The sequence below is a fragment of the Neisseria sicca 4320 genome (assembly GCF_000193735.1).
Classification (GTDB): Bacteria; Pseudomonadota; Gammaproteobacteria; order Burkholderiales; family Neisseriaceae; genus Neisseria; species Neisseria sicca_E.
In genome coordinates, this window is record NZ_AEPF01000113.1 from 1 (window position 1) to 98,754 (window position 98,754).

Annotated in this window: 85 protein-coding genes, 2 tRNA genes and 3 pseudogenes; 39 read left to right on the forward strand and 51 right to left on the reverse strand. The window is 51.6% G+C overall.

What is annotated here, in order from left to right; translation table 11 throughout:
• Positions 1–898, forward strand: an 898-nt coding sequence (locus NSCA4_RS0109800) for a Slam-dependent surface lipoprotein (RefSeq protein WP_016687960.1), incomplete at its 5' end; no start/stop codon positions are given.
• A gap of 125 nt (positions 899–1,023) precedes the next feature.
• Complete coding sequence (locus NSCA4_RS14105) at positions 1,024–2,445, forward strand: surface lipoprotein assembly modifier (protein WP_016687961.1); 1,422 nt, start codon at positions 1,024–1,026, stop codon at positions 2,443–2,445.
• A gap of 292 nt (positions 2,446–2,737) precedes the next feature.
• Here NSCA4_RS14105 and NSCA4_RS0109810 read toward each other — a convergent pair whose 3' ends face one another.
• The 3 genes from NSCA4_RS0109810 to NSCA4_RS0109820 form a co-directional block, all read right to left on the reverse strand.
• Entirely contained in the window at positions 2,738–3,613 is an 876-nt protein-coding gene (locus NSCA4_RS0109810; protein ID WP_016687962.1) for a metal ABC transporter permease, read from the reverse strand.
• 106 nt (positions 3,614–3,719) lie between these two features.
• Positions 3,720–4,445 carry a metal ABC transporter ATP-binding protein gene (locus tag NSCA4_RS0109815; RefSeq protein ID WP_036538458.1) on the reverse strand — a complete coding sequence of 242 codons (726 nt, stop codon included), beginning with the start codon at positions 4,443–4,445 and terminating at the stop codon, positions 3,720–3,722.
• A 526-nt stretch (positions 4,446–4,971) separates the two neighbouring features.
• Positions 4,972–5,955: a porin gene (locus tag NSCA4_RS0109820; protein WP_029609720.1), complete on the reverse strand. Its 984-nt coding sequence runs from the start codon at positions 5,953–5,955 to the stop codon at positions 4,972–4,974.
• 314 nt (positions 5,956–6,269) lie between these two features.
• Between NSCA4_RS0109820 and NSCA4_RS0109825 the strand changes: the two genes are divergently transcribed.
• The 6 genes from NSCA4_RS0109825 to NSCA4_RS0109845 all read left to right on the forward strand — a co-directional run bounded on the left by NSCA4_RS0109825 (position 6,270) and on the right by NSCA4_RS0109845 (position 13,729).
• On the forward strand, positions 6,270–7,895 hold the full coding sequence (locus NSCA4_RS0109825; RefSeq protein ID WP_016687966.1) for a peptide ABC transporter substrate-binding protein: 1,626 nt from the start codon (positions 6,270–6,272) through the stop codon (positions 7,893–7,895).
• Positions 7,896–7,990: 95 nt separating this feature from the next.
• Positions 7,991–9,787, forward strand: a complete 1,797-nt coding sequence (locus NSCA4_RS0109830; protein ID WP_016687967.1) for an aminopeptidase P family protein — start codon at positions 7,991–7,993, stop codon at positions 9,785–9,787.
• A 30-nt stretch (positions 9,788–9,817) separates the two neighbouring features.
• Complete coding sequence (locus tag NSCA4_RS15205) at positions 9,818–10,207, forward strand: hypothetical protein (protein ID WP_016687968.1); 390 nt, start codon at positions 9,818–9,820, stop codon at positions 10,205–10,207.
• Positions 10,201–11,121: an oligopeptide ABC transporter permease OppB gene (gene oppB, locus NSCA4_RS0109835; RefSeq protein WP_016687969.1), complete on the forward strand. Its 921-nt coding sequence runs from the start codon at positions 10,201–10,203 to the stop codon at positions 11,119–11,121. Before NSCA4_RS15205 ends, oppB begins: the two co-directional genes overlap by 7 nt.
• A gap of 72 nt (positions 11,122–11,193) precedes the next feature.
• Positions 11,194–12,102: an oligopeptide ABC transporter permease OppC gene (oppC, locus tag NSCA4_RS0109840; protein ID WP_016687970.1), complete on the forward strand. Its 909-nt coding sequence runs from the start codon at positions 11,194–11,196 to the stop codon at positions 12,100–12,102.
• A 22-nt stretch (positions 12,103–12,124) separates the two neighbouring features.
• Positions 12,125–13,729, forward strand: a complete 1,605-nt coding sequence (locus tag NSCA4_RS0109845) for an ABC transporter ATP-binding protein (RefSeq protein WP_016687971.1) — start codon at positions 12,125–12,127, stop codon at positions 13,727–13,729.
• Positions 13,730–14,597: 868 nt separating this feature from the next.
• Here the strand turns inward: NSCA4_RS0109845 and NSCA4_RS0109850 are convergent.
• From NSCA4_RS0109850 to sodC, 17 genes are all read right to left on the reverse strand, one after another.
• On the reverse strand, positions 14,598–14,867 hold the full coding sequence (locus tag NSCA4_RS0109850) for a hypothetical protein (protein ID WP_016687972.1): 270 nt from the start codon (positions 14,865–14,867) through the stop codon (positions 14,598–14,600).
• A gap of 1 nt (position 14,868) precedes the next feature.
• Positions 14,869–15,258: a phage holin family protein gene (locus NSCA4_RS0109855; RefSeq protein WP_016687973.1), complete on the reverse strand. Its 390-nt coding sequence runs from the start codon at positions 15,256–15,258 to the stop codon at positions 14,869–14,871.
• A 194-nt stretch (positions 15,259–15,452) separates the two neighbouring features.
• Positions 15,453–15,887 (reverse strand): ElaB/YgaM/YqjD family protein, encoded by a 435-nt coding sequence (locus NSCA4_RS0109860; protein WP_016687974.1) that lies wholly within the window; start codon positions 15,885–15,887, stop codon positions 15,453–15,455.
• Positions 15,888–16,163: 276 nt separating this feature from the next.
• Positions 16,164–17,054 carry a succinate--CoA ligase subunit alpha gene (gene sucD, locus NSCA4_RS0109865; RefSeq protein WP_003745608.1) on the reverse strand — a complete coding sequence of 297 codons (891 nt, stop codon included), beginning with the start codon at positions 17,052–17,054 and terminating at the stop codon, positions 16,164–16,166.
• 10 nt (positions 17,055–17,064) lie between these two features.
• The gene (gene sucC, locus NSCA4_RS0109870; protein WP_016687975.1) at positions 17,065–18,231 is read right to left on the reverse strand and encodes an ADP-forming succinate--CoA ligase subunit beta; all 1,167 of its coding nucleotides are present in this window, start codon (positions 18,229–18,231) and stop codon (positions 17,065–17,067) included.
• A gap of 98 nt (positions 18,232–18,329) precedes the next feature.
• Entirely contained in the window at positions 18,330–18,617 is a 288-nt protein-coding gene (locus tag NSCA4_RS0109875) for a hypothetical protein (RefSeq protein ID WP_003755543.1), read from the reverse strand.
• Between the two features lie 199 nt (positions 18,618–18,816).
• Entirely contained in the window at positions 18,817–20,250 is a 1,434-nt protein-coding gene (lpdA, locus tag NSCA4_RS0109880; protein ID WP_016687976.1) for a dihydrolipoyl dehydrogenase, read from the reverse strand.
• Positions 20,251–20,445: 195 nt separating this feature from the next.
• Positions 20,446–20,715, reverse strand: coding sequence for a hypothetical protein (locus NSCA4_RS0109885; RefSeq protein ID WP_003741785.1), 270 nt, complete (start codon positions 20,713–20,715; stop codon positions 20,446–20,448).
• 193 nt (positions 20,716–20,908) lie between these two features.
• Positions 20,909–22,090: a 2-oxoglutarate dehydrogenase complex dihydrolipoyllysine-residue succinyltransferase gene (gene odhB, locus NSCA4_RS0109895; RefSeq protein ID WP_016687978.1), complete on the reverse strand. Its 1,182-nt coding sequence runs from the start codon at positions 22,088–22,090 to the stop codon at positions 20,909–20,911.
• Positions 22,091–22,203: 113 nt separating this feature from the next.
• Positions 22,204–25,032, reverse strand: a complete 2,829-nt coding sequence (locus NSCA4_RS0109900; RefSeq protein WP_016687979.1) for a 2-oxoglutarate dehydrogenase E1 component — start codon at positions 25,030–25,032, stop codon at positions 22,204–22,206.
• 225 nt (positions 25,033–25,257) lie between these two features.
• Complete coding sequence (gene gltA, locus NSCA4_RS0109905; protein ID WP_016687980.1) at positions 25,258–26,541, reverse strand: citrate synthase; 1,284 nt, start codon at positions 26,539–26,541, stop codon at positions 25,258–25,260.
• A gap of 118 nt (positions 26,542–26,659) precedes the next feature.
• Positions 26,660–26,908, reverse strand: a complete 249-nt coding sequence (locus NSCA4_RS0109910) for an FAD assembly factor SdhE (protein ID WP_003741791.1) — start codon at positions 26,906–26,908, stop codon at positions 26,660–26,662.
• 3 nt (positions 26,909–26,911) lie between these two features.
• Complete coding sequence (locus tag NSCA4_RS0109915) at positions 26,912–27,619, reverse strand: succinate dehydrogenase iron-sulfur subunit (protein ID WP_016687981.1); 708 nt, start codon at positions 27,617–27,619, stop codon at positions 26,912–26,914.
• Positions 27,620–27,743: 124 nt separating this feature from the next.
• Positions 27,744–29,507, reverse strand: a complete 1,764-nt coding sequence (gene sdhA, locus NSCA4_RS0109920) for a succinate dehydrogenase flavoprotein subunit (RefSeq protein WP_016687982.1) — start codon at positions 29,505–29,507, stop codon at positions 27,744–27,746.
• Positions 29,508–29,509: 2 nt separating this feature from the next.
• Positions 29,510–29,851 (reverse strand): succinate dehydrogenase, hydrophobic membrane anchor protein, encoded by a 342-nt coding sequence (gene sdhD / locus NSCA4_RS0109925; RefSeq protein WP_016687983.1) that lies wholly within the window; start codon positions 29,849–29,851, stop codon positions 29,510–29,512.
• Positions 29,845–30,222, reverse strand: coding sequence for a succinate dehydrogenase, cytochrome b556 subunit (gene sdhC / locus NSCA4_RS0109930; RefSeq protein ID WP_016687984.1), 378 nt, complete (start codon positions 30,220–30,222; stop codon positions 29,845–29,847). The genes sdhD and sdhC overlap by 7 nt, the downstream gene beginning before the upstream one ends.
• Before the next feature lie 646 nt (positions 30,223–30,868).
• Positions 30,869–31,438, reverse strand: a complete 570-nt coding sequence (gene sodC / locus NSCA4_RS0109935; RefSeq protein WP_016687985.1) for a superoxide dismutase family protein — start codon at positions 31,436–31,438, stop codon at positions 30,869–30,871.
• 251 nt (positions 31,439–31,689) lie between these two features.
• On the opposite strand from sodC, the gene NSCA4_RS0109940 reads away from it, so the two are divergent.
• On the forward strand, positions 31,690–32,088 hold the full coding sequence (locus NSCA4_RS0109940; RefSeq protein WP_016687986.1) for a YkvA family protein: 399 nt from the start codon (positions 31,690–31,692) through the stop codon (positions 32,086–32,088).
• Between the two features lie 67 nt (positions 32,089–32,155).
• Here the strand turns inward: NSCA4_RS0109940 and NSCA4_RS0109945 are convergent, their stop codons facing one another.
• The 9 genes from NSCA4_RS0109945 to NSCA4_RS0109985 form a co-directional block, all read right to left on the reverse strand.
• A complete protein-coding gene (locus NSCA4_RS0109945) occupies positions 32,156–32,668 on the reverse strand; it encodes a lipoprotein (protein WP_016687987.1) in 513 nt (170 codons plus the stop codon).
• Positions 32,669–32,865: 197 nt separating this feature from the next.
• Positions 32,866–33,801, reverse strand: a complete 936-nt coding sequence (cysK, locus tag NSCA4_RS0109950) for a cysteine synthase A (protein ID WP_016687988.1) — start codon at positions 33,799–33,801, stop codon at positions 32,866–32,868.
• Between the two features lie 125 nt (positions 33,802–33,926).
• On the reverse strand, positions 33,927–34,535 hold the full coding sequence (locus NSCA4_RS0109955) for a hypothetical protein (protein WP_016687989.1): 609 nt from the start codon (positions 34,533–34,535) through the stop codon (positions 33,927–33,929).
• Positions 34,532–35,383 (reverse strand): diaminopimelate epimerase, encoded by an 852-nt coding sequence (gene dapF, locus NSCA4_RS0109960; protein WP_016687990.1) that lies wholly within the window; start codon positions 35,381–35,383, stop codon positions 34,532–34,534. Before dapF ends, NSCA4_RS0109955 begins: the two co-directional genes overlap by 4 nt.
• A gap of 232 nt (positions 35,384–35,615) precedes the next feature.
• Positions 35,616–36,272, reverse strand: coding sequence for a TetR/AcrR family transcriptional regulator (locus tag NSCA4_RS0109965; protein ID WP_016687991.1), 657 nt, complete (start codon positions 36,270–36,272; stop codon positions 35,616–35,618).
• An 11-nt stretch (positions 36,273–36,283) separates the two neighbouring features.
• A complete protein-coding gene (gene murB, locus NSCA4_RS0109970; protein WP_016687992.1) occupies positions 36,284–37,324 on the reverse strand; it encodes a UDP-N-acetylmuramate dehydrogenase in 1,041 nt (346 codons plus the stop codon).
• A 46-nt stretch (positions 37,325–37,370) separates the two neighbouring features.
• Positions 37,371–38,144, reverse strand: coding sequence for an LEM-3-like GIY-YIG domain-containing protein (locus NSCA4_RS0109975; protein WP_016687993.1), 774 nt, complete (start codon positions 38,142–38,144; stop codon positions 37,371–37,373).
• Positions 38,145–38,207: 63 nt separating this feature from the next.
• Positions 38,208–39,587 carry a multidrug efflux MATE transporter NorM gene (gene norM / locus NSCA4_RS0109980; protein WP_016687994.1) on the reverse strand — a complete coding sequence of 460 codons (1,380 nt, stop codon included), beginning with the start codon at positions 39,585–39,587 and terminating at the stop codon, positions 38,208–38,210.
• Between the two features lie 171 nt (positions 39,588–39,758).
• Positions 39,759–40,097, reverse strand: a complete 339-nt coding sequence (locus NSCA4_RS0109985) for a P-II family nitrogen regulator (protein WP_016687995.1) — start codon at positions 40,095–40,097, stop codon at positions 39,759–39,761.
• 439 nt (positions 40,098–40,536) lie between these two features.
• On the opposite strand from NSCA4_RS0109985, the gene purL reads away from it, so the two are divergent.
• Positions 40,537–44,463, forward strand: a complete 3,927-nt coding sequence (gene purL, locus NSCA4_RS0109995; RefSeq protein WP_016687997.1) for a phosphoribosylformylglycinamidine synthase — start codon at positions 40,537–40,539, stop codon at positions 44,461–44,463.
• Between the two features lie 412 nt (positions 44,464–44,875).
• Positions 44,876–45,685, forward strand: a complete 810-nt coding sequence (locus NSCA4_RS0110000) for an HNH endonuclease (RefSeq protein WP_016687998.1) — start codon at positions 44,876–44,878, stop codon at positions 45,683–45,685.
• Positions 45,686–45,997: 312 nt separating this feature from the next.
• Here NSCA4_RS0110000 and pyrC read toward each other — a convergent pair whose 3' ends face one another.
• From pyrC to NSCA4_RS0110015, 3 genes are all read right to left on the reverse strand, one after another.
• Entirely contained in the window at positions 45,998–47,032 is a 1,035-nt protein-coding gene (gene pyrC / locus NSCA4_RS0110005; protein ID WP_016687999.1) for a dihydroorotase, read from the reverse strand.
• 70 nt (positions 47,033–47,102) lie between these two features.
• Complete coding sequence (locus tag NSCA4_RS0110010; RefSeq protein ID WP_016688000.1) at positions 47,103–47,705, reverse strand: NMCC_0638 family (lipo)protein; 603 nt, start codon at positions 47,703–47,705, stop codon at positions 47,103–47,105.
• Between the two features lie 13 nt (positions 47,706–47,718).
• Entirely contained in the window at positions 47,719–47,943 is a 225-nt protein-coding gene (locus NSCA4_RS0110015) for a sulfurtransferase TusA family protein (protein ID WP_016688001.1), read from the reverse strand.
• Between the two features lie 108 nt (positions 47,944–48,051).
• Between NSCA4_RS0110015 and NSCA4_RS13100 the strand changes: the two are divergent.
• Positions 48,052–48,664 (forward strand): annotated as a pseudogene (locus tag NSCA4_RS13100) (CNP1-like family protein).
• A 71-nt stretch (positions 48,665–48,735) separates the two neighbouring features.
• On the opposite strand, the gene NSCA4_RS0110025 reads toward NSCA4_RS13100, so the two are convergent.
• The 3 genes from NSCA4_RS0110025 to NSCA4_RS0110035 are packed head-to-tail and all read right to left on the reverse strand — an operon-like array spanning position 48,736 to position 50,870.
• A complete protein-coding gene (locus NSCA4_RS0110025) occupies positions 48,736–49,512 on the reverse strand; it encodes a TatD family hydrolase (protein WP_016688002.1) in 777 nt (258 codons plus the stop codon).
• Positions 49,513–49,516: 4 nt separating this feature from the next.
• Positions 49,517–49,873, reverse strand: coding sequence for a PilZ domain-containing protein (locus NSCA4_RS0110030; protein WP_003760734.1), 357 nt, complete (start codon positions 49,871–49,873; stop codon positions 49,517–49,519).
• Positions 49,874–49,892: 19 nt separating this feature from the next.
• Positions 49,893–50,870, reverse strand: a complete 978-nt coding sequence (locus tag NSCA4_RS0110035; protein WP_029609722.1) for a DNA polymerase III subunit delta' — start codon at positions 50,868–50,870, stop codon at positions 49,893–49,895.
• 285 nt (positions 50,871–51,155) lie between these two features.
• On the opposite strand from NSCA4_RS0110035, the gene NSCA4_RS0110040 reads away from it, so the two are divergent.
• The 9 genes and pseudogenes from NSCA4_RS0110040 (at position 51,156) to NSCA4_RS0110075 (ending at position 57,115) form a co-directional block, all read left to right on the forward strand.
• Positions 51,156–51,386, forward strand: coding sequence for an NGO_0222 family membrane protein (locus tag NSCA4_RS0110040; protein WP_016688004.1), 231 nt, complete (start codon positions 51,156–51,158; stop codon positions 51,384–51,386).
• Between the two features lie 153 nt (positions 51,387–51,539).
• The gene (locus NSCA4_RS0110045; RefSeq protein ID WP_016688005.1) at positions 51,540–52,169 is read left to right on the forward strand and encodes a DUF1269 domain-containing protein; all 630 of its coding nucleotides are present in this window, start codon (positions 51,540–51,542) and stop codon (positions 52,167–52,169) included.
• 130 nt (positions 52,170–52,299) lie between these two features.
• Positions 52,300–52,513 (forward strand): annotated as a pseudogene (locus tag NSCA4_RS14130) (HI_0552 family protein); the annotation flags it as partial.
• A 139-nt stretch (positions 52,514–52,652) separates the two neighbouring features.
• A complete protein-coding gene (locus NSCA4_RS0110050) occupies positions 52,653–52,883 on the forward strand; it encodes an NGO_0222 family membrane protein (protein ID WP_003741840.1) in 231 nt (76 codons plus the stop codon).
• Positions 52,884–52,892: 9 nt separating this feature from the next.
• On the forward strand, positions 52,893–53,486 hold the full coding sequence (gene rdgB / locus NSCA4_RS0110055; RefSeq protein WP_003741841.1) for an RdgB/HAM1 family non-canonical purine NTP pyrophosphatase: 594 nt from the start codon (positions 52,893–52,895) through the stop codon (positions 53,484–53,486).
• 57 nt (positions 53,487–53,543) lie between these two features.
• Positions 53,544–54,719, forward strand: coding sequence for a radical SAM family heme chaperone HemW (hemW, locus tag NSCA4_RS0110060; RefSeq protein WP_016688006.1), 1,176 nt, complete (start codon positions 53,544–53,546; stop codon positions 54,717–54,719).
• A 184-nt stretch (positions 54,720–54,903) separates the two neighbouring features.
• A complete protein-coding gene (locus NSCA4_RS0110065; RefSeq protein WP_016688007.1) occupies positions 54,904–55,482 on the forward strand; it encodes an opacity family porin in 579 nt (192 codons plus the stop codon).
• A 332-nt stretch (positions 55,483–55,814) separates the two neighbouring features.
• Positions 55,815–56,204 carry a RidA family protein gene (locus tag NSCA4_RS0110070; protein ID WP_016688008.1) on the forward strand — a complete coding sequence of 130 codons (390 nt, stop codon included), beginning with the start codon at positions 55,815–55,817 and terminating at the stop codon, positions 56,202–56,204.
• Between the two features lie 80 nt (positions 56,205–56,284).
• Complete coding sequence (locus NSCA4_RS0110075; RefSeq protein ID WP_016688009.1) at positions 56,285–57,115, forward strand: symmetrical bis(5'-nucleosyl)-tetraphosphatase; 831 nt, start codon at positions 56,285–56,287, stop codon at positions 57,113–57,115.
• A gap of 98 nt (positions 57,116–57,213) precedes the next feature.
• On the opposite strand, the gene tal is transcribed toward NSCA4_RS0110075, so the two are convergent.
• Positions 57,214–58,269 carry a transaldolase gene (gene tal / locus NSCA4_RS0110080; RefSeq protein ID WP_016688010.1) on the reverse strand — a complete coding sequence of 352 codons (1,056 nt, stop codon included), beginning with the start codon at positions 58,267–58,269 and terminating at the stop codon, positions 57,214–57,216.
• 239 nt (positions 58,270–58,508) lie between these two features.
• Here tal and NSCA4_RS0110085 point away from each other — a divergent pair, with 239 nt between their 5' ends.
• Together NSCA4_RS0110085 and NSCA4_RS0110090 are read left to right on the forward strand one after the other, a co-directional pair.
• The gene (locus tag NSCA4_RS0110085) at positions 58,509–59,483 is read left to right on the forward strand and encodes a KpsF/GutQ family sugar-phosphate isomerase (protein ID WP_016688011.1); all 975 of its coding nucleotides are present in this window, start codon (positions 58,509–58,511) and stop codon (positions 59,481–59,483) included.
• An 88-nt stretch (positions 59,484–59,571) separates the two neighbouring features.
• A complete protein-coding gene (locus tag NSCA4_RS0110090) occupies positions 59,572–60,837 on the forward strand; it encodes an RsmB/NOP family class I SAM-dependent RNA methyltransferase (protein WP_016688012.1) in 1,266 nt (421 codons plus the stop codon).
• Between the two features lie 383 nt (positions 60,838–61,220).
• On the opposite strand, the gene NSCA4_RS15590 is transcribed toward NSCA4_RS0110090, so the two are convergent.
• The 6 genes from NSCA4_RS15590 to NSCA4_RS0110115 form a co-directional block, all read right to left on the reverse strand.
• Positions 61,221–61,376 (reverse strand): hypothetical protein, encoded by a 156-nt coding sequence (locus tag NSCA4_RS15590; protein ID WP_176621485.1) that lies wholly within the window; start codon positions 61,374–61,376, stop codon positions 61,221–61,223.
• Positions 61,377–61,808: 432 nt separating this feature from the next.
• Positions 61,809–62,420, reverse strand: a complete 612-nt coding sequence (scpB, locus tag NSCA4_RS0110095; protein WP_016688013.1) for an SMC-Scp complex subunit ScpB — start codon at positions 62,418–62,420, stop codon at positions 61,809–61,811.
• 200 nt (positions 62,421–62,620) lie between these two features.
• Complete coding sequence (locus NSCA4_RS0110100) at positions 62,621–63,241, reverse strand: HI_0552 family protein (RefSeq protein ID WP_016688014.1); 621 nt, start codon at positions 63,239–63,241, stop codon at positions 62,621–62,623.
• A gap of 119 nt (positions 63,242–63,360) precedes the next feature.
• A complete protein-coding gene (locus tag NSCA4_RS0110105; RefSeq protein ID WP_016688015.1) occupies positions 63,361–63,870 on the reverse strand; it encodes a hemerythrin domain-containing protein in 510 nt (169 codons plus the stop codon).
• A gap of 94 nt (positions 63,871–63,964) precedes the next feature.
• The gene (azu, locus tag NSCA4_RS0110110) at positions 63,965–64,558 is read right to left on the reverse strand and encodes an azurin (RefSeq protein ID WP_016688016.1); all 594 of its coding nucleotides are present in this window, start codon (positions 64,556–64,558) and stop codon (positions 63,965–63,967) included.
• A 290-nt stretch (positions 64,559–64,848) separates the two neighbouring features.
• Positions 64,849–65,271: a DciA family protein gene (locus NSCA4_RS0110115; protein ID WP_016688017.1), complete on the reverse strand. Its 423-nt coding sequence runs from the start codon at positions 65,269–65,271 to the stop codon at positions 64,849–64,851.
• A gap of 157 nt (positions 65,272–65,428) precedes the next feature.
• Here NSCA4_RS0110115 and secA point away from each other — a divergent pair, with 157 nt between their 5' ends.
• On the forward strand, positions 65,429–68,182 hold the full coding sequence (secA, locus tag NSCA4_RS0110120; protein WP_016688018.1) for a preprotein translocase subunit SecA: 2,754 nt from the start codon (positions 65,429–65,431) through the stop codon (positions 68,180–68,182).
• A 551-nt stretch (positions 68,183–68,733) separates the two neighbouring features.
• On the opposite strand, the gene NSCA4_RS0110125 is transcribed toward secA, so the two are convergent.
• The 4 genes from NSCA4_RS0110125 to serC form a co-directional block, all read right to left on the reverse strand.
• Complete coding sequence (locus tag NSCA4_RS0110125; protein ID WP_016688019.1) at positions 68,734–70,422, reverse strand: glutamine--tRNA ligase/YqeY domain fusion protein; 1,689 nt, start codon at positions 70,420–70,422, stop codon at positions 68,734–68,736.
• Between the two features lie 109 nt (positions 70,423–70,531).
• On the reverse strand, positions 70,532–71,308 hold the full coding sequence (locus NSCA4_RS0110130; protein WP_016688020.1) for a DeoR/GlpR family DNA-binding transcription regulator: 777 nt from the start codon (positions 71,306–71,308) through the stop codon (positions 70,532–70,534).
• Positions 71,309–71,469: 161 nt separating this feature from the next.
• Complete coding sequence (locus tag NSCA4_RS0110135) at positions 71,470–72,027, reverse strand: nitroreductase family protein (protein ID WP_016688021.1); 558 nt, start codon at positions 72,025–72,027, stop codon at positions 71,470–71,472.
• Positions 72,028–72,242: 215 nt separating this feature from the next.
• Positions 72,243–73,349, reverse strand: coding sequence for a phosphoserine transaminase (gene serC, locus NSCA4_RS0110140; RefSeq protein WP_016688022.1), 1,107 nt, complete (start codon positions 73,347–73,349; stop codon positions 72,243–72,245).
• A 353-nt stretch (positions 73,350–73,702) separates the two neighbouring features.
• On the opposite strand from serC, the gene rimP reads away from it, so the two are divergent.
• The 3 genes from rimP to infB are packed head-to-tail and all read left to right on the forward strand — an operon-like array spanning position 73,703 to position 78,586.
• Entirely contained in the window at positions 73,703–74,134 is a 432-nt protein-coding gene (gene rimP, locus NSCA4_RS0110145; protein ID WP_009312330.1) for a ribosome maturation factor RimP, read from the forward strand.
• Between the two features lie 25 nt (positions 74,135–74,159).
• Positions 74,160–75,662, forward strand: coding sequence for a transcription termination factor NusA (gene nusA / locus NSCA4_RS0110150; RefSeq protein WP_029609723.1), 1,503 nt, complete (start codon positions 74,160–74,162; stop codon positions 75,660–75,662).
• Positions 75,663–75,673: 11 nt separating this feature from the next.
• Complete coding sequence (gene infB, locus NSCA4_RS0110155; protein ID WP_029609724.1) at positions 75,674–78,586, forward strand: translation initiation factor IF-2; 2,913 nt, start codon at positions 75,674–75,676, stop codon at positions 78,584–78,586.
• Between the two features lie 693 nt (positions 78,587–79,279).
• On the opposite strand, the gene NSCA4_RS0110160 is transcribed toward infB, so the two are convergent.
• Positions 79,280–79,364: transfer RNA gene (locus tag NSCA4_RS0110160), tRNA-Leu, on the reverse strand.
• A gap of 289 nt (positions 79,365–79,653) precedes the next feature.
• Between NSCA4_RS0110160 and NSCA4_RS0110165 the strand changes: the two genes are divergently transcribed.
• The 4 genes from NSCA4_RS0110165 to hisD all read left to right on the forward strand — a co-directional run bounded on the left by NSCA4_RS0110165 (position 79,654) and on the right by hisD (position 83,602).
• Positions 79,654–80,367: an SCO family protein gene (locus tag NSCA4_RS0110165; RefSeq protein ID WP_016688025.1), complete on the forward strand. Its 714-nt coding sequence runs from the start codon at positions 79,654–79,656 to the stop codon at positions 80,365–80,367.
• 193 nt (positions 80,368–80,560) lie between these two features.
• Positions 80,561–81,214, forward strand: coding sequence for an ATP phosphoribosyltransferase (gene hisG, locus NSCA4_RS0110170; protein ID WP_016688026.1), 654 nt, complete (start codon positions 80,561–80,563; stop codon positions 81,212–81,214).
• 208 nt (positions 81,215–81,422) lie between these two features.
• The gene (locus NSCA4_RS0110175) at positions 81,423–82,313 is read left to right on the forward strand and encodes an endonuclease (protein ID WP_016688027.1); all 891 of its coding nucleotides are present in this window, start codon (positions 81,423–81,425) and stop codon (positions 82,311–82,313) included.
• On the forward strand, positions 82,310–83,602 hold the full coding sequence (hisD, locus tag NSCA4_RS0110180; protein ID WP_016688028.1) for a histidinol dehydrogenase: 1,293 nt from the start codon (positions 82,310–82,312) through the stop codon (positions 83,600–83,602). The genes NSCA4_RS0110175 and hisD overlap by 4 nt, the downstream gene beginning before the upstream one ends.
• A gap of 80 nt (positions 83,603–83,682) precedes the next feature.
• On the opposite strand, the gene NSCA4_RS0110185 is transcribed toward hisD, so the two are convergent.
• The 3 genes from NSCA4_RS0110185 to cysT all read right to left on the reverse strand — a co-directional run bounded on the left by NSCA4_RS0110185 (position 83,683) and on the right by cysT (position 86,927).
• On the reverse strand, positions 83,683–84,756 hold the full coding sequence (locus NSCA4_RS0110185; RefSeq protein ID WP_016688029.1) for a sulfate/molybdate ABC transporter ATP-binding protein: 1,074 nt from the start codon (positions 84,754–84,756) through the stop codon (positions 83,683–83,685).
• A complete protein-coding gene (gene cysW, locus NSCA4_RS0110190; protein ID WP_016688030.1) occupies positions 84,753–85,613 on the reverse strand; it encodes a sulfate ABC transporter permease subunit CysW in 861 nt (286 codons plus the stop codon). Before cysW ends, NSCA4_RS0110185 begins: the two co-directional genes overlap by 4 nt.
• Before the next feature lie 477 nt (positions 85,614–86,090).
• The gene (cysT, locus tag NSCA4_RS0110195; RefSeq protein WP_016688031.1) at positions 86,091–86,927 is read right to left on the reverse strand and encodes a sulfate ABC transporter permease subunit CysT; all 837 of its coding nucleotides are present in this window, start codon (positions 86,925–86,927) and stop codon (positions 86,091–86,093) included.
• Between the two features lie 234 nt (positions 86,928–87,161).
• Between cysT and NSCA4_RS0110200 the strand changes: the two genes are divergently transcribed.
• The 8 genes and pseudogenes from NSCA4_RS0110200 (at position 87,162) to NSCA4_RS13105 (ending at position 98,379) form a co-directional block, all read left to right on the forward strand.
• A complete protein-coding gene (locus NSCA4_RS0110200) occupies positions 87,162–87,635 on the forward strand; it encodes a hemerythrin domain-containing protein (protein WP_016688032.1) in 474 nt (157 codons plus the stop codon).
• Between the two features lie 99 nt (positions 87,636–87,734).
• On the forward strand, positions 87,735–88,229 hold the full coding sequence (locus NSCA4_RS0110205; protein ID WP_016688033.1) for a hypothetical protein: 495 nt from the start codon (positions 87,735–87,737) through the stop codon (positions 88,227–88,229).
• Positions 88,230–88,340: 111 nt separating this feature from the next.
• Positions 88,341–88,416, forward strand: a tRNA-Asn gene (locus NSCA4_RS0110210).
• Between the two features lie 171 nt (positions 88,417–88,587).
• On the forward strand, positions 88,588–89,238 hold the full coding sequence (gene nfsB / locus NSCA4_RS0110215; RefSeq protein ID WP_016688034.1) for an oxygen-insensitive NAD(P)H nitroreductase: 651 nt from the start codon (positions 88,588–88,590) through the stop codon (positions 89,236–89,238).
• Between the two features lie 135 nt (positions 89,239–89,373).
• A complete protein-coding gene (locus tag NSCA4_RS0110220; protein ID WP_016688035.1) occupies positions 89,374–89,733 on the forward strand; it encodes a DUF2069 domain-containing protein in 360 nt (119 codons plus the stop codon).
• On the forward strand, positions 89,733–91,574 hold the full coding sequence (locus NSCA4_RS0110225) for a PglL family O-oligosaccharyltransferase (RefSeq protein WP_029609726.1): 1,842 nt from the start codon (positions 89,733–89,735) through the stop codon (positions 91,572–91,574). Before NSCA4_RS0110220 ends, NSCA4_RS0110225 begins: the two co-directional genes overlap by 1 nt.
• A gap of 220 nt (positions 91,575–91,794) precedes the next feature.
• Positions 91,795–95,013 carry an exodeoxyribonuclease V subunit gamma gene (gene recC / locus NSCA4_RS0110230; RefSeq protein ID WP_029609727.1) on the forward strand — a complete coding sequence of 1,073 codons (3,219 nt, stop codon included), beginning with the start codon at positions 91,795–91,797 and terminating at the stop codon, positions 95,011–95,013.
• A gap of 604 nt (positions 95,014–95,617) precedes the next feature.
• Positions 95,618–98,379: pseudogene (locus tag NSCA4_RS13105) on the forward strand (TonB-dependent receptor domain-containing protein).
• 88 nt (positions 98,380–98,467) lie between these two features.
• On the opposite strand, the gene NSCA4_RS0110240 reads toward NSCA4_RS13105, so the two are convergent.
• Positions 98,468–98,707, reverse strand: coding sequence for a putative hemolysin (locus NSCA4_RS0110240; protein ID WP_016688038.1), 240 nt, complete (start codon positions 98,705–98,707; stop codon positions 98,468–98,470).
• Positions 98,708–98,754: the final 47 nt, after the last annotated feature.

Genomic DNA, 98,754 nt, shown 5'->3' on the forward strand with positions numbered 1-98,754 from the left:
ACGTAAGGCTGAAGCAGCACGTAAAGCCGAAGAAGCACGTAAAGCTGAAGAAGCTCGTATTGCACAAAAAACTGCTGAGTTAATTGAACAAGCTAAAGCTAAAGGGCTAAACGATGACGAAGCAAAACAATTTGCGCAAAATAATATCAATAATGAAGATGATGTATCTAAAGCAAATTTAGATAAAATGATTAAAATAAAAGATTTGACAAAACTTGCTATTGCTGAAGGTCTTGATAAATATCAAGCCGATGATTTTGCTAAAAATAATGTAGATTTAGAGGAAGATACAGCAAAAGCTAACCTTGAAACACTTATCATCAATAATGCTAAAGGAATTTATGATGGACAATATCGTAATGGACTTAAGCAAGAGCAATATGGCACATCAAGTAGTTCCTCATCTAGTTGTATAAATAGTCATTGCTATTCAGTAAGAGAAACTATTACTACCGGTAAAGCAATCTATAATCAACCGTATTCAATTATTTTTGCAGATACTAAATCAGGTGTTCGTAATTCTTCTAGTATTAATGAACTATCGAATGTACGAATTGCCGGCCTAAAAACAAAATTAGAAGCGATACCAACAAAAGGAACAGCTAATTATAGCGGTAAAGCATTTGATGCAGAAAATAATGGAACACTAGATTACAATGTTAATTTTGAAAATAAAACAGGCTCAGGAACTATTACCGGCTTAGGAAATAACATTACATTAGAACAAGGTTCGATTTCAGGAACTGGTATTTCATCTACTGCAACCCAAGGTTACAAATCAGGCTCTTACTCTTTAGATTTCTTCGGTAAAAATGCAGAAGAAATTGCAGGAAAAGTTATCTTTAATGGCAAAGATACTGTCGGCTTCGGCGGACAACGCGGAGATATTCAAAAATAATTTTCCATCTTAATTATGATGTAAAAGGTCGTCTGAAACCGTTTCAGACGACCTTTTCGACCATTTTCACCGCGTTATCCGTATAATAACCAGATACTCCTACAATCCATATCCTACTGAATAAAATGAATAAAAATCATCTCGTCTTACTGATGCTCTCTTTGCCGTCGGTCGCTCTTGCCGATACACCCGTTGTCCGTGTACCTGCGCCTGTATTTTTTGACAAGCAGCCTAACAGCGAAACGCCCTCAAAAGATTTTATCGACGACAAACCCGCAGAACAGAGGCTTTCAGACGACCTTTCTGCCGATTCATCATTGGAAGCACAGATCAACCGCGCATTAATCGGACGGGACTGGAAGATGCTGGAAGGTTTGTTGGCGCAATATAAAGCCGCGCCCGACCGGGATGCCGTTTTATACGATTATGCTTTAGGCGCCTTGCGGCGCAGTCAATTGCGGCATGGTGAGGCTGTATCGCTCTATCGCGGCATTTTGGCGAAACATCCCGATTTGGCGTATCCGCGTTTCGATTTGGGCGTCATGATATTTGAAAACAAACAGTACCGCGAGGCAAAGGCGGAATTGAAACGGGCAAAACCGGATTTGCAGCCGCCCATGCAGCAACTTGCCGACCGTTATCTTGCCGCCATTGATTCGGCGCAAAGCTGGCAGCCCGATATTTCGCTGCAATACGAGCAGACCGATAATGTGAACAATGCCTCGTCCGAGCGCGTTATAGAATGGAACGGCAGACGCTGGAATAAAACCGCTGACAGCCTGCCGCAAAAGGCGCACGGTATCCGCTATGGTGCAGGCGTGTCGCGTGAAATCAATGTGGGCGGACATCATTTTGTTTACGGCAGCTTGAGCGGCGACGGCGTGCATTATTGGGACAATCAGGATTTTAACGAGCAAAGCCTGCGCTTGGCGGCAGGCTATAAAAACCGTTCGGCGGTGCAATCTTTCGGGGTTGTGCCGTTTGCCGAGCAAAACTGGCTGGGCGGCAAACGCTATAATCGCGAAACCGGTATCCATACCGATTTTTCACGTCGTCTGAACGAAAAATGGCGGCTCTCGCTCAATGCAGGCTATATCAAAAAATACTATCGGAACAGCGGTTCGGCAGCGCGTTACAACAGCCATATGCCGCTGGCGGGGGCAACGCTGGCATACTCTGCGCCGAAAAACTGGCTTCTCTACGGCGGTGCAGACTGGTCGCACGACATGACCAAAGAAGCGGAGCAGGCATCCGTGCGCAAGGGCATACGCTTCGGCGCGGCGAAAGCGTTTGAGAACGGATTCGGCATCCGCACCAATCTGCGCTACGCCCACCGTACCTTTGATGCGCCGGGTAGCCTGGTGTACCGTCTGACCCGTAAAGACCATGAATATCAGGCAAATGCCTCTATTTGGCACAGTAAAATTTCATGGAAAGGCTTAGTGCCGCATTTGAATTTCCGTTATCTCAAAATCGACAGCAATATGAGCGGCTTCTATTCCCGCAAGAGTATGCAGACGTTTATCAGCGTGGAGAAACAGTTTTGAAGCAGCAGGGATAATGGGTCGGAAAAACACTCTGCCAGCCATCCGCCGTAATTCCGGCGCCGGCAGAAATTCGTCGGAAATCCTAAGAAAGAGGTATTTGAAAAACGGTTGTCAAAATTAAAAGTGTATCTCCACCTTCTCGGGAATAACGCCGATTGAAGCGTTTCTGTTTGAATGACAATAAATCGAATTCAGAAATCCGAGCGATAAACCCAAAAAGGTCAAAGGTCGTCTGAAAACCCAAGCAGCTTTTCAGACGACCTTTTTGATTTTCAGTTTGCACAACCGCCCATCACAAGGTCTTATGCTTTCGACGCTTGAACCATTTGCCCAATATGCCGCCTTCCCCTCCAAACACCAGCGATACGGCATACAGCACGCCGCAGCACAAGATAATTGCAGGCCCCGACGGGATTTCGACGTGATAGGAAAACAGCAGTCCGGCAAAACCGCAGACCAGCGCGATAAAAACGGACAAAGCCATCAGCGCGCCCATGCTTTTCGCCCAGAGCCGCGCGGTAATCGACGGCAGCATCATCAGACCGACCGACATCAGCGTACCGAGTGCCTGAAAGCCTGCAACAAGGTTCATCACCACCAAAATCAGGAAGACGACGTGCCAAAAGCCGCCCTTCCCGCCAACCGCCTTCAGAAACAGCGGGTCAATGCTTTCCAAGACCAGCGGGCGGTAAATAATCGCCAATGCCGTTACCGTAACGCTTGCCGAGGCGGCAATCAGTTGCAGCGCGGGAATATCCACCGACAAGACCGACCCGAACAAGAGATGCAGCAAATCGACGCTGCTGCCGTTTTTACTGACCAAAACCACGCCGATTGCCAGACTGCTCAGGTAAAAGGCGGCAAAGTTGGCATCTTCCTTCAACGATGTAAAACGGCTCGCCAAACCCGCCAAAAGCGCCATCAGCAAGCCTGCCGCAAACCCGCCGACGCTCATTGCCGGCAGGCTCAGCCCGGCAAACATATAGCCGATTGCCGCACCGGGCAGGACGGCATGACTCAAAGCATCGCCTACCAGGCTCATGCGCCGCATGACCAGGAACACGCCGACCGGAGCGGCACTCAAAGCCAGACAGAATACCGACGCAAGCGCATAGCGCATAAAGTCGAATTCCGCAAAAGGGGAAATCAGCAAATCGTATAAATTCATGGTATCCGGTAAATAAGGAAAAACTTCTGAAAATGGGAAACGTCGTCTGAAAATCCTTCGCCGCATCTTTCAGACGACGTACTGCCTTACGAGGGGGCGGCGCAAACTATACGTCGCACCAGTCCTCCGACTCCTGCCGCTGCATCAGCATATTCGCGCGGGCAAGGTTTTCATCGGTCAGGACGGACGGCGTTCTGCCCGCCGCAACCTTTTCCCGAGCCAGCAACAGCGTGTCCGAAAAATAATCGCGTACCTGCGCATAATCGTGCAACACGGCGATAATTGCCTGCCCTTCCTCATTGCATTGGCGCAATACGTCCAAGAGCGCGTAGGTTGTGCGTGCATCGACGGCGTTGAAAGGTTCGTCCAAAAGCAGGAATTTCGCCCCCTGCGCCAGCATACGCGCAAATAAAACGCGCTGAAACTGACCGTTAGACAAATGCGCGATCTGCCTGTCGGCAAAATCCCGCATACCGACGCGTGCAAGCGCATCCAAAACGCGGGTACGCTGCGCCGCGTCAACCCGTCCGAAAAAGCCGATTTCGTACCACAAACCCATCGCCGCCAGTTCGAAAACCGTCATCGGCTGGCCGCGGTCGATGTCAGACTGCTGCGGCAGGTAGGCGATGTCTTTGCGTTGCAGGTTTTGCAGGAGGACGCGTCCCGTATCGACTTGCTGCAAACCCATGACCGCTTTTAAAAAAGTTGATTTGCCCGCACCGTTCGGCCCGCAGACCGCCCACATCGAATGCTCGGCAAATTCGATGCCGACATGGTGTACGGCAGGCCGCGTCCGGTAGCTGACCGTCAGATTTTCAACAACGATACTCATGCAACCGCCCAAAAATACATGCCCCAAACTGCCGCCAAAGCGAAAAGCGCAATCAGCAGGCGTTGGAACAATCCGGTGAGTAAAATGGAATTCATAACAATATCGAAAATTAAAGACGATGTGTTCAAAATGAAACAAAAGTAAGGATGATACTTTATAACATTATGATTGTAAACATAAAGGCAGTATCCGGATATAGGCACGATTTTTGTGGACAAGGCATCTGCCGTTTTCAGACGACCTTTTTCAAAGCCGGCGCAGGCGGTTTGCCCGTATAAGCGGCGTGTGCCTTGGCCTACGAAGAAACGACCCGGCTTATTGTCCCGATTCAGAAGTCAGTAGGCCAGATATGAGTATCCAACGTTGTCAACATTCAAACCCTAATTAGGCAATGTAGAAAATTTCAAGCAGTTGTCGGATACAAGTATCCTACCTACATTAGCAAGCAATGAAGCCAATTACAAAAGGTCGTCTGAAAACCGATATTCAGGTTTTCAGACGACCTTATTATGCTTCAAATCCCGTGTTATTGCAGGCTGTGTTCCAGCGAAATGCCTGCCGCCCAGCCGGTTTTGGGGTCTTTACTTTCTTTGACTACGCCTGAGTTGAACGAGAGGGTCGTGCGTTTGGAAAATTTGTATTCGGTGTTGAACGCGAGCTGTTTGTAATTCTTGCCGGTGTCGGAGCGGCCGTAGGCGACGCCGAGTTTGGGAGTGATGTTGCCCATGGTGTAGCCGGCGGTCACTTGGAAATCGCGGGTGTTGGTATTGGTTTTGGTTTCGTCTTCCCAGTGGAATTTGTCGGCGACATTGCGGGCGTACATCATGCCGGCGGCGAGGTAGAGATTGTCTTTGTCGTAGCCGACTTTCATGGAATGAACCTGTCTGTCTTTCGTATCGTCAGGCGAGCCGTTGCGGGCGTATTCGAGGGCGTAGTGAGCGTTGAAGCCGTTGGTCGGGTGTTTGTAGTGCAAGCCTAAGCCCGCCATCCAGTCGCCGTTGCGCTTCCTGTCTTTGTATTTGTTGGCACCGGGCGCGATTTGGACGCGGTAATTGAAGCCGTTGTCAAAGGTTTTGGATTCGTAGTTCAGGGCGATTTCACGGCCGCCGAAACGGGTCATGCGCCCCATGGTTTGGGTGTGGTTGTTGCCGTTGAACGCGTCTTGTTCGCCGGTCAGGTAGTGCATGGGGGTACTGAGCCAGCCGGCGCGGACGGTACCGAAATCGCCGCGCAGACCGATGTAGGAGTCGTCCGTACTCCAGCCGTTGTAGTCGAAGGCGACGAATGAATTGACGCCGTAGATGAGCTTGAGGTCTTTGTCGAGTTTTTCACTGCCCATAATCCAGATGCGGCTGTTGTTGTCGGATATATCGGTAGCGGATTGCCCTTTGCCGTTGCGTTCGTGTTCGATAGAAGTAAATATCCGTCCGCCGATTTTGGCTTCGTTATCGGATGCCAATGCGGGGGCGGCAAGCGGGACGGCAACCGCAATCATTAATAACTTCTTCATTTTCTTCTCCTTTTGCTTGATTCTTCTGAGGCTGCGTTTAAACAGGGTTTTATACTATTTGAGGCGTGCAAAAAAATCAATATTTTTGTAATCACTTGTAACTTTTATTTCAAAAAATGTTTTTTACGGCGTTTTTTTGTGTTATCTTGCAAACCGATTCCCAAAACAGGCGGATTTTTTCAAATACCCATAGAGAATAAATCTTTTTATCCGCTAAAAATCAGAATATTTCCCTACCATGTAGTCATATGTAGTTTTTTATTTTTTGCAAAACGCAGGATGGAGGGAGAGATAGCGAGAAGAGGAGAAAAAACGTGCTGCCGAACAAACCTTATTCCATATCGGCTTTATCGCTTGCCATAGTGCTTGCGCTGTCGGCGTGTCATCGCGAAGTCAAGCCCGCGCCCGAATTCAAGCGCAGCGAATACAATAAAATCGTCATCAGCAATGCGGTCGAACCGAGTACGCTCGACCCGCAGAAAAGCTCGGATATGGCGGCGGGCGCGATTATCCGTCAGATGATGGACGGCTTGGTCAGTACGGATGCCGAAGGCAAAACCATTCCCGCCTTGGCGTTGAAATGGGAGCCGTCAGACGAAGGGCGCGTTTGGACGTTCCACCTGCGCGATGCGAAGTGGAGCAACGGCGACCCGATTACCGCCGAAGATTTCGTTTACAGCTTCCGCCGCCTCGCCGATCCCGCAACCGCCGCGCCTAACAGCAGCTATTTGGAAGACGCGAAAATACAGGGTGCGGCGGAAATCCTGCAAGGCAAGGCGAAGCCGGATACTTTGGGCGTCAAGGCTTTGGACAAGAAAACGCTGCAATTCACGCTCACCGCGCCCGTGCCGTATTTCCCCGATATGCTGATTCAGCAGTTCACCTACCCCGTCCACCGCGCCACGGTCGAGAAATTCGGCGAAAAATGGACGCAGCCGGGCAATTATGTTTCCAGCGGCGCATACATCCTCAAAGAATGGCGTGTCAACAGCCACATCACCATGGATAAAAACCCTACTTATTACGACAGCAAAAAAGTATCCATCCCGCAGGCGGTGTTCCTCGCCATCGGCAAAGAATACGACCGCTACCGTGCCGACGAAGTGGACGTTACCTACGGCATCCCTTCCGATCAAATTAAGATTGCCGAGAAAGAATTTCCCGGGCAGGTCCGGCGCGCGACTTTGCTGTGTTCTTGGTTTTTAGAGCCGAACTTGGAATCCGCCGAATTTAAAAATCCCAAAGTCCGCCGCGCGCTCAACCTGCTGACCGACCGCGCCATCATTACCAAGGTTGCCGCACGCGGCGACAAGGAAGCGTTCCAGCTTACCCCGCCGAATATGCAGGGCGGCGGCGAGTCTGCGCCTGCGTGGAAGCCGCTGAAACGCGAAGCGCGTATTGCCGAAGCAGAAAAACTCTTGCGCGAAGCGGGTTATAGCGAAGAGAAACCGTTCGAGTTCCAAATCGTCTATACCACCAGCGAGGCCGCCAAAAAACAAATCACCGCGCTGCAATCCATTTGGAAGGCGACCGTGCCGTTCGTTCGCCCCACGTTGATGAACGAAGAATGGAAAACCTTCTTGGACAAGCGTATGCAAGGTAATTTCAGCATGGCGTTTGCAGGCTGGTGTTCCGACTACAACGACCCTGCGGGCATGCTCAATATTTTCAAATCCAACAATCCGAACAACGCCTTCCATTACAAGAATCCCGAATTCGACAAGCTGATGAACAGCACGCTCGAAGCGGGCATTTCCGCCGAAGAGCGCGCCCGCCGCTACGTCAGCGCCGAGGCGATGCTGCAACGCGACGACGCCTTTATCCCGCTGTATCACCAAGTCAGCATCAATCTGGTGAAACCCGACATCCAAGGCTACTCCGACCGCGACCCGCTGAAAAACTACACCGTCAAGAATTGGTCGTTTGCACCCAAGAAGTGATTTGATAACATAGACACGTTTTTCAGACGACCTCCCTGTACACTAAATTGAAGAGGTCGTCTGAAACCGCGAAACCCTATTGGAGAATCCCGTTCATGAATACCGTATCGAATTACCTGTCCGCATTGCGCGAAGCCATGAAGGCGCAAGGCTTGGACGCACTCGTCATCCCCTCCGCCGACCCCCATCTTTCCGAATACCTGCCCGCACACTGGCAGGCGCGTCGCGAGTTGTCGGGCTTTACCGGCTCGGTCGGCACTTTCGTCGTTACCGCCGATGAAGCGGGCGTGTGGGTGGACAGCCGCTATTGGGAACAAGCCACCAAACAGCTTGCAGGCAGCGGCATTGAATTGCAAAAAAGCGGGCAAGTTCCGCCGTATAACGAATGGCTCGCGGCAAACCTGCCCGAAAACGCCGCCGTCGGCATCCCATCCGATATGGTGTCGCTCACCGGCAAACGCACTTTGGCGCAATCCCTGACCGCCAAAAACATCCGCATCGAACACCCCGACGGCCTGCTTGACCAAGTGTGGACAAGCCGTCCCGCCATTCCCGCCGAAACCGTATTCATCCACGACCCCGCCTACGTCTCCGAAACCGCCACCGAAAAACTCGCCCGCGTGCGCGCCGTCATGGCGGAAAAAGGCGCGGATTACCACTTGGTTTCCTCGCTTGACGACATCGCTTGGCTGACCAACCTGCGCGGCAGCGACGTGCCTTTCAATCCCGTTTTCGTGTCCTTCCTGCTTATCGGCAAAGACAACGCCGTCCTGTTTACCGACCAAGGTCGTCTGAACGCCGAAGCCGCCGCCGCGCTGCAAACCGCAGGCATCACGGTCGAACCTTACGCCCAAGTTGCCGACAAACTCGCGCAAATCGGCGGCACGCTGCTTATCGAGCCGAACAAAACCGCCGTCAGCACCCTCGTGCGCCTGCCCGAAAGCGTGCGCCTGATCGAAGGCATCAACCCGTCCACCTTCTTCAAATCCGTCAAATCCGAAGCCGACATCGCCCACATCCGCGAAGCGATGGAACAAGACGGCGCGGCGTTGTGCGGCTTCTTCGCCGAGTTTGAAGACATCATCGACAACGGCGGCAGCCTGACCGAAATCGACGTGGACACCATGCTCCACCGCTACCGCAGCGCACGTCCGGGCTTCATTTCATTGAGTTTCGACACCATCGCGGGCTTCAACGCCAACGCTGCCCTGCCGCATTACAGCGCAACGCCCGAAAGCCACAGCACCATCAGCGGCAACGGTCTCCTGCTCATTGACTCCGGCGCGCAATACAAAGGCGGCACGACCGACATCACCCGCGTCGTCCCCGTCGGCACACCGAGTGCCGAACAAAAACGCGACAACACCCTCGTCCTCAAAGCCCATATCGCGCTTGCCGAAGCCGTGTTCCCCGAAAACATCCTCTCGCCGATGATAGACGCCATCTGCCGCAAACCCTTGTGGCAGGCGCAATGCGACTACGGTCATGGTACAGGACACGGTGTAGGCTATTTCCTCAACGTCCACGAAGGCCCGCAAGTCATCGCCTGCGCCGCCGTTCCCGGCCCGCAGCACGCCATGAAAAAAGGCATGGTTACCTCCATCGAACCCGGACTCTACCGTCCCGGCAAATGGGGCATCCGCATTGAGAACCTCGCCGCCAACCAAGCTGTTGCCAACCCGCAGGAAACCGAGTTCGGCAGCTTTCTCTACTTCGAAACCCTGACCCTCTGCCCCATCGACACCCTCCTGATGGATACCGCCATGATGACCGACGGCGAAATCGACTGGGTCAACCGCTACCACGCCGAAGTCCGCCGCCGCCTCGAGCCGCTGACCGAAGGCGCGGCAAAAGCATGGCTGATCAAACGCACCGAACCGCTGGCGCGTTAACCGCAAAGGTCGTCTGAAAAAGGCCGTAGCGTGGGCTTTGCCCACGAGAAACACCAGCAAAAAGGTCGTCTGAAACCAAAAATCCGATTTCAGACGACCTCCGAAACAAACCCAAAACGCAGGCTTCCGCCCGCAACCGCCGCAATAAAAAACCGTCCGAAACCCCATCCAAAGTGTTCAGACAACCATAAAAGCCGTAGCGTGGGCTTTGCCCACGAAAAACATCAGCCAAAAGGTCGTCTGAAACCCAAAATCCCGTTTCAGACGACCATAAAAGCAAAAGCCCACACACCAAAAAACCAAGGGCCTGACTACAAAGAAGAGAAAACCATCCCAAGCGTCCGAACACCCGTTCAGACCGCCTTCCCGTATTCAGGCATATTCCGACCCACCAAGCCCCGAGCAGGTACGATATGCTGAAATTCATCATCCGCCGCATACTTTCCGCCATCCCCACCATGCTGGTACTGATTACCGTCTCATTCTTCCTGATGCGGCTCGCACCCGGCAGCCCCTTCACCGGCGACAAAAACGTACCGCCCGCCGTACTGGCCAACATCGAGGCCAAATACCACCTGAACGACCCGATGTACCTGCAATACTTCAACTATCTCAAACAACTCGCCCACGGCGACCTCGGTCCTTCGTTCAAATACAAAGACTACAACGTCAACGAGCTGCTCGCCCAAGCCCTGCCCGTCTCCGTCGAACTGGGCGTGTACGCCTTCATCGTCTCCACCGTTTTGGGCGTACTCATGGGCACCATCGCCGCGCTCAGGCGCAACACATGGGCGGACTACACTATCATGACCGCCGCCATGACCGGCATCGTCGTCCCCAGCTTCGTCAAAGCCCCCATCATGATTTTCATCTTCGCCATCACCCTCAAATGGCTGCCCGCCGGCGGCTGGAACGACGGCGCGCTGACCAGCCTCATCCTGCCCGTCGCCGCCCTCTCCATCGGCTATGTCGCAGGCCTCGCCCGCATCACGCGCGGCGCGATGATAGAAGTGTTGAACAGCCCCTACATCCGCACCGCCCGCGCCAAAGGGCTGTCCATGAACAGCATCGTCCTGCGCCACGCCCTGCGTCCCGCCATGCTGCCCATCCTCTCCTATCTCGTTCCCGCCTTCGTCGGCATCATCACTGGCGCCATCGTCATCGAAAGCGTCTTCGGACTGCCCGGCATCGGACAACTCTTCGTCAATGGCGCGCTCAACCGCGACTACGGCATGATCTTGGGACTGACCATCCTCGTCGGCGTACTGACCATCGTCTTCAACGCCGTACTCGACATCCTCTACGCCCTGATCGACCCCAAAATCCGCTATTAAAAGCAAAAAAGGTCGTCTGAAAACCGGTTTTGCCGTTTTCAGACGACCTCCGAACAAAAAACGGAGAACACCATGCTATTCAACAAGAAAAATTCCCGCGCCATAGCAGAAGCCGCCGAACAGGCACAAGTACACGGACGCAGCCTGTGGCAGGACGCATGGCGGCGTTTCAGCAACAACAAAGCCGCCCTGTGCAGCGTCTTCATCCTTGCCGCCATTATCCTCTTCGTTATCGCCGTCCCCTGGGTCAGCGCCTACACCTACGACCACACCGACTGGGACAACATGCAAATCCCGCCTTCCTTCGCCACCCGCCACTACTTCGGCACCGACCTGCTCGGACGCGACCTCCTCACCCGTGCCGCAGCCGGCGGACGCATTTCCCTGCTCATCGGCATTGCAGGCGCACTCGTCGCCGTCGTCATCGGCACGCTCTACGGCGCGCTCGCAGGCTTCTTCGGCGGCAAACTCGACTCCGTTATGATGCGTCTGCTCGAAATCCTCAATGCCTTTCCGTTTATGTTTTTCGTCATCCTGTTGACCACCTTCTTCGGGCGCAACCTTTTACTCATCTTCGTCGCCATCGGACTCGTCTCATGGTTGGACGTCGCCCGCATCGTCCGCGGACAAACCCTCAGCCTCAAACACAAAGAATTCGTCGAAGCCGCCCGCATCACAGGCGTATCCCGCCGCCGCATCGTTACCCGCCACATCATCCCCAACGTACTCGGCGTCGTCATGGTTTACGCCTCCCTGCTCGTACCCGGCATGATCATGTTCGAATCCTTCCTCAGCTTCCTCGGATTGGGCGTACAAGAACCCAAGACCAGTTGGGGCTCCATGCTCCAAGAAGGCGCAGCCTCCATGGAAGCCGCCCCGTGGCAGCTCCTCGTCCCCTGCTTCTTCCTCGTCGCCACCCTCTTCTGCTTCAACTTCATCGGCGATGGCCTGCGCGACGCACTCGACCCCAAAGACCGCTGACACACACAACGAGGACACACCCATGACCACCCCATTACTCACCGTCGAAAACCTCGATATCCGTTTCCAACTCCACGACAAAACCGTCCACGCCGTGCGCAACATCAGCTTCAAAGTCGCCAAAGGCGAAACCCTCGCCCTAGTCGGCGAATCCGGTTCAGGCAAATCCGTTACCGCCATGTCCCTCATGCGCCTTTTGCCCGAAAACAGCACCCTTTACGGACAAGACTCGCGCATCACCTTCGACGGCACATCCATCCTCGACGCAGACGAAAAAACCCTCCGCAGCCTGCGCGGCGGACGCATCAGCTTCATCTTCCAAGAGCCCATGACCTCGCTCAACCCCTTCATGAAAATCGGCACCCAGCTCACAGAAGCCCTGCGCGTCCACAACAAAACCATCACCCGCAAAGCCGCCCGCGAACGCATCCTCGACCTCCTCAACCGCGTCGGCATCCGCGAAGCAGAACGTCGTCTGAAACAATACCCCCACGAATTCTCAGGCGGTCAGCTCCAGCGCATCATGATCGCCATGGCGCTGCTCAACGACCCCGCCCTGCTCATCGCCGACGAACCCACCACCGCCCTCGACGTCACCATTCAAGCAGAAATCCTCGACCTCCTGCACGACCTCCAAAAACAAATGGGCATGGCGATTATCTTCATCACCCACGACCTCGGACTCGCCGAACACTACGCCGAAACCGTCTGCGTCATGAAAGACGGCGAAATCGTCGAGCGCGGCAAAATCAAACAAGTTTTCGCCAACCCATCCCACCCCTACACCGCACAACTCATCCACTCCGTCCCCAAAGGCATGAAAGACCCCGTAGAAGGCAACCCGCCCGAGCTCATCCGTGCCGACGGCATCAACGTCCACTTCACCCTCAAACACAACTTCTTCGGCAAACCCCTCAAAACCTTCCACGCCGTCAAAAACATCAGTCTCGCCATCCGCCAAGGCGAAACCCTCGGCATCGTCGGCGAATCCGGCTCCGGCAAATCCACGCTCGGCAAAGCCATCATGCAAATGCTCCCCTACCAAGGCAGCATACACTTCGACGGCAGCGACCTCGCCGCCCTCACCCCCGAGCGCGCGCGCCAGCTCAAAGCCGAACGCCAAATGGTCTTCCAAGACCCCTACGGCTCACTCTCCCCCCGCCTCACCGTCGGCGAAATCATAGGCGAAGGCCTCACCGTCCACCGCCCCGAAATGACCAAAGCCCAGCGCACCGAACTCGTTCTCAAAGTCCTGGACGAAGTCTCCCTTCCCGCCGACGCGCTCAACCGCTACCCACACGAATTCTCAGGCGGACAACGCCAACGCATCGCCATCGCCCGCGCCCTCATCCTGCGGCCCAAGTTCATCCTCCTCGACGAACCCACCTCCGCCCTCGACCGCTCCGTCCAAATCAAAGTCGTCGAACTGCTGCGCGAACTCCAAACCAAATACGGACTGACCTACATCTTCATCAGCCACGACCTCTCCGTCGTCCGCGCCGTCAGCGACAACGTCGCCGTCATGCAGCACGGAGAACTCGTCGAATACGGCAGCGCAGACCAAATCTTTTACCACCCGCAGAAAGACTACACCAAACGCCTCATCAACGCCGCCTTCGACCTCTGACCCAAGGTTGTCTGAAATCAAAATGTAGCGTGGGCTTCGCCCACGAATCCTAAAAATACAAAAAGGTCGTCTGAAACACAAACCTAGTTTTTCAGACGACCTCTACACAACCTTACTCACTTCGGCAGATTTCAACGCAAACTTTACCAATCCAACCCACGATTGCCTCCAGCAACCGCCATTCCCGCGCAGGCGGGAATCCATCGTAAAACTTAGGGGACAAACGTTTAAAAACAGGTGCTGAAATTTAAAAGTAGATTCCCGCTTGCGCCGGAATGGCGGCAAACAAATATCTCATTGGATATCGCCCCCCAACTGAAACCACGCAACCCGTAGCGTGCACTTTACCCGCAAACCACCCAAATACAAAAAACCGTCACAGTCCTAACTCTGACAGCCGTAGCGTGGGCTCCGCCCACGAATCACCGAAATACAAAAGATCTTTTGAAACACAAACAAGGTTTCAAACGACCTTTCCACGACCCCACCTCCCTCAGTTTTAACGCAAACTTTACCAATCCAACCCACGATTGCATCCAGCATCCGTCATTCCCGCGCAGGCGGGAATCCATCGTAAAACCTAGGGGACAAACGTTCAAAAACAGGTGCCGAAATTCAAAAGTAGATTCCCGCCTGCGCGGGAATGACGGCAAACAAATATCCCGTCGGATATGAATATTTGCTCTCCCTACACTGCAACCACGCAAGCTCTCTCGCGTACTTTACCCGAAAACTAACCAAATACACAAAAACTGCCCCAAACTCAAATCCAACAGCCGTAGCGTCGTCGGTTTAGCCTACAAATCCTCAAAAGACAAAAAGGTCGTCTGAAAACCAACTTTCAGACGACCCTGTTTCTAATCCCGAGCTACTTCATTAAAGCTTTCATCACAAACGCAGCCAAAAGTGCGCCGAGACGGTATCTGCGGGGAATAGCTAGTCCGGCAGTTTTATATAAAAGACCCGTGCGTTTAAACTCTCCACCCAAATCAAGAAGGGTCATCAAACCGTTTGATACGCCACTGTCCTGCAGTTTTGATTTGCGCTGTTTCAGATAGGATGCCTTAATTCTCACTTGAATAAGTTTGGCTTCCAATTGCAGCAGTTCTCGTGCTTCATCACGCTCCGATTTATTCATTTCATTCTCCTTCCTGCATATCCAAACCACGCAGGCAGGCGATGTCTGCACGGATGTCCTGCAAAGTAGCAGCGATTTGATTATTTTGGTTGCGCCAGTTATATATCACCCTGTAAAGCAAAATGGTGATCACCGCAATGCTGGCAGCGGAAATACCGAAAAACACCCATATCGCTGCACTATCCGTCAATACCCGATTCAATCCAAACAACAAACTGATGAATGCTACCAGCATCAATATCCCGGACACGACCAACCATATGATGATGAGAAACACATTTTTTGCCTGCTCAGACAAATCCAAATTTAAAATCTGCATTCGAAGCAAAAGCAAATCAATACCCTGGTTCAGCAGGGTTTTTGTATGTTCTATATTTTGTCTGATACCCATATTATTTCCGATTTTTTTTTGATTATTTCGGCCTGGAAAATCCGTAGGTATTGTTAGTCTAAAATCAACTAGCAGAAACAACAATCCAAAACCAAAATAATAAAAAGGCCGTCTGAACAAGATTTTAAAAAATCGCGTGTTCGGACGGCATTTATATCAATTAAATTGATATGCCAATTAAACTAAACTGGCGATTATCGACGGTTCAACAACACGCCTACTACTAAGCCAGCCAATGCGGCAAAACCCATAGCGTAGTAAGGATTGTCATGAACGACTTCGTCGGCCTGACGTGCACCGCGTTTAATGCGGTCACCAGCTTCTTCACCGAATTCTACCAAACGTTTTTTACCTTCCTTCAAACCATCTTCGGCAAATTCTTCGAACTCGTCATATTTTTCGCGTACACGGTCAGCGTGATATCTGATTTTGTCGCCAGCTTCTTCTTCGAAACGAAGCATACGGTCTTTGGCGGCGCCGAGTTTTTCCTGCAATTTCTCTTTGGCTTTTTTGCCTTCTTCAGAACCGGCTTCCACACCTTTGCTGTACAGCTCTTCAACATCATTCATTACATCTTGAATGTCATTCAACAGGCTTTCCTTGCGGGAATCAAAATTTTGCTTTTTCATCATTATTTCCTTAGATTGGTGTAGGTTAATCGGCCTAAGTCTATTTGTTGTTTCAAAATGTCAATACCTTTGAGTTAAAATGACCGACCGTCAAATGACAGATTATTTATCTGTTAAAGAATTATAACGCTTTTGAACTAATTCTCAAGTCAATTCGGATAAAGAAACCGACTAAATATGTAAAGATTAACGCATTAGATAAAAAGGTCGTCTGAAAACCTGTTTTCAAGTTTTCAGACGACCTATCGGCTTTTCAGTCAAAACGACCAGTCGTTGTTATGCCAAGCCTTTTGCTTTCAACACTTCCAGCATGGTGCTGCCCAATTCGGCAGGGCTGCGGGTGTAGGCGATGCCGGCTTTTTCGAAAGCGGCGAATTTTTCTTCCGCAGTACCCTTGCCGCCGGAGATAATCGCACCGGCGTGGCCCATACGTTTGCCTTTAGGAGCGGTAACACCTGCGATGTAACCTACAACAGGTTTGGTTACGTTGGATTGGATGTATTCGGCTGCTTCTTCTTCCGCAGTACCGCCGATTTCACCGATCATGATGATGGCGTCGGTATCGGGGTCTTCTTGGAAGAGTTTCAGCGCGTCGATTTGGTTCATGCCCGGAATCGGGTCGCCACCGATACCGATACAGGTTGATTGACCCAAGCCCAGTTTGGTGGTTTGTGCCACGGCTTCGTAAGTCAATGTACCGGAACGGGAAATAATACCGATGCGGCCCGGAGTATGGATGTGGCCCGGCATAATGCCGATTTTGCACTCACCCGGAGTAATCACGCCCGGGCAGTTAGGACCGACCAAACGCGTGCCGTTGCCGTTGGTTTCCAGATAACGTTTGGCTTTGAGCATGTCCAGAGTCGGTACGCCTTCGGTAATCACAACCACCAAGCCTACGCCGGAATCAACCGCTTCAACGATAGAATCCAACACGAACGGAGCCGGAACGTAAATCACGGATGCGTCTGCGCCGGTTTCTTTGACGGCTTCTTTCATGGTGTTGAACACAGGCAGGTTCAGGTGGGTTTGACCGCCTTTACCCGGTGTCACGCCGCCGACGACTTTAGTGCCGTAAGCCAGAGCTTGTTCGGAGTGGAAAGTACCGTTTTTACCGGTGAAACCTTGAACCAATACTTTGGTGTCTTTATTAATCAATACGCTCATTCTTTTCTCCTTAGGCGTTTACGGCTGCGACAATTTTTTCGGCTGCGTCATTCAGGCCGTCGGCGGAAGTCAGTTTCAGGCCTGATTCGTTCAGGATTTTCGCGCCGAGTTCGGCGTTGTTGCCTTCCAGACGGACAACGACAGGCACGTCAACGTTGATTTCTTTAACGGCTGCCACGATGGCTTCCGCGATCATGTCGCAACGGACGATACCGCCGAAGATGTTGATCAATACGCCTTTGACGGATTTGTCTTCGAGAATCAGTTTGAACGCTTCAACTACGCGCTCTTTGGTCGCGCCGCCGCCTACGTCCAAGAAGTTGGCAGGTTGGCCGCCTTTGAGTTTGATGATGTCCATAGTTGCCATCGCCAAACCTGCGCCGTTGACCATACAGCCGATGTTGCCTTCCAAAGCAACGTAGTTCAGGTCGAATTCGGAGGCTTTCAGCTCGCGTTCGTTTTCTTGGGATTTGTCGCGCAATTCGGCGATTTTTGGCAGGCGGTAAAGAGCGTTGCTGTCGATACCGATTTTGCCGTCCACGCAGGCGAGCGCGCCGTTTTCGCGAACTGCCAGCGGGTTCACTTCAAACAGGGCGAAGTCGTTTTCGACAAATGCTTTGTACGCGCCGGTCATCAGTTTGACGAACTCGTTGATTTGTTTGTCTTTCAAGCCCAGTTGGAACGCCACATCGCGCGCTTGGCAAGGTTGCAGACCGACCAGCGGGTCAACAGTTACTTTGAAGATTTTTTCAGGGGTTTCGGCGGCAACTTTTTCGATTTCTACGCCGCCTTCGGTCGAAGCCATGAATGTGATGCGACGGGTAGAACGGTCAACCACCGCGCCCAAATACAGCTCGGTTTGCACCGGATACATGTCTTCGCAAACCAAAACGCTGTTGACCGGCTGACCGTTGGCATCGGTTTGATAAGTAACCAGATTGGTGCCAATCAGGCTTTCCGCCACTTCTTTGGCTTCTTCACGGCTTTTGACGACTTTTACGCCGCCCGCTTTACCGCGTCCGCCCGCGTGGACTTGGGCTTTGACGACGGCAAATTTACCGCCCAGTTTGTCGTAAGCGGCTGCGGCTTCTTCGCCGTTGTGCGCCAAAATACCGCCTTGCACGGGCAAGCCGTAGCCTGCCAGCAGTTCTTTAGCCTGATACTCGTGTAGATTCATGGATTTCTCCTTTAGATTAGTGGAATGCCCTGAGACTGCCTCTGAATGGCAACCCCGTGCGTTTCAGACGACCTTTCGGCGGTCGGAAAATCGTCGTTTCACTTGCTGAACGGCAACCACATCCGCGCAAGCAGATACATGATTGCACCGCCGCCCCCGAGGATAAAAAAGACGATGCCTTTTTTACGCGAATTGGGACAGAGCAGGTAAACGGCAAGGCTGAAACTGATAAACAATAATGCCACGCGCCAAACCAATTCTTTATCTTTGAAACGGTTGAGCGTATAAGTTTCGGTCATCATCACATACATCTGCCACAACGCGGCCATACACATGCTGATGATGCCCATCGGTATAAACAGGATACCGATTACTTCTTTATTCATAATTAAATGCTGTCTGTGAATGTATCGCCGATTATATAGTAGATTCAGCTGAAATCGTCATTCTGATACGAGAACGGCGGCAACCGATATACCCTACTTTCTCTCTATACCCATCAGAACATCACTTGCGAACATTCATCTTTCCGAAAAGGTCGTCTGAAAAAATTTCAGACGACCTTTTATGCTTTACTTTTCCTTATCAGCCGTGCAAAGCGCGTTTGTCGGCGGCCAGCGCGGCTTCGTGAACCACTTCGGACAAGGTCGGGTGGGCATGGATGATGCGGGCGATGTCTTCGCTGCTGGCGAAGAATTCGAGCGCAGTCACGCCTTCAGTAACCAATTCGCTGACAACCGGGCCAATCATGTGTACGCCCAAGATGCGGTCGGTTTTGGCATCCGCCAACACTTTGACCGTACCTTTTGCCTTGCCCATTGCCAACGCACGACCGTTTGCGCCGAAGCCAGAAGTACCTTTTTTGTATTCCACGCCTTCAGCTTTGAGCTGCTCTTCAGTTTTGCCGACCCAAGCGATTTCGGGGTCGGTGTAAATCACGAACGGTACGCTGTTGAAGTCAATATGCGGTTTCTGACCAGCGATGCGCTCGGCAACTGCCACGCCTTCGTCGCTGGCTTTGTGCGCCAGCATCGGACCGCGAACCACGTCGCCGATTGCCCAAACATTAGGCAGGTTGGTGCGGCATTCGCCGTCCACTTTGATAAAGCCGCGCTCGTCTTTTTCCAAGCCGACCGCTTCGGCGTTTAAGCCTTTGGTGTTCGGAATACGTCCGATGGCAACGATGAGTTTGTCGAAGACTTCGGTTTTGGCTTCGCCTGCGGCAGTTTGGTAGGCAACGGAAACGCCTTTGCCTTCAGATTTGATGTCGCCGATTTTCACGCCCAGTTCGATGTTCAAGCCCTGCTCTTTGGTGAAATATTTGAAGGCTTCTTTGGCGATTTGCTGGTCAGCGGCGGCAAGGAAGGTCGGCATGGCTTCGAGGATGGTGACTTGCGAACCGACGCGGTTCCACACAGAACCCATTTCCAAACCGATCACGCCCGAACCGATGACGCCCAGTTTGGCGGGCACTTCAGTCAGGTTCAATGCACCTTCGTTGTCCAATACGTTTACATTGTCGATGGCAACCTGCGGCAGCGGACGCGGCACGGAACCGGTCGCTACGATGACATGTTTGGCTTCGATAACGGTTTTTTCGCCTTTGTTATCGACTTCGATTTGGTAGGCATCGCCGTTTTTGCCGGCAAATGACGCCGTACCGAACAGGCTGGTTACTTTGTTTTTTTGGAACAGGAATTTCACGCCGCCGGTGAGCTTGGTTACGATGGCGTCTTTGCGCGCAATCATTTTCGCCGCGTCAAATTTGATGTCGCCGACGCTGATGCCGTGTTCGGCAAAATCATGCTGCGCGGCATGGAAATGTTCGCTCGACTGCAACAGCGCTTTGGAAGGAATGCAGCCGACGTTCAGACAGGTACCGCCCAGCGCGGGCGCATCGCCTGCTTTGTTGACGCCCGCATCGACACAGGCGGTTTTGAAACCCAGTTGGGCGGCGCGGATGGCGGCAACGTATCCGCCGGGGCCTGCGCCGATGACTACTACATCGTATTGAGACATGTGAAAAATCCTTTGTTGTTTGATATTTTTGCCGCAGGAAAACCTTCAGCAAAAGTTCATCCACTGTATTTTGCATGAGAGGTCGTCTGAAAGCACGGCTTCAACAAAATTAAAACTTATTCTGCCTTTTTCAGAGTGCGAAGCCTGCCCGCAGGCACGACCTTTTCAAATTTCAGCCCGATTGGTTCGGACGCATCAGCGGCGGCAGGAATGCGGGCTGTATTCCCTGACTTCGTGTCCGGTGAAATTGTTGTAAACGCGGACGGTAGCGTGCGGATAACGTTTGCACAAAACGCTGCGGGCGACGGGAATACCTGCTTTGTTGCTATCCATTTCAAAACGCTTGTTCAACATTCTGCCGCGCGCGTCGTAGGCGTTAACGGAATATTCCTTGCCTTCAAATGCGGCACACGCGCCAAGCAGGGAAACGACAGCCAAAAGCGGAAACAGGGAGATGGGTTTCATGGATACGCTCCTATGGATTTTCAAACGTTTGCTTCTGCACGGAAAATGGCAGCAACAAACTTTCTCCCTTAGATTTCAAACATCCCGCCATTTTCAGACGACCTTTTTTCTTTTCAAGGTCGTCTGAAACCCAGTAAGCAGCCTGATTTCAAACTGCTCTGTTTTTATCCGCTTTATATCCCTTTGACGGCGTTTACAGATCCAACAACAGGCGTGCCGGATCTTCCAGCGCGTCTTTGATGGCAACCAAAGTCAACACGGCTTCGCGGCCGTCGATGATGCGGTGATCGTAAGAGAGTGCCAGATACATCATCGGACGAACGACGACTTGACCGTTTTCTACGACTGCGCGCTCTTTGGTCGCGTGCATACCTAAAATGGCGGATTGCGGCGGATTGATAATCGGGGTAGACATCATGGAACCGAACGTACCGCCGTTGGTGATGCTGAACGTACCGCCGGTCAAATCTTCCAGCGCGATTTTGCCGTCTTTGGCTTTTTTGGCGTAATCGACGATGGCTTGTTCGATGTCGGCAATGCTCATTTGGTCGGCATCACGCAGAATCGGCACGACCAGACCGCGCGGGCTGCCGATGGCGATACCGATGTCGAAGTAACCGTGATAAACGATGTCGTTTCCGTCAACGGAGGCATTGACCACCGGATATTTTTTCAGCGCAGCAACGGCTGCTTTGACGAAGAAAGACATGAAGCCAAGTTTGGTACCGTGTTCTTTCTCGAATTTTTCTTTGTATTTCGCACGCAAGTCCATGATGGGTTTCATGTTGACTTCGTTGAACGTAGTCAGAATCGCGTTTTCCTGTTGCGAAGCCAATAGACGTTCGGCAACACGGGCGCGCAGGCGGCTCATCGGAACGCGTTGTTCAGGACGTGCGCCTGCGGGAACGGGGGCTGGCGCAGCAGCGGGCGCAGCGGCTGGTTTGGCGGCGGCGTTTTGCACGTCTTCTTTCAAGACACGGCCGTCGCGACCAGAACCTTGCAGCGCGTTCACATCCACGCCGGTTTCGGCTGCAAGCTTGGCGGCAGCAGGCATGGCGGCATTGGTTTGTGCAGCAGCGGGAGCGGCTTCAGGTGCAGGTGCAGCAGCTGGGGCTTCAGCAGAAGCGGAAGCAGTTGCAGCAGTGTCGATACGCGCCAACACTTGCTCGGCAGCAACAGTTTCGCCGTTTTGGGCGATGATTTCAACCAATACGCCGGCTTGTGGAGAAGGTACTTCCAAAACCACTTTGTCGGTTTCGATGTCGATCAGGATTTCGTCGCGCGCTACGGCTTCGCCAACTTTTTTCTTCCATTCCAAGAGCGTGCCTTCGGATACGCTTTCGGACAGCATGGGTACTTTTACGTCAATAATCATTTTGTGTCTCCGGATGGCCGTTGTTTTTTCAGACGACCTGTTGTGTGTTATCTCTTTTGTTTGGCGGGCGTTCCGTCTGAAGTGTTTCATTCGGAACGCCGCACCGTATTGCTTTACAGCGTCATTGCGTCTTCAACCAGTTGTTTCAGCTGGGCAACGTGTTTGCTCATATAGCCGACGGCTGGCGATGCGCTGCTCGGACGACCGGCATAAGACAGTTTTTGGCTTTCACTGATAACGTCTTCCAAGCGGTGGCGGATTTGGTAGAACGCACCTTGGTTTTTCGGCTCTTCCTGCGCCCAAACCACGGATTTCGCGTTCGGATATTTCGCCAGTTCTGCACGCAACTCGTCGTATGGGAACGGATAAAGCTGCTCAACGCGGACGATGGCGACATCATTTTCCAATTTTCGCTCGGCACGACCTGCTTCCAAATCGTAGTAAACCTGTCCGGCACACAGAATCACGCGTTTCACACTTTCATTGTTGCCACGCTCGGCTGTATCGCCGATGACAGGACGGAAGCGCGAACCTTCGGTAAAGTTTTCCAGCGAGCTCATCGCGCCTTTGAAACGCAACAGGCGTTTGGACATGAAAATCACCAGCGGTTTGCGGTACGAACTCAAGACTTGGCGTTGCAACAGGTGGAACATCTGCGACGCTTCGGACGGCATGATGATTTGCATATTATTTTCGGAGCAAAGCTGCAACCAGCGTTCTACACGACCGGATGAGTGTTCCGGACCTTGTCCGTCGTAGCCGTGCGGCAGGATGGTGGTCAGACCGCAGAGACGGCCCCACTTGGTTTCGCCGGACGACAGGAATTGGTCGATGGTTACTTGCGCGCCGTTGGCAAAGTCGCCGAACTGCGCTTCCCAAATGGTCAGCTTGTCGGGTGCGGAGCAGGCAAAACCGTATTCGTATGCCATGACGGCTTCTTCATTCAGAATGGAATCGATAACGAGAAATTCGCCCGCACCTTCGCCCATATGGCGCAGCGGTACGTAAGTGCCGTCATCCCATTTTTCGCGGTTTTGATCATGCAATACGGCATGACGGTGTGAGAATGTACCGCGTCCGGAGTCTTCGCCGGAAATGCGCACGCCGTGGCCTTTGGTCACCAAGCTGGCGTATGCGAGTGTTTCCGCCATACCCCAGTCAATCGGCTGACTGCCCGCAGCCATACCTTTGCGTGCTTCGAGCACGCGTTTGGCAGTCGGATGCAGCGCAAAGCCTTCGGGAACGGCGGTGAATTTCTCGGTAAGGCGCTCGATGTCGGCAGCAGGCAGACCGGTTTCCACATCTTCGCGCCAGTCCTGACCTTGGTATTTGCTCCAATCAATTTGCGTACGTTGGAAATTGCTCAACGTCGTTTGCTCGACGTGTTCGCCTTTGTCCAAAGCATCGCGGTAGGCTTGGATATAGCCGTCGGCTTCTGCTTGCGTTACCACGCCTTCTGCAATCAATTGCTCAGTGTACAAAGCGCGCGCACCGGGGTGTTGCGATACTTTTTTGTACATCATCGGCTGAGTCAGGGTCGGATCGTCACCTTCGTTGTGACCCCATTTGCGGTAGCAGACGACATCGATCACGATGTCTTTGTTGAATTTTTTACGGTAGTCCAAAGCTGCTTGGATGGCGAAGCAAACACGTTCCGGATCGTCGCCGTTGACGTGGATGACCGGAGCGGAAACCATTTTCGCCACGTCGGTACAATGCACGGTCGAACGAGTGTCGCGGGTATCGGAAGTGGTGAAGCCGATTTGGTTGTTGATAACGATATGAACCGTACCGCCGGTAGTGTAGCCGCGCGTTTTGGACAGGTTGAACGTTGCTTGGTTGACACCTAAACCGACAAATGCAGAGTCGCCGTGAATCAATAGGGGCAATACTTTGTCGCGTCCGTTTTCGCCCAGACGTTTTTGTTTGGCGCGTGCAGAACCTTCAACGACAGGGTTGACGATTTCCAAGTGCGACGGGTTGAACGCCAAAGAAACGTGCATCGGACCATTCGGCGTAGCGATGTCGGAGCTGAAACCCATGTGGTATTTCACGTCGCCGCTGGGCAGCTTGATTTCGGCGCAGCCTTCAAACTCGGCAAACAAATCGCCCGGTTTCTTGCCCAAAATGTTGACCAAGACATTCAGACGACCTCGGTGTGCCATACCGATGATGACTTCTTCGACGCCGTCTTTACCTGCGTTTTGAATCAGGTAATTCAGACCGGCAATCACGCTCTCGCCGCCTTCAACACCGAAGCGCTTCTGACCGACATATTTCGTATGCAGGTAACGCTCCAAAGTCTCGGCAGCGGTCATTTCTTTCAGGATGCGGCGTTTCTGTTCGGCACTGTAACTCGGGGTGGACAGCACATCCTCGAAATAATTGCGCAACCAACGGCGTTCTTCTGTATTGGGAATGTAGATGTATTCCAATGCGAGATGGCCGCAATAGGTTTGCTTGAGGTTGCTGATGATTTGGGACAGAGGCAGTTTGCTTTGGCCGGAAAAATCGCCCTCGCCCATATTGAACTGAACCGCCATATCGGCATCATTCAGTCCGTGGAATTTGGGATCGAGGGCTTCAATGTTGCGTGGCGGGATACGTTTGAGCGGGTCAAGCTGAGCAGCACCCACACCTTGAATACGGTAAGCAGAAATCAACCGCAGTACGCCGACCTGTTTCTTCATCATGGCTTCATCCATACCGCCGGCAGTTACCGCTGTCGATTTGGTTTTTGCCAAATTAGCGAAGGATTCACGAATCGGAGCATGGGCAACATCAACATCTGCCGCACCGGGCTGCTTACTTAAGTCGGTGAAATATTGCTTCCATTTCTCATCGACAGAACTTGGGTTTTCCAAGAAATTCTCATACAACTCTTCGATGTAGGGAGCATTTGAACCGAACAGATAAGAAAAATTGAGTTTTTCATCCATCATGACACGAGCTCTTTTCTTTAAAATATAAACAAAGGGTAGAATTCCATGTGTTTCAACGGAATCCATGCCGTTTGAAATGACACTTCATTCTACCCTATTTCCAGCCAAATTACTTGTATCTGTTTCGTTTATTGCGGACAAACTCATTTAAAAAAGCTATTCGGCTTTCCCAAATAAACTCCGACAACATATTAATATACCGATTATTAATTAATATACCGATTATCAGCGTTTATCCGCCGGTACATAATCGCGACGTACGGCACCGGTATAAAGTTGGCGCGGACGACCGATTTTCAGCGAAGGATCGCTAATCATTTCATGCCAGTGCGAAATCCAGCCTACGCTGCGCGACAGAGCGAAGATGACGGTAAACATTTCGGTCGGAATGCCAAGTGCGGACAAGACGATACCGGAGTAGAAGTCGACGTTGGGGTACAGTTTGCGCTCTACGAAGAACGGGTCTTTCAGGGCGATTTGTTCCAATTCCATCGCCAGCTTGAATTTCGGACTGTCTTCCAAACCCAATTCTTTCAGCACTTCATGGCAAGTTTCACGCATGATGCTGGCGCGCGGGTCCATGTTACGGTACACGCGGTGGCCAAAGCCCATGAGACGGTATTTGCGCTGCTTCACGCCTTCCATGTATTCGGCAACACGGGATACATCACCGATTTCGTCCAGCATTTTCAAGACCGCTTCGTTCGCACCGCCGTGGGACGCACCCCACAGACAGGCAATACCGGCAGCGATACAGGCAAACGGGTTCGCGCCTGAAGAACCTGCCAAACGGACAGTCGAAGTCGAAGCGTTTTGCTCGTGATCCGCATGAAGGATAAAGATGCGGTCAAGCGCACGCGCCAATACAGGATTAGGTTTGTAGTCTTCACATGGTGTAGCAAACATCATATGAAGGAAGTTTTCGGAATAAGAAAGATTGTTTTTCGGATAGTTGAACGGCAGACCGTTGGAATAACGGTAACACATCGCGGCAATCGTCGGGATTTTTGAAATCAAACGATAAATCGCGATTTTGCGGTGTTCGGGATTGGTAATATCCAAACTGTCTTGATAGAACGCAGACAACGCACCAACCACACCGACCATCATCGCCATCGGATGGGCATCACGGCGGAAACCGCGGAAGAACCAAGTCAGTTGCTCATGCAACATCGTATGACGGCGGACAGTATCATTAAATTCTGCTTTTTGCTCAGGTGTAGGCAGTTCGCCGTAAATCAGCAGGTAGCAGACTTCCAGATAATCAGATTTTTCTGCAAGCTGCTCAATGGGATAACCACGGTAATACAGCAAACCTTCGTCACCGTCGATATAAGTAATTTTAGATTCGCAGCTTGCTGTTGAAACGAATCCGGGGTCAAATGAGAATAAGCCTGTGCTTTTAGTCAGGGTGCGGATATCGACCACGTCGTGGCCGATGCTCGCTTCCAATACGGGCAGTTCTAAATCCTCTTGATTGGGTACGTTGAGTTTAATTGATTTGGACATATTATATCGCTCCTTTGTAAGTTGGGGCTTTCGTTACTGCCTATGCAGCACGTTCTTTGTTTTCAGACGACCTCCGTATCCTAGAAATCCGCCGATAAACAGGCGGATTTACAATACGTCAAGCTCGTCTGATTTTTTCAAGCATGGGGATAAGGTGCTCCTTGTCTGTCGCCGAATGTCCGTTAATCAGAGCCAGAAGCTCTTGATCTTGAAATTCAAGGATTTCGGAAAACTCGGACAGCTCTTTATCGCTTAATTGCTCGAATTCTTTTTCCATAAACCTGCCGAAAATCAAATCTAATTCTAATAATCCCCGGCGGGTTTGAAAACGGATTTTCCGTTTGGCAATATCGTCAAAAACCATCATTTCTTAAACGGCTCGTTTCAACATAATTTCTTTAATCTTACCGATGGCACGAGTCGGATTCAAGTGTTTAGGACATACGTCTACGCAGTTCATGATGGTATGGCAGCGGAACAAACGGTACGGGTCGTTCAAATTGTCTAAACGCTCATTGGTAATGGTATCGCGGCTGTCGGCAATGAAGCGGTAGGCGTTCAGCAAACCGGACGGACCGACGAATTTGTCGGGATTCCACCAGAACGACGGACAGGCAGTCGAACAGCAGGCGCACAAAATACACTCGTACAAGCCGTCCAGCTCTTTACGCTCTTCCTGAGTTTGCAAACGCTCTTTGTCGGAATCGATCGGGTTGTCGTTCACAACGTAAGGCTTAATGGAGTGATATTGTTTGAAGAACTGGGTCATGTCCACAATCAGGTCGCGGATGACAGGCAGACCAGGCAGCGGGCGGATTTTGACAGGCTGCTTCAAACCGCGTAAATCGGTCAAACACGCCAAGCCGTTTTTGCCGTTGATGTTCATGCCGTCCGAACCGCAAATACCTTCGCGGCAGGAGCGACGGAAAGACAAAGTGTCGTCTTGTGCTTTCAAGCGCACCAATGCGTCCAAAAGTTTTACGTCAGTAGGTTCCAGTTCCAACTCGTAACGTTGCATATATGGTTTGGCATCAACATCCGGATTGTAACGGTAAATTTCAAAACTCATTTTTTCCATGAGAAGTGTTCCTTTTCTCATAAACCGCCTGATGGTTTTATGTTATGGGTTCAGGCTGTTCAATGTGGTGGTGTATTTGATTTTCAGACGACCTCTTGTGATACGGAGATCGTCTGAAAACGCATCAGTAAACGCGCTTGGCCGGTTTGATGTATTCCACGCTCAAAGGCTTAGTGTGTACCGGTTTATAAGACAAAGTGTTGGTATCTGAATGATACAGCGTGTGTTTCATCCAGTTTTCGTCATCGCGCTCAGGATGGTCGTCTGAAGCGTGCGCACCGCGTGATTCTTTACGTGCTTCGGCAGATACCAAAGTCGCTTTCGCCACCTCAATCAGATTGTCCAATTCCAAAGCTTCGATACGCGCTGTATTCCATACTTTGCTCTTGTCTTTGATTTCAGTACGCTTCACACGCTCGGCAATCGCCATAATTTCTCGAACGCCTTTACTCAGAATCTCATCGGTACGGAACACACCGGCGTGCAGTTGGACGGAGCGTTGCAGTTCGCGGCGCAGCGCATCAACGTTTTCGCCGTCGGTTTGGTTATCCAAGCGTTCAATACGTTGACGGGTCAGCTCGCCCGCATCGGCAGGCAGAGGTTTCCAATCGCTTTGCTCTTTGATGAATTTAATCATGCTGTCGCCGGCAGCTTTACCGAACACCACCAAGTCAAGCAAGGAGTTGGTACCCAAGCGGTTCGCTCCGTGCACGGAAGCACAAGCGCACTCGCCCGCAGCATACAGACCTTTCACCGGCACTTCATATTCGTCGCCTTGCGGCATAACGACTTCACCGTGGTAGTTGGTCGGAATACCGCCCATCATGTAGTGGGTAGTTGGCACGACCGGAATCGGGTCTTTAATCGGGTCGATACCGGCAAACTGAATGGAAATCTCGCGGATGCCCGGCAGTTTTTCCATAATTTTTTCAGCGCCGATATGGTCGATTTTCAGCAATACATGGTCTTTGTTTTTACCGCAGCCGCGACCTTCGTAGATTTCCATCGCCATCGCACGGGAGACCACGTCGCGTGAAGCCAAGTCTTTTACGGTCGGTGCGTAACGTTCCATAAAGCGTTCGCCATCGGCATTCAACAAAATACCACCCTCACCACGTACGCCTTCGGTAATCAACACGCCTGCACCTGCCACGCCGGTCGGGTGGAATTGCCAGAATTCCATATCTTCCAACGGGATACCAGCACGTGCGCAAATACCTAAACCATCGCCGGTATTCATATAGGCATTGGTAGAAGACGCATAAATACGACCACCGCCGCCGGTAGCAAACAACACGGCTTTAGCGTGGAAAATGTAAACTTCGCCGGTTTCCATTTCCATGGCGGTTACACCGACGACGTCGCCTTTTTCATCACGAATCAAATCTTGTGCCGTCCATTCCACAAAGAATTGCGTATTGGCACGGACATTTTGTTGGTACAGAGTGTGCAACATCGCATGACCGGTACGATCGGCAACCGCGCAGGCACGTTCTACAGCACGTTTACCGTGTTCGGCAGTATGGCCACCGAAAGGACGCTGATAAATTTTGCCGCTTTCTACGCGGTCAAAAGGCATACCCATGTGTTCCAACTCAATCACTGCTTCAGGTGCGGCGCGACACATAAACTCAATCGCATCTTGATCGCCCAACCAGTCGGAGCCTTTCACGGTATCGTACATGTGCCAGTCCCAACGGTCTTCCTGCACATTACCCAAAGAGGCGGAAATACCGCCCTGCGCTGCTACAGTATGCGAACGGGTAGGGAACACTTTAGACAAAACGGCACAATTCAGACCGGATTTAGATAATTGGAGGGCTGCGCGTAAACCTGCACCACCACCGCCGACAATCACGGCATCAAACTTGCGAACAGGAAAACCCATACTTACCCCCAAATTACTTTAATTGAATACACCAAGCAGCCGACCAGCCATACGATGGTGGCAACCTGAAAAAACAAACGCACGCCGAAGGGTTTGATATAGTCCATCCACAAATCGCGGATACCCACCCAAGCGTGCAAAAATACGGCAATAAAGCTGACTTGAGTGAATACCTTCACCCAAACTTGATCGAAAAATGCCTGCCATGCCGAATATTCTTTAGGCAGGGTGAACAGAATCACTAAAAGTGCAACGGTATAGATCAACATGATAACCGCAGTCGCACGCTGCATCGCCCAATCGCGCAAACCGTAATGGGCACCGGTCAATTTACGCTCTACCATAACAACGCTCCCAAAACGACGGTCAACACCAGCGCCGCAGCAAACACAAATTTAGCTGTATTGCGCGCAGTATTCAGCTCAAGGCCTTTGTGTGCATCCAAAAGTAAGAAACGGACACCGGCGAGCAGATGGTGCAGATAAGCCCATAACACGCCGATTAAAATCAACTTGACTAAAGGATTGGAAACGATAGCACGGTAAGTTTCAAACGCCGACTCGCGGCTCAACGTACCGGACAGGAGATACAGCAAAACGGGAAGCATCACAAATAATGCTACCCCACTAATGCGGTGCAAGATGGAGACAATCCCCGGTATCGGCAAGCGAATATTGGGGATCTCCAAAAAGACAGGACGCGGTTTGACGGACATAGCCAGTTCCTCTGTATTTTTTATCAGCTCAAAACCAATAACTCAAATTACATCGAGTTACATAGACCATAATTTACCTGTTTTATCTGATTTTGAACAGTCCATTTTATCAACAATCTAATAAATTTTACCAAAACACATCATAAACCCTACCAATAGCAATAAACATCTCTATTAATACTTAAACCAACATTTTTTCAACTACCGCTTAATCAGTTTTGCACAACCTTATACCATCAAAATAGTATTAATATTCTGTTTTTTAAAATACAAATATAGATCAATATCATTTACCAACGCATCCACAATCAAAACAACCACAACCTTATGGGATAAACCGTTGTATTCAAAAAAATTTCAACAGGCAAATTTTCAGACGATCCTCTCGTTTTTCTATTAAAAAACTGCACCATTTGGAGAAATAGAGAAGTTCGTAATATCGATGGCTTGATTCGTAATCGAGCCCTTATTAAAAACGGCACTATAACTTTTATTGAAAATAATATGGGTTTCAAACAAACAGCTGATTAACGCTATTTATAAATTGAATGACCGGGAGGAACTGGTGAAGTAGATTTTATTGCAAATAAAAGTGCGGTTAAAATTCTAACATTTTTGACCGCACTTTTTGTTTACAACAATCAAATTATTTAATCACACCACACGCCATACGCGCACCGCCGCCGCCAAGTGGGGCTGGGTGGTCGGAGTGATTGTCGCCACCGACGTGGATCATGATGGAATGACCACGAACTTGATCAAGGCGTTTGATGCGTGGCGCAAGAACCGGATTGGTGGCGGTACCGTCATGTAATACGGTTAATGCCGGCAAATCGCCCAAATGCGCATCATCTTGCCATGGGAAGCCATGTTTTTTGGTTTCTTTGGGATCCCAATGACCGCCGGCACCCAAGCCTGCAGTCAGTTTACCGTCTTTTTCCTTCGGCTCACAGCTTGGGTTTTGGTGAATGTGAAATCCATGCAAGCCGGCTTCTAATCCTTTTAAGTTTGGTGTAAAGACCAAACCGTACTTGGATTCGGTAATCGTTACAGTACCTATATCTTTATTACCATTAGCCGGATCAAGTTGTTGTACTTTAACTGTAATGGAAGCACCGGCAGGTGTCATATGGTTATGTTTGTGGTCATGCGCATGAACCATTCCTGCAACGCAGATTGTACTGATGCTAACAGCTAAGAATTTCTTCAACTTCATTTTTAACTCCTTTATATCAGATGTATATCGAAAGTAAACATGTGTTTTAATAAAATTTATCTATCCTATATAATTTCGCCAGCTACTAAATATACCTAATAATATACCTAAGAAATATACCTGAGAGAAACTGTCTTCATGATTTTTTGGCTCGTTTAAACAAAACTGACATTTCTTTGCCTTACTCTGCTTTATACTTTGCCCGCATTACGGCTCTAACCCATCTATACTCTTTTACTGCGAGGCTAATTATGAAATATTCTGAAGAAAAAGAACACACCCAGTTTTCCGACCCCAAAAATTTTATCCCTAAATTCAGAAGACGAAATCTGGACAAAAATGGTTTTTTCAATAAGCTTGCCCGTTTTGCAGGTCGATTAGGCGAACCCATCGTCCGTCAGTTGTATGCGCTGTATTATCTTTGGGACTCCCCACATACGCCCAGACGCGCCAAGATGATTATTGTCGGCGCATTGGTTTACTTCCTCAGCCCTATCGACAGCATTCCTGACTTGCTTGGTCCTTTGGGATTTAGTGACGACATAGCCGTCATTACTTTGGTGTACAGCCAGATGAAAACCTACCTGACCGAAGATATTAAAGAACGGGCAAAAGTAGCAACTGCAAAGCTGCTGCGCAAGGCATCATAAATATCCACATTCAAAACAAAAGGTCGTCTGAAAATTTTCAGACGACCTTTTGTTTGAAATGTGAAACTTATTTCAACGGAGTCATATTCATCACTTCCATCAGGAAGTTGGTAAACGCCGGATTGGAAGGTTTGTTGCCCATATTTTTCCAACGTTGCTGCCATCCGCGCAAAGCATTTTGGATATACAGCTTGGATTGTTCGGTATTGATTTCGCCTCGTTGGCTGTCAACGGCAGAACGCAGATAAACCTCATATACGCTGTCATCCACGACATTACGGCCGACAAGCTGAATACGGAACTTGTTCAGGTATTGCGCAGCTTGAACTTTAGTCATTTTTCCTTGGCTGACCTGATAACTCAAACGCGTTGCCTCGTCGCGGATTTTTGAAACATCACTCCAATGCGAAGAAGCCAAACTGAACGCTGCATGTTTTTCAGCCTTAGTTGCTTTCACGTTAGGCTTAATATTAATCGGACGGACAGGCACTTCTTGCAAGCTTGGGACATAAATGGTCTCACAACCGGCAAGTGCCGCCAACGCAAATAAGATGGGGATATATTTTTTCATGTCTACCATTATAATCAGGATTATCCAGATAACCAAATTCTATATCAATCTGCCTTTGTCTGTAGACTGAATTACAACAACTTTCGTCTTACATTCCAATCTTTACACGATATGACGCCTTAAATTCATTTTTGTGCCACACCAAAGCACGAAACCACGAAAAAAGACCGCCAAAGCGGTCTTTTTTATCACTTATTTTCTCAACTCTATTGTGCCAAATCGGCAAACAGAGGCGTAGAAAGATAGCGTTCGCCATAAGAAGGCAGCAGCACGACAATCAGTTTGCCTTCATTTTCAGGCTGTTTGGCAAGCTGCAACGCACTCCATACTGCCGCACCGGAAGAAATACCGACCAAAATCCCTTCTTTTTCCGCCATCGCGCGGGCAGTTTCAAATGCCGCTTCGTTCGGGACTTGGGAAATGCTGTCATATACTTTGGTATTCAATACGGTAGGAATGAAGCCGGCACCAATGCCTTGAATCGGGTGCGGACCTTTTTCACCACCGCTCAACACAGGAGAAGCTTCAGGCTCGACGGCGACAACTTTGACTTCAGGTTTGTGTTTTTTCAACACTTCGCCTACGCCGGTAACCGTACCGCCCGTGCCGACACCTGCTACAAAAATATCGACTTTGCCATCCGTATCTCGCCAAATTTCTTCGGCTGTTGTTTTGCGGTGTACTTCAGGATTTGCCTCGTTATCGAACTGACGCGGCATGAAATAAGTATCCGGATGCTCGTCCACCAAGGCTTGCGCTTTTGCAATCGCCCCTGCCATACCTTCGGACGCTGGAGTCAGAATCAATTCAGCGCCAAACGCTCGCAGCAGCATTTTACGTTCTTTACTCATGCTTTCGGGCATGGTAATCGCCAGCTTATAGCCTCGTGCCGCACACACCATTGCCAAACCGATACCCGTATTGCCGCTGGTCGCTTCAACAATTACGGTATCTTTACCGATTTTGCCCGCTTTTTCAGCAGCCTCAACCATCGCTTCGGCAATGCGGTCTTTCACGCTGCTGCCGGGATTGAAAAATTCCAGTTTGACAGCGATTTCGGCTTTCAAACCTTCAGTCAGGCGGTTTAATTTGACCAACGGGGTGTTGCCGATCAGCTCGGTAATGCTGTTTGCAATCTTCATTTTTTACTCCAGATTTTGATGTGATATAACCTGTATATTAAAGACAGGTCGTCTGAAAAACCAATATCGAATATTTCTTTCTTTATAACTTTTGGTTGTTTGGCTTGATTCGCAAAAATTTTTTCTTAATGAAGCCCGATTTCTCCGGCTAAAGCTCCTGTTACCAAAACCTGCATGACCAAAGCCATCAGCCAGCCCAACCTGAGTTGCGCCTTACTGAACACCGCCGGCGACTGCTTGGCAATGCTTCTGCGGTGCAGATAAAAAACGGTCATGATAACAAACTGCAAAATAAACCAATAAACAGGCTTTAGCGCGTACAATTTCAACAGAGCCGGCAACGTAAAAGCCAAAGAACGACCCGGCAACATAAAATACAATATAGCGATAATCGACACAAAAGCCAAAGTCATCAACACATTGCTGACAGCAAACACACTCAAAAACGGATGCCGTAAGTCCGCCTGCCAAAAATCAGTATCCGCCTGCTTTTTCCAATGAAACGCAAAGAAAAACACGCTGGCAAAAGTCAGATAAAAATGCGGGACAAACAACGGACCGACATGGGTAATCCCCCACATCCCCGGCAAAAGCTGCGATCCCAAAATCGACACACCCAGCCACAAAACGACCGAAGCCCAAAACCACTGGAACATTTCAGCGCGGAAAATCAATCCAAAAAACACCAGTCCATAAGCAACAACGGCGAGAAAATCCAAATTCGTCCAAATCATGAATACTGCAACTCGCCTTCAAAAACCGTTTGAACAGGACCGGTCATCAAAACGTCCTCACCATGCGACCAAGTAATAAACAAATCCCCACCCGGCAGCGAAACCTTCACAGGCACGCCTTCTGCCAACAGCCCCAAACGGACGCCCGCAACCACAGCAGCACAAGCCCCCGTACCGCAAGCCTGAGTTTCACCCACACCGCGTTCAAATACGCGCAAGCGGATAGATTCCCTATCGACAATCTGCATGAAGCCGACGTTGACACGTTCCGGAAACTGCTCGTGCGACTCAATGGCCTCGCCCCAATGAGCCACGGGCGTAGTCTGTACGTCCTCAACCACGATCACAGCATGAGGATTGCCCATATTCACACAACTGACCTGCACCGTCTCCAATCCGACCATCACCATATGCGTCAAAGCATCTTCTGCTTCGTCAGTAACCGGCACAAACGGGATTTCAGACGACGTAAAGCGCGGTTTGCCCATATTCACGGTAACCAAACCATTGTCCAACAGCTTGGGAATAATCACACCCTTAGCCGTTTCAACCAAAATTTCCTTTTTATCGGTCAAACCTTTATCAGCCACAAATCGGGCAAAACAGCGCGCACCATTACCACACTGCTCCACTTCGCTACCATCCGCATTAAAAATACGATAACGGAAATCCACCGCATCGGAAGACGGCTTTTCCACCAGCAGCAACTGATCGAAGCCCACCCCTCTAAAACGGTCGGACCATTCGGCAAGCGGCGCCGCCAGCGGATCAAAATCCTGCCCGATACCGTTTACCACCATAAAATCATTGCCCAAACCGTGCATTTTGGTAAATTTCAAGGTTTTCATCAGTTTTCCTGTTTGTAATCGAATTGAGATGTTTTTAGATATTCGCAACTATGCATGGATACTCAGGCAGAGATTTGACGCATCATCTTTTTTTCAGACGACCTTTAGCCCTGTTCCAATGATTATGATTATATAGTGGATTAACTTTAAACCAGTACGGTGTTGCCTCGCCTTGCCGTACTATCTGTACTGTCTGCGGCTTCGTCGCCTTGTCCTGATTTTTGTTAATACACTATAAAATATCGGATGCCACTGTAATTCTTCGGTCGTATTCCTCGCGGTGTTTCGGCAAGAGATAGGGGCGCAGGAGGCTTAAGGTGCGACGGACGCCGCGTGCTTTGGAGTCTTCGGTCAGCTTGGTACGCCCGCGCAGGGAGCTGTCGAAGTCGAACCAGTATTTCGTGACCATCCACATATTGACGGCGAGGTCGTTCATGGCGGTTTGGTCGGCTTGGATGATGTTCAGACCGTTGAGCTGGGTAAGCAGGTTGACCAAGAGCGGGGAGACTTTGGCTTGGGTGAAGGTATTGTGTTCGCCCAATAGTTCGGCACTGCGCGCAAGCAGGGTGTTCACGTCGCTAAAGAGGAAGCGGTATTCCCACATCACGTCGTAAATGCCCGCCATATAGTTGATGGAGTCTTCCACATCGGACGGCAACACGGCTTCATTCAGGTATGCCAGCAGGGCTTCGCTGTAACGTTTGAAGAGTTGGACGATGATTTCGTCTTTGTTGCGGAAGTGGTAATAGAGATTGCCCGGACTGATGCCCAAATGCGCCGCGATATGGTTGGTACTGATGTTGCGCTCGCCTTCCTCGTTGAAGAGCGCAAGGCTGGCGTCGATGATGCGGGTGTAAGTATTGGTTTTTGCAATGCGGGTCACGGGCATACTCCTTGGATTTATAGGCTGAACGAAGCGGGCAGCCAATTGGGTTCGGCGTGTAATTCTACCTGAAATCGAGTAAATACTGTATTGCAGACGTGTTGCGCCAGCTTCCAAACGTCGTCTGAAGAAGCATTGTTTTTGTTCACCAAAACCAAAGCCTGCCGGTCGTGTACCGCCGCACCGCCGATTTGAAAGCCTTTCAGACGACATTGGTCGATCAGCCATCCGGCGGCGAGTTTGACCGAACCGTCGGGCTGCGGATAGCGCGGCATATCGGGATGCTGCTGCAACAGGGAAGCGGCTTTTTCCGCGCTGACGACGGGGTTTTTAAAAAAACTGCCAACATTACCAAGTACGTTAGGATTAGGTAGTTTACTGTTGCGGATTGCACACACTGCATCGGAAACATCTTTCGCCGTCAGCGCCCTGCCCGCGCTCAGTTCGGCAACGGCGGCTGCCAAATCGCCGTAACCCAAATTCGGCTCGAAACGCTCTTTCAGGGCGAATACGACTGAAACAATCACATAACGCCCTTTGCCTTCCTGCTTGAACAGGCTTTCGCGGTAGGCGAAGCGGCAGTCGGCATTGGCAAGCTCGACAAAGGTTTCCGTATCCAAATCGAAGCAGCGCACGCTGTGAATCACATCTTTCGCTTCCACGCCGTATGCGCCGATGTTCTGCACAGGCGACGCGCCGACCGTACCCGGAATCAGGCTCAGGTTTTCCAGACCGTTCAAGCCCAGTGCGACGGTGTGCAGGACAAAATCGTGCCAGATTTCGCCTGCCTGCGCTTCGATGTAAACGAGGTCTTCTGAACGCGCAATCTCGCGTATGCCTTTGTTTTCCATATGGACGACCAGTCCGGCGTAATCCTGCATCAAAACGATGTTGCTGCCGCCGCCGAGCCATAAAACGGTATCGCGGTCGAACTCGGGCAGTCGGACGATGTCGCGCAACTCGTCGGCGTGTTCGAGCGCGATAAAGGCTTGGGCTTGGGCGCGAAGACCGAAGGTGTTGTAGGGGGTGAGGTCGGTTTGGTATTGGATGGGTTGCATGATGATTTGTAATTTCGTGGATTCAGGTCGTCTGAAAACTTACTATTTAACAATTACGATAGGTAATGGGGTTTTGGGGGGCTTTATAGTTTTCTTGGGAAGAATAGGTCAGCTTGTCCACTATTTCTTGATAAATGTCGGACTCTTTTGGCAACGGCTTGCCTTCAAACATCCAGCGACCTTGAATAATATCATCGGCAAAAATCCATCTTTCGATTTCATATACTGCTAATGTCCAGCCGCGATAGACTGCAACTGCATATTTTGCTTTTTCGCGCCTGTTTCCGATTTTCCAATATTTCCGTGTGCGTTCGTAAATTTCCTTATGCCTATCGGCTTCAGGAATATTCCCTGATCTGATGTCTTTTTTCAGTTTCTCGTATTCGTTATTAATCGTAATTAAAACAATAGGTTTATCAGTTTTTAATTCTTGCGCATCATATTTTCGTTTTAATTCGGGCAAGCTCATCAATCCTACTTCAGAAGAATGCGTGCCGCCTTGAATATTAGTCAGCGGCTGCTGGCTCGGTTTGACTAGGGAGAGTAGGTCTATTGCCATCGCTTCATATTCAAAAGCCTGTTTGTCTGTTTGGATGTTGTGCCGCAGAATGTAATACACGGGCTGGCGTCCGCTTTTATGTATTTCCCTAATCAAGGCAATTTTATCACTTGGCGTTTCTGTTTCTTGTAATGAACCTAGGGCATGGTGGAAAACGCGATTGCCCACACCTTTACCTACATAGAAAATATTGCCGTCTCTAGGGTCAATCAAGCAATAAACATAGTAAGCAAGTTTTTCTATAATGGAAGTTGAAAACATTTTTTTCCTTAAAAGTGAATAAGCCGTAAATGAAATATTAATGGAGGTCGTCTGAAAGAAATTTCAGACGACCTTATGCGATCTGACCATCTCCCTGCTGCACAATTCCAAGCACCACACCAAGGCGACGGCTGCGATGGTGAGCGAAGCAATCAATGCCGTCCAGAAGCCGTAAATGCCCATATCGAAACGGTAGGCAAGCAGGTAGCCCGGCAGCAGGCCGCAGCCCCAGAAGGCGGCGGCGTGGATGAACATCGGCACCTTGGTGACTTTGTAGCCGCGCAGGGCGTAGGACGCGATGCATTGGGTGAAGTCCGCCGGTTGGAACAAGCCGGCGAACAGTAAGACGGTGGCGGCGATGCTTAAAACCGCCGGATCATTGTTGTACATACTTGCCAGCGGCGAACGGAATAATACCAAAGAAAGCACGGTAATCACGGCGAGCATCCAACCCAACACCAGCGAGACGCCCGAAATATAGCGCGCCCGCGAAAATTCGCGCCGCCCTAATGAAAAACCGATACGCACCGTCCCTGCCGAGCCGACGCTTTGCGGAATCATATAGAGAATCCCCGACAAACTGATGCCGACCTGCTGCGCCGCCACATAATCTTCGCCGAAAGGCGCGATCAAAAACACGATAAACGAAAACGCGCTGGCTTCCAAAAAATAAGACAGCCCGATGGGCGCGCCGATTTTCCAAATCTGTTTGAACACTGCCAAATCCGGTTTGCCGAATTTCGCCGTCAGTCCGAACGGGCGGAAGAATTTTTCCTTGGCGATATAAATCCACAACGCCAGCGCGCTGAACCAAAACACCACCATCGTCGCCAACCCGCAGCCTGCGCCGCCCAAAGCGGGCATACCGAATTTGCCGTAAACGAAAATATAGTTCAGCGGCACGTTCAACACAAACGCCGCGAAGCTGACCAACATAATCAGGCGCGGACGGTTCAGGCTGGAGGCGTAGGCGTGCAGCGCGCGGTGTACCATTGCCGCCGGCATCGCCAGGCTGGTAAACAACATATACTGCGCCATCGTGCCTTCGACATAATCGCTCAAGGTCAGCCAGTTGCGGAACGGCGTAATCGCCGCCCACATCAATACCATGCCGAAAATCCCCAAAAACAGCCCGAACCAAATCCCTTGCCGCCCCGTTTCGCCCACTTCGTCGGTTTTACCCGCGCCGTAAAGCTGGGCAATCATCGGGTTCAGCGCCGCCATAATGCCCATAAAGGTAATATAAACCGTGGCAAACGCGCTGCTGCCCAACGCCACCGCCGCCAAGTCCTCCTTGCCCGCACCGCCCGCCATCACGGTATCGACGAAACCGATGCCCACCTGCGCGACCTGCGCCAACAGCATGGGCAGGGCAAGGGCGGTCAACAGGCGGATTTCTTTCAGGAAGACGGAAAAGGAAAAGCGGTTGAGATCGAGCAGCATAAGTTTTGATAGAACTTTAAAAAAGCGGAAATAAAGAAACAGGTCGTCTGAAAACAGACGGCCTGTTCCGTATAGGATTTGAAAACGGGATTATATTGGAAACAACGGTTGATGGACAGCCAGAAAGCCTTTCAGACGACCTTAAACACCCTCAATGTCGTCTGAAAACCGTCAAATCGCCGCTTCGGAGCGTTCGCCCGTACGGATGCGGATAGCTTCTTCTACAGGCAGCACAAAGATTTTGCCGTCGCCGATTTTGCCGGAACGGGCGTTTTCGATGATAACGTCAATCACTCGTTCGACATCTTCATCGGCAATGATCAATTCGACTTTGACTTTGGGCAGAAAATCAACGGCGTATTCCGCGCCGCGATAAATTTCCGTATGCCCTTTCTGACGGCCGAACCCTTTGACTTCGCTGACAGTCATGCCGGTAATGCCGATTTCGGTAAGGGCTTCGCGTACGTCGTCGAGTTTGAAGGGTTTGATGATGGCTTCGATTTTTTTCATGGCACACTCCGATTGGAATAAGAATAAACGGCAAATATAACAGAAGCAGCAGGGAAACGATAAGCGGTACGGAAACTCACTGAAAACCGTCATTCCCACGCAGAAGGGAATTCAAACCTCTGCTCAGAAATATTTAAAGACTACTGTAAATCCAAACTTCTAAATTCCCGCACGCGCGGGAATGACAGCATTTGATATAAAGACATACGGAAGCAGTTGCCCACCCCTACTTCCTGAAATTTTCCACATACCCGATTTCCGACGAAAATCATAAAAACAGATAAAACCCTTATTCCTTAATATTTTCAGACACCCCCCACATTCCCACCGGCCGCAGGTCGTCTGAAAAATTGTCAACATTTTAACCCAAATTACCAAGCAACCCAGACCCATTCGGCGTATAATACAGCCTTTCCCAACCGCATTTGTGAGCTGAATCATGTCTGTTGTTTTGCCCTTGCGCGGCGTTACCGCCCTTTCCGATTTCCGTGTTGAAAAACTCTTGCAAAAAGCAGCCGCACTCGGCCTGCCTGAAGTAAAACTGAAAAGCGAATTTTGGTATTTTGTCGGCAGCGAGAAAGCACTGGATGCTGCGACTGTCGAAAAACTGCAAGCCTTACTGGCGGCGCAAAGCGTTGAACAAACGCCCGAAGCGCGCGAGGGCTTGCATTTATTTTTGGTAACGCCCCGTTTGGGTACGATTTCGCCGTGGGCTTCCAAGGCAACCAATATCGCGGAAAACTGCGGTTTGGAAGGCATAGAGCGCATCGAACGCGGCATGGCGGTGTGGCTGGAAGGTCGTCTGAATGACGATGAGAAACAGCAATGGGCGGCTTTGCTGCATGACCGCATGACCGAATCCGTGCTGCCCGATTTTCAGACAGCCTCCAAATTATTCCACCATCTCAAATCCGAAACCTTCTCCACCGTCGATGTTTTGGGCGGCGGTAAAGAGGCTTTGGTCAAAGCCAATACCGAAATGGGTTTGGCGCTCTCCGCCGACGAAATCGATTATCTGGTTGAAAACTATCAGGCTTTGCAGCGCAATCCGTCCGATGTGGAGCTGATGATGTTCGCGCAGGCAAACAGCGAACACTGCCGCCACAAAATCTTCAACGCCGATTTCATCCTCAACGGCGAAAAACAGCCCAAATCCCTCTTCGGCATGATACGCGACACGCACAACGCGCATCCCGAAGGCACAGTCGTTGCCTATAAAGACAATTCGTCCGTGATTGAAGGCGCGAAAATCGAGCGTTTCTATCCGAATGCGGCGGAAAACCAAGGCTACCGTTTCCACGAGGAAGACACGCATATCATCATGAAAGTGGAAACGCACAACCATCCGACCGCCATCGCGCCGTTTGCGGGCGCAGCAACGGGCGCGGGCGGCGAAATCCGCGACGAAGGCGCGACGGGCAAAGGTTCGCGTCCGAAAGCAGGCTTGACCGGCTTTACCGTCTCCAACCTCAACATTCCCGATCTCAAGCAGCCGTGGGAACAAGACTACGGCAAGCCGGAACACATTTCTTCGCCGCTGGACATCATGATTGAAGGCCCTATCGGCGGCGCGGCGTTCAACAACGAATTTGGCCGCCCGAACCTCTTGGGCTACTTCCGCACTTTTGAAGAAAAGTTTGACGGTCAGGTTCGCGGCTACCACAAACCGATTATGATTGCCGGCGGTTTGGGCAGCATTCAGGCGCAGCAGACACATAAAGACGAAATCCCCGAAGGCGCATTACTGATCCAACTGGGCGGGCCGGGCATGCTTATCGGCTTGGGCGGCGGCGCGGCTTCTTCGATGAATACCGGCACGAACGACGCCTCTTTGGACTTCAATTCCGTACAACGCGGCAACCCCGAAATCGAACGCCGCGCGCAGGAAGTGATCGACCGCTGCTGGCAGCTCGGCAACAAAAACCCGATTATCTCCATCCACGACGTCGGCGCGGGCGGCTTGTCCAACGCCTTCCCCGAACTGGTCAACGATGCCGGACGCGGCGCGGTATTCAAGCTGCGCGAAGTGCCGCTGGAAGAACACGGTCTCAACCCGCTGCAAATCTGGTGCAACGAATCGCAAGAGCGTTATGTGTTGTCGATTTTGGAAAAAGATTTGGACACCTTCCGCGCCATCTGCGAACGCGAACGCTGCCCGTTTGCCGTGGTCGGCACGGCGACCGACGACGGCCATTTGAAAGTGCGCGACGATTTGTTCTCCAACAATCCCGTCGATTTGCCGCTGAACGTCTTGCTCGGCAAACCGCCCAAAACCACGCGCAGCGACAAAACCGTGAGGTCGTCTGAAAAACCGTTTAACGCGGGCGATATCAACATTACCGAAGCCGCCTACCGCGTTCTGCGCCTGCCTACCGTAGCGGCTAAAAACTTCCTGATTACCATTGGCGACCGCAGCGTCGGCGGCATGACCCACCGCGACCAAATGGTCGGCAAATACCAAACCCCCGTAGCCGACTGCGCCGTTACCATGATGGGCTTCAATACCTATCGTGGCGAAGCGATGTCTATGGGAGAAAAACCGACTGTCGCCCTGTTTGACGCGCCTGCTTCGGGCAGAATGTGCGTCGGCGAAGCCATCACCAACATCGCGGCGGTCAACATCGGCGACATCGGCAACATCAAACTTTCCGCCAACTGGATGGCGGCGTGCGGCAACGAGGGTGAAGACGAAAAACTCTACCGCACCGTCGAAGCCGTTTCTAAAGCCTGTCAGGCATTGGATTTGAGCATTCCCGTGGGCAAAGACAGCCTGTCGATGAAAACCGTTTGGCAGGACGGCGAAGAGAAAAAATCCGTCGTTTCACCGTTGAGCCTGATTATCTCCGCGTTCGCGCCAGTTCAAGACGTGCGCAAAACCGTTACGCCCGTATTAAAAGACAATGCCAATTCGTTCACTATTCTGCTGATGATTGACTTAGGCAACAACAAGTGCCGTATGGGTGGGTCTGCACTGGCTCAAGTGTATAACCGAAGCGGCGGCGAAGCACCTGATATTGATGCAGGCCATCTGAAAGCGTTTTATCAGTTAATTCAGCAACTCGTTCAAGAAGATAAGTTGCTGGCCTACCACGACCGCAGCGACGGCGGTTTGTTTGTGACTCTGGCAGAAATGGCATTTGCTTCTCGCCGTGGCATGAATCTCGACCTGCTGACAATGGTAAGTAAAAATATTAACGTTCAAAACGAGTATTACTCGTCTCAAGAATGGCAAAAATTTGTCCTAACTACCCTGTTTAACGAAGAATTAGGAGCCGTTATTGCTGTTCACGCTGCCGACCACGAATATATTTTCAATTTGTGCGAGAAACTGAATCTCACGCTGCACTATTTGGGAGAGTTTGCCGACAGCGGCCATATGGTCATCAATGCAGGAGAAGAAATTTTCAATCAATCCCTTACCGACCTGCAACGCGCATGGCAGGAAACCAGCCACGCCATTCAACGTCTGCGCGACAACCCTGCCTGCGCCGACAGTGAGTTTGCCCTGATTGGCGACAACGACCGCAGCGCATTGTTTGCCGACGTGAAGTTCGACGTGAACGAAGACATCGCCGCGCCTTTCGTCAACAGCGGCGCGAAACCCAAAATCGCCATCCTGCGCGAACAGGGCGTGAACGGACAAATCGAAATGGCCGCCGCCTTCACCCGCGCCGGATTCGATGCTTACGACGTGCATATGTCCGACCTGATGGCAGGCCGCGTCCACCTTGCCGACTTCAAAATGCTGGCGGCGTGCGGCGGCTTCAGCTACGGCGACGTACTCGGCGCGGGCGAAGGCTGGGCGAAATCCATCCTGTTCCACCCCGCCTTGCGCGACCAGTTCGCCGCCTTCTTCGCCGACCCGAACACGCTGACATTGGGCGTGTGCAACGGCTGCCAAATGGTCAGCAACCTCGCCGAAATCATCCCCGGCACGGCAGGCTGGCCGAAGTTCAAACGCAACCTGAGCGAACAGTTCGAAGCGCGCCTGAGCATGGTTCACGTCCCCCAATCAGCCTCCTTGATCCTGAACGAAATGCAAGGCTCCAGCCTGCCTGTCGTGGTCAGCCACGGCGAAGGCCGTGCCGACTTCGCGCTTCACGGCGGTAAAATTTCAGACGACCTCGGCATCGCGCTGCAATACGTCGACGGACAAAACCAAGTTACCCAAACCTACCCGCTCAACCCCAACGGCTCGCCGCAAGGCATCGCCGGCGTGACCAATGCCGACGGCCGCGTTACCATCATGATGCCCCACCCCGAACGCGTGTACCGCGCCGTGCAAATGAGCTGGAAACCGGAAGACTGGACGGAACTGTCCGGCTGGTACCGCCTCTTCGCCGGAGCAAGGAAAGCTTTGGGTTAACCGGCAGGCTGATTTGATTCGGCTTTAAAGAAAAGGTCGTCTGAAAACGATTTAGCGAAACCTGCTCTATCTGTTTTCAGACGACCTTTATATGTTCTTATATGTTCTTATATGTTCTTATATGTTCTTATATGTTCTTATATGTTCTTATATGTTCTTATATGTTCTTATATGTTCTTATATGTTCTTATATGTTCTTATATGTTCTTTTGCGTATAAAGACCGAGCCGACCGCCGTCATTCCCGCGCAGGCGGGAATCCAGACCTCTGTATTTCAGAAATATTTAAAGATTACTGTAAATCCAAACTTCTGGATTCCCGCCTACGCGGGAATGACGACCTAGATTTTTTGTCCCGAACCTATATATACAAACAAACTTAATTGAATTTATAGAAAGATTTGGAGAAGCTTATGTCTGACATAGTAATTTTTGAAGATATGCCAAATGATGCTGCTTTTATTGAATGGCTTAAGAACAACCAAAATGGTTTTGTACTAAACATAAACAAAAAAGGTAAAGTCTCTCCTATATACCCTAAATTACACAAAGCTAGTTGTAGTAGCTTTCCAATTAAAAAAAAAGACAAAAATTGGACAACAAAAGCTTCAGACTATTTCAAAGTTTGCTCAAACTCAATCGAAGAACTTGAACAATGGAGCTGGTCCAAATATCAAAAAGGACTAACTCTATGCGGAACCTGTAAGAAAAAAGGATTACTAGTGGCATGGTGCGCAGAAATACCAAATTTTCAGGCCGCTTCTGCCCTATCCTTAAAATCTGATATAGACGAACTCGAAAAATGTTTAGCATCCAAGACTGACCCAGAAAAGCGAACCGAAATCGAAACTTTGATAAAAGCCCGTCTAGGGCAAGGTAGTTTCCGGCAAAACGTACTCGAACAGTATCCGAGCTGCCCTCTAATAGGCCTAGATATCCAGCCTTTACTCATTGCCAGCCATATCAAACCTTGGAGTGTGTGCAATAATAACGAACTTTTAGATCCCTTCAATGGTCTGATGCTCGCACCCAATATTGACGCATTATTTGATAAAGGACTGATTACGTTTGATACCGACGGGACGATAAAAATCCACCCGACAATCGATCCGGAAAATCAAAAGCGGCTTGGAATTTCTCCCGATATGCAATTAAAAATCGAACCTAAAAGCGAAAAATATTTCGAGTATCACCGCAACCACGTTTTCCAAAAAGAAGAATAAATAGTGTTGAATAGTCCGTTGATTTAAGGTCGTCTGAAAACGATTTAGCGAACCCTGCTCTATCTGTTTTCAGACGACCTTTTTGCGTCCTTTTGCGTATAAAGACCAAACCGACCGCCATCATTCCCGCGCAGGCGGGAATCCAGACCTCTGCATTTCAGAAATATTTAAAGATTTCTGTAAATCTAAACTTTTGGATTCTCACCTACACAGGAATGACGATGATTGAGTATTTTCCATTTGAATTCACCATAAAATCAAAATGCCTGCCCCTTTTCGGGCAGGCATTTTCATGCGGTCATGATGTGCGGCTCAATATTTGACTGTCCAACCTATCTCGCCGCCTGCGCGCATCGGGACGAGTTCTCCGTCGCCATATGGAACGCTTGCAGGGACGGTTTGGTTTTGTTTGACGAGGGTGATCGTATCGGTGTTTTCGGGAATGCCGTAGAACCTTGCGCCGTTTTTCGAGGCGAAGGCTTCGAGTTTGTCCAACGCGCCTGCTTTTTCAAACACTTCGGCGTAAAGCTCGATGGCAGTCATGGCACTGAACATACCGGCGCAGCCGCAGGCGTTTTCTTTGGCGGACTTGGCGTGCGGCGCGGAGTCGGTGCCGAGGAAGAATTTGTGCGCCTTCTCGCCGGTAACGGCGGCAACCAATGCCTGACGGTGGGTTTCGCGTTTGAGTACGGGCAGGCAGAAATGATGGGGGCGCACGCCGCCGACCAAGAGGTCGTTGCGGTTGAGCAGGAGGTGTTGCGGGGTCACGGAGGCGGCAACGTTGTCGCCTGCGTCCAAAACGAGGCGGGCGGCTTCGGCGGTGGTGATGTGTTCGAACACGACTTTGAGATTCGGTACTTGCGCCAAAACGGGTTTCATCACGCGCTCGATAAAGGCGGCTTCGCGGTCGAAAATGTCGATTTCGGGGTCGGTTACTTCGCCGTGAACGAGGAACAGGATGCCTTGTTTTGCCATTTCTTCCAAAACGGGAATGAGTTTGAACAGGTCGGTTACGCCGGAATCGGAATTGGTCGTTGCACCTGCGGGGTAGAGTTTGAAGGCGATGATGCCGGCGGCTTTGGCTTCGCGCACCAGCTCGGGTGTGGCTTGGTCGGTCAGGTAAAGCGTCATCAACGGCTCAAACGCGCTGCCTTCGGGCAATGCCGCCATGATGCGCGCTTTGTAGGCAAGCGCGTCGGCAACGCTGACGACGGGCGGTTTGAGGTTGGGCATGATGACGGCGCGCCCCATCTGGCGGGCGGTATAGGGGGCAACGGCTTGGAGCGCGTCGCCGTCGCGCAGGTGCAGGTGCATATCGTCGGGGCGGATGATGGTCAGGGTTTGCATGAGTGTTCCTTTTTAGATTTTTGGGTTTCAGACGACCCCTTGATGTTTCCTTAAAGCTCGTCTGAAAAGGCTATTGCACAAGGACAGGCTTGCCGTTGTAGGACTGATGCGTCAGGTAAAACACCGCCTGCACGGGCAACTGGTCGGACGGGGTAGTTTTGACGGTCAACAGGGTTTCTTCCGAGCTGCCCGACGCGCGCCACGCGTAGGACAACTGGCGGATCGGAATCGGCGATTCGGAGGCTTGGTCGGTGCGCAATTCGTTGTTCAAGCCACTCGGCGGGTTTTCCACCAATACCATAAACTGCTTGCGTATCAGGGTTTCGTCCGCACGCGCCGTCTTCACGCTGCAACTGTCGCCGGTCAGGCTCAAATAATAATCCGCGCCGTCCTGCGTTTTCTTCCAAACGGCAAGCGCATCCGGCTCAATGAAACCTGCGGGCAGCCTGCCGATTTCTTCCGCGTTCAAAGCCGTCAGTTTTTCATTATCGGCAAAAGAGCGCACTTTATCGGCAGCCCCGTCAAAGGCGACGCAGCCTTGACGGAACAATTCCGCCGCCGCGTTCGCACGATCCGCCATTTGCTCGGGCGGCACTTCCTCCCTGCCGCACGCCGTCAAGAAAAGGGAGAAAGCGGCAAGCGTCAAAAGCCTTGAAATCGGACGTTTCGCCATTTTCAGACGACCTTTATTTGTGTTTCACAACCAGCGTAAACACGCCGTCTTCTTCGCGCGATTCGAGCAAGACATGCCCGGTCTGGCGGCAGAACGTCTCAAAATCGCCGGGCGCGCCGCCGTCGGTCGCCAACACGGTCAGGACTTCGCCCGCCTCCATTTGCGCCAAGGCTTTTTTGGTTTTCAAAATCGGCAAAGGGCATCTGAGTCCCTTCAAGTCTAAGGTGTGTGCGTTCATATTTTCCGATGTTCCGTTAACAGGATTAACATGAATTATACCGTACTTACTTGCACCCCACCCCGACGAACCCATAAAATAAAGCCGTTTTTCACTTTGGAGCACACCATGCGCCGTCTCGCCCTCCTGACCCTCTGTCTTGCCACCACGGCAGTCAACGCCGCCGGATTCAGCGAAAAAGATACCCCCTTCAACACACGCTACAAAGAAAGCCCCGAAGAAGCCGCAGCCCGCGAGTTCGCCGAACAAAAAACCGCGCTCCCGCCGCTGCCCGACACTCAATCCGGCGACTGGTTCGACCTCTACGTCAGCGAAGACTACGGCAAACAGCCCAAAAATCCTCCTCAGCAGCCTGCAAATCATGCCCTCTCCCGACGGCAGCATCCGCTACATCCTGAATGTGCGTTCCGACAAAGGCCATGACAACCTGACCGTCGAAGGCCTCTTCTGCGCCCGCTCTTCCTTCACATACGGCAAAGACAAACGCTCGTCTTATAAAGTGTTCGGCTACGGCGACACCGTCAACCGCCGCTGGATCGAGCCGCGCAAAGCCGAATGGAAACCCATAGGCTCGACCTTCAACAAAAACGACGCGATGCGTGCCGTTCTCTACCAAGCATTCTGTACCGACGGCGTACCGACCACCACCGAGGGCCTGGTCAAACGCCTCAAAGAACGCGCCGGACGCTACGCGCCGAAAATGGTGCGCCACGACAAATAAGCCGTTTGACGGTTTCAAACATCAAAAAAGGTCGTCTGAAATATTTTCAGACGACCTTTGTTCCATTCGAATCAAACACGGATGTCAGGTACTTTATTGAATAAACGATAGAAATTGTCGCTGGTGTAAGCAGCAAGCGTTTCTACGGGTTCGCCGCGCAGTTTCGCCACAAACTCGGCGGTGTAACGGACATAGGAAGGTTCGTTAGGCTTACCGCGTTTGGGGACCGGGGCGAGGAAGGGGGAGTCGGTTTCGACCAGCATTCGATCCGCAGGGACGTATTGGGCAGCTTCTTGAATTTGCGGGGCATTTTTGAAGGTAACAATGCCGGAGAAGGAAATGTACAGCCCCAAATCCAAAGCGGCTTTGGCAAAAGCGGTATCTTCGGTGAAGCAGTGGATAACGCCGGAATTGGTTTGAGCTTCTTTCAGAATCGCCAAAGTATCGGCGGCGGCATCGCGGGTGTGGACAATCACAGGCAAACTGCTTTCGTTGGCGGCTTGGATGTGTTCGGCGAAGCGGCGGTGCTGCCATGCCAAATCGCCTTTGCACCAGTAATAATCCAAGCCCGTTTCGCCTATGCCGACGACTTTCGGGTGTTTTGCCGCTTCAACCATTTCAGCGACGGTAAATTCTTCGGCTTCTTGGCTGTCGGGGTGGACGCCTATGGTGCAGTAAACCTGTTCATTGGCTTGGGCGATGTCGAAGACTTCGGCGAAACTCTGTTTGCTTACGCTGATGGCAAGTGCCTGTTTGACGCTTTGTTCTTCCATATTGGCGAACACTTCAGGCAGGCGGTTGCTCAAACCTTCGAAATTGAGATGGCAGTGCGAATCGATTAAATGCATGATTTTAAAGCGTGAAGGTAACGCGGTCGCTGCGCAGTTTCGGGCCCAGCTCGCCTTCAATCAGGGTTTTCGCCTGAAGGCAGCTCTCGTGTTCGGAAAATGCCAGTCCGACACCTTTAGGACGGTGGGCGGAAGTACGGGCAGGGTTGATCCAGACGACTTTGGTAGGCAGGAAACGTTTGGGGTAATCGGCGATTTCAACGGCAAGCAGGATGTCTTCGCCCAATGAAAATACGTCTTCGGTCGGAACGAAAAGTCCGCCGTGTTCGAGAAACGGCATATAGCAGTTGTAGAGCAGAGTCGGGTCTTTAAGCTGCAACGCCATCATTTTCGCCGGAATGTCTTTATTGTTGTTTACCATTTTGTTTTACCTTATCTGATTATTTGTTTTGCCAAAATTCGAGATATTCAGTCAGCAGATACTCAAGCTGCATTTTAACACTCAAGGTGTGGTATCCGTAAGGGCTGAGTGCGTTCAGACGACCTGTCAATGCAAACAGGCGGCGCGGGTCGGTTTTGGAAGCCGTCTGCGACAATACCTGCGCGTAATCGGGGTAATAAAGCGGCGGCATTTGTTGTTGCGCCAAGCCGACATCCAACAGCCATTTCTGCATCCAATCAATGAAGACTGCCAACGGCTGTTTGTGTTTGTCGAACGCAGCGGCGTAGTCGAGTATCGTTAACAGGCGCGGCGCGGCAAGCAAAGTGAGCAGCTCTTCGCGCAAGTCATCCATTTCGGGCGCATGGGCAAACAACGGCGCACCACTGTGAAAAGCCAGCAACGATTCCGCATCGTCCACATCCTCTCCACGAAGATACGACAAAGCTTCGTCGCGCGAAGGTGCGGGCAAAACCATCTGGCGGCAACGGCTTTTAATGGTCGGAAGAAGCTTGTCGCGTGCATGAGTAACCATCAAAAAAACAACATGTTGCGGCGGTTCTTCCAAAGCTTTAAGCAAGCCGTTTGCCGCCTGCACGTTCATGCTTTCAGCGGGATGCACCAAAACCACCCGCAATCCTCCGCGCACAGCCGTCAGATAAATGTTTTCCACAATATCGCGTACGGCATCTATTTTAATCTGCAACAATTTTCGCCCGACCGCACTGTCTTCGGGAATTTCAGGAGTGAGTTCGTAAAAATCGGGATGGCTGTTTTGCAAAAACAAATGACACGAAGCACATACACCGCAAGGCTGATGATCTTCCCGAGGCGATTCGCACAGCAAAGCCTGTGCCACAAACCGCGCAAACGCTGTCTTGCCGGTGTTTTCCTTGCCGGTAAACAGCCAAGCGTTCGGACGGTTTTCCCAATGGTCAGCAAGCTGCCGCCACTGGTTTTGATGCCACGGATAAATCATGTCGAAAAGTACAAACGTTTGAACAAAAGCGTGATTATACAGGGAAATGTTAGAGGTCGTCTGAAAAGCGGCTTCCGTTTCAGACGACCTTACCGGATGTGCATCATTTTTAAGCAACATGATTTTTTGTTTGTATATCAATCGTCAAACCAATTTATACACAGGCTGTTCACACAGTTTGCCTGACAAAATGTGTATCACAACAAAACCCGCACAATACTTTTTTCAAATTTCAAACAACAGCCTGCGCTATAATCCGCCTCATTCACCTTCACCCTTCCAATCATGAATCAACAAAAAACCTACCTGCTGCTGACCGCCCTGTTCACCCTTATTTTCATCGCACTCATCATGCTCGGCGGCTACCTGCTTTCCATCCAAAGCAAACAGTTCGCCGTCGCCGCCTTCCTGTTCGCCTTCGGCGCCGTCTTCGCCCAAATCGGCAGCCTCGCCCTCTACATCCGCCACAAAGCCCGCGCACAAATCATGCGTGAGCAACAAACCGAATCCCATTAAGGCTGGGTATTGTTCGTTATCCGTTTGCCGGTTCTACAGGCTTTACATAGGTAAAGTTTTGTTTGCCGCATTGCTCCCCCCCCCTTGCAATTTACACTGACACCGCATACAACTAGTATGTTCTTAAATCTTTCAATCTACAGGAGTGGACTTATGAAACAAAACATCATCGTTGCCTTATTCAACATCTCCAGCGAAGCTTATCAAGCCTTTTCTGAATTGAAAGCTTACTCGCAGACAACAGATGCTTTGGTGGCACAAGCCGTTTTGGTTAAAAAGGAAAATGACCTGATTATCCCAGCAGAAAGCACCGACTTTACCGCCAATACGGTCGAAGGCACATGGACGGGCAGCCTCATTGGTTCACTGGTCGGCATTCTCGGCGGTCCTATCGGTGTTCTGTTGGGTGGAGCTACTGGCGCACTCATCGGCAGTGATGCAGGTACTGCCCAAACATTGGAAGAGGGGGCGTTGCTGGAAAATACAGCCAAAAAACTGGATAACGGCAGTACTGCAATCATTATTTTGGCGCAAGAATCCGACGAGGCTGTATTGGATGCTTTCTTCCACCGTTTCAAAACCGTTATTCTCCGGCAAGATGCAGTCGTTGCCCAACAGGACGTATTGGCAGCAATAGAAGCGCAGGAAGAAGTGGCACGTCAGGCACACGAAGCTTGGAAAAAACAGCGCAAAGCCGAACGCAAAGAACGCAAAGAGATAGTGGAAGCCTTCAAGGCCGACATCAAACAAAAATTCGACGAATTGGCAGCCAAGTTGAAATAACACTGCCACCAACCCAAGGTATGTAACCGCTCAAATTTTCCGTTTCGGATGCATGCCAAACCGGTTTGAGGCTACCTGAAAATCTATTTTTCAGGTAGCCTCTCCCTTTTTCATGCCCCGCCAAACCATCATGCTCACCCCGCAAAGCTGCGACCTATTCCAACGCCCATTTTTCCAGTTCGCCCAAATCCGCCAATACCAGCCCGAAACCGAAGCGCAAACCAAGCAAGGCCGACTACAAAGCCGCGTGGCAAGTGTGGCGCACGTTGGTTTTACAGGTAGCCTCACAACTGGGCGCGGGCTTTGCCCCGCCGCATATCGAACGCTGGTGCAACGGCTGGCAGCGCGACCTGGCTAGTCGAAACCCTGCACCGCCTGCTGCCAGTGTACGAAGCCTGCCACAATGTGCGGCTGTGAGCGGAAGCAAGCTTCCCCCATCTGCCGTTAAGGCTACCTGAAATCTAAAAGAAACAAACAAAACCAATGACCAAACGCCGAACCTTCCTCATTCTGACCATCCTCTTCACCCTGCTCTTCATCGCATTGGTAACGTTGGGCGCCTACCTGCTTTCCATCCAAAGCAAACAATTCGCCGTCGCCGCCTTCCTATTCGCCTTCGGCGCCGTCTTCGCCCAAATCGGCAGCCTCGCCCTCTACATCCGCCATAAAGCCCGCGCACAAATCATGCGCTCGCAACAAACCGAACCCCATTAAGGAAAACCCATGTTCGACAAAATCGTCCTCGCCAGCGGCAACGCAGGCAAACTCAAAGAATTTTCCCGCCTCTTCGCCGATTTGAACATCGAAGTCCTGCCGCAATCGCAGTTCGACACGCCCGAGTGCCCCGAGCCGTACCGCACCTTCGTCGAAAATGCGCTCGCCAAAGCCCGCCACGCCGCCAAACACAGCGGCCTGCCCGCGCTCGCCGACGACTCCGGTATCTGCGCCGCCGCATTAAACGGCGCACCCGGTATCCTCTCCGCCCGCTATGCCGGAGCAAACCCCAAATCCGATGCCGCCAACAACAAACGCCTTTCAGACGACCTCGCCGACAAAGCCGACAAAAGCTGTTATTATGCCTGCGTCCTTGTCCTCGTCCGCCACGAAAACGACCCGCAGCCCATCATCGCCGAAGGCATCTGGCACGGACAATGGCAGACAGAAGCCGCAGGCACCAACGGCTTCGGCTACGACCCGCATTTCTACCTGCCCGAACACAACTGCACCGCCGCCGAGCTTGCCCCCGAAATCAAAAACGCCGAAAGCCACAGGGGACAGGCGTTGCGGGAATTATTGAGAAAAATTGAAGCCCTATAAATCAATCGATAGGCCGTCTGAAAAAATTTCAGACGACCTCAATCCCCAAAACACACCATGACCCAAATCACCTTCCCCCAAGCCGGACATCTCACCGCCCTGCCGCCCTTGTCGCTCTACATCCACATCCCGTGGTGCATCAAAAAATGCCCGTATTGCGACTTCAATTCCCACAGTCTGAAAAACGGATTGCCCGAAGCCGCCTATATCGACGCGCTGCTGACCGATTTGCAGCTCGAATTGCCCAATATTTGGGGCAGGCCGGTGGAAACGATATTTTTCGGCGGCGGTACGCCCAGCCTGTTTCAGGCGGAATCGATTGACCGTTTGTTGAGCGGCGTGCGTTCGTTGTTGCGTTTGCAGCCCGAAGCGGAAATTACTTTGGAAGCCAATCCGGGCACGTTTGAAATCGAGAAGTTTCAAGGATTTAAAGACGCAGGCATCACGCGGCTTTCTATTGGCGTGCAGAGTTTCAACGACGATATGCTTACACGACTTGGGCGCGTCCACAACGGCAAGGAAGCCTTAACCGCCATAGCTACTGCCCTGAAATTATTTGATAAAGTGAATATCGACTTGATGTACGCCCTGCCGAACCAGACTGTTCAGACGGCATTGGATGACGTACAAACCGCCATCGCCACGGGCGCGACCCACATCAGCGCGTATCATCTGACGATGGAGCCGAACACGCCGTTCGGCCATACACCGCCGAAAGGTTTGCCGCAAGACGAAGCCGCCCTCGACATCGAAGACGCGGTACACGGCACGCTGGAAGGCGCGGGTTTTATCCACTACGAAACATCGGCTTTTGCGAAACCCGCCATGCAGTGCCGCCACAATTTGAACTACTGGCAGTTCGGCGATTATTTGGGCATAGGCGCGGGCGCGCACGGCAAAATTTCCTACCCCGACCGCATCGAGCGCACCGTCCGCCGCCGCCATCCCAACGACTACCTTGCCTTAATGCAAAGCCAACCGAGCGAAGCCGTCGAACGCAAAACCGTTGCCGCCGAAGATTTGCCGTTCGAGTTCATGATGAACGCCCTGCGCCTGACCGACGGCGTACCTGCCGCGATGTTGCAGGAACGCACAGGCATACCCGCCGCCAAAATCATGGCGCAAATCGAAACGGCTAGGCAAAAAGGCTTGCTGGAAACCGACCCGACCGTATTCCGCCCGACTGAGCAGGGACGGTTGTTTTTAAACGATTTATTGCAATGCTTTTTGTAGGATTAGATTTTTTCAGACACCTTGTTACGCCAAACCGTAACATCCGCAGGCTATTGCCCTAAGTCATAGCGGACATTTTTCATGTTGTTTGTTTTATCATAATAAAATACAATCTGATTAGCCGCCTATCATGATTAACTCTCGGCGGCACTACCCCTTACCAATTCCAATCAAGGACACAAACATGAAAAAAGTATTGACTGCACTGGTTGCGCTCTCTGTCTCTACTGTTGCGCTGGCAGATGACAGCCGTGGTTTCTACGTTCAAGGCGATGTAGGCCATTCAACCGTAAAAGCCAAAACAGGCGAAGACAGTGGTAAAGTAAAAGGCTTCAGCCCACGCCTGTCCGCAGGCTACGACTTCGGCGACTTCCGCGTAGCCGCCGACTACACCCACTATAAGAATTTTAAATTGCATGAAGAAAATTCTTTGTCATCTTCAGACTATAAAGTGAAATTCCAAAGCGTAGGCGTATCAGCAATTTATGATTTTGACTTAAATTCTCCTGTTAAGCCTTATGTTGGTGCGCGTGTTGGCGTTAACCGTGTTTCTTTTGATAATCATTTCAAAACTGCCACGTACAGCGAAACTGAAACTTACCGCAAAACCAAAACCGGTGTAGGCGCACTGGCAGGTGTAGGCTATGACATTACCGAAAACGTCGCTTTGGATGCCGGCTACCGCTACAACTACTGGGGCAAATTCGAAGGCGTAAAAGTACACTCTCACGAACTCTCCGCCGGTGTGCGCGTGAAATTCTAATTCCCGCATCCCTCATAATAAAACCGCCCGAAGCGTCCAAACTTCGGGCGGTTTTCGCAAATGAGTGAAGTACATGCGATATATAGTGGATTAAATTTAAATTAGGACAAGGCGACGAAGCCGCAGACAGTACAGATAGTACGGCAAGGCGAGACAACGCCGTACTGGTTTAAAGTTAATCCACTATAATTCTATTCCCATTCAAATTTATTTAACCAAAGGTCGTCTGAAACTATCTATACCCTACACAATCCCTCGGTTTTATACGATAATCACCACCGTTTTCATCAAAGTTTCCATCTTTCAGACGACCCCGACAACAGGAGAAAATCATGTCCAAAACCATCATTCACACTGACAAAGCCCCCGCCGCCATCGGTGCATACAGCCAAGCCGTCCGCGCGGGCGACACTGTTTACATGAGCGGTCAAATCCCTCTAGATCCCGTCACCATGACCGTTGCCGGCAACGGCGACTTCCGCGCCGAAGCACGCCAGGTCTTTCAGAACCTGCAAGCCGTTGCCGAAGCCGCAGGCGGCACACTGGCCGACATCGTCAAACTCAACGCCTACCTGACCGACCTTGCCAACTTTGCCGTCTTCAACGAAGTCATGGCAGAGTTCATCCAAGAACCCTTCCCCGCCCGCGCCGCCGTCGGTGTCGCCTCCCTGCCCAAAGGTGTACAGGTCGAAGCCGAAGCCGTGCTGGTACTGAACGCATAAGACACGCAACCCGTTTTCAGACGACCTCCCTCAAGCCAAAGGTCGTCTGAAACACCACACACAATCGGACAATAACAACAATGGCACACTACGCAATCGGCGATATTCAAGGCTGCTTCGACGAATTCACCCTTCTGCTCGACAAAATCAACTTCAACCACGGCACAGACACCCTCTGGCTCGTCGGCGACATCGTCAACCGCGGCCCCAAATCCCTCGAAGTCCTCCAATTCTGCATGGAACACGAAAGCAGCGTGCGCATGGTTCTCGGTAACCACGACCTGCACCTGCTCGCCGTCGGCTACGGTGAAGGCACGGTCAAACGCAGCGACACCATCACACCCATCCTCACACACCCCGCCAGCAAAAAAATGCTCGACTGGCTGCGTTTCCAACCCCTGCTGATCAAAGGCGTCCGCCACGTTATGGTTCACGCCGGCATCCTACCGCAGTGGACCATCGCCCGCGCCGAATTGCTCGCCAGCGAAACCGAAGCCGAACTGCGCGGCAAAAAATACAAAAAGTTTTTCTCCAAAATGTACGGCAACAAACCCGCCGAATGGAGCGAAGACCTGACCGGCTACGACCGCCTGCGCATGATTGTCAACGTCTTCACCCGAATGCGCGCGCTGACGCTGAAAAACGAACTCGACTACGACTACAAATCCACCCTCAAAAAAATGCCCTCGAACCTGCGCCCTTGGTTTAAAGCCCCAAACAGGCAAAACCTCAGCCACACCATCGTCTTCGGCCACTGGTCTTCGCTGGGCTTTATGAACACCGACAACATCCTCTCCCTCGACACCGGCGCACTTTGGGGCGGCGAACTGACCGCCATCAACCTCGCCGACCACAGCATCACTCAAGTCTCCTCCCTCGGCGGCTTGGACTGGAAAACGGCTTTGAAATAAGCCATAAAAATGAAAAAGGTCGTCTGAAAAACCGAGATTCAGGTTTTCAGACGACCTTTTATATCTGCAAACCGCAAGCCTTACCCGCGGTTTGACAATCAAGCCAGCGGGGCGAGCAGTTTGTCGAAGGCTTCTTCAAACTGTTTCAAACCGTCTTCCTGCAAGCGGTTGGCGAGGGTTTCTACGTCTATGCCGAGCGCAGCGGTTTCGGCAAGCTGCGCTTGCGCTTCGTCGATTCCTTCGGTCAGCGTGGCTTTGGCGGTGCCGTGGTCGATGAAGGCTTTGAGGGTGGCGTCGGGGACGGTGTTGACGGTGTGCGCGCCGATCAGGCTGTCAACGTAGAGCGTGTCGGGATAGGCGGGGTTTTTGACGCCTGTGGATGCCCATAAGAGCTGCACGCGGTTTGCGCCTTTGGCTTCCAGCGCGGCAAATTCGGGGCTGCCGAAGTATTGCGCCCAGTCTTGGTAGGCGGCTTTGGCAAGGGCGATGGCAATTTTGCCTTTGAGGTGGTCGGGCAGCGTTGCGTCCAGCGCGCCGTCCACGCGGGAGATGAAGAAGCTGGCGACGGCTTGGATATGGGCAACGCTTTGTCCGGCTGCCAAACGTTTGGCGATGCCGCGCGCGTAGGCTGCGTAGGCTTTGAGGGTTTGGGCGCGTGAGAACAGCAGGGTCAGGTTCACGCTGATGCCGTCAGCGATGAGGGTTTCGAGTGCTTCGATACCTGCATCGGTGGCGGGAACTTTAATCATGGCGTTTTTACGCGCGATGGCGGCATGGAGGCGGCGTGCTTCTTCTACCGTGCCTCGCGCGTCTTTGGCAAGCTCGGGGGAAACTTCGAGGCTGACGAAACCGGTTTTGCCGCCGGTGGATTCGTGTTCGGCAAGGCAAACGTCGCAGGCTGCCTGTACGTCGGCTATCGCCATGGTTTCGTAGCGTTGTTTGGGGCTGAGGTCTTGCTGCTTGAGGGCGGCGACTTCATCGGCGTAAAGCGCGTCGCCGGCAAAGGCTTTTTGAAAGATGGCGGGATTGGAAGTTACGCCGCACACGCCTTGTTTCAACATTTGCGCCAATTCGCCGCTTTGCACGAGCGAGCGGGAAAGGTTGTCCAGCCAGATTTGTTGTCCTAATGCTTTAACGTCCGATAAAATAGTCATCTCTGATTCCTTTAAATATAGGTTATTTGCAAAGCAGACGGTAATGCTACCCTTATTCGGCAAATTTGGATAGTTTATTAGGGCATTTCATCATGTCCAAAACGATATATAGTGGATTAACAAAAATCAGGACAAGGCGACGAAGCCGCAGACAGTACAGATAGTACGGCAAGGCGAGGCAACGCCGTACTGGTTTAAAGTTAATCCACTATAAGACGAACACAAAAAGGCATTCATTTATGGCAGGAAACGGTCAATATCTCGATTGGGCGCGCGAAGTGTTGCACACCGAAGCGGACGGCTTGCGCGAAATTGCGGCGGAATTGGACGAACAATTCGTCCACGCGGCAGACGCGCTGTTGCATTGCAAAGGCAGGGTCGTCATTACAGGCATGGGCAAGTCGGGACATATCGGGCGCAAAATAGCGGCGACCATGGCTTCGACCGGCACACCCGCGTTTTTCGTCCATCCTGCGGAAGCGGCACACGGCGACTTGGGCATGATTGTGGACAACGATGTCGTCGTCGCGATTTCCAATTCCGGCGAAAGCGACGAAATCGCCGCCATCATTCCCGCGCTCAAACGCAAAAACATCACCCTAATCTGCATCACCGCCCGCCCCGACTCGACCATGGCGCGTCATGCCGACATCCACATCACGGCGTCGGTTTCCAAAGAAGCCTGCCCGCTGGGACTTGCCCCGACCACCAGTACGACCGCCGTCATGGCTTTGGGCGATGCGCTGGCGGTCGTCCTTTTGCGTGCACGCGCGTTCACGCCCGACGACTTCGCCTTGAGCCACCCCGCCGGCAGCCTCGGCAAACGCCTGCTTTTACGCGTGGCAGACATTATGCACAAAGACGACGCCCTGCCCGCCGTCCGGCTCGGCACGCCCTTAAAAGAAGCCATCGTCAGCATGAGCGAAAAAGGCTTGGGCATGCTCGCGGTAACGGACAACGAAGGTCGTCTGAAAGGCGTGTTCACCGACGGCGATTTGCGCCGCCTGTTCCAACAGCGTGACCGCTTTGACGGGCTGACCGTCGATGAAATCATGCATCCTTCCCCCAAAACCATCCCCGCCGAACGCCTTGCCACCGAAGCCCTGAAAGTCATGCAGGCAAACCATGTCAACGGGCTTTTGGTAACCGACGCCGACGGCGTGCTGACCGGCGCGCTGAATATGCACGATTTACTGATGGCGCGGATTGTGTAGTCCGAGCAGGTCGTTTGAAACCCGATTCAACGTTTTCAGACGACCTTTCCAGTATAATCCAAGCCTTTCCCCCGATTGCGAACACACCATGACCCCGATCCAACTCGACCATACCGCCAAAGTGCTGGCTGAAATGCTGACCTTCAAACAGCCTGCCGATGCCGTTTTGTCCGGCTACTTCCACAAACACAAAAAACTCGGCAGGCAAGACCGCCACGAAATCGCCGAAACCGCCTTCGCCGCCCTGCGCCATTATCAAAAAATAAGTGCCGTCCTGCGCCGTCCGCACGCCCAGCCGCGCAAAGCCGCGCTTGCCGCACTCGTCCTCGGCAGAAGCACCAACATCAGCCAAATCAAAGACCTGCTCGACGAAGAAGAAACTGAGTTCCTCAGCAGCCTCAAAGCACGCAAAACCGAATTTTCAGACGACCTCCATACCGCCGCCGAATTGCCGCAATGGCTGGTGGCGCAACTGCAAAAACATTTTCATTTTAACGAGGAAGAAATCCTCGCATTCGGCCGCAGCATCAACCAAGCCGCGCCGCTCGACATCCGCGTCAACACGCTCAAAGGCAGACGCGACAAAGTGCTGCCCCTGCTTCAAGCCGAAAGCCCCGATGCAGAAGCCACGCCCTATTCCCCTTGGGGCATCCGCCTGAAAAACAAAATCGCCCTCAACAAACACGAATTGTTTTTAGACGGCACGCTTGAAGTTCAAGACGAAGGCAGCCAGCTCCTCGCCCTGCTTGTCGGTGCCAAACGCGGCGAAATCATCGTCGATTTCTGCGCCGGCGCAGGCGGCAAAACCCTCGCCGTCGGCGCGCAAATGGCAAACAAAGGCAGAATCTACGCCTTCGACATCGCCGAAAAACGCCTTGCCAACCTCAAGCCCCGCATGACCCGTGCCGGACTGACCAACATCCACCCCGAACGCATCAGCAGCGAACACGACAGCCGCATCGCCCGACTGACCTGCAAAGCCGACCGCGTTTTAGTCGATGCCCCCTGCTCAGGTTTAGGCACGCTGCGCCGCAACCCCGACCTCAAATACCGCCAGTCGCCCGAAACCGTCGCCAAACTTTTGGAGCAGCAACACAGCATCCTCGATGCCGCCTCCAAACTGGTCAAACCGCAAGGCAGGCTGGTTTACGCCACTTGCAGCGTGTTGCCCGAAGAAAACGAAATGCAGGTCGAACGCTTTTTGGAAGAACATCCGGAATACGAACTCCTCGACTGCGCCGAGCTGCTCGCCGGTTTGAAAATCGATTTGGACACCGGCAAATACCTGCGCCTCGATTCGGCAAAACACCAAACCGACGGATTCTTCGCCGCCGTTTTGCAGCGTAAGGAATAAGTGTTCAAATAAGGCGTAAACACATAAAAGGTCGTCTGAAAAACCGGATTCGGGTTTTTCAGACGACCTTTCTCAATCCCACCAAGCCGCAGCTTGAACTTTGCCTGCAAAATCAGCCAATCAGATTTGGAATCGGACAATCAGGTATTTTCGCGGGAAAACTACGCTACATTTTGCAGCTATTGCAAACATACTTAACTTTGAATGCAGCATGTCATCCAATTCCGTCATTCCCGCGCAGGCGGGAATCCATCGTAAAACTTGAGAAACCTTGATTTGAAGAACAGTTTCTGAATTTCAAAAATGGATTCCCGCCTGCGCGGGAATGACGGCTGATGACGATGACGGATGTCGTATTAAAAACCAATACACTAGGTCAACATTCATGCCCGACCTGCAAACGGCAAAGCAACGCTCAAAACACGAAAGGTCGTCTGAAAAACCGGATTCGGGTTTTTCAGACGACCTTTCGCAATCCCACCACGCCGCAGCTTGAACTTTGCCTGCAAAATCAGCCAAGCAAATTTGGAATCGGACAATCAAGTATTTTCGCGGGAAAACCTACGCTACATTTTGCGGCTATTGCAAACATACTTAACTTTGAATACAGCATGTCGCCCCATTCCGTCATTCCCGCGCAGGCGGGAATCCATCGTAAAACTTGAGAAACCTTGATTTGAAGAACAGTTTCTGAATTTCAAAAATGGATTCCCGCCTGCGCGGGAATGACGGCTGATGACGATGACGGATGTCGTATTATAGTGGATTAACTTTAAATCAGGACAAGGCGACAAAGCCGCAGACAGTACAAATAGTACGGCAAGGCGAGGCAACGCCGTATTGGTTTAAAGTTAATCCACTATAAAAACCAATACCTCAGGTCGGCATTCATGCCCGACCTGCAAATGGCAAAGCAGCACCCAAGACACGAAAGGTCGTCTGAAAACCCTTTCAGACGACCCCCTCTCAATTCAGTTGACCAACCTGCCCGCATTTTCAGACTCTTCCGCAGGCTCTTCCTCATCGCCCGTCGGCGGCGTTTCCACCAAATCGGGCAACACCAATTCGCCTAATTCCGTCAGTGGCGGCAGCTCTTCCAAGCTGTCCAACTGCAAATCGCTCAAAAATGTTTCCGTCGTCGCCCACAATGCAGGCCGCCCGATCGAATCACGATGCCCGATCACTTCAATCCAGCCCCTGTCCTGCAAGGTCTGCATCACGTTCTGCGACACCGCCACGCCGCGTATGCCCTCGATGTCGCCTCGCGTAACCGGCTGCTGGTAGGCAATAATCGCTAGCGTTTCCATCACAGCGCGGGAATAACGCGGTGCACGCTGTTCCTGAAGGCTGCCCAGCCGCTCGAAAGCCGCCTGCGCAATCTGAAACCGCCAGCCCTCGTGCGTATGCACCAGTTGCAACGCCCTATCCTGCCAACGCGTTTTCAACTGCGCCAATACATCAATTAATTTGTCCTGCGACAGCGGCGGCACACACAATTCGCGCATGGATTTTTCGTTTAGGGGTTCGGTTTGGGTCAAAAGCGCGGCTTCGATGAGCGCGTCGGGAGGGAGTTTTTCGTTCATGATTTAAGATTGTTGTTCGATATAACAAGTTTTCAGACGACCGCCAAGTGCTTAAAGGTCGTCTGAAAAACGGAAACAGCAGGATATGTTTGACAGGGCAAATTTAAATGAAGTACCTGTTTCGGCCTCTCATCGGAGCGGGAATGACGATGTGCGTTTTTCCTATTTTAACCTGCGGCACATTCGGACAGAAACCGTCTTTATCCCCCATGACAGGCTTCATAAAGCGGCAGCAAATCTTTCACCGTTTCGGCTATCCATTTTGCTACATCCTGTTTGCCCAAATCGTCGCGCTCGATGTGTTTGCCGATGCAGAAAAAGTCTTCGTCGTTTTGCAGTTTTCGGTCGGATTCGCTTTGCTGTGCGACGGTACGGTAGTCGTCATATTCGCTTTCCGCGCCGTGCCACATATCGAATGCGGCGTATTTTTCGGTATCGAAATCATCCAGCCAGCGGTTGTATTCGGGCAGCGCAATCGGCGATACGTCGGCTTTGTAGCAATGCCAGTCCAAGCTGACGCTCAGGCGGCGGCGGTTCAATAAAATCGATAAAATCGCGGCGGAGTTTTTGTATTGGGCGTATTTGAAGTAGGCGAAGAAATGGGCGCGAACCTGCCAGCCGTTACACCAGCGTTCGATATGCGGTGGGGCGAAAGGTTCGCCCAAATCTGCGGCGACCTGCTGTATCAGCTGCTGCCATATCTGCCAGTTTTCCTTGTAGTCGGCTTTGATTTGCGGAATGCTTTCGGGCTGGTATTTTTTGAGCTGGGCAAACTGGAAAAACGGGATATTGAACAAATCGCAGCTTTTGGGCGTCAGCATGGTTTGCTTCCTTTTCAGACGACGTGGTTGTGTTACGGGGGATACTGGGGTCGTCTGAAAATCTGTTTTCAAGTTTTCAGACGACCTTTGTTTGAAGAAACGGCAATCTGTAAACGACCTTATTTGCGCCGGCGCGCCGCCATGATTTCGCCGATTTCGGTCAGTTTTTCTTTGGGGATAAAGGTTTTGCCCATGTCGAACAAAGGCTCTTCAATCGCCAGATGCACATCGTAACCTGCCACAAAGCGTTTGAACGCTTCCGCATCGGGGATATAGGCGTTGTCTGCTTCGAGTTTGGCAAATTCGGCAGCCACGGCATCCCAGTTGCCATGTAGGCTCACATGTTGGCGCAAAAGCTCGCTCACGCTTTCTTGGGCTTGCGGCGCGTATTGCAGCAGCAGCGGGAAGAAGTTTTCTTCTTCGTCTTCATGGTGCAGCGGCGCGGCAACGTTGAAATACTGAGCGATTTGACGGATGGTTTGCAAAACAATCTGATTGCAGCCGTTTTCGGCGATGTAGTCCGACAGCATGTCGACTTGGCCGCAGAAACGGCGCACTTTGCCGTGGCAGGCATACAGCATTTCAATCGGTTCGGCAAAGGTAACGCTTTTAGTTTCAAACGGATTCATGGTTGTGTTCTCAATGAGTACTTTTCAGACGACCATTTTATAACAAAACAGCCTGCATAAAGCAGGCTGTCTGTATTCGGACGCTTAAGGCGGCTTAGTTCACCAAAGTAACGTCGCCTTTCATCAAAGCGCCGTGTCCTGGGAATGAGCAGTAGAATTTGTAGCTGCCGTCCGCCAGTTTTGCAGGATCAACGGTTACAGAAGTCTCTTCGCCGCCGCCGATCAATTTGGTATGACCCACGATACGGGCATCACCGGCTTTTACATAGTCGGCTTCGGCACCGGCAGAGGCGCCGTCTTTCAATACGCCATCCATGTCTTCTGCTTTGGAAATCACGATATTGTGACCCATGCCTGATTTAGGTTGGGTACCGGTGTGTTTCAGGGTGATGGTGAATTCTTTACAAGCTTTGCTGATTTGAATGTCTTTAGTGTTGAACTGCATATTGTCGTTGGATTCGACAGTAGTCGCGCAGTTGCCTGCGGCAGGTGCAGCAGCATTATCGGCAGGAGCCGCTTCGGAAGCAGGCGCATCGGCAGGCGGCGCGCTTTCTGCGGGGGCTGCTGGTGCGGCTTCAGAAGCAGCAGATGCAGTCGGAGCAGCGGGTTCGGCAGGTTTTGAAGCCTCTTGCGAACAAGCGGACAAGCCGATAACGGCAGCAGAAATCAGAGCCAAATAAGCTTTCATGTTTATCTCCTAATGATATGGTGAGAATATGTTAAGTTCCACAAAATAAAACCTGCGAATATATTAATAAACCGATATCGGTCTTGATATTTGCAAGTGGAAGAAGGATAGAAATGAAGCTGTATTCTGCTACAAGAAATCAAACAAATCCAAAGCTTGGCGGCTGTTTTACCTCAGTTTACACAATTAAGAATGCCTACTGTTTATGTCCTATTTCTTTAGTATTAGACCTTATCAGTCGGATGAAATATTTTTTAACTCTAATTAACAAACCTCGCAACTATTCCCAATCAGCGGCTGTGTTTGCGCACCAACTCCGCCAGCGCGGCAGCCAATTCAGGATGCTTGTCTTCCAATTTTGCCGCCGCCGCATCAAAACTCTCCAATGCCGCCCCGCTCAAATGCAGACTGTTGACCTTGGGTTGTGCCGGCGGCTTCGGCACGACTTTAACCGCCACATCTTGAATACCCGCGTTCAATTCCTGAAGCTGCGGCACAAGCGCGGGCAATATCATTTTCAGACGCGAGGCAGCCATACCGTTTGCCGCCAGCAACACCAGCCTGCCCTCTTCGATGCAGGCGGTTTGAAAGTGCGGATGCAGGTTTGCCGGAAGGATGCGTTTGACTGCCGCATCCAGCCTGCGCCATTGTTGCGACTGCTGCAACAATCCTGCCAACCGCGTATCCCGTTTGCCTAATTGTTCCAAATTCATATGTTTCAGACGACCTTTTCAAAATGTACGGTTGTATTATCAAGATTGAAATCCGGTAAAACTGCCTTTATTTCAAACGGCATGACTGCCTTGCCGCGAGGCTTGTGTTAAAATCCCCGTTTCGCCATTATTTTATATCAGGCGCAGGAACTATTTCATGCTAACAAACATTGCTAAGAAAATCTTCGGCAGCCGCAACGACCGGCTGTTGAAACAATACCGTAAATCCGTTGCCAAAATCAACGCACTCGAAGAACAAATGAAAGCCTTGAGCGATGCGGATTTACAGGCTAAAACAGCCGAATTCAAACAACGTCTTGCCGACGGTCAAACTCTGGACGACATCTTGGTCGAAGCCTTCGCCGTCTGCCGCGAAGCGTCCCGCCGCGTACTCGGTATGCGCCACTTCGACGTACAGCTTATCGGCGGTATGGTACTGCACGACGGCAAAATCGCCGAAATGCGTACCGGTGAAGGTAAAACCTTGGTCGCCACCCTTGCCGTCTACCTCAACGCCCTGTCCGGCAAAGGCGTGCACGTCGTTACCGTCAACGACTATCTTGCCTCGCGCGACGCGGGCATTATGGCGCCGCTCTACAACTTCCTCGGCTTAACCGTCGGCGTCATCATCGCCGATATGCAGCCGTTTGACCGTCAAAACGCCTACGGCTCCGACATCACCTACGGTACAAACAACGAATTCGGCTTCGACTACCTGCGCGACAATATGGTAACCGACCAATACGACAAAGTTCAGCGCGAATTGAATTTTGCCGTAGTGGACGAAGTGGACTCCATTTTGATTGACGAAGCGCGCACCCCGCTGATTATCTCCGGCCAGGCGGATGACAACATCCAGCTGTACCAAATCATGAACAGCCTTCCCGCGCACCTCATCCGCCAAGAAACCGAAGAAGGCGAAGGCGATTACTGGGTCGATGAAAAAGCACACCAAGTCATCTTGAGCGAAGCGGGTCATGAACACGCCGAGCAAATCCTGATTCAAATGGGGCTGCTGCAAGAAAACGACTCCCTCTACTCCGCCGCCAACATCGCCCTGATGCACCACCTCATGGCGGCCCTGCGCGCGCATACGTTGTTCCACAAAGACCAACACTACGTCATCCAAGACGGCGAAATCGTCATCGTGGACGAATTTACAGGTCGTCTGATGTCCGGCCGCCGCTGGTCCGAAGGTTTGCACCAAGCCGTCGAAGCCAAAGAAGGCGTGGAAATCAAACGCGAAAACCAAACCCTCGCCTCCATCACCTTCCAAAACTATTTCCGCCTGTACACCAAGCTCTCCGGCATGACCGGTACCGCCGATACCGAGGCTTTCGAGTTTCAAAGCATCTACAACCTCGAAACCGTCATCATCCCGACCAACCGCCCTGTACAGCGTAAAGACTTCAACGACCAGATTTTCCGTTCTGCCGAAGAAAAATTCGAAGCCGTCGTCAAAGACATCGAAGAATGCTACAAACGCGGACAACCCGTCCTCGTCGGTACCACCAGCATCGAAAACTCCGAGCTGGTCTCTCATCTTCTGCAAAAAGCCGGACTGCCGCACAACGTCCTTAACGCCAAAGAACACGAACGCGAAGCCCTGATTGTCGCCCAAGCCGGTAAAGTCGGCGCCATTACCGTCGCGACCAACATGGCGGGCCGCGGTACCGACATCGTTCTCGGCGGCAGCCTCAAACATCAAATCGAAGCCATCCAGTCCAATGAAAACCTGAGCGACGAAGAAAAAGCCGCACAAATCGCCGCCCTTGAAAACGGCTGGCAGGCAGAACACGACCAAGTGGTCGCAGCAGGCGGTCTGCATATCATCGGTACCGAACGCCACGAAAGCCGCCGTATCGACAACCAATTGCGCGGACGCGCAGGCCGTCAGGGCGACCCGGGCTCCAGCCGCTTCTACCTCTCGTTTGAAGACCCGCTGCTGCGCCTCTTCGCGCTCGACCGCGCCGCCGCCATCCTCAACCGCCTTGCGCCGGAACGCGGCGTCGCTATCGAACACGGCATGTTGACCCGTCAAATCGAAGGCGCGCAACGCAAAGTCGAAGGCCGCAACTTCGACATGCGTAAACAAGTATTGGAATACGACGACGTTGCCAACGACCAACGCAAAGTCATCTACCACCAACGCAACGAAATCCTCAACAGCAAAGACGTCAGCGATCTGACCAAACAAATCCGCGAAGAAGTCATCAGCGATTTGGTCGATCTGCACATTCCGCCCGACAGCATGGAAGAGCAATGGGACACCCCTGGGCTCGAAAGCCAGCTTGCCGCCGAGTTCCGCCTGCACGAAGACATCCAGTCGTGGCTCAAGGCAGACACCACCTTGGACAATCAGGACATCAAAGAGCGCCTGATTAAACGTGTTGAAGAAGAATACGCGGCAAAAGTCGAGTTGGTCGGTAAAAAACCGATGGCGGATTTCGAACGCAACGTCATGCTGCAAGTCATCGACCTGCAATGGCGCGAACACCTTGCCGCTATGGACTACCTGCGCCAAGGCATACACCTGCGCAGCTATGCCCAGAAAAATCCGAAACAGGAATACAAACGCGAAGCCTTCGCCATGTTTGAAAATCTGTGGCGCGGTATCAAGCATCAAACCGCTTCCCTCTTAGCCTCCGTCCAAATCGAGCGCAATACCGACGTAGAAGAAATTGCCGAACCCGCGCCTGTCGGCATCCAAACCATCCACTCCGAAGCACCCGACATGGAAGAACTGCTCGGCCAATCCCAAACCGATTTGGTTACCGAAGCGTTCGACCCCGACGGAACGGACTTCAGCCCCGAAGCGCTGACCGCCCAAGGCCGTATCGTTCACCGCAACGACCCCTGCCCTTGCGGCAGCGGTCTGAAATACAAACAATGCCACGGCAAACTAAGCTGATGACAGCTTAAACAAAAGGTCGTCTGAAACTTTTCAGACGACCTTTTCATTTTGGCAGGTTAATTTATAGTGGATTAACAAAAATCAGGACAAGGCGACGAAGCCGCAGACAGTACAAATAGTACGGAACCGATTCACTTGGTGCTTCAGCACCTTAGAGAATCGTTCTCTTTGAGCTAAGGCGAGGCAACGCCGTACTGGTTTAAATTTAATCCACTATATATCAAGACAAAACAATGAAATCTCAGACAGTACGAATAGAACTAAATCCATTTACTTTATGCTTTCAAACATTATAAAAATCACCCGCCTTGATTTCAGGTAAAGCGACAGAATACTGGTTTCTCCATACATACCGCCCACTCTGAGAACCGATGACTTCAACCATCTCATCTAAAGAGACACTGTCCACCGCAGCAGCTTTGCCTCTCCGATGGCATTCTGAACCATAAACACCTATGGCAAACTGGTCTGCCCCCTAAGCCAAAAGTCGTCTGAAAACCAAATTTCAAGTTTTCAGACGACCTTCCAATATCGCTGTTGCAAACAGATTACTTGGGCTGCCAAGAGTCTTTCAGCGTGACCGTACGGTTGAACACGGGATGCTCGGGGCTGTGGTCTTTGCGGTCGGTCACGAAATAGCCCAGACGCTCAAACTGCCAACGGCTCTCAGCAGGCAGGTTTTTGGCTGCGGGTTCGGCGTAGGCGGTGATTTCTTTGACGGACTCAGGGTTGAGGAAATCGGTGAACGGCAGATAGTTGCCGTCTTCGCCGCGCACGGCATCGGGACGCTCGACGGTAAAAAGTCGGTCGTACAGGCGGACTTTGATTTCGGCGGCGTGTTCGGCGGAAACCCAGTGAATCACGCCTTTGACTTTTCTGCCTTCGGGATTTTTGCCCAAGGTGTCGTGGTCGATGCTGCATTTGAGTTCGACAACGTTGCCCGCTGCGTCTTTCACGACTTCGTCGCACTTGATCACATAGCCGTGGCGCAGTCGTACTTCGCCGCCCGGTGTCAGGCGTTTGAAGCCTTTGGGCGGATTTTCGGCAAAGTCGTCTGCTTCGATGTAAATGGTTTGGGACACGGGGATTTCGCGCTCGCCCATTTCTTCGTGATTGGGGTGGAACGCGGCGCGGCGGCTTTGGGTTTTGCCGGCTTCAAAGTTGGTCAGTGTTACTTTGAGCGGGTTCAAGACCGCCATCAGGCGCGGGGCGGAGTTTTCCAGCTCTTCGCGAATCGCGCCTTCCAATACGCTCATATCGACGATGTTTTCAGATTTGGAAATACCGGCGCGTTTGGCAAACAGGCGCAGACCTTCGGGCGTGTAGCCGCGGCGGCGCATACCGGAAATGGTCGGCATGCGCGGGTCGTCCCAGCCGGAAACATGACCTTCTGAAACCAGTTGGTTCAGTTTGCGTTTGGAGGTGATGGAATACAAAAGCTCCAAACGGGAAAACTCGTATTGGCGCGGGCGGGTGGCGTGCGGCGCGGGGATGTTGTCCAACACCCAGTCGTACAGCGGGCGGTGGGCTTCAAATTCGAGCGTACACAAGGAATGCGTGATGCCTTCGATGGCATCGGAAATGCAGTGCGTGTAGTCGTACATCGGGTAGATGCACCATTTGTCGCCGGTGTTGTGGTGATGGGCGCGGCGGATGCGGTAGATGACGGGGTCGCGCATATTGATGTTGCCTGCCGCCATGTCGATTTTCAGGCGCAGGGTTTTGCTGCCGTCGGGGAACTCGCCGTTTTTCATGCGTGTGAACAGGTCGAGGTTTTCTTCGATACTGCGGTCGCGGTAAGGACTGTTTTTACCCGCTTCGGTCAGCGTGCCGCGGTATTCGCGCATTTCTTCGGGCGTCAAATCATCGACATACGCCTTGCCGTCTTTGATCAAACCGACGGCGTAGTCGTAAAGCTGGTCGAAATAATTGGAAGCGAAACGCGGCTCGCCTGCCCAATGGAAACCGAGCCATTCGACGTCTTCTTTAATGGAGTTGACGTATTCGTCGTTTTCTTTTTCGGGGTTGGTATCGTCGAAACGCAGGTTGCACAAGCCGTCGTAAATGTACGCCAAACCGAAGTTCAGGCAGATGGATTTGGCGTGGCCGATGTGCAGGTAGCCGTTGGGTTCGGGCGGGAAGCGGGTTTGGATGGCTTCGTGTTTGCCGCTTTTGAGGTCTTCTTCGATGATGGTGCGGATGAAATGGTTGTCCGCGAATTGGTCTTTATTGAGCATAATGGTTCTTTATTGGGAAGGGATTGGGTTTCATACGACGTATCTATAAAGGGTCGTCTGAAAAGGACTTTATTGTACCCGACTTGACTCTATCGTTATAGTGGCGCACTCAAAGCGGCACAGGTTCGGCAACCAGCCATTCTACGCCCGCATCGCCCAAAACCTTCTGCATGACGGCTTCAGGTACGCGGTCGGTAAATACTTTGTCAAACGAGCCGATATCGCCCAGTCTGACCAAGGCATTGCTGTTGAACTTGCTGTGGTCCACACCCAAATACCTGACCCGCGCATTGGTCATCATCGCCTGCATGACGCTGACTTCTTTATAGTCGTAGTCCAACAGCGAGCCGTCGCTTTCCACACCGTGCGTACTCATGACGGCATAATCGACTTTAAACTGATTGATAAAATCAACCGTCGCCACGCCCGTAATCCCGCCATCCAATGGGCGCACAACGCCGGAGGTGATGATGACGGTGTAGTCGGTGCGCGCGGACGTGATGGAGGCAACGTAAATATTGTTGGTGATAATCCGCAGGTTTTTGCGCTGCTTGACCAACTCGGCAGCAACAGCTTCCATCGTCGTGCCTATGCTGATAAACAGCGACGAATTGTCGGGAATGTGGGCGGCAATCAGGCGGGCGATGGCGTTTTTTTCATTTTGACAGTGGGTTCGCTTGCCCTGCGCCGCGCTGCCGGAAATATCGCCGACAGACGCCCCGCCGTGGTAACGCTTCAACTGACCGCTTTCGCTCAACTCCTGTATATCGCGGCGTATGGTCTGCGGGGTAACGTCCAAGGCTTCCGCAAGCTGCTCGACCGTCATGAAATGTTGCTCGCGCACGAGCGTGAGGATATGTTCGTGTCTCTGTATTTTCGGTTTCATCTGGATTCGTTTCCATTCGTTCCGGTTCGTTTGAATTCGGATTGTACGCCTTTTACCCAAAGCCGGAAAAGGCAGCCGTCGATTTGGCTTTTGCCAAAACCAAAGGTCGTCTGAAAACCTGAATCCCGGTTTTCAGACGACCTGTTTATATTGCAAACCGTTTACCAAGTCGTTACGAATTGTTCCAAATCGGTATTTTTCGCACCGCCCCCTTCTTCCACAGGAGAGCCGATCATCATCAGCCCGATAATCTTGTCTTTGTCCGAACAACCGAATGCTTCGCGCAAGAGCGGGCTGTTGACCCACATTCCCGTAATCCACACATTGTCGAAGCCCTGCGCGGAAGCGGCAAGCTGCAACCCGTAGGCGGCACAGCCCGCGCTCAACATCTGTTCCCATTCGGGTTTGGGCTTCGCCACTTCGCGATTAGGCGCAAAAGTTACGCCGATAACCATCGGAGCCATATTGCCCACCCGCTCGGCCTTTCTCATAACATCGTCGCCAAAATTCAACTCGGTAACGGTCTGGCACAAAATTTCGCGAAAACGTTGCAATCCTTCCGCGCTTTGAATGACGGTGAAGCGGAACGGACGCATATTGCCGTGATCGGGAACCTGCGTAGCGGCTTGCAGCATTGCTTCCAGTTGCTCTGCGTTCGGCGCGGGAGCAGTCAGTTTTTTAGATGAACGACGTGTGGTGAGAAGGTGTAAAGCGTCCATTTTTTTCTTTCGAATCAGTTAAAACAGCGGATTTTATAGCACAAAGCGAATTGAAACACCATGTTTGAAAATGCGGCTGAAAGGCAGAGCAATGCGACAGGTGCCAAAATCGTTACATAAATAGAGGCCGTTAATCTGCCGCCTCCAATATAAAGGTCGTCTGAAAACAAGCGCGGCAAATTTTCAGACGACCTTTATATATAGAAATAAAATCCTTAGCCGTAACGCCGTTGGAAATCGCACATAAAGTCTGCCAACGCCTGTATGCCTTCGAGCGGCATGGCGTTGTAGATGCTGGCGCGCATGCCGCCGACAGTTTTATAGCCTTTGAGCAGGCACAGACCCTGCAGTTCGGCTTCGAGGACGAAGCGGCGGTCGAGTTCGGCTGAGGTGGTTTGGAAAACGACGTTCATTTTCGAGCGGGCATCGGGGCGGATTCGGTTGACGTAGAAGCCGCCGCTGCCGTCGATGGCGTCGTAAAGCGTTTGGGCTTTGATGTTGTTGACGGCTTCGATTTTCTTCACGCCGCCTTGTGTCAGCAGCCAGCGGAAGACTAAACCTGACATATAAATGGCGTAGGTTGACGGGGTGTTGTACATGCCGTCGCGGTTGATGTGGGAACGGTAGTTGAAGACGTCGGGAATGCTGTCGGGGCAGCGGTCGAGCAGGTCTTCACGGATGATGACGACGGTTGCGCCGGCAGGGCCGATGTTTTTCTGTGCGCCCGCGTAAATCAGCCCGTAGTCAGAAACGTCAAATTCGCGCGAGAGGATTTCGCTGGACATATCGCAAACGAGCGGCGGCAGGTCGTCTGAAAGTTTGGGAACGGTTTGGTATTGCAGGCCGTTGACGGTCTCGTTGATGACGAAGTGGACGAAGGCGGAGTTTTTGTCTATGTCCCAAGTTTCGACGGGCGGCAGGGCGGTATAGTCGAATTGTTCGCCGCCGTGCGCAGCCAGCCGGATTTCGGCATCGGTCAGGCGGCTCATTTGTTCGTAGGCGATGCGGCTCCAGTTGCCCGTTACCACTGCGTCGGCGGACGGGAAGCCATGTGCCAAGTTCATGGCAACCATGTTGAATTGCGTGGTTGCGCCGCCTTGCAGGAACAGGATTTTGTAGTTTGAGGGAATGTTCAGCAGCGTGCGCAGGTCTTGTTCGGCGTGATGGAGGATGCTGAGGAACATTTCCGAGCGGTGGCTCATCGCCATGACGGGGAAGCCTGTGCCGTTGTAGTCGAGCATTTCTTGTTGTGCGGTACGCAATACGGCTTCGGGCAGGACGGCGGGACCTGCGGAAAAGTTGTAGATGGGGCGGGCGGACATGGCGAGGCCTTTTTGTTTCGATGATAACAGCTTTGGATTTTAGAATGACGGCGTGCTTCGTGCAAGCCGTATGGAAGGGAAATGGGGTCGTCTGAAAAAGAAAGGTTGGAAATAAAATGATGATTATCAATGGGTAAGGTTTAATGGTAATTTTTCAGACGACCGTTTTTGTCAACAATTTTAAGCTTGGTTTTATGCCGTTAGACGTATTCATTCTATGAGGTCGTCTGAAAAAAGCCGCGATAAATCAACGCTTTTCTTTTGAGTGGAAAGCGGTTATAATAAGTCAATTTTTCAATTTTGACGAAAAATGGCCACGGGGCCATTTTTTGTTTATGTACTCCGGGAGATTCATGGATATTCAAACAATTCTCGAAAAAACCCTGCCGGGTTTGGGCTACGAACTGGTCGATTTCGAGCTGACTGCGCAAGGCACGCTGCGCGTGTTCATCGATAAAGAAGGCGGGATTACCGTCGAAGACTGCGCGACTGTCAGCAATCATTTGAGCCGCGTGTTCATGGTGGAAGACATCGATTATAAAAATCTGGAAATTTCCAGCCCCGGCCTTGACCGGCCTCTGAAAAAAGCCGCCGATTTCGTGCGCTTTGCAGGACAACAGGCAAAAATCAAAACCCGCCTGCCGGTTGACGGACAAAAGAATTTTATCGGCTGCATCGAGGGTTGTGAAAACGATACCGTAACGCTCTCTTTCGACGGCAAAACCGCGCAAATCGGCTTGGATAATATCGATAAAGCCCGCCTGCGCCCCGAATTTAAATTTTAAAACTTGATATTGGAGATTCTAAAAAATGAGTCGCGAAATGTTGCAACTTGCCGAAGCGTTGGCAAGCGAGAAAAACGTTGAAGCGGAAGTGGTGTTCCAAGCATTGGAATTTGCCCTTTCTACCGCAGCCAAGAAAAAAGCCGACCGCGAGCATATGGACGTGCGCGTCGAAATCGACCGCGATACCGGCGAATACCATACTTACCGCCGCTGGCTGATTGTTGCCGACGAGGATTACACCTATCCCGACCTGGAAAAAACCATCGAAGAAATCCAAGAAGAAATTCCGGGTACCGACATTCAAATCGGCGACTACTACGAAGAAACGCTGCCGAACGAAGGCTTTGGCCGCCAAGCCGCGCAAACTGCCAAACAAATCATCCTGCAACGCATCCGCGATGCCGAGCGCGAGCAAAATCTGAACGAGTTTCTTGCCGTTAAGGAAGACATCGTTTCAGGTACGGTAAAACGCGTAGAGCGCCACGGCATCATCGTCGAAGTTGTTCCGGGCAAGCTGGACGCGCTAATTCCGCGCGAACAAATGATTCCGCGCGAAAACTTCCGCGGCGGCGACCGTATCCGCGCGCTGTTTTTGCGTGTGGACGAAATCGGCAACACCGGCCGCAAACAAGTTATCCTCAGCCGTACTTCGGGCGATTTCCTCGCAAAACTGTACGAAATGGAAGTGCCTGAAATTGCAGACGGCTTGTTGGAAATCCGCGAAGTGGCGCGCGATCCGGGCCAACGTGCGAAAGTGGCGGTCAAAGCCAACGACCAACGCATCGATCCGCAAGGCACCTGTATCGGTGTGCGCGGCTCTCGTGTGAACGCCGTCAGCAACGAATTGGCAGGCGAGCGCATTGATGTGGTGCTGTGGTCGTCTGAAACTGCTGAGTTCGTGATGAACGCGCTGTCTCCTGCCGAAGTCAGCCGCATCGTGATTGACGATGACAAACACGCGGTTGACGTGATCGTTGCCGAAGACCAGCTTGCTCTTGCTATTGGTCGCGGCGGTCAAAACGTGCGCTTGGCATCCGATTTGACAGGTTGGCAGTTGAACATCATGACTGTCGAAGAAGCGGACGAACGCACTGCTGCCGAAGACGCAGCCATCCGCGACCTCTTCACTGCGCATCTGAACATCGACGACGAAACCGCCGATATTTTGGTGGAAGAAGGTTTCGCTACGCTGGAAGAAGTCGCTTACGTCCCTGCTGCCGAATTGCTCGCCATCGAAGGCTTTGACGAAGAAATTGTCGAAACCCTGCGCAACCGCGCCCGCGATGCGATTCTGACCATGGCGATTGCGTCCGAAGAGAAGCTGGAAGAAGTTTCAGACGACATGCGCAATTTGGACGGCGTAGATTCCGATATGCTCCGCAAACTGGCGGAAGCCGGCCTGACCACCCGCGACGATTTGGCGGAACTGGCCGTTGACGAACTGATTGAAATAACCGGTATAGATGAAGAAGCGGCGAAAAAAGTTATTCTTGCCGCTCGTGAACACTGGTTTACCGAAGAAAACTAATGGGGGTACAGATGAGTAACACAACCGTAGAACAATTTGCCGCCGAACTGAAACGCCCCGTCGAGGATTTGTTGAAACAACTGAAAGAAGCCGGCGTCAATAAAAAAAGCGGCAGCGATTCCTTGACACTGGACGACAAGCAACTGCTGAACGCCTATCTGAAAAAGAAAAACGGCAATGACGGGGGAACCATCAGCATCCGCCGCAAAAAAACCGAAGTCAGCACCGTAGGCGGCGTAAAAGTCGAACGCAAACGCGGCCGCGCCGTAACGATTCCTTCACCGGAAGAGCTTGCCGCCGAAGCTAAAGCCAAAGCAGTAGCTGAGGCGCAAAAGGCCGAGCAGGCAGAAGCGAAAGACCAAGCTGAAGAACAGGCAAAAGCCGAAGCAAAAGCCGCCGCCCGTGCCGAAGCGCGCGCGAAAGCCGAAGCAGAAGTTGCGAAACTGAAAGCTGCCAAAGCTGCTAAATCAGAGCCTAAGGCTAAAGCGGAAGAAGCGAAACCTGTTGAAGCAGCTGAAAAAACTGCCGAAGCCCAAGCCGTTGAAAACAAAGCTGACGACAAACCGGCAGAACCTGCTACACAAGCAGTTCAGGCTGAAGACAAACCTGCTCAAAGGTCGTCTGAAAAACCTGCCGAAGGCAAAAAACCTAAACAAGACAGAGGCAATAAAGGCAAAGACGCGAAAAAAGCGGCAAAACCCGCTGCTCCAGCCGCTCCGCAACCTGTGGTCAGCGCGGAAGAGCAAGCGCAACGCGACGAAGAAGCACGCCGCGCCGCCGCTTTGCGTGCCCATCAGGAAGCCTTGTTGAAAGAAAAACAAGAGCGTCAGGCGCGCCGAGAAGCCATGAAACAACAGGCAGACCAACAAGCCAAACCCGCAGCCGAAGCCAAAGCTAAAGCCGGTGAGCAACGCAAACCTGCCGAAAAAGCCAAAGCCGCACCTGCCGACAATAAAGCCGCCAATCCAGCGCGCGCGAAAAAAGAAGACCGCCACAACCGCGACGATGACAGTCAAAGCCGCAATGCCAAAGGCAAAGGCGGTAAAGGCGGTCGCGACCGTAATGCGGCACGCGGCGGTGATGAGGAACGCGTACGCGGCGGCAAGAAAGGTAAGAAACTCAAACTCGAGCCGAACCAACACGCCTTCCAAGCGCCGACCGAACCCGTCGTACACGAAGTCTTGGTTCCTGAAACCATTACCGTTGCCGATTTGGCGCACAAAATGGCCGTCAAAGGCGTGGAAGTGGTCAAAGCCCTGATGAAAATGGGTATGATGGTGACCATCAACCAATCCATCGACCAAGACACCGCCCTGATTGTGGTGGAAGAGCTCGGCCACATCGGCAAACCTGCCGCTGCCGACGATCCCGAAGCATTCTTGGATGAAGGCGTAGAAGCAGCTGAAGCCGAAGCATTGCCGCGTCCGCCGGTGGTTACCGTCATGGGTCACGTCGACCACGGTAAAACCTCGCTGCTGGACTACATCCGCCGCGCCAAAGTGGTACAAGGCGAAGCGGGCGGCATTACCCAGCACATCGGTGCATACCACGTTGAAACCCCGCGCGGTGTGATTACCTTCTTGGATACTCCGGGTCACGAAGCGTTTACCGCCATGCGTGCGCGCGGTGCGAAAGCAACCGACATCGTGATTCTCGTGGTCGCAGCCGACGACGGCGTGATGCCGCAAACCATCGAGGCCATTGCCCACGCTAAAGCAGCGGGCGTGCCTATGGTGGTTGCCGTGAACAAAATCGATAAAGAAGCCGCCAACCCTGAGCGTATCCGCCAAGAATTGACCGCACACGAAGTCGTACCTGACGAATGGGGCGGCGATGTGCAATTTATCGACGTTTCCGCCAAAAAAGGCATCAATATCGACGCATTGCTCGAAGCTGTATTGCTCGAAGCCGAGGTATTGGAACTGACTGCTCCTGTCGATGCGCCTGCCAAAGGTATCATCGTCGAAGCCCGTCTGGACAAAGGACGCGGCGCGGTCGCCACCCTCTTGGTGCAAAGCGGTACGCTGAAAAAAGGCGATATGCTGCTTGCCGGTACCGCGTTCGGTAAAATCCGTGCGATGGTTGATGAAAACGGCAAAGCCGTCAACGAAGCCGGTCCGTCTATTCCGGTCGAAATCCTCGGCTTGTCCGACGTGCCGAATGCCGGTGAAGACGCGATGGTGTTGGCAGACGAGAAAAAAGCCCGTGAAATCGCGCTCTTCCGTCAAGGCAAATACCGCGACGTGCGTCTTGCCAAACAGCAGGCGGCGAAGCTGGAAAACATGTTCAACAACATGGGCGAAAACCAAGCCCAATCCTTGTCAGTCATTATCAAAGCGGACGTACAAGGTTCTTACGAAGCTTTGGCGGGCAGCCTGAAAAAACTGTCCACCGACGAAGTGAAAGTGAACGTATTGCACAGCGGCGTCGGCGGCATTACCGAATCGGACGTCAACCTTGCCATCGCTTCAGGCGCGTTCATCATCGGCTTTAACGTGCGTGCAGATGCCTCTTCGCGCAAACTTGCCGAAACTGAAAACGTGGAAATCCGCTACTACAACATCATTTACGATGCCATCGACGACGTCAAAGCAGCCATGAGCGGCATGCTGGCGCCGGAAGAGAAAGAGCAGATTACCGGTATGGTTGAAATCCGTCAGGTTATCAGCGTATCCAAAGTTGGCAACATCGCAGGCTGTATGGTTACCGACGGTGTGGTCAAACGCGATTCGCATATTCGCCTTATCCGCAACAACGTGGTCATCCACACCGGCGAACTGTCTTCTTTGAAACGCTATAAAGACGACGTCAAAGAAGTCCGCATGGGCTTCGAGTGCGGCTTGATGATTAAAGGCTACAACGAAATTATGGAAGGCGACCAATTGGAATGCTTTGACATCGTCGAAGTTGCCCGCTCGCTGTAATTTCCCGTTGTAAATAAGTTGTAAATAAAAGGTCGTCTGAAAACCATGAAAAGTGGTTTTCAGACGACCTTTTCCATATCTGCCGCATCAGAAGACAAGAAAGACAAATTGAGACCTTTGCAATAACATAGGTTACTAAAATTTTATGCTCAATCTCATTTTCAAAATGCAAAACCTTTCTGATTTTTCCTACTTTTTGCTCAATATTAGGAAGGTTTTAGTCAATTGAAGATTTTTTGGCGCATTTTTATGCGTCAAATTTCGTTAACAGACTATTTTTGCAAAGGTCTCAAATTAAGTGGAAAAGCCTAACCATGTTTTGAAATTAAGAGATTTCATTTATAGTGGATTAAATTTAAATCAGGACAAGGCGACGAAGCCGCAGACAGTACAGATAGTACGGCAAGGCGAGGCAACACCGTACTGGTTTAAAGTTAATCCACTATAGATACAACCCTAACCCGAGATTACTTTATTGACGGACATTCAGGGGCATTTTTAGGGATATATTTTCGGGGTTATTTCAGAAACCCCAAATCATACCCCTGAAAACGGTTACTTCAATTAGGATGGATTAGGCGGGATTAGATGATAAATGGACACCGAAACCAGCGGAAAACCTTATCTGTCTTGGCTTTGGTTTACGGCGTTAGACTACGATAGACAAAAAAATAACCGCTCTAAAAGCTGTTGTGGTGCCCAGGGTCGGACTCGAACCGACACACCTTGCGGCGGGGGATTTTGAGTCCCCTGCGTCTACCAATTTCGCCACCTGGGCTGGTGAAGAAGTCGCTATTATAGCGGCGTATTCGGGCTTGTAAAGCAAAATCTTGCTTTGTTTGCAGATATATCGCTTATATTTTTGATTTTTAAAAACATTAAATTTATTTTATTTTGTTCCCGACGCATCCTACTCTTTCCACTTATATCAAACATCATTCATTTTCAGCCGAAAAACGGCATAAACCGCTATATTAAATGTTGCAAACGCGCTAAGATGACGGCGTTCGTTTCATTTTTTATTTTCAGACGACGTTTACACACCATATTTGCATTGGAGAATTTTTATGATGCCTACTGCAATCCGTACCGCCATTTTGGGCGCATTCGCCCTTACCGCACTTGCTGCCTGCAAACCTGAAGCCAAAGCGCCGGAACAAAATCCCACGACTGCTTCAGCCGCTTCTTCTACAGCGTCCGCCCCAGCCGCAACGCCTGCTTCTTCCCCTGAAACGACCTCGCTTAATGCTGCTGCCGCTCCCAAACCGCAAGGTCCGGGAACGGATATGCGTAAAGAAGACATCGGCGGCGATTTCACGCTGACCGACGGCGACGGCAAGCCGTTCAGCTTAAGCGACCTGAAAGGCAAAGTCGTGATCCTGTCCTTCGGCTATACACACTGCCCCGACGTTTGCCCGACCGAATTGCTGACTTACAGCGACACATTGAAACAGTTGGGCGATCAGGCGAAAGATGTGAAAGTAGTGTTCGTCAGCATCGACCCCGAGCGCGACACGCCTGAAGTCATCGGCAAATACGTCAAACAGTTCAATCCTGAATTTATCGGCTTGACTCCGACAGGCGACCAAAGCCTGCCGATTATCAAACAGCAATACCGCGTAGTTTCCGCCAAAGTCAATCAGAAGGAAGACAGCGAAAACTATCTGGTTGACCACTCTTCCGGCGCGTATCTGATCGACAAAAACGGCGAAGTGGCGATTTTCTCGCCTTACGGCAGCGAGCCGGCGACCATTGCCGCCGACATCAAAAAACTGCTTTGATCCACATGGGGTCGTCTGAATGCCGTTCGCGGTTTTCAGACGACCTTTTTCCCATCTGAAACATATAGTGGATTAACTAAATCAGGACAAGGCGAGGCAACGCCGTACTGGTTTAAAGTTAATCCACTATACAATGGAGAAAGTCAGATCGCCTGCTTGATACAGGTTCAAAGTCTGACGGCACACAACAACAATGACTGAAAACACACTGACCATCGCCCTGTCCAAAGGACGCATCTTTGAAGAAACTCTGCCGCTTTTGGCGGCGGCGGGCATTGTTCCCGCCGAAGCGCCCGAAAAATCGCGCAAGCTGATTATCGGCACCAACCATGAAAACATCCGCCTCGTCATCGTCCGCGCCACCGACGTGCCGACTTACGTCCAATACGGCGCGGCAGACTTCGGCATTGCAGGCAAAGACGTTTTAATCGAACACGGCGGCAGCGGGCTTTACCAGCCGCTGGATTTGCACATTGCCGAATGCCGCATGATGGTTGCCGTGCGCAAAGGTTTCGACTACGCCGCCGCATCGCAGCCCGGCAGCCGCCTGCGCATCGCGACAAAATATCCCAACATCGCCGCCGAGCATTTCGCCGGCAAAGGCGTACACGTTGACATCATCAAACTCTACGGCTCGATGGAGCTTGCGCCGCTGGTCGGCTTGAGCGACGCTATCGTCGATTTGGTCTCCACCGGCAACACGCTTAAGGCAAACGGTTTGGAAGCGGTCGAACATGTTGTCGATATTTCCAGCCGTCTGGTGGTCAACAAAGCCGCATTGAAAACCAAACACGCACTGCTGGAGCCGATTATTCAAGCGTTCGGCAGCGCAGTGAAGGCGGGGTGAATGTTCCTTTGAATGAAGATGCGTTTTCAGACGACCCTATCCATTCCCGCCGACAGGTCGTCTGAAAATATAGTGGATTAACTTTAAACCAGTACGGCGTTGCCTCGCCTTGTCGTACTATCTGTACTGTCTGCGGCTTCGTCGCCTTGTCCTGATTTAAATTTAATCCACTATATCACCAGCAGTAAACTGTATAGGAGAAGTTAAAATGGTTGCAAAAATAAAAAAATTTTCAGATTCAACCCTTTCCGTTTTGAATAACGGCGAGCGTCGGTTTTACGTCTATTGTCTGACCGACCTGAAAAAAGACAAAATCCTCTACATCGGCAAAGGCTGCGACAACCGCATCTTCGAGCATGAACAAGCCGCCCGTTCGCAAGACGGCGAATTCGGCGATATTGACGTACCGGAACGCAAAGCCATCGCCAAATGCAAGAAACTCGGCCGCCATATCATCAGCTACCATTTGACCGAAGCCGAAGCACAAGCCGCCGAATCTGCCCTGATTCATTTCGTCAAATCCGTTGTCGATAAAAAGTTCAAAAACAAATCTGCCGGATGCGGCGCAGGCGGCATCAGCGCGGAAGAACTCGACGAACGCTTCAAATTCACGCCCTGCCCGCTCGACGAATTCAACCCCGACGGACTCATTCTCGCCGTCAAAATCCAAGACGCTTTGGACTTGGATACCGACGAAGAAGCGGACTACCAATTTGACAACCAAGACGATGCCAACCTCAAATCGCGTACGTTGGGCAACTGGGTTATCGGTAAAGATGTCGCTTCAAAAGTGAAATACGTTATCGGCGTTCACACCGGACTGCAAAACGCTGTTGTCAGCGCGTATGAAGTGGACGGTTTTGAAACAATGGTTGAGGAAACCAAAAACGGTAGAAAACAAACCCGTTACCGTTTCCGCACTACCTCTCGTAGCGAAGAGGTATTAGCCAAACTCGGTCTGCACCAAAAATGCCTGCCCGGATTGAAGTTCGGCGGAGCAGGTGAAAAAGCGTATATCCGACCTAAACCAGAGACCGAACAAGAGGATATTCAGACGACCCCCAGTCCAAAAATAAAAAAGGAGAAAACCAAGTCATGAAAAAACTCAATACCCAATCGCCCGATTTCCAAGCTGAACTCAAAGCCCTGCTGGCTTTTGAGACCGCGCAGAATCCCGAAATCGACCGCGTCGTTGCCGACATCTGCACCGACGTGCAAAAGCGCGGCGATGCGGCACTCATCGAATACACCAACCGCTTCGATGGCACGTCCGCCCAAACCATAGCCGACCTCATCCTGACGCAAGACGATTTGCAGGCCGCATTTGAGCGTGTGCAGCCGGAAATTCAAACCGCCTTGAAAACCGCCGCCGCACGGGTCGAAAGCTATCACCAACGCCAAAAAATGGAATCGTGGACCTACGAAGACGAAGACGGCACGCTGTTGGGACAACAGATTACACCGCTTGACCGCGTCGGCATTTACGTCCCCGGCGGCAAAGCGGCGTATCCAAGTTCCGTCATCATGAACGCCATGCCTGCCCATGTCGCCGGCGTGAAAGAAATCATCATGGTCGTCCCCACGCCCAAAGGCGAACGCAACGACATCGTACTTGCCGCCGCCTTCGTCGCGGGCGTCACCAAAGTCTTCACCGTCGGCGGCGCGCAGGCGGTTGCCGCCCTCGCCTACGGCACTGAGTCCGTACCGCAGGTCGATAAAATCACCGGTCCGGGCAACGCCTTCGTCGCAGCCGCCAAACGCCGCGTGTTCGGCGTCGTCGGCATTGACATGGTGGCAGGGCCGTCTGAAATCCTCGTCATCGCCGACGGCACCACGCCCGCCGACTGGGTGGCGATGGATTTGTTCAGCCAAGCAGAACACGACGAAATCGCCCAAGCCATCCTCATCGGCACGTCGCAGCCCTATCTCGACGAAGTCCAAGCCGCCATGAACCGCCTCATCGAAACCATTCCCCGCTGCGACATCATCGAAGCCTCGCTCGGCAACAGGGGCGCGATGATACTCGCCAAAGACTTGGACGAAGCCTGCGAAATCTCCAACTACATTTCCCCCGAACACTTGGAATTGTCGGTAGAAAACCCGCAGGAATGGGCGAAAAAAATCCGCCACGCTGGCGCGATTTTCATGGGACGCTACACCAGCGAAAGCCTCGGCGACTACTGCGCCGGCCCCAACCACGTCCTACCCACCAGCCGCACCGCCCGCTTCTCCTCGCCGCTGGGTACTTACGACTTCCAAAAACGCTCCAGCCTGATCCAAGTCTCCGAACAAGGCGCGCAGAAACTGGGTAAAATCGCCAGCGTGTTGGCACACGGCGAAAGCCTGACCGCCCACGCTCGCGCGGCGGAATTCAGGTTGAAAGACTGATTCGGTCGAACCCGCCATCCATCAAAAAGCAAAGGTCGTCTGAAAACCTGTTTTTAGACGACCTTTCGTTATTCCCTCCATCAAATCGAATATTCAATCAACTCGTTTTGCGAAAACACATAAACCTGTTTCGGCACCAATGCCAATTCCCGTCCTGCGGACAAATCCAGCCTTGACGCGTCGCTGCCTGCCAGCGTGATGTGTACGTCCTGTTTGCCGTGTTTCACCAAAACATGTGTCAGTGCGCCGACGGCGTGGATTTTCTCGATTTCGGCGCGGATCATCGGGGTTTCGTGTTCGGCGGCGATTTGCCATTCGTGCGGGCGGATGTAGCCGGTGGCGGTTTGTTCCTGCCATTTGTAGTGTGCATCCAATTTCCACGCGAAGCCGTTGTAGTGCCAGATGCCTTTTTCGATTCTGCCTTCGAAGGCGTCGGTTTCGCCGAGAAATTCGGTAACGAAGGCGTTTTCGGGTTTGCGGTAAATGGCTTCGGCGCTGCCGGTTTGTTCGATTTTGCCGTGGTTCATGACGACGATTTCGTCGGAAACTTCAAGGGCTTCTTCTTGGTCGTGTGTCACCAGAATGCTAGTTACGCCTAGGTTGTGATGGATGTCGCGCAGCCAGGTACGCAATTCTTTACGCACTTTGGCATCCAGCGCGCCGAAGGGTTCGTCCAGGAGTAGGAGTTTGGGTTCGACGGCGAGGGCGCGGGCGAGGGCGATGCGCTGGCGTTGGCCGCCGGAGAGCTGGTGTGGATAGGATTTGGCGAGGTGGGAGAGCTGCACGAGTTTGAGCAATTCTTCGACTTTGGTGCGGATTTGTTCTTTGGACGGGCGTTCGGACTTGGGCAATACGATCAAACCGAAGGCGACGTTGTCAAACACGTTCATGTGGCGGAAGAGGGCGTAGTGTTGGAACACAAAACCGACTTTGCGTTCGCGGACGTGTTTGGCGGTTACGTCTTGCCCGTCAAAGAGAATTTGGCCGCCGTCGGCGTTTTCCAGTCCGGCGATGATGCGCAGGAGCGTGGTTTTGCCGCAGCCGGAAGGGCCGAGCAGGGAAACGAGTTTGCCGGTGGGGACGTTGAGGTTGATATTTTTCAGCGCGTGGAAATTGCCGAAGTGTTTGTTTAAGTTTTGGATGGTGATGCTCATGCTGCGTTCCTTTCGGCAGCGGCGAGTTTTTTATCTTGTAATTTTGTGATGATGTTCTGCACCGCCAACGTCGCCAGTGCTAAAAGTGCCAATACGCCGGAGAGGGCGAATGCGCCGGTGAAGTTGTATTCGTTGTAGAAGATTTCGACCAAAAGCGGGATGGTGTTGGTCTCGCCGCGTATGTGTCCCGATACTACGCTGACCGCGCCGAACTCGCCCATTGCGCGGGCGTTGGTGAGGATGATGCCGTAGAGCAACGCCCATTTGATGTTGGGCAGGGTAACGCGCCAGAACATTTGCCAGCCGCTTGCGCCGAGTATCAGCGCGGCCTGTTCTTCGCTGTCGCCCTGCGCCTGCATCAGCGGGATGATTTCGCGCGCGACAAAGGGAAAGGTAACGAACAGCGTCGCCAGAATAATGCCGGGAATGGCGAAGATAATCTGTATGCCTTGCGCTTCCAGCCAGCCGCCCAACGCCGTGTGTGCGCCGAACAATAAGACGAACATCAAACCGGCAACCACGGGCGATACGGAAAATGGCAAATCGAGCAGGGTGGTCAGCAACTGCTTGCCGCGAAAGTCGAAACGGGTCAACAGCCACGCCATCGCCACGCCCAAGACGGCATTGATGGGAACGACCACCGCAGCGGTAATCAGGGTGAGCTTGATCGCCGCCCACGCTTCGTGGTCGGTAACGGATTGCAGATACAAATCCCAACCGCCTTTCAGCGCTTCGTAAAACACGGCGACAAGCGGTACGACCAGCATCAGCAGCAGGAACCCCAGCGCGATGGCGGTCAGCAGCACGCGCAGCCAGCGCGGTTCGGTCAGGTTGGGATTGATGGAATAAGGTTTCATGGCGGTGGTGTTCTCTGGTTGGTTTTAAGATGTTTGGGGGTCGTCTGAAAAACCGTTTTTGTGGATCGGATTTGTTTTCATCTTTCGTAGGTCGGATTCTTGAATCCGACAAGGTTGCTGAATCGCAAATGTTTGTCGGATACAAGTATCCGACCTACAAATTTTGTGTTTTGGGGAGCGGATTCGTTTTCAGACGACCTTTAATTGATTAAGGGAATAAAAACATATAGCTGCCGTCATTCCCGCGCAGGCGGGAATCCATTGGTGAAGTTCGGCTGCCTTGATTGATTTTCTGTTTTCCTGTTGCCGTACGGTGGATTCCCGCCTGCGCGGGAATGACGGAAACTGGGATTCCAGATGACCTTTTTAAGGCAGGTCGGATTCTTGAATCCGACAAAATATCCGGTGTTTCCGTTTTTCTGGTTTCGGGTGTCAAAGCATAAGTCTCAAGAATCAGCCCGACATTTTCAGACGACCTCAACCCTTCGCTCCCAAACGCCTGCTCAACGCCCACTGCATCACGTTCAACGCAAACAAAATCACAAACGAAACCAGCAGCATAAACAACGCCACCGCCGACGCGCCCTGTACGTCGAACTGTTCCAACTTGCCCGTAATAATCAGCGGCAGGATTTCGGAAACCATCGGAATGTTGCCCGCGATAAAAATCACCGAGCCGTATTCCCCCGTTGCCCGTGCGAACATCATGCCCGCGCCGGTTAAGAGTGCCGGCGTGATTTCCGGCAGCAGCACGCGGCGGAACGTCGTGAAGCGGTTTGCGCCCAAAGTCGCCGCCGCTTCCTCATATTTGCCCGACAATTCCTCCAATACCGGCTGCACGGCGCGGACGATAAAAGGCAGGCTGACGACGACCAGCGCAATCCAAATGCCGATGGGCGTAAACGCAATTTTGATGCCCAAAGGCTCAAAAAAACGGCCTATCCAACCGTTGGGCGCATACAGGGTCGCCAACGCGATGCCCGTAACCGCCGTCGGCAGCGCAAACGGCAAATCGACCAGCGCGTTCACCAGCCCCTTGCCCGGAAATTCATAGCGCACCAACACCCACGCCACCAGCGTGCCGAACACGACATTGGTCAGCATCGCATAAAACGACATCCGCAAACTCAGCCACACCGCCGCCAACACGTTCGGCTCGGCAATCGTGTTCCAAAAGCCGCCCCAGCCGATTTCCGCCGCCTTCGCCGCCATCATCGCAAACGGCAAAACCACCAGAAGCGACAGGCACAATACGGTCAGGCCGAGGCTGATTTTGAAGCCGGGCAGTACGCTGGGCGTTTTGAGTAATAACATGGTCGCTCGGAAGGGAAAAAGAAGATGCTGCCACTTTAACGGGGTCGTCTGAAAAACGGAAAGAATGGTTTGTTTCCGGCAAAGAAAAATTGGTTATAAGTATTGCGTGAAACAAGGCCGAAAACTGTACATCCGCCCGCGCGGGGTGTATGCTTCGAATACATTCATACAATATCAATCTTTACCACAAACCTTAAACGTCGTCTGAAAACGATTAAATTCAGGAATACCGCCATGACCGATTTGACCGTTTGGGAAGTTTCCCACGTAAATACCGTGATAGACCATGTCATCAGCCGCTATCACAATACCCACCGCGCACAACTTGAAGAGCTTGTCCCTTTGGCGCACAAAATCGCCTCAACCTCGCCCGACGGCTTCCCCGCCGAACTGCCGGAACTGCTCGAATACATCCAAAACGAGCTGCTGATGCACATGATGAAGGAAGAACGTATGTTGTTCCCGATGGCAAAACAAGGCTTGGGCAGCCGTGCCGCCATGCCGGTCAATGTCATGATGCACGAACACGAAGAACACGACCGTGCACTGGCGCAGTTGAAAAACCTGACCAATCATTTCACTCCGCCGCAAAACGCCGACAAAGACCAGCAAAGGTTGTACGCGTTGGCACAAGAACTGTCGGACGATTTGGAAGAACATATCCACTTGGAAAACGAAATCCTTTTCCCACGCATCTTGGCTTCATAAAAAATATCGGCGGCTGTCTAGCCGCCGATATTTTCTACCTATGCCACTCTATAATATATAATTGTTTTATATGGATATTCAACCCATGAGGATTATTTTATGAAACCTATTGCCACCGCGTTATCGCTATCCGCCTTCATCCTGACCGCCTGCACTGCAGACTCGCCCCGCATGTCGGTAGGCCTGGGTTTGGGAACAGGTATAGGCAGCCATATCGGATTAGGTACCTCTGTCAATATCCCCGTCGGCATCAGCAAAAGGGAAAACCGTATCCCTAAAAACAACGGCGGCATCGATATTATCGAGGAACAAATCGTTACTTACTTTGACGCGCAGGGCATCCCTGCCGACAGCCCCGTCAAAGGTGGTTACTATCGGCAATTAATCAGCAGGCACAATAAGGAATATCTGGTACAGGATTTCTACAGCGACAACAGCAGGAAACGCACCGATCCCTATCCCCTGCCCCGCGAACGACTGCTACAATTCCGCGCCACGCCGTATGACGGTTCATTAACCGTATATGCCTACAACGGCAACGTCATGCAGCAGCAGGTATTTAAAAACGGAAAATTGATCAGCGCAAAATATTAATGGAATAAAGTCAAAATAATATACTTACCATTCAAATATTTGAAATGCTGCCGTTTCGTCAGTTGAAATTTTAGTTGACACTTTTTTTCAGGGCTATATAATACGCCCCATTCCCCGATAGCTCAGTCGGTAGAGCGACGGACTGTTAATCCGCAGGTCCCTGGTTCGAGCCCAGGTCGGGGAGCCAAATTTAAAAAGCCTGAACAATTTGTTCAGGCTTTTTTGCATATATATTGTGTTCAATCGGTGGAAAATAAAAGTCCTCCTATCGTATAAAGCATCAAGATTTTCCTGATTGCTCCTTTCAGACGACCTTCCTATAATCTGTTTTTCTTTTTTTATAAAGAGGCAATAAATCATGAATATTACCGAAATCGTCCGCCAACGATACAGCACCAAGTCTTTCGACCCGTCCAAAAAAATCGCAGCCGAAGACTTCGCCCATATCGAAGCCGCCCTGCGCAACAGCCCCTCCAGCGTCAATATGCAGCCGTGGCACTTCATCATCGCCGATGACGAAGCCGGCAAAGCGCGCATTGCCAAAGCTACTGAAAAACTCCCTTACAACGCCCCAAAAATTACCCATGCTTCTCACGTCGTCATCTTCGCCGCCCGCGTTTGCGCTGACGATGATTATGTCGCCACCGTCTTGACGCAAGAAGACAAAGACGGGCGTTTCGCTACGGAAGAAGCCAAACAGGCAGGCGACTCTACCCGCCGCCTGTTCTTGGGCATCCACCGCAACCAAATCCAAGATGAAGAGCAATGGCTCGCCAGACAAGTCTATCTCAACATGGGCTTCACCCTGCTCGCTGCAGCCGCATCAGACATCGACGCCGTGCCGATGGAAGGCGTGGATTTGCAGGTTTTAAACGAGGAATTCGGCTTGACCGAAAAAGGCTACAAAGCTGTCGCTGTCGTCTCCTTCGGCTACCGTGCCGCAGACGATTTCAACGCCGCGCTGCCCAAATCGCGTTTTGAAAACGAAGTCATCTTCACCAAAATCTGAAAAAACTGATGAAACGGCAAAAGGTCGTCTGAAACCTTCAAATAGAGGGTTTCAGACGACCTTTTTGCGTCATCACATCTTGTTTCGGTATAATTCCCGTTCCAATATCCGGCTAAAAGCCGTTCAGACCTGCCCGTGAATACATCATCGAAACTTTCCCTACCTTATCTTGCCTCATGCGCCAGCCTGATTTTTCTGATCCTGCTTTCCCTGTCTTGGGAATTGTGGATTGCGCCTTTGCGCGACGGCGGTTCATGGCTTGCCCTCAAAGCCCTGCCTTTATGCCTGCCGCTGGGCGGCATACTCAAGGGCCGTATTTATACTTATCAATACAGCTCCATGCTGATTCTGATTTATTTTGCCGAGGCAGTCATGCGCTTGTTTGACGCTTCGCCTGCCGAACGTCTGTGCGCCGCATTGTCGCTTATCTCCTGCATAATTTTCTTTATCGCCTGCCTCGCATTTATCAAACAACACAAAAAAGAGGGGAAATGATGTTTGCCCGTACCGCATATCATCTTAAAAATGAATGGAATGTCCGCCTGCTGCCTTTATGGATTTGTTTTATCTGGGTTTGCGCCGTCCCTTTCCTGTCGATTTACCGCGTAGGCCCGCTGCCGAGCTTCTACCTTGAAGCCGGTTCCCTCTTGGGTGCGACAATTTTAGTTTTGGCTTCGGCATATAAAGGCCTGCTCAATATCCGCCTGCCTTATGTATCTGTCGGACTGTTGCTGATGGCGGCATATTGGGCGATACAGCCACGGGCAATGGGTTTGCTGTATCCGGGGATGAGCGACTTGGCGGCATGGACTTTCGTCATCCTCGCCCTTTCTGCCTGGGCCTGCCGCGGCTGGATTTCCGCTTACGGGCAGGACCGGGTTGTTACCGTATTCGCATGGTCGTTGTTTTTTGGTGCAGCTGCGCAGGCTGTCGTGGCGTTTATGCAGTTCAAAGGATGGTCGGACATTTCCCTGTTTCAAGGCATATTGGCTCACGGCGGCGGAACGGTAAACGGCCAACTCGGACAACGGAACCATCTGGGCCATTATCTGATGTGGGGCGTACTTGCCGCATCTTATTTGTGGGCAACGCGGAAAATGCCCGACTGGCTGGGATTGGTTTGCGTATTTCTGCTGACTGCCGTCTTGGGTTTGGTCAACTCGCGCACTATCTTGGGCTATATCATCGCCATCGTATTGATTCTGCCTTTTTGGTACTGGCGGGCAGGCCGCGAATCGGCACGCTTAATCAAAATCTTCTTTTTCGCAGCGGTATTGGCTGCGGTTTTCCAGTTCGGCATGGGGACGCTACTTGAGTTACTGGGCAACAGCCGTTACGAAACCGCGGTAGAACGCGCCGGCCATAGCGATTTTGAAGGTTCTGCGCGCCAAATCGAATGGCGCAATGCCTGGACCGCCTTTACCCGCTCCCCAATTCTCGGACACGGCTGGAACAGCTTCGGCAGCCTGAGTTTCCTGTTAAATGCCGAAAAACAATACTTTGCCAATAACATCCTCGGCGTTTTGTTCACCCACTGCCACAACCTTATCCTGCAAATCCTTGCCGAAATGGGGCTGACAGGCGCATTATTGAGCGCGGGAACCATGCTGGCGGGCGTTTGGCGTTTGATTACCCGTCCGTCCAATCCCGCCAACCTGTTCCTGCTGACCGCCGCAAGCGTAACCATGTGCCACAGCATGCTCGAATACCCGCTTTGGTACATCTACTTCCTGACCCCGTTCGCCTTGATGCTTTCGCTCTCAAGCGTGCATTATGAAGATGTATCCGACGGCATCAAACAAGCCCGCCGCCGAAATTTGGCAGGCGGTATCGCCGCATTGGCCATTATCGGCGGCATGCTGCACCTTGGATGGAACTATACCGACCTGACCGCTTACAGCCGCCAATCTAAAACCGACGACCCGTCTCAAATCAATGCCAAAATTTCCGGACTGCGCCGCATTTCGGAAACCAGCCCCATGCTGGCCTATTATGCCGACCTGAGCCTGACCCGACGTACCGACCCTACCGATGAAAAAGTCCAACCTTGGGCGCAAAAAGCGGCATCCGACGCACTCACCTACCGCCCTTACAGCAATGCCTACCAAGTCGGCCTCTACCTCTACCGTCAAGGTAAAACCAAAGAAGGCGCACAATGGATGCAAGACATGTATTATTACTATCCTTATATGATGCCGTTTTACACCGGCAAAATCCGCAGTAGAAAGGAATTCGAACCGCTTCTACCCAAAATCTTGGAAGACTGCCGCAATTTCCTGAAATCTCCGAAACATAAAACCGCCAAACCCTGCGCGGCGGAGATACCGGCATCGTAAACAACCAAGGTCGTCTGAAATATTTTCAGACGACCTTAAACCCATCTCTCTCCGTTACTATTCCATCTCTAAAACAAATGCGGTAAAACAGCTGTCATCAGCCGATAAGCCCATATCCTGTCAATCCAAAAAAAATACCTGTACCGATATTCACGCGCAGGTATTTTCTATTTCAATCCACTATATAATCCCGTTTATTATCCACCGCCCTACTCCCGCCATGTTCTACCTCTACCAGTCCAACCGCCTTGAATCGCTAGCCTCCCTGTTTGCCGGAATCCAAAGGGTCAGGCCGCTTGAGTCTGCTTTGGCGGCGGAACAGATTGTGGTGCAGAGTCAGGGGATGCGGCGTTATTTGAGTGTGTATCTGGCGCGCGAACTGGGGGTGGCGGCGAATTTGCAATTCAGCCTGCCGGCGGGTTTGACGTGGCAGTTGATGCAGAAGCTGATTCCCGATATTCCCGCGCTCAGTCCGTTTTCGCCGGAGGTGATGCGCTGGCGGCTTTTGGATTTGTTCCGCAGCGAGCGCTTTCAGACGACCTCTGAATTTGAAAATGTCCGTGCCGTTTTGCAAAGCTATTTGGGCAGCGGCGAGTCGGCGGATTATCAGTTGGCGGGACAGTTGGCGGATATTTTCGACCAGTATCTGGTGTACCGACCGCAGTGGATTGATGCCTGGCAGGAAGGCAAACTTCTGGAACTGGGCGAGGACGAGGTCTGGCAGGCGCAGCTTTGGCGGTATTTGGACGACGGCAACCAATCCGCGCCGCACCGTGTGGCGCTGTGGGAAAAACTGCTGTCGTCTTTGGATAAGGCGCACCTACCCGAGCGGTTTTTCGTGTTCGGCATTTCGACGATGGCGCCGATGTATTTGCAGCTTTTGCAGAAAATTTCGGAACATTGCGATGTGTTTGTGTTCGCGCTCAATCCGAGCGGCCAGTATTGGGGCAATGTGATTGAGGCGGCGCAGCTTTTGAAGGGCGGCGACGATGCGGATTTGTCGCAGACGGGGCATCCGCTGTTGGCATCGCTCGGCAAGCAGGGGCGTGATTTTTTTGATTTTCTGACGGAAATCGGCTTGGAGGAGCAGCCTGTGTTTGAAGAGGTTTCAGACGACACGCTCCTGCACTGCCTGCAAAACGACATTCAAAACCTGCGGATGCCGTCTGAACACAGCCGCGCGGATTTGTTGGATGACGGCTCCGTCCGTATCGTGTCGGCACACAGCCCCTTGCGCGAATTACAGATTTTGAAAGACAAGCTGTTGCGGATTCTGCACGAACATCCCGACTGGCAGCCGCACGATATTGCCGTTTTGACGCCGAACATCGAACCGTACAGCCCGTTTATCGAAGCGGTGTTCGGGCAGGCGCAGGGTGGGGCGCAGGCTTTGCCGTATTCGGTGTCGGACGTGAAACTCAGCCGCCGCCAGCCGCTGCTTTACGCGCTGGAGCAGACGCTGGATTTGCTGGAAAGCCGGTTTGAAGTCGATAAAGTGCTGCCGCTGTTGGAAAGCGGCTTGGTGCTGCGCCGTTTCGGGCTGACGGCGGACGATTTGCCGCTGCTGCACGACACCATTGCCGAGTTGAACGTGCATTGGGGGTTGGACGGAACGATGCGCGGCGCGGCGGACAATCTGTTCACTTGGCAGCAGGCGTTGGAACGCATCGTATTGGGTTGGATGCTGCCCGACGACGGCAGCCCGCTCTGGCAAAACGTTAGCGCGTGGCACGGCGATGTCAACCGCCTCGATGAGTTCGGCCGCTTTGCCGCCTTCATCCGCACGCTGTCGCGTCTCGCCGCCGAGTGGCGCAAACCCGCAGCGGCGGAGGAATGGACGGAACGCTGCCGCGATTTGGTGCAGTCGTTATTCCTGCCCGACGCCGACGACCAATACGCCTTGCAGCAGTTTGAGCAGGCGTTGGCAAAATGGCAGGAAGAAACCGCGTTGGCAGGCTTTCGCGGCACTTTGCCGCAACACACGGTCATCCGCCACATCCGCCGCTTCTTAGGCAGCGAAAGCCAAGCGGGCTTCCTGCGCGGCGGCATCACCTTTTGCAGCATGGTGCCGATGAGGAGCCTGCCGTTTAAAGTCATCTGCCTGTTGGGGCTGAACGACGGCGATTTCCCGCGCAATACCAAAGCCGCAGTATTCGACCTGATTGCCAAACACCCGCAAAAAGGCGACCGCGCCCGCCGCGACGACGACCGCTACCTCTTCCTCGAAGCCATCATCAGTGCGCGCGACATCCTTTATCTCTCCTACGTTGGCCGCAGCATCCGCAACGACGACGAACTCGCCCCGTCCGCCCTCGTCAGCGAACTCATCGACACCATCGCCGCCATGATCGGACGGCGCAGCAAAGAACTGGCGGAACACTGGGTCGAGCAACATCCCCTGCAACCGTTCTCCCACCGCTATTTCATCGCAGATAACATTTCAGACGACCTCTTCAGTACGCGGCAAGACTACGCCGAAGCCCTCAACCGCCCGCGCGAACAGGCGCGTCCGTTTTTCAGCGAGGCCCTCGAAGAAAACAGCCCCGCACTGACCGTCTGGCAGGACGACTTTATCCGCTTCTGGAAAAATCCCGTCAAAGCATGGCTGCAACAAACCCTCGGCTGGCGCGAACCCTACCGCGACGAAGCATGGGAATCCGCCGAACCCTTCGAGCCGCAACGCGCCGACAAAATCGCCGCCGCCTACCTCGACGCCCGCCGCCACAACCAAGACTTTCAAGAAACCGCCGTCCGCCTCGACGCCGAAAGCCTGTTGCCCGCCGGTGAATTGGGTAAATTGTGGCAGCAGAATTTCCAAGCCGCCGCCAAACGCATAGACGGCGAATTGCTGCAAAGCCCCAAACTGCCGCCCTTCGCCTACGAAATCCGGTTCGACGGGCAAATCCTGCAAGGCAGCTTCGGCAACCTGTACCAATGCGGTCAAGTGTTCTACCTCGACCGCAAACCCAACGCCCCGCAACGTATCGCCCTCCTGCTCGAACATTTAATCTTTTGCGCGGTAGGGTCTGCGGTAGGGTCGTCTGAAACCGAAACCCGTCAAACTTATATCGTTCAGCCTGAAGAAACAACGCCTTATCCCGAAATTCCTAGCAGCCAAGCGCAAGAAATGCTGCAAAAATGGTTGACGTTCTTCAACCTCGGACAAACGCGCCCGCTGCCTTTCTTCGCCAAAACCAGCCTCGCCGCCGCCGAAGCCTACGACAAAAAACAGAACTGGGAAGATGCCTTGAACAAAGCCAAGGAAAGCTATCACGGCAACAAAGTCAGCAAAGGGCAAAAAGACTATACCGAAGTCGCCCTAGTGTTCTGCAACGAAGACACCGAGCCGGTGGAAGGGGCGTTGTTCCAAAGATTGGTGGAAGAGTTGTTGATACCGCTGCTGGGCGCGGTCAAGGAAGAATCGTCCGATGCGGCATAGAGGCCGCAAATCGGAAGAGGTCGTCTGAAAACGTGAATTAATCGTTTCAGACGACCTCTTCCCTGGTAAACCTGTTTTTAAAACCCTCACTTCCGCCGTCATTCACCAAACTGGAATCCATTGGAAATTCGAAAAGGCAGATGTTTCAAAAACAGTTGCCGAAATACAACCGAAACCTTTGCAAAAAATCCCTTTTCCCCAGCAACCGAAAACCCATGTTTGGATTCGGCTGTCAGCGAAAGAAGAATTTTGCAAAGATCGGCCTTTGCTTCAACTGAATTCAAACCTTTCTATATTGACTTTATATTTTGCATTTCACGTTTTTTGCCGGTTTCATTTTAAACCGACGGCCCAATTCACATATTACAATCAAATTTTCTTCTTTCATCTGTTTAAATCCAATTAAATCTTCCCTCTTCCCTGCTAATCAAATTCAAATTCAGACCCGCTTTATCTTTTCAGCCATATTCATCATATGCGTTTGAGTTATCTCCTAAAACAAGAATCTGCTTTATTCTTTAATAAATGAAATTCATTATCAAAATATTTGTAAAGTTTAATAATATGTTATAAAGTAACGTACTTCGTTTCTGAGGTAACTATTATGAATCCGAATTTCAAATTAAACCTACTGACATTATCTTTACTGGCTATAACAAGTATCGCACACGCAGAAGACGAGGTTTCAACTCAAGAGCTTGATGAAATTCAAGTCAAAGGTAAATACATTGCCAAAGAGAAAAAAGTTTTTACCGAAGGCCAAGCCAAAAGTTCGCGTGAACGCGTTTATCAATCCAGCGAAAACATCGATGCCATCGTGCGGAGTATGCCCGGCGTCTTCACCCAACAAGACAAGGGATCGGGGGTATTGGCGGTCAATATCCGTGGCGATAGCGGTTTGGGACGCGTCAATACGATGGTTGACGGCGTAACCCAAACCTTCTATTCCACTTCCGCCGATGCCGGACGCAGCGGCAGCTCTTCGCAATTCGGTACGGCACTGGATCCCAATTTTATTGCCGGTGTGGATGTAACCAAAGGCAGTTTCTCGGGTGCCAGCGGCATCAATACCTTATCCGGTACAGCCAATTTCCGTACTTTACGGGTGGACGATGTGGTACACGGAAACCATACCTTCGGCCTTTTAACCAAAGGATTGACCGGCACAAACAGCACCAAAAGCAATTTTATGGCAACCGGAGCGGTACAAAAATGGTTTGACAGCGGTGCACGCCTTGGCGCGTTATATGGTTACAGCCACCGTAATGTCGAGCAAAACTATAAAGTAGGCGGCGGCGGTCAGCGTATCGGCAATTTTGGCGAAGAATATTTGGACCGTAAAAAACAAGAATATTTTGAAAGCAACTTATTAAAATTCGACCAAGGGCAAAATCGTTGGGTTCGCGACTTTTCCAAGCGCAACGCAGTCGGTAAAAGCTATTGGGAATACCCTTTCTCCAAAAAATATAACGATCCTGAGGTTTTGCAAAGAGATTATGTAGATGATTTGGAAAGAAGCTGGAAAGAGAATTTGGCACCGCAATGGGATCTGACACCTATCGACCCTACCAGCCTGCAACAACGCTCAAACAGTCATTTGGTCAAAGTAGAATACGAAAACGACAACAACAAGCTGGATCTTCAGCTTCGTACCATGAACAACCGTATCGGCAGCCGCAAAGTAGAAAATCGCAACTACCAAGCCAATTACAATTTAAACATTGGCGATTATGTCGATTTAAACGTATTGGCCGCCCATAATCTGGGAAAACAAAAATATCCGAAAAATTCACGTTTTTCAGGATGGGGACTGCTGGATTATTTGGAAACCAAAAACACAGCCAATCTTTTGGATATCAACAACCGCTTCTCTTTCAACCTTCCCAACAAAACAGATTTAAATGCCACCGTCGGTTTCAATTTCTTTAAAAACCAATACAGTAAAAACCGCTTTCCGGAAGAGCTGAGCCTGTTTTACGACGGTCCCGATCAAGATGCCGGCCTGTACAGCTTTTTAGGCCGCTTCAAAGGCGACAAAGGAATATTTCCTCAAAAATCAACCATATTACAACCTTCAGGCCAGCAAAAATTCAATACGTTCTATTTTGATACTTCCTTGAAAAAGGCATTTATCAATTGAATTACAGCACCAATATGGTCAACTACCGCTACAAAGGCGAATATACCGACTACTTCAATACCCAAGAAGACTTTAAAAAAGCATTTGGAGAAGATTCTGAAATTTATAAACAGCATTGCACGCCAAGCTGCGACCTTTACGAACCGGTTTATACCAAATCCGGTAAAAAGCATGCGGTAAACCATTCGGTGGCATTAAACATCAATGCCAACGACTACTTTATGCCGTTTATCAGCTATTCGCGCATACATAGAATGCCAAATATTCAAGAAATGTATTTTTCACAAATCGGCGACTCGGGCGTCAATACCGCCCTTAAGCCGGAACAGGCCAATACTTACCAAATAGGCTTCAATACCTTCAAAAAAGGGATTTTCAAGCCGGATGATGTATTGGGTTTCAAACTGGTCGCCTATCGCAGCAGAATAAACAACTATATTCACAATGTTTATGGCAAATGGTGGGATTTGGATAAAGCACCCAGCTGGGTAACCAGTACCGGCCTGCAATACTCTCTCCAGCATCGAAACTATGCCAAACCTGTCCATAAAAATGGTTTGGAAGTGGAAATGAACTATGATTTCGGCCGCTTTTTTTCAACCCTGTCTTACGCATATCAAAAAACCAACCAGCCGACCAATTATAGCGATGCCAGCGAATCGCCCCGTAATTCTTCTAAAGAAGACCAAATCAAACAAGGTTACGGCTTAAGCAAAATTTCCCGCTTGCCCCGAGATTACGGGCGGTTTGAATTGGGTTCCCGCTGGTTAGGCAACAAATTGACCATCGGCGGCATTATGCGCTATTACGGCAAAAGTACACGTGCGACGACTGAGGAAGAATTTGTTGACGGTACAACCGGTGCCAACACCTACTCTTCACACCAAATGGGCAGAAGGGCGATCAAAAAAACAGAAAGCATCAACAGACAGCCGCTGATTTTTGATTTCTATGCCAATTACGAACCGAAGAAAAACCTTATCCTTCGTTTCGACATTCAAAATGCGTTCAATAAGCGCTATATCGATCTTTTGGATGCCGCAAACGATGCCGCAACTCAGCGCTATTTCAGCGTATTTGAAAGAAAAGGCGGTTTAGATGACGAAGAAGTCGAATGTGATGCCAACGGTTTATGCAATGGCAAATATGGCGGCACGACACGCTCCGTTCTGAATAACTATGCGCGTGGCAGGACTTTGCTCTTTACCATCAGTTATAAGTTCTAAACCTATCCATCAGCATTCTTAGTACTGTGCTGACTAAAAAGGTCGTCTGAAAAAATGTGTTTCAGACGACCTTTTTAACTCTTGTAACTTATTTGTTGTGTTGACGGAAATACGCCCACTCTTCCACAACGGTACCGTCAGGCAGATGGCACATTCCATACTCTCCGCCATCCTTGTCTTTTTTGATTTCCAACTTACCGCCCTGCTTCACACAAAATTCTGAAGCCGGATTGGACATACCGGTCATCGGTACACTTTCTGTCTCAAGAGTATTGCAAGCTGCCAAAGTAGTTGCAGCCGCGAGGCTCAAAATAATCGGCTTAATCATATGTTTTCCTTTTACTATCCAAATATCTCTATTGATTGGATACTCGG

What these genes read in the sequence shown, in the direction of transcription:
- NSCA4_RS0109900 (WP_016687979.1), bottom strand. Translation starts at nt 25,032, where the DNA reads ATGATGGATGAAAAACTCAATTTTTCTTATCTGTTCGGTTCAAATGCT.
- NSCA4_RS0110000 (WP_016687998.1), top strand. Translation starts at nt 44,876, where the DNA reads ATGTCTGACATAGTAATTTTTGAAGATATGCCAAATGATGCTGCTTTT.
- cysW (WP_016688030.1), bottom strand. Translation starts at nt 85,613, where the DNA reads ATGAAACCTTATTCCATCAATCCCAACCTGACCGAACCGCGCTGGCTG.
- rdgB (WP_003741841.1), top strand. Translation starts at nt 52,893, where the DNA reads ATGTTCGACAAAATCGTCCTCGCCAGCGGCAACGCAGGCAAACTCAAA.
- NSCA4_RS0110205 (WP_016688033.1), top strand. Translation starts at nt 87,735, where the DNA reads ATGAAACCTATTGCCACCGCGTTATCGCTATCCGCCTTCATCCTGACC.
- murB (WP_016687992.1), bottom strand. Translation starts at nt 37,324, where the DNA reads ATGCAACCCATCCAATACCAAACCGACCTCACCCCCTACAACACCTTC.
- NSCA4_RS0110125 (WP_016688019.1), bottom strand. Translation starts at nt 70,422, where the DNA reads ATGCTCAATAAAGACCAATTCGCGGACAACCATTTCATCCGCACCATC.
- oppC (WP_016687970.1), top strand. Translation starts at nt 11,194, where the DNA reads ATGCTATTCAACAAGAAAAATTCCCGCGCCATAGCAGAAGCCGCCGAA.
- NSCA4_RS0110135 (WP_016688021.1), bottom strand. Translation starts at nt 72,027, where the DNA reads ATGGACGCTTTACACCTTCTCACCACACGTCGTTCATCTAAAAAACTG.
- sucD (WP_003745608.1), bottom strand. Translation starts at nt 17,054, where the DNA reads ATGAGCGTATTGATTAATAAAGACACCAAAGTATTGGTTCAAGGTTTC.
- NSCA4_RS0110070 (WP_016688008.1), top strand. Translation starts at nt 55,815, where the DNA reads ATGTCCAAAACCATCATTCACACTGACAAAGCCCCCGCCGCCATCGGT.
- NSCA4_RS0109875 (WP_003755543.1), bottom strand. Translation starts at nt 18,617, where the DNA reads ATGAATAAAGAAGTAATCGGTATCCTGTTTATACCGATGGGCATCATC.
- recC (WP_029609727.1), top strand. Translation starts at nt 91,795, where the DNA reads ATGTTCTACCTCTACCAGTCCAACCGCCTTGAATCGCTAGCCTCCCTG.
- NSCA4_RS0110085 (WP_016688011.1), top strand. Translation starts at nt 58,509, where the DNA reads ATGGCAGGAAACGGTCAATATCTCGATTGGGCGCGCGAAGTGTTGCAC.
- NSCA4_RS0110200 (WP_016688032.1), top strand. Translation starts at nt 87,162, where the DNA reads ATGACCGATTTGACCGTTTGGGAAGTTTCCCACGTAAATACCGTGATA.
- tal (WP_016688010.1), bottom strand. Translation starts at nt 58,269, where the DNA reads ATGACTATTTTATCGGACGTTAAAGCATTAGGACAACAAATCTGGCTG.
- NSCA4_RS0109940 (WP_016687986.1), top strand. Translation starts at nt 31,690, where the DNA reads ATGAAATATTCTGAAGAAAAAGAACACACCCAGTTTTCCGACCCCAAA.
- sucC (WP_016687975.1), bottom strand. Translation starts at nt 18,231, where the DNA reads ATGAATCTACACGAGTATCAGGCTAAAGAACTGCTGGCAGGCTACGGC.
- hisD (WP_016688028.1), top strand. Translation starts at nt 82,310, where the DNA reads ATGAAAAAACTCAATACCCAATCGCCCGATTTCCAAGCTGAACTCAAA.
- dapF (WP_016687990.1), bottom strand. Translation starts at nt 35,383, where the DNA reads ATGAAAACCTTGAAATTTACCAAAATGCACGGTTTGGGCAATGATTTT.
- NSCA4_RS0110185 (WP_016688029.1), bottom strand. Translation starts at nt 84,756, where the DNA reads ATGAGCATCACCATCCAAAACTTAAACAAACACTTCGGCAATTTCCAC.
- azu (WP_016688016.1), bottom strand. Translation starts at nt 64,558, where the DNA reads ATGAAAGCTTATTTGGCTCTGATTTCTGCTGCCGTTATCGGCTTGTCC.
- NSCA4_RS0110240 (WP_016688038.1), bottom strand. Translation starts at nt 98,707, where the DNA reads ATGATTAAGCCGATTATTTTGAGCCTCGCGGCTGCAACTACTTTGGCA.
- NSCA4_RS0109965 (WP_016687991.1), bottom strand. Translation starts at nt 36,272, where the DNA reads ATGCCCGTGACCCGCATTGCAAAAACCAATACTTACACCCGCATCATC.
- NSCA4_RS0109915 (WP_016687981.1), bottom strand. Translation starts at nt 27,619, where the DNA reads ATGGAAAAAATGAGTTTTGAAATTTACCGTTACAATCCGGATGTTGAT.
- pyrC (WP_016687999.1), bottom strand. Translation starts at nt 47,032, where the DNA reads ATGCAAACCCTGACCATCATCCGCCCCGACGATATGCACCTGCACCTG.
- gltA (WP_016687980.1), bottom strand. Translation starts at nt 26,541, where the DNA reads ATGTCCAAATCAATTAAACTCAACGTACCCAATCAAGAGGATTTAGAA.
- NSCA4_RS0110175 (WP_016688027.1), top strand. Translation starts at nt 81,423, where the DNA reads ATGGTTGCAAAAATAAAAAAATTTTCAGATTCAACCCTTTCCGTTTTG.
- NSCA4_RS0109845 (WP_016687971.1), top strand. Translation starts at nt 12,125, where the DNA reads ATGACCACCCCATTACTCACCGTCGAAAACCTCGATATCCGTTTCCAA.
- NSCA4_RS0109955 (WP_016687989.1), bottom strand. Translation starts at nt 34,535, where the DNA reads ATGATTTGGACGAATTTGGATTTTCTCGCCGTTGTTGCTTATGGACTG.
- NSCA4_RS0109810 (WP_016687962.1), bottom strand. Translation starts at nt 3,613, where the DNA reads ATGAATTTATACGATTTGCTGATTTCCCCTTTTGCGGAATTCGACTTT.
- secA (WP_016688018.1), top strand. Translation starts at nt 65,429, where the DNA reads ATGCTAACAAACATTGCTAAGAAAATCTTCGGCAGCCGCAACGACCGG.
- NSCA4_RS0110165 (WP_016688025.1), top strand. Translation starts at nt 79,654, where the DNA reads ATGATGCCTACTGCAATCCGTACCGCCATTTTGGGCGCATTCGCCCTT.
- sdhC (WP_016687984.1), bottom strand. Translation starts at nt 30,222, where the DNA reads ATGTCCGTCAAACCGCGTCCTGTCTTTTTGGAGATCCCCAATATTCGC.
- cysK (WP_016687988.1), bottom strand. Translation starts at nt 33,801, where the DNA reads ATGAAGATTGCAAACAGCATTACCGAGCTGATCGGCAACACCCCGTTG.
- NSCA4_RS0110100 (WP_016688014.1), bottom strand. Translation starts at nt 63,241, where the DNA reads ATGCTGACGCCCAAAAGCTGCGATTTGTTCAATATCCCGTTTTTCCAG.
- NSCA4_RS0109975 (WP_016687993.1), bottom strand. Translation starts at nt 38,144, where the DNA reads ATGTTTTCAACTTCCATTATAGAAAAACTTGCTTACTATGTTTATTGC.
- NSCA4_RS0109815 (WP_036538458.1), bottom strand. Translation starts at nt 4,445, where the DNA reads ATGAGTATCGTTGTTGAAAATCTGACGGTCAGCTACCGGACGCGGCCT.
- NSCA4_RS0110225 (WP_029609726.1), top strand. Translation starts at nt 89,733, where the DNA reads ATGTTTGCCCGTACCGCATATCATCTTAAAAATGAATGGAATGTCCGC.
- NSCA4_RS0109855 (WP_016687973.1), bottom strand. Translation starts at nt 15,258, where the DNA reads ATGGGTATCAGACAAAATATAGAACATACAAAAACCCTGCTGAACCAG.
- serC (WP_016688022.1), bottom strand. Translation starts at nt 73,349, where the DNA reads ATGTCCGCCCGCCCCATCTACAACTTTTCCGCAGGTCCCGCCGTCCTG.
- NSCA4_RS0110040 (WP_016688004.1), top strand. Translation starts at nt 51,156, where the DNA reads ATGAATCAACAAAAAACCTACCTGCTGCTGACCGCCCTGTTCACCCTT.
- cysT (WP_016688031.1), bottom strand. Translation starts at nt 86,927, where the DNA reads ATGTTATTACTCAAAACGCCCAGCGTACTGCCCGGCTTCAAAATCAGC.
- sdhA (WP_016687982.1), bottom strand. Translation starts at nt 29,507, where the DNA reads ATGGGTTTTCCTGTTCGCAAGTTTGATGCCGTGATTGTCGGCGGTGGT.
- hemW (WP_016688006.1), top strand. Translation starts at nt 53,544, where the DNA reads ATGACCCAAATCACCTTCCCCCAAGCCGGACATCTCACCGCCCTGCCG.
- rimP (WP_009312330.1), top strand. Translation starts at nt 73,703, where the DNA reads ATGGATATTCAAACAATTCTCGAAAAAACCCTGCCGGGTTTGGGCTAC.
- NSCA4_RS0109830 (WP_016687967.1), top strand. Translation starts at nt 7,991, where the DNA reads ATGAATACCGTATCGAATTACCTGTCCGCATTGCGCGAAGCCATGAAG.
- NSCA4_RS0110115 (WP_016688017.1), bottom strand. Translation starts at nt 65,271, where the DNA reads ATGAATTTGGAACAATTAGGCAAACGGGATACGCGGTTGGCAGGATTG.
- NSCA4_RS0109985 (WP_016687995.1), bottom strand. Translation starts at nt 40,097, where the DNA reads ATGAAAAAAATCGAAGCCATCATCAAACCCTTCAAACTCGACGACGTA.
- norM (WP_016687994.1), bottom strand. Translation starts at nt 39,587, where the DNA reads ATGCTGCTCGATCTCAACCGCTTTTCCTTTTCCGTCTTCCTGAAAGAA.
- NSCA4_RS0110105 (WP_016688015.1), bottom strand. Translation starts at nt 63,870, where the DNA reads ATGAATCCGTTTGAAACTAAAAGCGTTACCTTTGCCGAACCGATTGAA.
- NSCA4_RS0110010 (WP_016688000.1), bottom strand. Translation starts at nt 47,705, where the DNA reads ATGGCGAAACGTCCGATTTCAAGGCTTTTGACGCTTGCCGCTTTCTCC.
- NSCA4_RS0110030 (WP_003760734.1), bottom strand. Translation starts at nt 49,873, where the DNA reads ATGGTAAACAACAATAAAGACATTCCGGCGAAAATGATGGCGTTGCAG.
- scpB (WP_016688013.1), bottom strand. Translation starts at nt 62,420, where the DNA reads ATGAACGAAAAACTCCCTCCCGACGCGCTCATCGAAGCCGCGCTTTTG.
- NSCA4_RS0109885 (WP_003741785.1), bottom strand. Translation starts at nt 20,715, where the DNA reads ATGAAACCCATCTCCCTGTTTCCGCTTTTGGCTGTCGTTTCCCTGCTT.
- NSCA4_RS0110035 (WP_029609722.1), bottom strand. Translation starts at nt 50,870, where the DNA reads ATGATTTATCCGTGGCATCAAAACCAGTGGCGGCAGCTTGCTGACCAT.
- NSCA4_RS0109945 (WP_016687987.1), bottom strand. Translation starts at nt 32,668, where the DNA reads ATGGTAGACATGAAAAAATATATCCCCATCTTATTTGCGTTGGCGGCA.
- nusA (WP_029609723.1), top strand. Translation starts at nt 74,160, where the DNA reads ATGAGTCGCGAAATGTTGCAACTTGCCGAAGCGTTGGCAAGCGAGAAA.
- NSCA4_RS0110025 (WP_016688002.1), bottom strand. Translation starts at nt 49,512, where the DNA reads ATGCATTTAATCGATTCGCACTGCCATCTCAATTTCGAAGGTTTGAGC.
- NSCA4_RS0110015 (WP_016688001.1), bottom strand. Translation starts at nt 47,943, where the DNA reads ATGAACGCACACACCTTAGACTTGAAGGGACTCAGATGCCCTTTGCCG.
- nfsB (WP_016688034.1), top strand. Translation starts at nt 88,588, where the DNA reads ATGAATATTACCGAAATCGTCCGCCAACGATACAGCACCAAGTCTTTC.
- infB (WP_029609724.1), top strand. Translation starts at nt 75,674, where the DNA reads ATGAGTAACACAACCGTAGAACAATTTGCCGCCGAACTGAAACGCCCC.
- NSCA4_RS0110090 (WP_016688012.1), top strand. Translation starts at nt 59,572, where the DNA reads ATGACCCCGATCCAACTCGACCATACCGCCAAAGTGCTGGCTGAAATG.
- NSCA4_RS14105 (WP_016687961.1), top strand. Translation starts at nt 1,024, where the DNA reads ATGAATAAAAATCATCTCGTCTTACTGATGCTCTCTTTGCCGTCGGTC.
- odhB (WP_016687978.1), bottom strand. Translation starts at nt 22,090, where the DNA reads ATGATTATTGACGTAAAAGTACCCATGCTGTCCGAAAGCGTATCCGAA.
- NSCA4_RS0110065 (WP_016688007.1), top strand. Translation starts at nt 54,904, where the DNA reads ATGAAAAAAGTATTGACTGCACTGGTTGCGCTCTCTGTCTCTACTGTT.
- purL (WP_016687997.1), top strand. Translation starts at nt 40,537, where the DNA reads ATGTCTGTTGTTTTGCCCTTGCGCGGCGTTACCGCCCTTTCCGATTTC.
- lpdA (WP_016687976.1), bottom strand. Translation starts at nt 20,250, where the DNA reads ATGTCTCAATACGATGTAGTAGTCATCGGCGCAGGCCCCGGCGGATAC.
- NSCA4_RS0109860 (WP_016687974.1), bottom strand. Translation starts at nt 15,887, where the DNA reads ATGAAAAAGCAAAATTTTGATTCCCGCAAGGAAAGCCTGTTGAATGAC.
- NSCA4_RS0110050 (WP_003741840.1), top strand. Translation starts at nt 52,653, where the DNA reads ATGACCAAACGCCGAACCTTCCTCATTCTGACCATCCTCTTCACCCTG.
- NSCA4_RS0109850 (WP_016687972.1), bottom strand. Translation starts at nt 14,867, where the DNA reads ATGAATAAATCGGAGCGTGATGAAGCACGAGAACTGCTGCAATTGGAA.
- oppB (WP_016687969.1), top strand. Translation starts at nt 10,201, where the DNA reads ATGCTGAAATTCATCATCCGCCGCATACTTTCCGCCATCCCCACCATG.
- NSCA4_RS0109820 (WP_029609720.1), bottom strand. Translation starts at nt 5,955, where the DNA reads ATGAAGAAGTTATTAATGATTGCGGTTGCCGTCCCGCTTGCCGCCCCC.
- sodC (WP_016687985.1), bottom strand. Translation starts at nt 31,438, where the DNA reads ATGAAGTTGAAGAAATTCTTAGCTGTTAGCATCAGTACAATCTGCGTT.
- hisG (WP_016688026.1), top strand. Translation starts at nt 80,561, where the DNA reads ATGACTGAAAACACACTGACCATCGCCCTGTCCAAAGGACGCATCTTT.
- sdhD (WP_016687983.1), bottom strand. Translation starts at nt 29,851, where the DNA reads ATGGTAGAGCGTAAATTGACCGGTGCCCATTACGGTTTGCGCGATTGG.
- NSCA4_RS0110045 (WP_016688005.1), top strand. Translation starts at nt 51,540, where the DNA reads ATGAAACAAAACATCATCGTTGCCTTATTCAACATCTCCAGCGAAGCT.
- NSCA4_RS0110075 (WP_016688009.1), top strand. Translation starts at nt 56,285, where the DNA reads ATGGCACACTACGCAATCGGCGATATTCAAGGCTGCTTCGACGAATTC.
- NSCA4_RS0109910 (WP_003741791.1), bottom strand. Translation starts at nt 26,908, where the DNA reads ATGATGGTTTTTGACGATATTGCCAAACGGAAAATCCGTTTTCAAACC.
- NSCA4_RS0110130 (WP_016688020.1), bottom strand. Translation starts at nt 71,308, where the DNA reads ATGAAACCGAAAATACAGAGACACGAACATATCCTCACGCTCGTGCGC.